General features: G+C 73.0%; 70 protein-coding genes and 4 pseudogenes (1 of these 74 only partly in view). 31 read left to right on the top strand and 43 right to left on the bottom strand.

The features are described 5' to 3' along the window. Window positions 1-121 precede the first annotated feature (121 nt). Genes IE313_RS11760 through IE313_RS11750 form a run of 3 tightly spaced genes read left to right on the top strand, consistent with a single transcriptional unit; the run spans window position 122 to window position 1,658 of the window. A complete protein-coding gene (locus IE313_RS11760) occupies window positions 122-721 on the top strand; it encodes a histidine phosphatase family protein (protein WP_189930943.1) in 600 nt (199 codons plus the stop codon). Beyond that, entirely contained in the window at window positions 718-1,086 is a 369-nt protein-coding gene (locus IE313_RS11755; RefSeq protein ID WP_189930941.1) for a DUF190 domain-containing protein, read from the top strand. Before IE313_RS11760 ends, IE313_RS11755 begins: the two co-directional genes overlap by 4 nt. Before the next feature lie 29 nt (window positions 1,087-1,115). Continuing rightward, complete coding sequence (locus tag IE313_RS11750) at window positions 1,116-1,658, top strand: cupin domain-containing protein (RefSeq protein WP_189930939.1); 543 nt, start codon at window positions 1,116-1,118, stop codon at window positions 1,656-1,658. A gap of 78 nt (window positions 1,659-1,736) precedes the next feature. On the opposite strand, the gene IE313_RS11745 is transcribed toward IE313_RS11750, so the two are convergent. Further along, window positions 1,737-3,101 carry an MFS transporter gene (locus IE313_RS11745; RefSeq protein ID WP_189930937.1) on the bottom strand — a complete coding sequence of 455 codons (1,365 nt, stop codon included), beginning with the start codon at window positions 3,099-3,101 and terminating at the stop codon, window positions 1,737-1,739. A 116-nt stretch (window positions 3,102-3,217) separates the two neighbouring features. After that, window positions 3,218-4,783 (bottom strand): metallophosphoesterase family protein, encoded by a 1,566-nt coding sequence (locus tag IE313_RS11740; RefSeq protein ID WP_189930936.1) that lies wholly within the window; start codon window positions 4,781-4,783, stop codon window positions 3,218-3,220. Window positions 4,784-5,234: 451 nt separating this feature from the next. On the opposite strand from IE313_RS11740, the gene IE313_RS11735 reads away from it, so the two are divergent. Continuing rightward, window positions 5,235-6,266 (top strand): LLM class flavin-dependent oxidoreductase, encoded by a 1,032-nt coding sequence (locus IE313_RS11735; RefSeq protein WP_189930935.1) that lies wholly within the window; start codon window positions 5,235-5,237, stop codon window positions 6,264-6,266. 295 nt (window positions 6,267-6,561) lie between these two features. Here the strand turns inward: IE313_RS11735 and IE313_RS36380 are convergent. After that, window positions 6,562-6,901, bottom strand: a pseudogene (locus tag IE313_RS36380) (helix-turn-helix domain-containing protein); the annotation flags it as partial. 128 nt (window positions 6,902-7,029) lie between these two features. Between IE313_RS36380 and IE313_RS11725 the strand changes: the two are divergent. Together IE313_RS11725 and IE313_RS11720 are read left to right on the top strand one after the other, a co-directional pair. Continuing rightward, entirely contained in the window at window positions 7,030-8,019 is a 990-nt protein-coding gene (locus IE313_RS11725; protein WP_189930934.1) for a quinone oxidoreductase family protein, read from the top strand. 164 nt (window positions 8,020-8,183) lie between these two features. Continuing rightward, window positions 8,184-8,795, top strand: a complete 612-nt coding sequence (locus tag IE313_RS11720; protein ID WP_189930933.1) for a CGNR zinc finger domain-containing protein — start codon at window positions 8,184-8,186, stop codon at window positions 8,793-8,795. On the opposite strand, the pseudogene IE313_RS35095 reads toward IE313_RS11720, so the two are convergent. From IE313_RS35095 to IE313_RS11710, 3 genes and pseudogenes are all read right to left on the bottom strand, one after another. Beyond that, window positions 8,724-8,975, bottom strand: a pseudogene (locus IE313_RS35095) (telomere-protecting terminal protein Tpg); the annotation flags it as partial. The gene IE313_RS11720 and the pseudogene IE313_RS35095 overlap by 72 nt on opposite strands. Window positions 8,976-9,022: 47 nt before the next feature. After that, window positions 9,023-9,226: pseudogene (locus tag IE313_RS36375) on the bottom strand (transposase); the annotation flags it as partial. 82 nt (window positions 9,227-9,308) lie between these two features. Continuing rightward, complete coding sequence (locus tag IE313_RS11710; RefSeq protein ID WP_189930931.1) at window positions 9,309-9,719, bottom strand: Fur family transcriptional regulator; 411 nt, start codon at window positions 9,717-9,719, stop codon at window positions 9,309-9,311. A gap of 518 nt (window positions 9,720-10,237) precedes the next feature. On the opposite strand from IE313_RS11710, the gene katG reads away from it, so the two are divergent. Beyond that, on the top strand, window positions 10,238-12,469 hold the full coding sequence (gene katG / locus IE313_RS11705) for a catalase/peroxidase HPI (protein ID WP_189930930.1): 2,232 nt from the start codon (window positions 10,238-10,240) through the stop codon (window positions 12,467-12,469). Between the two features lie 232 nt (window positions 12,470-12,701). Here katG and IE313_RS11700 read toward each other — a convergent pair whose 3' ends face one another. The 5 genes from IE313_RS11700 to IE313_RS11680 all read right to left on the bottom strand — a co-directional run bounded on the left by IE313_RS11700 (window position 12,702) and on the right by IE313_RS11680 (window position 18,860). Next, entirely contained in the window at window positions 12,702-13,358 is a 657-nt protein-coding gene (locus IE313_RS11700) for a TetR/AcrR family transcriptional regulator (protein WP_189930929.1), read from the bottom strand. 132 nt (window positions 13,359-13,490) lie between these two features. Next, window positions 13,491-14,582 (bottom strand): response regulator, encoded by a 1,092-nt coding sequence (locus IE313_RS11695; protein WP_189930928.1) that lies wholly within the window; start codon window positions 14,580-14,582, stop codon window positions 13,491-13,493. Continuing rightward, window positions 14,575-14,820, bottom strand: coding sequence for a hypothetical protein (locus IE313_RS11690; RefSeq protein WP_189930927.1), 246 nt, complete (start codon window positions 14,818-14,820; stop codon window positions 14,575-14,577). Before IE313_RS11690 ends, IE313_RS11695 begins: the two co-directional genes overlap by 8 nt. 381 nt (window positions 14,821-15,201) lie before the next feature. Further along, window positions 15,202-17,862 carry an N-acetylmuramoyl-L-alanine amidase gene (locus IE313_RS11685; protein ID WP_308439163.1) on the bottom strand — a complete coding sequence of 887 codons (2,661 nt, stop codon included), beginning with the start codon at window positions 17,860-17,862 and terminating at the stop codon, window positions 15,202-15,204. 476 nt (window positions 17,863-18,338) lie between these two features. Next, the gene (locus IE313_RS11680; protein WP_189930926.1) at window positions 18,339-18,860 is read right to left on the bottom strand and encodes an SRPBCC family protein; all 522 of its coding nucleotides are present in this window, start codon (window positions 18,858-18,860) and stop codon (window positions 18,339-18,341) included. Window positions 18,861-19,230: 370 nt separating this feature from the next. On the opposite strand from IE313_RS11680, the gene IE313_RS11675 reads away from it, so the two are divergent. Together IE313_RS11675 and IE313_RS11670 are read left to right on the top strand one after the other, a co-directional pair. Then, on the top strand, window positions 19,231-20,196 hold the full coding sequence (locus IE313_RS11675) for an aldo/keto reductase (protein WP_189930925.1): 966 nt from the start codon (window positions 19,231-19,233) through the stop codon (window positions 20,194-20,196). A 582-nt stretch (window positions 20,197-20,778) separates the two neighbouring features. Continuing rightward, the gene (locus IE313_RS11670; protein ID WP_229924540.1) at window positions 20,779-21,720 is read left to right on the top strand and encodes a hypothetical protein; all 942 of its coding nucleotides are present in this window, start codon (window positions 20,779-20,781) and stop codon (window positions 21,718-21,720) included. A 204-nt stretch (window positions 21,721-21,924) separates the two neighbouring features. Here IE313_RS11670 and IE313_RS11665 read toward each other — a convergent pair whose 3' ends face one another. Continuing rightward, the gene (locus tag IE313_RS11665) at window positions 21,925-22,977 is read right to left on the bottom strand and encodes an SCO1860 family LAETG-anchored protein (protein ID WP_189930924.1); all 1,053 of its coding nucleotides are present in this window, start codon (window positions 22,975-22,977) and stop codon (window positions 21,925-21,927) included. Between the two features lie 451 nt (window positions 22,978-23,428). Here IE313_RS11665 and IE313_RS11660 point away from each other — a divergent pair, with 451 nt between their 5' ends. The 8 genes from IE313_RS11660 to IE313_RS11625 all read left to right on the top strand — a co-directional run bounded on the left by IE313_RS11660 (window position 23,429) and on the right by IE313_RS11625 (window position 33,553). Further along, a complete protein-coding gene (locus IE313_RS11660; RefSeq protein ID WP_189930923.1) occupies window positions 23,429-25,912 on the top strand; it encodes a CehA/McbA family metallohydrolase in 2,484 nt (827 codons plus the stop codon). Window positions 25,913-26,973: 1,061 nt separating this feature from the next. After that, entirely contained in the window at window positions 26,974-28,287 is a 1,314-nt protein-coding gene (locus tag IE313_RS11655; RefSeq protein WP_189930922.1) for an ATP-binding protein, read from the top strand. Beyond that, window positions 28,284-28,691 (top strand): roadblock/LC7 domain-containing protein, encoded by a 408-nt coding sequence (locus IE313_RS11650; protein WP_229924539.1) that lies wholly within the window; start codon window positions 28,284-28,286, stop codon window positions 28,689-28,691. Before IE313_RS11655 ends, IE313_RS11650 begins: the two co-directional genes overlap by 4 nt. Continuing rightward, window positions 28,688-29,056 (top strand): DUF742 domain-containing protein, encoded by a 369-nt coding sequence (locus tag IE313_RS11645; protein WP_189930921.1) that lies wholly within the window; start codon window positions 28,688-28,690, stop codon window positions 29,054-29,056. Before IE313_RS11650 ends, IE313_RS11645 begins: the two co-directional genes overlap by 4 nt. Next, window positions 29,028-29,630, top strand: coding sequence for a GTP-binding protein (locus IE313_RS11640; protein WP_189930920.1), 603 nt, complete (start codon window positions 29,028-29,030; stop codon window positions 29,628-29,630). Before IE313_RS11645 ends, IE313_RS11640 begins: the two co-directional genes overlap by 29 nt. Next, window positions 29,627-30,871, top strand: coding sequence for a cytochrome P450 family protein (locus IE313_RS11635; RefSeq protein ID WP_189930919.1), 1,245 nt, complete (start codon window positions 29,627-29,629; stop codon window positions 30,869-30,871). The genes IE313_RS11640 and IE313_RS11635 overlap by 4 nt, the downstream gene beginning before the upstream one ends. Before the next feature lie 6 nt (window positions 30,872-30,877). Then, entirely contained in the window at window positions 30,878-32,128 is a 1,251-nt protein-coding gene (locus tag IE313_RS11630; protein WP_189930918.1) for a cytochrome P450 family protein, read from the top strand. 453 nt (window positions 32,129-32,581) lie between these two features. Next, window positions 32,582-33,553, top strand: a complete 972-nt coding sequence (locus IE313_RS11625) for a PfkB family carbohydrate kinase (protein ID WP_189930917.1) — start codon at window positions 32,582-32,584, stop codon at window positions 33,551-33,553. A 32-nt stretch (window positions 33,554-33,585) separates the two neighbouring features. Here the strand turns inward: IE313_RS11625 and IE313_RS11620 are convergent, their stop codons facing one another. From IE313_RS11620 to IE313_RS11580, 9 genes are all read right to left on the bottom strand, one after another. Then, complete coding sequence (locus IE313_RS11620; protein ID WP_189930916.1) at window positions 33,586-34,092, bottom strand: NUDIX domain-containing protein; 507 nt, start codon at window positions 34,090-34,092, stop codon at window positions 33,586-33,588. Window positions 34,093-34,105: 13 nt separating this feature from the next. Then, on the bottom strand, window positions 34,106-35,401 hold the full coding sequence (locus IE313_RS11615) for a UbiD family decarboxylase (protein ID WP_189930915.1): 1,296 nt from the start codon (window positions 35,399-35,401) through the stop codon (window positions 34,106-34,108). Further along, window positions 35,398-35,949, bottom strand: coding sequence for a phosphoribosyltransferase (locus IE313_RS11610; protein WP_189930914.1), 552 nt, complete (start codon window positions 35,947-35,949; stop codon window positions 35,398-35,400). Before IE313_RS11610 ends, IE313_RS11615 begins: the two co-directional genes overlap by 4 nt. Before the next feature lie 32 nt (window positions 35,950-35,981). Further along, a complete protein-coding gene (guaB, locus tag IE313_RS11605; RefSeq protein WP_189930913.1) occupies window positions 35,982-37,133 on the bottom strand; it encodes an IMP dehydrogenase in 1,152 nt (383 codons plus the stop codon). A gap of 10 nt (window positions 37,134-37,143) precedes the next feature. Then, a complete protein-coding gene (folE, locus tag IE313_RS11600) occupies window positions 37,144-37,689 on the bottom strand; it encodes a GTP cyclohydrolase I (protein ID WP_308439162.1) in 546 nt (181 codons plus the stop codon). 56 nt (window positions 37,690-37,745) lie between these two features. Beyond that, a complete protein-coding gene (locus tag IE313_RS11595) occupies window positions 37,746-38,417 on the bottom strand; it encodes a 7-carboxy-7-deazaguanine synthase QueE (RefSeq protein ID WP_189930911.1) in 672 nt (223 codons plus the stop codon). A 114-nt stretch (window positions 38,418-38,531) separates the two neighbouring features. Continuing rightward, window positions 38,532-38,900, bottom strand: coding sequence for a 6-pyruvoyl trahydropterin synthase family protein (locus IE313_RS11590; protein WP_189930910.1), 369 nt, complete (start codon window positions 38,898-38,900; stop codon window positions 38,532-38,534). A gap of 388 nt (window positions 38,901-39,288) precedes the next feature. Continuing rightward, window positions 39,289-40,284, bottom strand: coding sequence for a ParB/RepB/Spo0J family partition protein (locus tag IE313_RS11585; protein ID WP_229924538.1), 996 nt, complete (start codon window positions 40,282-40,284; stop codon window positions 39,289-39,291). A gap of 257 nt (window positions 40,285-40,541) precedes the next feature. After that, window positions 40,542-41,963, bottom strand: a complete 1,422-nt coding sequence (locus IE313_RS11580; protein ID WP_189930908.1) for a sulfatase-like hydrolase/transferase — start codon at window positions 41,961-41,963, stop codon at window positions 40,542-40,544. Window positions 41,964-42,413: 450 nt separating this feature from the next. Between IE313_RS11580 and IE313_RS11575 the strand changes: the two genes are divergently transcribed. The 5 genes from IE313_RS11575 (at window position 42,414) to IE313_RS11555 (ending at window position 51,123) form a co-directional block, all read left to right on the top strand. Beyond that, on the top strand, window positions 42,414-43,760 hold the full coding sequence (locus tag IE313_RS11575; RefSeq protein ID WP_189930907.1) for an ATP phosphoribosyltransferase regulatory subunit: 1,347 nt from the start codon (window positions 42,414-42,416) through the stop codon (window positions 43,758-43,760). Between the two features lie 144 nt (window positions 43,761-43,904). Continuing rightward, window positions 43,905-45,014, top strand: a complete 1,110-nt coding sequence (locus tag IE313_RS11570) for an ABC transporter substrate-binding protein (RefSeq protein WP_189930906.1) — start codon at window positions 43,905-43,907, stop codon at window positions 45,012-45,014. A 990-nt stretch (window positions 45,015-46,004) separates the two neighbouring features. After that, a complete protein-coding gene (locus IE313_RS11565; RefSeq protein WP_229924537.1) occupies window positions 46,005-46,637 on the top strand; it encodes a TetR/AcrR family transcriptional regulator in 633 nt (210 codons plus the stop codon). A 372-nt stretch (window positions 46,638-47,009) separates the two neighbouring features. Further along, on the top strand, window positions 47,010-49,202 hold the full coding sequence (locus tag IE313_RS11560) for an AfsR/SARP family transcriptional regulator (RefSeq protein ID WP_229924536.1): 2,193 nt from the start codon (window positions 47,010-47,012) through the stop codon (window positions 49,200-49,202). A 184-nt stretch (window positions 49,203-49,386) separates the two neighbouring features. Beyond that, window positions 49,387-51,123 (top strand): ATP-binding cassette domain-containing protein, encoded by a 1,737-nt coding sequence (locus IE313_RS11555; RefSeq protein WP_229924535.1) that lies wholly within the window; start codon window positions 49,387-49,389, stop codon window positions 51,121-51,123. Between the two features lie 47 nt (window positions 51,124-51,170). Here IE313_RS11555 and IE313_RS11550 read toward each other — a convergent pair whose 3' ends face one another. Next, complete coding sequence (locus IE313_RS11550) at window positions 51,171-52,580, bottom strand: aminotransferase class V-fold PLP-dependent enzyme (protein WP_229924534.1); 1,410 nt, start codon at window positions 52,578-52,580, stop codon at window positions 51,171-51,173. 254 nt (window positions 52,581-52,834) lie between these two features. Here IE313_RS11550 and IE313_RS11545 point away from each other — a divergent pair, with 254 nt between their 5' ends. Beyond that, window positions 52,835-53,350 (top strand): hypothetical protein, encoded by a 516-nt coding sequence (locus IE313_RS11545; protein ID WP_189930904.1) that lies wholly within the window; start codon window positions 52,835-52,837, stop codon window positions 53,348-53,350. Between the two features lie 33 nt (window positions 53,351-53,383). On the opposite strand, the gene IE313_RS11540 is transcribed toward IE313_RS11545, so the two are convergent. Genes IE313_RS11540 through IE313_RS11505 form a run of 8 tightly spaced genes read right to left on the bottom strand, consistent with a single transcriptional unit; the run spans window position 53,384 to window position 61,218 of the window. Then, window positions 53,384-54,799, bottom strand: coding sequence for a condensation domain-containing protein (locus IE313_RS11540; RefSeq protein ID WP_189930903.1), 1,416 nt, complete (start codon window positions 54,797-54,799; stop codon window positions 53,384-53,386). Next, window positions 54,787-55,887 (bottom strand): hypothetical protein, encoded by a 1,101-nt coding sequence (locus tag IE313_RS11535; RefSeq protein WP_189930902.1) that lies wholly within the window; start codon window positions 55,885-55,887, stop codon window positions 54,787-54,789. Before IE313_RS11535 ends, IE313_RS11540 begins: the two co-directional genes overlap by 13 nt. Beyond that, entirely contained in the window at window positions 55,884-56,888 is a 1,005-nt protein-coding gene (locus IE313_RS11530; RefSeq protein WP_189930901.1) for a phosphotransferase family protein, read from the bottom strand. The genes IE313_RS11535 and IE313_RS11530 overlap by 4 nt, the downstream gene beginning before the upstream one ends. Beyond that, window positions 56,885-57,901 (bottom strand): Gfo/Idh/MocA family protein, encoded by a 1,017-nt coding sequence (locus IE313_RS11525; RefSeq protein WP_189930900.1) that lies wholly within the window; start codon window positions 57,899-57,901, stop codon window positions 56,885-56,887. The genes IE313_RS11530 and IE313_RS11525 overlap by 4 nt, the downstream gene beginning before the upstream one ends. Beyond that, complete coding sequence (locus tag IE313_RS11520; RefSeq protein WP_189930899.1) at window positions 57,898-59,361, bottom strand: ATP-grasp domain-containing protein; 1,464 nt, start codon at window positions 59,359-59,361, stop codon at window positions 57,898-57,900. Before IE313_RS11520 ends, IE313_RS11525 begins: the two co-directional genes overlap by 4 nt. After that, a complete protein-coding gene (locus tag IE313_RS11515) occupies window positions 59,358-59,621 on the bottom strand; it encodes an acyl carrier protein (protein ID WP_189930898.1) in 264 nt (87 codons plus the stop codon). Before IE313_RS11515 ends, IE313_RS11520 begins: the two co-directional genes overlap by 4 nt. Window positions 59,622-59,624: 3 nt before the next feature. Continuing rightward, window positions 59,625-60,800 carry a radical SAM protein gene (locus tag IE313_RS11510; protein WP_189930897.1) on the bottom strand — a complete coding sequence of 392 codons (1,176 nt, stop codon included), beginning with the start codon at window positions 60,798-60,800 and terminating at the stop codon, window positions 59,625-59,627. A 7-nt stretch (window positions 60,801-60,807) separates the two neighbouring features. Then, the gene (locus tag IE313_RS11505) at window positions 60,808-61,218 is read right to left on the bottom strand and encodes a hypothetical protein (protein WP_189930896.1); all 411 of its coding nucleotides are present in this window, start codon (window positions 61,216-61,218) and stop codon (window positions 60,808-60,810) included. A 1,318-nt stretch (window positions 61,219-62,536) separates the two neighbouring features. On the opposite strand from IE313_RS11505, the gene rfbA reads away from it, so the two are divergent. The 3 genes from rfbA (at window position 62,537) to IE313_RS11490 (ending at window position 65,524) form a co-directional block, all read left to right on the top strand. Beyond that, the gene (rfbA, locus tag IE313_RS11500) at window positions 62,537-63,400 is read left to right on the top strand and encodes a glucose-1-phosphate thymidylyltransferase RfbA (protein ID WP_189930895.1); all 864 of its coding nucleotides are present in this window, start codon (window positions 62,537-62,539) and stop codon (window positions 63,398-63,400) included. 25 nt (window positions 63,401-63,425) lie between these two features. After that, window positions 63,426-64,433 carry a dTDP-glucose 4,6-dehydratase gene (gene rfbB, locus IE313_RS11495; protein WP_189931012.1) on the top strand — a complete coding sequence of 336 codons (1,008 nt, stop codon included), beginning with the start codon at window positions 63,426-63,428 and terminating at the stop codon, window positions 64,431-64,433. 344 nt (window positions 64,434-64,777) lie between these two features. Then, window positions 64,778-65,524, top strand: coding sequence for an SDR family oxidoreductase (locus IE313_RS11490; RefSeq protein WP_189930894.1), 747 nt, complete (start codon window positions 64,778-64,780; stop codon window positions 65,522-65,524). Window positions 65,525-65,573: 49 nt separating this feature from the next. Here IE313_RS11490 and IE313_RS11485 read toward each other — a convergent pair whose 3' ends face one another. Both IE313_RS11485 and IE313_RS11480 read right to left on the bottom strand, forming a co-directional pair. Beyond that, complete coding sequence (locus tag IE313_RS11485; RefSeq protein ID WP_189930893.1) at window positions 65,574-66,404, bottom strand: helix-turn-helix domain-containing protein; 831 nt, start codon at window positions 66,402-66,404, stop codon at window positions 65,574-65,576. A 283-nt stretch (window positions 66,405-66,687) separates the two neighbouring features. Next, entirely contained in the window at window positions 66,688-67,908 is a 1,221-nt protein-coding gene (locus IE313_RS11480; RefSeq protein WP_189930892.1) for a carbohydrate-binding protein, read from the bottom strand. A gap of 485 nt (window positions 67,909-68,393) precedes the next feature. Here IE313_RS11480 and IE313_RS11475 point away from each other — a divergent pair, with 485 nt between their 5' ends. The 3 genes from IE313_RS11475 to IE313_RS11465 all read left to right on the top strand — a co-directional run bounded on the left by IE313_RS11475 (window position 68,394) and on the right by IE313_RS11465 (window position 71,282). Further along, a complete protein-coding gene (locus IE313_RS11475; protein WP_229924533.1) occupies window positions 68,394-69,710 on the top strand; it encodes a WS/DGAT domain-containing protein in 1,317 nt (438 codons plus the stop codon). A gap of 91 nt (window positions 69,711-69,801) precedes the next feature. After that, window positions 69,802-70,077: an acyl carrier protein gene (locus tag IE313_RS11470; protein ID WP_189930891.1), complete on the top strand. Its 276-nt coding sequence runs from the start codon at window positions 69,802-69,804 to the stop codon at window positions 70,075-70,077. Further along, window positions 70,074-71,282 (top strand): beta-ketoacyl-[acyl-carrier-protein] synthase family protein, encoded by a 1,209-nt coding sequence (locus IE313_RS11465; RefSeq protein ID WP_189930890.1) that lies wholly within the window; start codon window positions 70,074-70,076, stop codon window positions 71,280-71,282. Before IE313_RS11470 ends, IE313_RS11465 begins: the two co-directional genes overlap by 4 nt. Window positions 71,283-71,302: 20 nt before the next feature. On the opposite strand, the gene IE313_RS11460 is transcribed toward IE313_RS11465, so the two are convergent. From IE313_RS11460 to IE313_RS11435, 6 genes are all read right to left on the bottom strand, one after another. Continuing rightward, the gene (locus IE313_RS11460; RefSeq protein ID WP_189930889.1) at window positions 71,303-73,711 is read right to left on the bottom strand and encodes a SpoIIE family protein phosphatase; all 2,409 of its coding nucleotides are present in this window, start codon (window positions 73,709-73,711) and stop codon (window positions 71,303-71,305) included. Between the two features lie 367 nt (window positions 73,712-74,078). Beyond that, window positions 74,079-75,443, bottom strand: coding sequence for an MFS transporter (locus tag IE313_RS11455; protein ID WP_189930888.1), 1,365 nt, complete (start codon window positions 75,441-75,443; stop codon window positions 74,079-74,081). A 35-nt stretch (window positions 75,444-75,478) separates the two neighbouring features. Then, window positions 75,479-76,399, bottom strand: a complete 921-nt coding sequence (locus IE313_RS11450; RefSeq protein ID WP_189930887.1) for an amidohydrolase family protein — start codon at window positions 76,397-76,399, stop codon at window positions 75,479-75,481. Window positions 76,400-76,536: 137 nt separating this feature from the next. Beyond that, window positions 76,537-77,220: a 4-carboxy-4-hydroxy-2-oxoadipate aldolase/oxaloacetate decarboxylase gene (gene ligK / locus IE313_RS11445; RefSeq protein WP_189930886.1), complete on the bottom strand. Its 684-nt coding sequence runs from the start codon at window positions 77,218-77,220 to the stop codon at window positions 76,537-76,539. Between the two features lie 24 nt (window positions 77,221-77,244). Further along, complete coding sequence (locus IE313_RS11440; RefSeq protein ID WP_189930885.1) at window positions 77,245-78,270, bottom strand: amidohydrolase family protein; 1,026 nt, start codon at window positions 78,268-78,270, stop codon at window positions 77,245-77,247. Further along, a complete protein-coding gene (locus tag IE313_RS11435) occupies window positions 78,267-79,490 on the bottom strand; it encodes a 4-oxalomesaconate tautomerase (protein WP_189930884.1) in 1,224 nt (407 codons plus the stop codon). Before IE313_RS11435 ends, IE313_RS11440 begins: the two co-directional genes overlap by 4 nt. A 152-nt stretch (window positions 79,491-79,642) precedes the next feature. Between IE313_RS11435 and IE313_RS11430 the strand changes: the two genes are divergently transcribed. Beyond that, window positions 79,643-80,344, top strand: coding sequence for a GntR family transcriptional regulator (locus tag IE313_RS11430; protein WP_189930883.1), 702 nt, complete (start codon window positions 79,643-79,645; stop codon window positions 80,342-80,344). A 376-nt stretch (window positions 80,345-80,720) separates the two neighbouring features. On the opposite strand, the gene IE313_RS11425 is transcribed toward IE313_RS11430, so the two are convergent. The 3 genes and pseudogenes from IE313_RS11425 to IE313_RS11415 form a co-directional block, all read right to left on the bottom strand. Beyond that, window positions 80,721-82,739 carry a glycoside hydrolase family 84 protein gene (locus IE313_RS11425; protein WP_189930882.1) on the bottom strand — a complete coding sequence of 673 codons (2,019 nt, stop codon included), beginning with the start codon at window positions 82,737-82,739 and terminating at the stop codon, window positions 80,721-80,723. A 237-nt stretch (window positions 82,740-82,976) separates the two neighbouring features. Further along, window positions 82,977-83,252: pseudogene (locus tag IE313_RS11420) on the bottom strand (ammonium transporter); the annotation flags it as partial. A gap of 465 nt (window positions 83,253-83,717) precedes the next feature. After that, window positions 83,718-86,186 (bottom strand): SpoIIE family protein phosphatase, encoded by a 2,469-nt coding sequence (locus tag IE313_RS11415; protein WP_189930881.1) that lies wholly within the window; start codon window positions 86,184-86,186, stop codon window positions 83,718-83,720. A gap of 309 nt (window positions 86,187-86,495) precedes the next feature. On the opposite strand from IE313_RS11415, the gene IE313_RS11410 reads away from it, so the two are divergent. After that, window positions 86,496-88,718 carry an NADP-dependent isocitrate dehydrogenase gene (locus IE313_RS11410; RefSeq protein ID WP_189930880.1) on the top strand — a complete coding sequence of 741 codons (2,223 nt, stop codon included), beginning with the start codon at window positions 86,496-86,498 and terminating at the stop codon, window positions 88,716-88,718. Window positions 88,719-89,333: 615 nt separating this feature from the next. Here the strand turns inward: IE313_RS11410 and IE313_RS11405 are convergent. Both IE313_RS11405 and IE313_RS11400 read right to left on the bottom strand, forming a co-directional pair. Then, a complete protein-coding gene (locus tag IE313_RS11405) occupies window positions 89,334-90,323 on the bottom strand; it encodes an ROK family protein (RefSeq protein ID WP_229924532.1) in 990 nt (329 codons plus the stop codon). Next, window positions 90,320-90,462, bottom strand: the final stretch of a protein-coding gene (locus IE313_RS11400) for an APC family permease (RefSeq protein WP_189930879.1). The gene runs 1,363 nt beyond the window's last position; the window shows 143 of its 1,506 coding nt (coding positions 1,364-1,506); the start codon falls outside the window, past its right edge; its stop codon occupies window positions 90,320-90,322. Before IE313_RS11400 ends, IE313_RS11405 begins: the two co-directional genes overlap by 4 nt.

The raw sequence follows: 90,462 nt of genomic DNA, 5'->3' as shown, positions 1-90,462 counted from the left end.
TTCGACACACGCATCACCTCGGACATCAAGTACCAGCGCTCCGCCACCGCCCTGGGCATGGGAGGCCGCTGACCGCACCCGTACCGCCGCCCTCCCCCACCCTCTGGAGCAAGGACGCCGAATGAAGGTCTACCTGGTCCGCCACGGGCAGTCCCAGTGGCAGTTGAGTCCCAGCCAGGACTGGGACACCCCGCTCAGTCCGCTCGGCCACCAGCAGGCCCGGCACCTGGCCGCCTGGTGCGCCGAGCACGAACTGCTCGACGCCGGATCCCGACTGGACGTCGGCGTGTTGCGGACCAGCCCCCTCAAGAGGGCGCGGGAGACGGCCGGTTACCTCGCCGAGTCGCTCGGGCTGCCCGTCCAGGTGCAGCCCGGCCTCACCGAGGCCACCTTCCACGTGGTCTCTGAGCTGCCGAAGGCCCCGGGACCGCTCGCCCTGCCGCAGGGCGAGCTGTCCGAACGGTACGTGACGTTCCGGCGGCAGGTCGGGGAGGCGCTCGCCGGCCTGACCCAGGTGGCGGCTGAGAACGACCTCCCGGTGCTCGCGGTCACCCACGGCGGGGTCATCAAGACCCTGCTGCGGACGATCGCGGGAACGGACGCCTTCTGTCTGAAGCTCTACAACTGCGGCATCACCGCGATCGAATGGAAGGACGGCAGGTGGCGCATCGTCCATCTGAACCTCTGGGACCACCTGCCGCCGGAGCTGCGGACCACATGACGCCCCGCGCGCTCGTACCCGCCTGCCGGCTCACGGTGACCGTCCTCAACCGGTCGCGGTGGAAGCACACCCCCCTGTACGTGGAGATCCTCACCCGGGCGAAGCGCTATGGTCTGCGCAACGCCACGGTCCTCAGGGCGGTCGAGGGGTTCGGGGCGGACGGCGTCGTCGGCACCGCCCGGGTCCTCGGCCTGGGCGACCGGGCGCCGCTGATGCTCGTGATGACGGACGAGGAGCCCAGGATCTCCGGGTTCCTCGACGAGCTGGACCCACTCATGGAGATCGAGTCGATGGTGGTCGAGCGCGTGCACCAGGTCGTGGTGAGCGTGCCCGGCGCCGGGCAGCAGATGCAGGAGCGGGCGTGAGCGGACACGCCCCGCACGGAGGGGAACGGATGCGCTCACCGAACATCACGGTCAGGGAGCTGGCCGCGCACTACGGACTCGACCCCATGCCCCTGGAGGGCGGTCTCTTCAGGCGCACCTGGGCCGGTCCCGAACTGCCCGGCGGCCGGCCTGCGGGCTCCGCCATCATCGTGCTGCTGTCCGCGCCGGACGAACAGTTCTCGGCGATGCACCGGCTGCCGGGCGACGAGGTGTGGCACTTCTACCTGGGCGATCCCGTCGAGCTGCTCCTGCTCGACCCCGACGGCGGCATCCGCACGGTGGTGCTCGGGCAGGACGTCCTGGCCGGCCAGCACGTGCAGTTCACCGTCCCCGGCGGTACATGGATGGGCGGCAGGGTCGCGGACGGCGGCGAGTGGTCGCTGTTCGGCTGCACGATGGCCCCCGGATTCACCTCCGACGACTACGAGGGCGGCGACGCCGACGCGCTGTGCGCCCGCTATCCGGAGGCGGCCGCGCGGATCAGGCGCCTGGTCCGCACGGGTGTGCCGCTGCGCCATCCGGCCGGCTCCGAGGGCGCCGTGACACCGTAGCCGGCGCCCCCTTCCTGCGGACCGGCGGTGCGCCCCACGGTGGCCCGGCGGTGCGCCCGGGGTGTGCCGGGCGGTCCGTCAGGTGCCGGTGGGCCCGGCCGCGGGCCCGGCCCCGGACGCACTGCCTGCGGGGTCGGTGCCGCCCGCGCGGGCAGCGCCCGCACGCGGCATGAGTAGCAGCGCGATCATGGCGACGGCGCAGCAGCCCACGATGTACCAGCTAATCCCGGTACTGGAGTGGGTGTGCTCCAGGATCGCCGCGGCGATGAGCGGCGCCGGGCCGCCCGCGATGACGGACGCGAGCTGGTAGCCGAGGCCGGCGCCGCTGTAGCGGAGGTTCGCGTCGAAACCCTCGGCGATCAGCGCCGCCTGCGGCCCGTACTGCATGTCGTGGAAGAAGAGCGAGAGCACGATGGCCAGCAGCACGGGCCCGGAGCGGGCGGTGTCGAGCAGTGCGAAGTAGGGGAAGGCGAACACCCCGACGCAGACGATGCCGACGCCGTACGTCAGACGGCGCCCCACGAGGTCCGAGACGTACCCCCACAGCGGAACGCTGACCAGTCCGACCGCCGCGGCCACCAGCGTGTCGTCGAGCAGGTCCTGGCGGGGCAGGCCGACCTGCTGCGTGCCGTACGTGAGGACGAAGGTGATGAAGAGGTAGAACGGCGCCTGTTCCGACAGGCGGACGAAGGCGGAGGTCAGCACCTCGCGGGGCTGCTCGCGCAGCACCTGGAGGACCGGCCTGCGCACCACCGCGCGCGTCCGCTTCACCTCGTCGAACACCGGGCTCTCCAGGACGCGCAACCGTACGTAGAGGCCGATTCCCACGAGCACGATGCTGGCGAGGAACGGTACCCGCCAGCCCCAGCTCTCGAAGCCGTCCCCTGCCGCCGAGTCCATGAGGTTGACCATGCCCGTCGAGGCGAGCAGCCCGAGGGGCACGCCCAGTTGCGGCCAGCTCGTCATGAACCCGCGGCGGCGGCGCGAGCCCCATTCCATGGAGAGCAGGACGGAGCCGCCCCACTCACCGCCCACACCGATCCCCTGGACGATGCGCAGCAGCACGAGGAGCAGCGGGGCGGCGAACCCGATCGACGCGTAGCCCGGCAGCACTCCCATGAGGAAGGTGCTGGTGCCCATCAGGAGCAGGGTGACGACCAGTGTCGACTTGCGCCCGACGCGGTCCCCGAGGTGGCCGAAGATCGCCGCGCCCACCGGTCGGGCGGCGAACCCGACGAACTGGGTGCCGAAGGAGGCGAGGGCGCCGATGTAGGGGGACTGGCCGGGGAAGAAGAGGTGCGGGAAGACGAGGGCGGCGGCCGTGCCGTAGAGGAAGAAGTCGTACCACTCGATGGCCGTTCCCACCGTGCTGGCGATCACCGCCCGGGAGCGCTGGCCGCGTAGGCGTGCGGCCTCGGCAGGGGCGGGGACGTGCGTGGTCATGACGGCTCCTCTGCTGGGCAGGCGGACCACTGATCCACAGACGGGATGCCGTGAGGTTCGTGGCGCGAGGGACTGCTGTCAAGGGAGCGGGGACGCGTGCGGTGCTGCCGGGGGCCTCACGCCTGCACGGTGAATCCGTCCGTCGCGGGCGGTCTGCCGCTCTCCGCCGCACGGGAGCCGCCGGTCAGCGGGATGGTCACCGCGTCCTCGACCGGCGGGTCGAGCTCCTGGGCCCGGTTGCCGGTCGCGGCGAAGCACCGCAGCGAGATGGCCGCGGGCGTCACGTCCAGCCGCAGGAACGACTTGAAGAACGGCGGCCGGTAGGTGGCCGAGGCGGACGAGAACAGGCCCGTGCAGACCGTACGCACCGCAAGGCGCGGGCGGGACGGGTCCCCGGGGCGGCGGGCGGTGCCGAGCAGGCTCGCGACCAGGCGGATGCGCCGGGTGAGGCGCACGGGCGGGGTGCCGCTGCGCGTCGGGGGGATGCCGAGGCGCTCGGCGACGACGGCCGTCGCCTCGGCCCCGGTGAGCGTGAAGAAGCGGCGCAGCCGCAGCCGGCGGCCGTGGAGCACGCTGTAGAAGGCCAGCGAGTCACCGCGCAGCGGATAGCACCGGAAGTCCTCCTCGGTGACGTTCCCGACGGACACCCCGGGGATGGTGTGGGTGGCGTGCGTGAAGGCCCCGCCGCCGCCGGAGACCACGTACTGGATGGTGCGTCCTTCCACGTCCACCGGGTAGCGCTGGTAATTGTGGACGTCGCCGCCTATCGCGGCCACGTAGTGGTGCGCCGGGTCGCGGACGACGTCGTCGACGGTGCCGCCGCCCTCGATGGCGCAGGGGTGGTGCTCGCCGTTCACGTACAGCGGTGAGCCGGTGACGAGGATCTTGGGGCGGGGCCCCTTGGACACCTCGCGCAGCCACGCGCCCTGCTCGGCGTCGACCGTGCCGAGCAGACCCGTGTCTATGCCGATGATCCGCACCGGTCCGGCGTCGATGGCCCAGTACGGACCGGGCTGGGCGGCCTGCTGCTCCGGCCGCGAGCGCAACGCCCTTGCCTCGGCCAGGCGTTGTTCGTCGGTCGGGCTCGGCCGGTGCCACAGCAGGGCGCGCCACCAGGCACGGCTCAGGGGGCGCGGCGCGGGCTCCGGCGCGAGGGGCGGGGCGTCACCGCAGAACACCCGCATGAAGCCGCCAAGGCCCTCGTACCAGTCGTGGTTGCCGGGCACCGCGTAGATGGGCGCCGGGTAGTCCTGGTAGGGGCGGAAGAACTTCGTGCCGTAGTCGTCGGTCCTGCCGGCCGGATAGATCACATCGCTGGCGATCACCGCGAACGCACTGCCCTGACCCGCCTTCAGGAACCCCGGCACCACCGCGTACTGGGCTTCGCCGCCCTCCCCGGGGTCCCCCAGGACCATGAAGGAGAAGCAGTCCGGGTCGTCGCGCCGGATCACCTTGTCCTCGCGGGCGCCGGCCGCGGCCCGCTGCGCCACCCAGCGGCTGCGGGTGCGACCGGTGGGGTCCCCGAACCAGGACGCCACCACCCCGTTCCGCGCCGACCACAGCGTTCTCGGGTCGAGCCAGGAGATCTTCTCGACATCACGGGGCATCAGTCGTCGGTAACTGCCGTGTTCCGCAGTCCCCCGGCCGGCGCCTTCGGCGGTGTCGCGTGACGAGTCGGACATCACCTGAACCGTAGCAACGACCCGCACCGCGGCGGCGGGCGGAGGTGGCGCCTGCGGCGGACGGGGGTGCCGGCGGCGGGCGGAGGTGGCGCGTGGCAGACAGGCGGAGGTGGCGTCGCAAGGGAGGTGGCGTGGCAAGCGGCGGAGGCGGCCGCCCGGGTGGCCGCTGCCCCCGCCGACCCGGCGCGGGACCCGCCACCAGGACGCCGTTGCGAACACCGCCGCCTTCGCCGCCGAAAAGCCCGTTCCGCGTCGTCATCCCCGTACGGGCCGCGTACGGACGCGGGCCGTCCGGGCCCCGTTTCATCGAAAAGGCGGTCTGGCCGAAAACCATCATCACCACCTTGCACATCCGGCACACAAGACACAGCCGGCAACGGTGGCACATCTGTTTCCGGGGAATTCGGAACAGTACATCGGATGATCAACCCTGAATGACTATCCTGAGCCCATGCCGAACATTCCCATAGCGATATTGGACAACGGCCCGATGGAGCACGGGGCCACCCCCCGCGAGGGGCTCGCCCGTACGGTGGCCCTCGCCCGCCGGGTGGACGAACTCGGCTACCACCGGTTCTGGTACGCCGAACACCACGGCTCGGGGGTGACGGCCAGCGCGACGCCGCCCATCGTGATCGCCCGGGTGGCGGCGGCGACCTCGCGCATACGGGTCGGGGCGGGCGGTGTCATGCTCCCCAACCACTCCCCCCTCATCGTCGCGGAGCAGTTCGGCACGCTGCACGCGTTCGACCCCGGGCGCATCGACCTCGGGATCGGCCGGGGGCCCGGCACCAAGGACCCCGCCACGGTCCAGGCGCTGCTCAACGACCGCCCCGCACTCTCCTCCGAGCAGTACGCGGACCAGGTGGCCGCCCTCCTCGGGTACTTCCGGGGGGAGGGCGCGGGCGGCGTGCGCGTGCCCAGCGCGGAGAGCGACGTTCCGCAGGTGTGGCTGCTGACGTCCAGCGACGAGAGCGCGCAGTTGGCCGCCGAACTGGGACTTCCCATGTCGTTCGCCTACCACCTCAGACCGGACGCCGCGGACACGGCCATAGCGGTCTACCGTGACAAGTTCCGGCCCTCGGTGTGGCTGGAGCGGCCACGCGTCTCCATAAGCCTGATCGCGATCTGCGCCGAGACCGACGAGGCGGCAGCGCGCGTGGCACTCCCCACGACCATTTCCAGGGCACGGGTGGCCACGGGGCAGGAGAACTACCTCCCCACGGACGCGGAGGCGGTACGGTACGAATTCTCTCCGGAGGAGGAGAAGGCGCGGGAGCAATTGGCCACGTACCACGCCATAGGCTCTCCGCAAACCGTCGTGCGCAGGGCCGAAGAACTCATCGACAGGTTCTCGCTGGATGAACTCGTCGTCTTCACCCCCGTCTACGACGTGGCGAAATGCATTCGGTCCTATGAACTGCTCGCCGAGCCGCTCATCGGGAGCGCGGCACCCCGGGGCGGGGCGAAGAGCACGGCCTGATCCCGATCGCCCTCGCCTCCGGGGCCCGCTCCCACCTGCGGGACGGCCGACCGGCCCGGAGGGATGCGCCGCGCATCCCTCCGGCACCGCCGCCGTGGCCCCGCGCCACCAGGGCCCGTGTCGGGATCATGCCGGGCTCGCGGGGCCCGGCACGCGCATCCGCGGCGGCGTCTTCGGTCCCCGACGCTCCGCGCCGACTCCCTCCTCCGCCTCGCAGCCGCACGCACCGACCGCACTCCCCGATCCAGCCCGACCCAGACGAAGAGGACCAGTGACCTGAGTCGGAGATCCGGTGGTCCAGGGCCTGGATCTGCGACTTCTCGTCCACGCAGAGCACCAGTGCCTTCTCCGGCGGATCCAGGCAGAGGCCGACGACATCACGGACCTTGTCGATGAACAGCGGGTCGGTCGACAGCTTGAACGTCTGCGAGCGGTGCGGCGCGAGCGCGAACGCCCGCCGGATCCAGGCCCCGCTCGATGAAGCGCCGCAGCCAGGTGCGGACTGTGTCCGCAGTGATCCGCAGCCGCCGGGACACCTCCGTGATCGAGTGGCCCTCGGCGCGCTCCAGCACGATCCGCGACCGCCGAGCCACTGCCCGAGCCGTCGAACGACGGCGCAACCAGCCCGCCGGCACGGCCCGCCGGGCATCGGGGCGGAGCCGGACCCAGCCGCTTGGAGAACATAGCCAAAACGCTTAAGCTTCTTTCACACCGCAAGCCATCGGTCGTCCGACCGAGGCGGGGTCGATGTAAGGAACGAGCCATGCGCGCGATCGAATACGACCGGTTCGGCAGCTATGACGTACTGGAGTTGCGGGAGAGGGGCCTGCCGGTGCCCACCGAGGGGCAGGTGCTCGTCAGGATGTCGGTGGCCGGGGTCAACCCGCTGGACGAGACGGTGCGCTCGGGAAAGCTCGCACCCGCCCTGCACAAGCCGCTGCCGATCCGGCCGGGTGGCTTCGGTGTGGGGCGGGTCGAGGAGCCCGGCGCCTCGGGACTGGCCGCAGGTGACCGTGTCGTGCTGAGCGGAGGGCGGTACGGGGTGAGCACCGACGGTTCGTGGGCCGACTACATCGCGGTCGACGCGGCCCATCTGGTGCCGGTCCCGGACGGCGTCGACGACGAGACCGCCGCCGCGCTGACCACCGGCGCCGGTTACCTGACCGCTTACCTGGCGCTGAACGAGTTGGCGGGCTTCCGCGGCGGCCGGAGCGTACTGGCGCCGGGCGTCGGCGGTGCGGTCGGTCAGGGCGGCGTGGAGGTCGCCCGTGTCCTGGGCGCGGCGCAGGCCATCACCACGGCCACCACCACCGAGAAGGCGGAGCTGGGCCGGTCCGCAGGGTATGAGGTCATCGACCTCACGCACGAGTCGCTGCGGGAAGGGGTGGCGCGGCTGACCGACGGCAAGGGCGTGGACGTCGTGCTGGACGGCGTCGGGGGTTCGGTCACCGGGGAGGCACTCGGCTCGTTGGCCGTGGACGGCACCCTCGTCAGCATCGGTTACGCGGCTGGAGTGCGTGCCGAGATCAACGTGACCGACCTGATATGGAAGAACGCCCACATCCACGGATTCAGGTTCGCCCTGTTCACCCCCGAGCAGGTCAACGCCGCCAACGCGGCCCTGCTCGACCTGGTCGCACAGGGTGAGCTCCACCCGAAGGTGGCGCAGGTCTTCCCGCTGGAGAAGGCCTTTGAGGCGCAGCGCCTCTTGGCCGAGGGCGGCCCCTTCGGCCGCATCCTGCTCGCTCTGTGACCCAGCGCGCCGCACCAGGGTGACACGGGGCGTATGCCACAGCGCCAAGGGAGGTCCTGACGGGCACGTCGGCAGTGCGGACGCGCCCGTTAGGATCCTCGGACACACCGTGCCGGTGCTGCGTGACGCCAGGGGATGTCGTGTCCCGGAGAAAGGACAACGCCATGACGTGGTCGGCCACGGAGCGCTATGCCTTGGAGCCTGCTCCCGGCGGTCTCGCGTTCGTCCAGGACCTGCTCAACACCTCGCCCGCCGGCAGGCCGCGCCATGCCGACTGGCTCGACGACCCCACCACCGCGCAGACGTGGCTGAACGAGGCGCTCGCCCGGTGGAGCGCGGCTTCCGGTCGGCCCGCTCCTGCTGTGGACCTCACCGATCGTGACCGCGAGGCGCTGCGGAATCTGAGATGGGCTCTCCGCAGGCTTCTCTCCGATGGGAGCGACGGCGCCGAGGCCATGTCCGCGCAGGTACTGGCCGCCTTTCCCGCACTGTCGGTTTCGATGCAGGTCGACGAGCGTGGCACCGTCGTGGCAGAACCGTCGGGTACTGGATGGCGGAGGGTCGCATCGCTCGCGCTGATCGAATGCCTCCAGGCCCAGCAGACCGACCAGCGGCGGCGACTGAAGATATGCCGCAACGAGCGCTGCCCGTGTGCGTTCTACGACCGTTCACGCAACAACAGCGGCGTCTGGCACGACGTACGGTTCTGCGGCAACGCCGCGAACCTGCGCGCCTACCGCGCCCGCAAGCGGGAACAGGCCGCCTCCGGCAACTGACCCTCGCGGCAGGGAGACGGTCAGGTGCCGGATGCCGTCCTGGTCCGTCGATCCGATCGACGCGGTGCGGCCCATGCGGGCGCGGGTGTCGATGACCATGCCGCCCGTGGACGCCGCCTTGGCCTTGGCCCGGATCCGCGGCTGCCACCTCTTTCCCACCTCGCGCTCCAGGCGACCTGCCCCCGCGCGGCTGCCTGGGCGATCAACGCGTCCATCAGACCCTGGAACACCCCGGTCCTGGCCCAGTAGCTGAACCGGGAGCAGAGCGTTGACCAAGGCCCGTACGGCTCTGGGACATCACGCCAGCAGCCGCTGCCGGTGGGAAACCGCCGCACCACCCCGTTGGCATGGTCCCGCACCCGCCGCGGCAACGGCCCGGTTGCCGCCACCGGCAAGTGCGGCTCGATCAGAGCCCACTCGGTATCCGCCACGTCAGAACGCGCAACGCCCGAGTTCTGCCAGCCACCGCCAACACGCCACCGGCCTCACCCGGATCCGAACCTCGAACAGTCCCTAGGCGCACGCAGGGCACAGTCCGCGGTAGATGACGTCCGCCTGGGACACCGCGAAGCCGAACCGTTCCTTCGGGGGGAGGTCGGCCAGCGGATCGCCGGTCGGGTGGACGTCGCGGATGGTGCCGCAGTCGGAGCACACCAGGTGCTGGTGGGGACGGTGCGCGTTGGGGTCGTAGCGCTTGGCACGGCCGTCGGTGGAGACCTCGATGACCTCACCGAGCGAGACCAGCTCGCCCAGGGTGTTGTAGACGGTCGCACGGGAGATCTCGGGCAGCCGCTGCGTCGCGCGGGCGTGCACCTCGTCGGCCGTGAGGTGCACGTGGTCGCCGTCGAGGACCTCCGCAACGACACGCCGCTGGGAGGTCATCCGCCAGCCGCGCCCTCGCAGTCGCTCCAGCAGGTCACTCATGGGGTTCACCTATTCAGGTTCGGTGGGATACCCGAAGTTTACCGGTGGACGTCCGGGTTCGGATTTTGATATGGATTTGGCGCGCTTCTTGACCTGGACTCCGTCCATCGTAAGATCGCTTCCGGCGATAGCCAAGGGACAGGAAGACTCCAGTACGGCAGGGGACGAGGACGTGACGGGATCACCGCCGAGGAACCGCGCGGTGCCGGCCCGTGGGTGACGGCCGCAGGTCGCGCCGGTCGGGAGCGACCGGGACGGCGACCGCCCCGGCACCGGGGCGACCGCTGCGCGGGGTGCACGACCGCGCGGGTCCCGTCGTCCCGCCCAGCACCGTGCGTGAGGCCCTTCGGGTCCCCACCGCGGCGGGACTCGTGTGCCGCCCCCAGGACCGCGCCGCGTCCATCGACCACGGCCGCCCGGCCCAGGCGGCGACCGGGGTCGCCCACCGGGGCATGCGCCCCGGCTGTTCCGCCCGCAGTTCCCGAGCACCGAGATCCGCCTAGTCCGGAAGGAATTCCATGTCTGAGAACCACGACGCGATCGTCACAGACGCGAAGACGGAGGGCGCAGGTGGCTGCCCGGTCGCGCACGGCCGCGCCCCGCACCCGACCCAGGGCGGAGGGAACCGCCAGTGGTGGCCGGAGCGGCTCAACCTGAAGATCCTCGCCAAGAACCCCGCGGTGGCCAACCCCCTCGGCGAGGACTTCGACTACGCCGAGGCGTTCAAGAGCCTCGACCTCGCGGCCGTGAAGCGGGACATCGCCGAGGTGCTGACGACCTCGCAGGACTGGTGGCCCGCCGACTTCGGCAACTACGGCCCGCTCATGATCCGGATGGCCTGGCACAGCGCCGGCACCTACCGGATCAGCGACGGCCGCGGCGGTGCCGGCGCCGGTCAGCAGCGCTTCGCCCCGCTCAACAGTTGGCCCGACAACGGCAACCTCGACAAGGCCCGCCGTCTGCTGTGGCCGGTCAAGCGGAAGTACGGCCAGAGCATCTCGTGGGCCGACCTCATGATCCTCACCGGCAACGTCGCCCTGGAGACGATGGGCTTCAAGACCTTCGGCTTCGCCGGCGGCCGCGAGGACGTGTGGGAGTCCGAGGAGGACGTCTACTGGGGCCCCGAGACCACCTGGCTCGGCGACGAGCGCTACACCGGTGACCGCGAGCTGGAGAACCCGCTCGGCGCGGTCCAGATGGGTCTCATCTACGTGAACCCGGAGGGCCCGAACGGGAACCCGGACCCGATCGCGGCGGCCCGCGACATCCGCGAGACGTTCCGCCGGATGGCGATGAACGACGAGGAGACCGTCGCCCTGATCGCCGGCGGCCACACCTTCGGCAAGACCCACGGCGCCGGCCCGGCGGACCACGTCGGCCCCGACCCGGAGGCCGCCCCGCTGGAGAACCAGGGCCTGGGCTGGAAGAGCACCTACAACACCGGCAAGGGCGGCGACGCCATCACCAGTGGCCTGGAGGTCACCTGGACCAGCACGCCGACCAAGTGGGGCAACGAGTTCTTCCGGAACCTGTTCGGCTACGAGTGGGAGCTGACCCGGAGCCCGGCCGGCGCCAACCAGTGGGTGGCGAAGGACGGCGCGGGCGCGGGCACCATCCCGGACGCCCACGACCCGTCGAAGAAGCACGCCCCGACGATGCTGACGACCGACCTCGCGCTCCGGTTCGACCCGGTCTACGAGCAGATCTCGCGGCGCTTCTACGAGAACCCGGACGAGTTCGCGGACGCCTTCGCCCGTGCCTGGTTCAAGCTGACCCACCGCGACATGGGCCCGGTCGTGCGCTACCTCGGCCCCGAGGTCCCCTCCGAGACGCTGCTGTGGCAGGACCCGCTGCCGGAGCGCACCGGCGAGCTGGTCGACGCCGCTGACATCGCCGCCCTCAAGGAGCAGGTCCTCGGCTCCGGCCTCACGGTCCCGCAGCTCGTGTCGACCGCCTGGGCCTCGGCCGCCTCGTTCCGTGCCAGCGACAAGCGCGGCGGCGCCAACGGTGCGCGCATCCGCCTCGAACCGCAGCGCGGCTGGGAGGTCAACAACCCCGACCAGCTCGCGACGGTGCTGCGCACCCTGGAGGGCATCCAGGAGTCCTTCAACTCCGCGCAGTCCGGCGGCAAGCAGATCTCCCTCGCCGACCTGATCGTCCTCGCGGGCGCCGCGGCCGTGGAGAAGGCGGCCAAGGACGGCGGCATCGACATCGAGGTGCCCTTCACGCCGGGCCGCGTGGACGCCTCGCAGGAGCAGACGGACGTGGAGTCGTTCGCCGCCCTGGAGCCGGCCGCCGACGGGTTCCGCAACTACGTGGGCAAGGGCAGCCGGCTGCCGGCCGAGTACCTGCTGCTCGACCGGGCGAACCTGCTGAGCCTGAGCGCTCCCGAGATGACCGTCCTCGTCGGTGGTCTGCGCGTCCTGGGTGCGAACTACCAGCAGTCCTCGCTGGGAGTCCTCACCACGTCCCCCGGCACCCTGACCAACGACTTCTTCGTCAACCTGCTCGACCTGGGCACGGAGTGGAAGTCGACGTCCGAGGCGCAGGACGCGTTCGAGGCCCGCGACGCCGCCACGGGCGAGGTCAAGTGGACCGGCAGCCGTGCCGACCTGGTCTTCGGTTCGAACTCCGAGCTGCGTGCGCTCGCCGAGGTCTACGCGAGCGACGACGCGAAGGAGAAGTTCGTGCACGACTTCGTCGGTGCATGGGCCAAGGTCATGGACCTCGACCGGTTCGACCTGGTCTGATCATGATGGCTCCGGGCCGGTCCGCGACGGGCCGGCCCGGACGTCGTCCGTCCGCCGCGATCCCGGCGTCGGCGCCCCGGCGCGACGCCGGGATTCTCCGTCTTCTCCCCCGACGCGGGTGCCCCTTCTGCCCCGACACGGGTGCCCCTTCGCCCCCGATGCGCGTGTCCCGCCGACCGGACGGCCGCTGCGTCCGGGGGCGCCGGTCGTCGTGGCGCCTGCGCGGGCCGGCCTACCCCGGGGGGCCGACCGGCGGCAGGGGCTCGGGCGGGTCGGACGGGTGGGCGCGCAGGGACTGGAGCAGCAGGGCCACGAGCCGCCTGGACAGGGCGGGTGCCCCGGCAGGGGAGTTCGCGACGACGCCCGCGTTGGCCATGAGCAGGAGCCTGAGGTCGCCGGGTGCGAAGTCGGCGCGCAGGTCCCCGCTGTCCTTGGCGCGCCGGGTGAGTTCGCGAAAGCCGCGGGCGTTGCGGCCGAGCTCCCCCGCGAAGCCGGCCCCCTCGGGGACGGCCGACAGGAACGCCCCGGTGAAACCCCTGTCGACGGTCTGGATGGCGCACGCCTTCTCGACAACCGTGCAGAACCCGCGCCAGGGGTCCGGATCCGCCAGGGCGTCGTCGACGGCGGCCACACAGGCCGCCACCTGCTCGGCGAACACCTCGGTGACCAGCGACTCCCTGGTGGGGAAACGGCGGTAGAGCGTCGCGACCCCGACGCCGGCGCGCCGGGCGATCTCACGCATCGTCACATCCGGCCCGCGTGCCGCGAACGCCTCGCGGGCGACCTCGACGATGCGGTTGCGGTTGTCGAGCGCGTCGGTGCGCAGGGCCCGCCGCGCCCCGGTGCCTGTCCCGCCCTCGCCCGGCACCCGATCCGCGTCGACGCTCATGCCTCTCACTCTACCGCCAAACGGACGCAATGTTCCGATTGCGTTGTTAGCGTTCCAAGACGGCCGGAACACGACGTCCGGTTGTCTCGCCCGCGGGTGCCGGTCCGGTCGCCGGCCGGGGCGGGTGGGCCACTACCGGCCCGCGAGGTGCCGTTCGAGGTAGATGCCGGTGAACACCGCCACCTTGGCGCGCAGCACCCAGGGGTCGAACGGCTTGCCGATGTAGTCGACGGCACCGGCCGCGTATCCGCGGGCGGAGTGCTCCGGGTCGGCGCCCATGGCGGTGAGGAAGATGATCGGCACATGCCGGTTGCGCGGCCTGCGTTTGATGTGGGCGGCGGTCTCGTAGCCGTCCATGTCGGGCATCTGCACGTCCATGATGATCACGGCGACGTCATCGTGGTCGAGCAGGGCCTTGAGTGCCTGCTGGCCGGACGAGACCGCGACGAGCTCCTGCTCCAGCGTGGCCAGGACCGCGGTCATGGCAAGCAGGTTGTCGGGCTGGTCGTCCACGATCAGAACCTTGGGCAGGGCGGGCAGCGGTGCCGTCGACAGGGTGGTGGAGGACTGCTGGGCGCCTTCGACGGCCTCGAGCTGGCGCTCCAGCAGCGCGCACCGCGCCTCTGCCTCGGTGCACAGCCTGCGGGCCGCGTGCAGTTCGGCGCACAGGCGGGCCACCTCGTCCCGCAGCGTGTCGCGCTCACGCAGCAGTTCGCAGACGTCGGGGTTGGCCGCCGCAAGGCGGTCGGCCCGTTCGCGTTCCGCGCTCCACTCCGCCTCCAGTTGGCTCAGCCGCACCTCCAGGTCGGCGATGCGGTGCTTGCGGTCGAGCAGGGCGTCGCCCAGGGCGTCGCCGCGGGCGGTGGAGCGGCGCGAGAGGCGGTCGGCCTCGGCGAGCTGCTGTTCCAGGATCTCCACCGCGTGCTTGGGGGAGGCGCCGGTCTCCACGGCCGCCCGGTGCAGTTTCCGTACGAGTTCGAGGGCATCCGGCGTGGCGGCCACCCCGCGGTGCTCGGCGACATCGGTGAACAGGTCCATGACTACCTCCCAGGGCGGGACGCGGGAGCCGTTGAGGTAGCGGGAGAAGGTGCCGGCGTCCCGGACCCGCCGGGCCGCGTACCTGCGCACCGACACACCGAGGCCCTCGAAGAGTTCGCGCAGCGCCGTCGCCAGGGCCCGGGACTGCGGTGTCAGGTCCTGGCCCAGCGGTCGCAGTTCACCCACGGCCGTCCCCCCTCCGGGCCTGCGAGGGGCGGCCCGCGGTGCGCCCCCGGCTCCCGGCCTCCGGCGTGATGGCCTGGTTGAAGACCGGCACGGCCGCTCCCGCGGCGGCCAGTCCGCAGAGCACACCGCGTGCGGGAGCGTCCCCCGCACACACCGACAGCAGGCCGGCCCCCAGGCCGACCAGCACGGCGAGCAGGCACACCAGTGCCGCCCTGGTCGACAGCAGTGAACGGTCCATCGTTCCCCTTTCGCCGCCCGGCGGCACACGGCCGGGCCGGCACACCCCGAGTGGGTTCGCCAGAAGGTGAGCCACAGGATGGAACGGGACGAAGGTGTTGCGCCAGGCAATCGGCCAACCGGCAACGTTGGGGACCGTTGCCAACCCGCCACTCCTCAGCACGGAGCCCATCGCCCCAGGTCAAGGCCCTGTCACCGCCCGGTGTTGCGCCCACGCCCGGCTGTTGGGAGGCGTACGGGCCATGGCGGTGCGCCGGCCGGAGGCGACAGGGGCGACAGGGGCGACAGGGGGCGACGGCCGAAGCCGGCGGCCGTCGGCCCGGGCCTCGTGCGAGGCCCCGGCCGACGGCCGCCACCGTGCGGGGCACCGGCCCCGGTGTCGCTAGGGGGCCAGTGTCTGGCCCAGGTGGGCGCCCGCGGGGGCGCCCAGCGTGCCGCGGCCCATCAGGTCGGCACCGGCGACGTCGATGCCGGCGCTGCCGCTGCCCAGGGCGGCGACCACGCCGTTGCCGGCGTCCTCGCCCTCGGCGCCGATGGCCAGGTCGGTGCGGCCGTACCCCGACAGGTCCGCGAGCAGCACGGAGGAGCCGTGGTGGTCGCCGCTCTCGCTCACTCCCGGCATGCCCGCGGTGTCCTGGGTGAGGGCCTGGGCGCCGGTGCCGGTCACACCGGACGCGGTGCCCTTCAGCAGCACGGTCGACCCGGCGTCCGTGCGGGCGGCGCCGTCCCGGGTGATGTCCTCGCCCGGCAGGCCCGTCAGCACGTCGGCGTAGCCGTCCAGGTCCACGTCGCCGACCGCGACCGAGGCGCCCATGGCGTCACCGGCCTCCGCGGAGCCCGGCACCCCGGAGGTGTCCTGGTGGACCGTCCTCGCGCCGGTGGCGGCCGGACCGGTCGCCGAGTCGGGAAGCACGGTGATCTGGCCGCCCGAGTGGGCGCCGGACTCGGCGGTGTACGGCTGGCCCACGACGAGGTCGTCGAAGCCGTTGCCGTTGATGTCCCCGGCCGCCACGGACCGGCCGCCCGGCACCCCGAGGGCGCCGGCCTGCACCAGGCCGGCCGCGGAGCCCCTGAACCAGACCAGGTGCCCGGTGCCCGACGCGTCCAGGTAGGTGAGGGCCACGTCCTGGTAGCCGTCGCGGTCGAAGTCGCCGCTCGTGGCGTCCTCGTGGGTAAGCGTTCCGGTGGACGACAGGGTGCCGTACCGGGAGGTGCCGTCGGCCGCGCGGACGTTCCAACTGCCGCCCGAGCCGGTGCCCGCCGCGAACACGTCCGCCCTGCCGTCGGCGTCGAAGTCACCGACCGCCACGGCCGAGCCGAGCCCCGCGCCCGTCTGCGTCACACCGCTCGTGGTCCACGAGTCGCCGGAGTCGAGGCCGGGCCCGTACAGGACGGTGACCGCACCCCGGTCGGCGTGCCCGGAGGTGTCGTCCTCGCCGGGCACGCCCACGGCCAGGTCGGCGGCCCCGTCGCCGTTGACGTCGCCCCAGGCCGTGGCCGCACCGAAGTGGTCACCGGCCTCCTGGGAGCCGGGCACACCGCCGCTCGCCTGGTCGATGACGCGCCTGGCGGCGGGCACGGGCCCGTTCGCACCGCCGGGCACCACGGTCACGGAGCCGCCGCCGGACGATGTGGCGGGGGTGCCGGTGACCAGGTCCGTCAGGCCGTCGCGATTGGCGTCCGCGGTGGGCAGGGCGGCCGAGACACCGGGCAGCGCGGCCAGTTTCGCGATGGTGGGCAGCTTCGGGTAGAGGTGCGCGCCCGGGCAGGCGGTGGCGTTGGTGTCCCGGTGCCCGAAGACCCGCGGCAGGGTGATCGACTGGCCCTTGTCGACCAGGTTGCCGTCCTGGCCCTTGGGACTGCCGGACACCAGCGTCACCTTGCCGGTCGGGTCGATGCCGTACATGCCGAACTTCCACGCCACCACACGGGCGATGGCCCGCAGGCCGGCCCGCGTCGGTTGCGCGCTCTCGAAGTTGCCGATGTACGAGATGCCGACGGTGTTGGTGTTGAAGCCCACGTCATGGGCCCCGACCACGGGCAGGTCCATGCCGCCGCTGCGGCCCTCGAAGATCTGCCCGCACCGGTCGACGACGAAGTTGTAGCCGATGTCGTAGTAGCCGCGGGCGAAGTGCTCCTGCTGGATGGTGCGCATCCGGGCCCGGGAGTCGGCGCAGGAGACGGTGTTGTCGGAGTCGACACCGGTGTGGTGGATGACCGCGGCCTTGATCTCCGTGCCGTACGACGGGGTGCCGTCGTAGTCGGTGGAGGCGCCCCACTGGGCCTGGGTGATGATGGGCGGCTTCACCACGGTGGACGGCAGCGGCGCGGGCGGCGTGTCGGACGGCGCGGGCGTCGGGGAGGCCGGGTCGGTCGCCGTCCCGGACGGGGACGGGCCCGCCGGATCACCGGGCGCGCTCTCCGTGGGCGCCGGGTCCGAGGGGGACGGCGTCGGCGTGTCCGCGGGCGGCGGGGCGGGGGACGTGTCCGTGGGCGAGGGCGCCGTGTCCGCGGCGTAGGCGGCGGCCCGCATGCCCGGCGAGGCGTCGGGGCCGTGTGCCGAGCCCTTCGGGTCGGTGCCGGGGTCGAGCAGTTCGACGTCCATCCCGGACGGCAGCGGCGCGGTCGAGCCGTCGTCGCCGACCACCCGAACCTGCACGCCGTCGGCGTCGTCCGTCCACAGCGAGGCGGTACCGCCTCGCTGTGCGGCCCGCGCGGCCTCCTCGCCGTCCGCGGAGAACGGGTCGTCGGGCAGGTGCTGCCACCCGGACCAGGTCCCTGACGCCGCCTTGCGGTAGCGCACCTCCGCGGTGCCGTGCAGCGGGGCCTTCGCGTCGTCCCAGGTCAGCATGACCGCACTGAAGCGGCCGGTGCTCTTCTGCGGCAGTTCCCTGCGGTGCGCGCCCGCGCTGTGCAACGCCAGGCTGTGCACCGAGGGCCGCCGTGCCGCGGCCCCCTGCGGGTGCTCCTCCACGGTCCCCGCCATGGCGTGGATCGCCGTGCCCGCGCCCCCCAGCACGACGGCTCCGATCGTGATCCACACCCGCCGCCTCAGGCTCAGCGGCCGGAAGGCGTGCGATCTCTGCGCTGCACGCTCTGTGCGCGCGGCTCGCGCCCTGCGCGATGTACGCGGGCTCAAGTGCCCCACCCCTCAAACATTCAGAATCTCGCCACTCGACGTTCACGTGGCCACGCTTCGTACAGCGCCGTGTCCTCGGTGGACATCACCACACGGTGATGTGACACGTGTCACCCGTCGATGCCCCCTGCGGCCTGGCTGCCGCCTCCCGGCTGCATTCCTGCCGTGTCCCTGCTGTGCCCCTGCCCCCCGTGGTGCCGCGTGCGGTGTCGCGGGGGCCGGGGCACCGCAGGTCGGGGCCGGGGCCTTCCGCCAACGGGCGGCTCCCTCCCGCGGACGGCCCGTGCCCTGCCGCGGTGGGCGCGACGGAACCCGGGCCCGCGGTGCGGGGCGCCACCGCAGGGGCGCCGCCGCAGGGCGGTCAGCCGTCACCAGGGCGGTCAGCCGTCACGAGGTGCGAACTTCCCCGCCACGGCATAGCTCGTGTCGGTCACCTTCCCCGTCTCCATGAGCTGTTTCAGCCTGCGCAGGTTCGCCGCCATCTCGTCCTCCGGCGACTTCCCGGCCAGCGCCAGGGCCGCGCGTCCGAGTTTTCCGAGGGGAGTGCTCATCACCTCGCTGACCTCGGTCCGCCCGGGCCCGTCCGCACGGTCGAAGCGGAGCGTCCAGCGCGTCCTCAGCCAGGGCGGCATGGTCGTCTTGTAGCTGATCATCTCGTTCGGCCGCTCCTGCGTCACCCGGACCGTCCAGCGGATCCGCAGCCCCCGCGGGCCCTGCACGGTCCACCGGGACGTCGTGGGGCCGGTCAGCCGCACGGACGTGACGTCGCCCAGGAAGCGCGGCAGGTTCCTGAAGTCCCGGTAGAACGCGAACACCTCGCTCGGAGCGCGCGAGATGGTGACGCCGGCACGGGCCGTATAGCCTTCCCGCCCGGTGGACGGACTGCGGTGGGGTGCGGGCATGCTCCGCCTCCTCGGGGGTTCTCCTCGTCGCGCGGCGGCGCGACGGCACGGGTCGGCCCGAGGACCAGCGGGACCCGCATTCGGCGGGCGCCCCGGCCGGAGCGTGCCGCGTGCGGCGGGCCCGGACCCGTGGCGGCCCCCTGGGCCGATGGAGCCGCACGGGTACCCCCGAAGTGAGCACCGCCATCCGAACGCCGCCCCTTCTCACCGCACGCGGCACGCCCATCACGTACCGTGCACCCGACGGCGTTCCGGGTGCGGGCCGGCCTGATGGCCGGTGGCGGCCACGGCTGTGTCACCACGCTGTACGGTGGCGCCGCGCGCCCGGGCCCGTGCGTGGGCCCCGACCAGCTCACCGAAGGATGTGACCGTGCCGCTCGAACGTCTCCCCGCCACTTCCGCCGCCCGGATCGGGCTCGGCCTCGCCGCGCTCGGGCGCCCCGGCTACATCACCCTGGGCCGCGAGTCGGATCTGCCCGCGGAGCGGACGGTCGCGGCGATGGAGGCCCGCGCCCACGAGGTGCTCGACGCGGCGTACGCACACGGCGTGCGGTACGTCGACGTGGCGCGCTCGTACGGGAGGGCGGAGGAGTTCCTCGCCCGATGGCTGCACAGCCGTCCCGGCCACGACGATGTCGTGATCGGCAGCAAATGGGGCTACACCTACACCGCCGACTGGCACGTCGACGCGAGCGTGCACGAGGTCAAGGACCACGGCCTTGCCACCTTCGAGCGGCAGCTTGCCCAGACACGGGGCCTGCTCGGCAACCGCCTCGACCTGTACCAGGTCCACTCGGTGACGCCCGAGAGCACCGTCCTGACCGATCGCGCGCTTCAGGACGCGCTCGCCTCCCTCGCCGCCGACGGTGTCGCGATCGGTCTGAGCACCACCGGTCCCGAGCAGCCGGCCGCCATCCGTGCCGCGCTCGCGGTCACCGTGGCCGGCGTCCCGCTCTTCTCCAGCGTCCAGGCCACGTACAACCTGCTGGAGCCCTCGGCCGGGCCCGCCCTCGCCGAAGCGCACGACGCGGGGCGCACCGTCATCGTCAAGGAGGCCCTCGCCAACGGCCGCCTCGTGCACCAGGGGGCCGACTCGCCCCTCGGCCGCCTCGCGGCGGAGACCGGCACCGGCCAGGACGCCCTGGCCCTGGCCGCCGTCCTGCGCGAGCCGTGGGCCGACATCGTCCTCTCCGGCGCCGCCACCACGGACCAACTCACCGCCAACGTCTCGGCGTCCGCCGTGCACCTCACCGACGACCGGGCCGGGCTGCTGTCGGCCCTGGCGGAGCCGGCGACCGCGTACTGGCGGCGCAGGGCCACTCTGCCGTGGACGTAGGGCAGGGCGGGCAGCCCAGCGGGCCACCCTGTTTATCGACCATTCACCCCCGGCTCGTACACTCCTCCTCCACAAACGGACGGGAGTCCCCGCCTCGACCTGGCGGATGAGACCGCCCTGCGGCGGCCGGGGCCCGGTGGGCCAACGGACAGCCGGGCCGCTCGACCGCCCCTCCCACACCGCACCGCCGTCCCAGCGGCACCGCCGTCCCAGCCTCACCGGGATCCGAGGCCGCACCGTCATCCGAGGCCGCACCGGGACCCGAGCTGCCCCCCGCACCGTCACGACGCTGTTCCGCACCTCCTCGGCCGCACACCGTTTCGCGCGTCCATGCCGTGGAGAACCGCATCACAGCGGAAGCGAACGGGGCACGAACGAACGGCAGACGGAGGCGACGTGGCCGACGGAACGACCGGCAAGCCCTTAGGACGGCACGGGGAGCCCCCACCCCGGGGAAGCGACTCTCCAGCCGGCCGCAGCAGTCACAGGAGCCGGACAAGCCGGGCGCGCCCCGGCGACCGGGGCGAACGGGCCGCGGGCCCGGGCCCCGCACCGAGCCGGCGGGGCATCCTCGCGGCGGCGGTGCCCGCCGCCTTCGGTGCGGCCGGCCTGCTGACCGGGTGCGGCGGCACGAGCACCGCGAAGGGCGCGTCGGACGCCGAGGGCGGCGGCTCGCCGGGGCACCGCTCCCCCTCCCCCCGGCCGACCCCCACCAGGCGGCCCCGGCCACCGGAGTTGCCGCGCGGCGGCAGGACGCTCTTCCCCGCCTACCGGCTCTTCGGCTACTGCGGCCTGCCCGGTGCCGCCGCGCTCGGCAGGCTCGGCACGGGCGACGCCGAAGAGCGGGCGAAGGAGATAGAGCGCAAGGCCCACGAGTACGGCGGCGGGCGGGCGCCCCTGCCGGTGTTCGAGCTCCTGGCCTGCGTCGCCAACAGCAGCGCGGGCCCGGACGGCACGTACCGCACCCGGACGCCGTCCGACACCATCGGGCGTTTCCACGAACTCGCGCACAGGCATCGCGCGATGCTCCTGCTCAACATCCAGCCCGGGCGGGCCTCCGTGCTCGACGAGGTCAGGGCGCTGCACGAGTGGCTCGTACACGCCGACGTCGGTGTGGCGCTCGACCCGGAGTGGGAGATGGGGCCGGGCCAGGTGCCCGGCAACACCTACGGGCACACCGACGGAGGCGAGCTCAACGACGTCGTCCGTTATCTGTCGGACGTCGTCGCCGACCACGACCTGCCCGAGAAGCCGTTCGTCTTCCACGAGGTGGCCACGTCCGTGGTGGGGGACAGAAGCACCCTGCGGCCCCGTCCAGGGGTCGTACCGATCATGAGCGCGGACGGCATCGGCTCGCCCGGCCTCAAGCGCGCGACCTGGCACCAGTTGGTGAGGCGACTGCCCCGCGGCCTGCACACCGGCTTCAAGCTCTTCTACGACGAGGACACCCGGGGCAGTCGTCTGATGTCCCCGAAGGAGGTGCTGGCCCTCGAACCGCGGCCGGAGTACGTGATGTACGAGTAGTTCGCCGCGGGCGGAGTAGGCATGTACGAGTAGTTCGCCGCGGCCGGAGTAAGGGCATCGCGGGTGGTTCGCCGCGGCCGGGGACGCGCCGCGGCCGCGGCGGGGCGTCCTCGCCCCGCCGCGGCCTCCCCCGTGCGCCGTGGGCGCCGGCCGCCGGTGCGGCCGCCGCCCACGGGGACGGCCTCGGGCCGTCACGGTCCTGTGCTAGGCGTTGTTCGCCTTCTTGCGGCGGCTCATGAAGACGGCGCCGCCGCCGGCGACGACCAGGACGGCCGCCGCGCCCGCGATGTACGGAGTGGCGGAGCTGCCACCGGTCTCCGCCAGGTTCGAGTTGTCGGAGCCGCTCTGCGGCTCGGTGCCGGCACCGCCGTCGGACGAGGCGCCCGACGTGGCGCCACCGCTGGTGTCACCGCCGGCCGTCGAACCGCCCGACGTCGAACCACCGGACGAGGAGTTACCGGCCGACGAACCACCCGTCGAGGAACCGCCGGACGAGGAACCGCCCGACGCGCCCGCACCGTCGTCGCCCGGCGTCTCGCAGCTCGCCTTGACCAGCGTGAGGTCACCGGTGACGTCGGCGACGTTCAGCTTGCCCGGGTTGACGTGCACCTTGAGCTGGAGGGCGGTCGAGGCGGCCGTGGTGGACGTCTTGACCGTCTTGGCGAGGTCCAGGCTGACCTCGCCGACACCGTCGACCGTCACCTTGGTGGTACCGCCCGCGCGCACCGAGACCTTCTTGCCGAGGACGGTGACGTCGCCGACGAAGTTGGTGCCCGCGGTGGGCGCCTCACCCGCGGCGCAGGTCGCCTTGGAGGTGACCGCGTCGACCTCCACGAGGCCCAGCAGCGGGAGGCCGGGGAGGTGCACCACGGCGTGGGTGAGGTTCGCGTAGCCCTCGGACCTGGTCTTGTCCGAGGTCGCCTTGGCGGTGGCCACGTCGGCACGGAGGATGCTGAACGGCTTGCCCTTGTCGACACCGTCGAGCTTGGCGGTGAGCAGGGTCTTGGCCGCGTCGGCGGGGGCGTGCACCTCGTTGAGGGACACGTTGAGCGGAAGCTGCGCCGTCTTGTTCAGAAGCGAGACGTCGAGGCCCGTCTTCAGCACGACCGCGTCGGCGTTGCCACCGGTGTGGCCCGAGGCGGGCGTCGCGCTGGCGAGCGCGGCCGGCCCGAGGGCGAGCGTGCCCGCGGCGAGAGCTACGGCGACGCCGATGGCGGCCGACCGACGCCTGGGCGCGCGGGAGCTGAGGCTGTGCATACTGCGCAAAATGGGAGAACCCCTCCTGACATGGAGCCGTCGGCGCCGCCGCTGGAACCAGCGCGACCACCGCGGCTATGACCGAAGTAATATTTGCTTACGCGGCGTTATTTTTCGACTACAGGCCAGCCATTCACTCGAAAGAGTGGTTTAGATTGAACGTGGGTGCGATTGCCACGCGCGACATCCGAACGGCGGCGAGCCGGTCGGCCGCGCCGCACCCTCGCCGGACCCTGCCCCACCACCGCCGCGCCCTCGCCCGTTCCGCAGTGTTTCGGCAGCCTGCACCCTCCCTTCCCTATGAGTTCACGCCATAGAACAGGGACGATTTCTAGCCTCGGGGCCGGTTCGCACCACTTTGGTGCGAGCGGTACACGAAAGGCAGGCCCAGATGCGGACACCCAAGGAATCGGCCGACCCGGAGAGAACGACCCGCGCACGGGAAGGAGGCGTGGACCGCGGGGAGTTGACGCGCAGGGGGTTCGTGGTGGCGGCCGGTGCGGCGGCGGTCACGGCCACCGGCGCCGGTGTCGGCTCGGAGCCCGCGCGGGCGGCCACCGCGGGTCGCGGCCGCGGTCCCGGTGCGGGGCGCACGGCACCCTCGGGCCAGTGGCTGGCGGGTGACACGCATGTGCACGACGACCACTCCTCGGACGGCAGCGGACCCCGGCAGACGTCGAAGCAGACGCTGCCGGGCAACCTCCCCGTCGGCGACCAGATCGCCCAGGGCGAGCGCACGGGCCTGGCCTTCATGCCCCTGACCGACCACCGCACCTACGACCAGCACTGGGACCCCCAGTGGAAGTCGTCCGAACTGCTCCTCATCCCCGGCGAGGAGGCCAACGGCGCACCGCACGCCATCGTCCTCGGCAACGTGGACGTCATCGTCGACGGCGCCAACCCCGAGGGCTCACCGGCCTTCCGGCACGTGCAGCAGTCCGTGTGGGACGCGCACGCGCAGGACGCCGTCTGGTCGCAGGCCCACCCGGACGACGGCGAGTACACACCGGCCGGCGGCGTCGAGGACAACGCCAGCGTCCAGGGCGCGGACCTCGTCGAGGTGCTGAACGTGTCCACCGACCCGGACGCGCAGGTGGACTACGCGGAGAACCGCTGGAACGCAGGCTTCCGCTTCGGTGTGGCCGCGGCCAGCGACTGCCACTTCCGTGAGCTGTGGGACGTCGCGGGCCCCGGTGAGCCGACCACGCACGTCTTCGCGGGCGCACGTTCCGTGCGGGGCATCCTCGACGGGTTCCTGGCCGGCCGCACCTCGGTCTCGCAGAACATCGGGGGGCCGTTCCTCACCATCGAGGCGGACGTGGACGGCGACGGCGTCTTCGAGGCGATCGGCGGCGACGAGGTCGTCCTGACCACCCGCCGCGTGCCGGAGAAGGCCGCTCTGCGGGTGAAGGTGGTGGGCGGCGCCGGCACGAGGGTCATGGTGTACGCGGCGCCCGGCCGCTCCGCGGGCCCGGTCGCCACCTTCACGCCGGCGAAGACCGTCGAGACCTACGAACTCCCGCTGCCGCCCCTCGCCCCGCGGGGCGCCGACCACACCTGGTACCGGGCCGAGGCGCGTTCGCCCGGCAGCGCCTCCGGCGCCGACGCGGATCCCGGCCTCCCCACCCAGTTGCGCGGCGCCACGGCACCGGTCTTCCTGTCCGTCGGCGCACCCGCGGAACCGCGGCCCGAGATCGCGCTGCCGCCCGCCGACCGGCGGCCCGACGCGGCGCGGCTCGCGGCGGGTGAGCAGGGCCTGTTCACCGGATTCCCCGACGTCGCCGTGGCCGACGGCGTCACGCACGTCGTCGCGGAACACCACGAGGACCAGGCGACGGAGGTCGTCTACCGGCGGCTCGACTCCAGGGGCCGGCCCACCCGGGCCCTGACCCTCTCCACCGGTTCCGGCACCGCGCGCTTCCCGCGCGTCGCCGCCGCCGGCCGCGACGTCTGGGTGGTCTGGCAGGACGAACTCGGCCACGAGCAGCCGCACCGCCCGGTGATCCGGCTCGCCCGCAGCACCGACGGCGGCCGCACCTTCGGCTCCCCGCAGCAGCTCGGCAGCGGCGGCGGCCGCTCGATCCACCCGGCGATCGCCCTGCTCGGCGGCCGGTACCCGCTGGTGGCCTGGTCGGACAACAGCGCCGGTGCGTTCGATGTGTTCGCGCAGGTCGTCGGCTTCGACAGGGCCGCCGTGAACATCTCGGCGGCGGGCAAGACGGTCAGCGCCGGCACCCCGGACGACGCGCGGTCACCGCGCTACCCGGCCTCCCTCTTCCCGTCGATCGCCGTCGGCGGCCACGGGCACGCCGTGATCACCTGGCAGGACGACCGCTTCGACCCCGACCCGCTGTGGACGGGCCACACCCCGCCCGCGGGCCGGCCGGCGAGCGGCGGCACGGACCCGGACAACTGGCAGGTGCTGGCGGCGGTGCGCACCGCGCCGGACCGCGACTGGAGCGCACCGGTGCAGGTCAGCGCGGTCACCGACCGGGCGGACCGGCACCCCGACGTGGCCGTCGACGAAACGGGCGCCTTCGTCGCGATCTGGGAGAGCGGCGCACTGCAGAGTTCGGGCGCCAACCTCCAGTTGCGGGCGAGCCGTTCCACCGACGGGGGTGCCGCCTGGGCGCCGTTCGAGCAGGTCGCACCGGCGCCCGCGGCGATGAGCCAGCGGGCCGTGCTGAGCCGTGATCCGCACGGCCCGCTGCGCGCGGTCTGGTACGACTCGCGGTCGGCCGACTGGCGGTGGAAGGTGTACACCGCGACGCGCGACACGGCGTCGGGCTGGTCGCAGGCGAAGCAGGTCACGACGCGCGGGAACTGCACCTGGCCCGCGCTGGACCAGGGCACCGCCGTCTTCACCAGCGACCGTGCGGCACGGCGCGCCCAGCGTGACCGCACCCACCAGGTGTACGTGCTCGACCTGCGCTGAGGGCCCGGGCGGCGGGCACCGGGGGCCCGCGCCCTGCGCCCCGGCCCCGGCCCGAGCCCTTGCGCCGCGCCCCGGTGGGCGGTCTCCACCGGGGCGCGGCGGCGGCCGCGCTGCCGGTGGCCAGGACCACCTGCCGCAACCCGCCGCTCCGGTGGGTCAGGCAGGCGTGTCCCCCAACGCCCCGGGCCGCCCCCGGCTCTCCCCGGCCGAACCCGCCGGCCGACGCGGACACGGCACGGCACCCGGGACGGCGGCGGCCGCGCACAGGGGGCGGTACGTCCCGGAAGGCGGGGCGGCGCGGTCCATCGGGTGGGCCGGCGCGGCTGCGGAAGGCGGGGCGGCGCGGCCCCGTGAGCGGGCCGGTGCGCCCCGGGAACGGGCCATCGCCACACCCGGCCGAGGAAGTCGGCGATCACGCTATCCTCTAGGCCGCGCACCGGCTACCGTGACGAGCCGTAAGCGTGGCGCGACGGGCTGCTGCGGGCCGTTGCGGGTGACCCGGAGGAACTGCAGATCATGTACGGCATCGCCGCCGGGCCGAAACCCGTCGAGAGCCTACCGAACTGGCTGCCCGGGTACGAGCGTTCGGCGCCGGTGCGGGTCGGTGACGGCACGGCGGACCGGCCTCGGCCGGGCGCACGGGGGCACATCCCTGATCTCCGCCCGGTCGTGGCGGTACTGCCCCGGCCCCCGGTGCGCCAGAACTTCGTTCGGTACCGGCCCGCGCGGTCCGAGGCGCCGATGGGGGTGGTATGAGCACGGTTGCGACGCCGGACGACGTGCCGCCCCGGGCCCGCCCGCCCGCGTGCCGCGCCGACCCACCGCCCGGCTCCGGCCCCGGGTCCCCCACCGTGCCGGCGCGCCCTGCCCGGGGGCCCGCCGGGCCCCGCCGCCCGCCCGGCCCGTGCCCACCGGGCGCCGCGCACACCCGCGGCGGCGAACGGGTGCCCCGCCCCGTGCGTCCGGCACCGCGCACCGCGCACCGCCCCCCGCTCCGGATTCCCCGACGACGCGGTGCCCACCGCGCCCCCCCCACCTCTCCCCGACGCCGTGAGGATCTGATGGCCCCTCTGATACAGGACGTACTGCTGTGGGCGCCGACCGGCGGTCTCGTCGCCGTCGGCGCGGTCGCGCTGCGCTACGGCAGGAAGGCGGCGCGGCGCGGTGCGGTCCTCACGGCGCTGCGGGCCCGCACCGCCGAGGTCGAGCGGCGGGCCGCGGAGGCGGAGCGGCAGATCGCGGCGCGGGACGAGGAGGCCGCGCACCTCGCCGAGTCCAGGCTGCCCGCCCTCGTGTACGCACTCCAGGACGGTACCGGCGACCTCTCCTCCGCCGGCGACCTGCTCCACCGTGAGCTGGCCGGGACCGCCACCGGCAAGGCGTACCTGGCGGTGCTCGAACAGGTGGACTCCCTGACGGCGGCGGCCATCGAGCGGGCCGACGCGGCGTCGCGGGCCGCCGTGCAGGCCGTCACGCGCTCCGTGCAGGCCCTCGTCTACGAACAGCAGGCGGCCATCACCAGGCTGCTGGACACGGAGCACGACGAGCAGGTGCTTGAGCTGGTCCAGCCCATCGACCACACCGGCAACCAGCTCGCGCGGCGCCTTCAGATCCTCGGTGTGCTGACGGACATGTGGCCCGGCCGGCAGCGCGACGACGTGCCGCTGCTGGACGCGGTGCGCGGCGGTGTGTCCAGGATCAGGGACTTCCAGCGGATCAAGGTGCCGGGCGAGTCGGCGCACTGGGTCGTCGGCCGGTTCGTCGAGCCCGTCGTGCTCGCGGTCGCCGAGCTGCTGGACAACGCCGCCCGCCACAGCGCCCCCACGACACCGGTGGAGGTCAGCTTCCTGGAGGCCCACCAGGGCGTCAGCATCGAGATCCACGACGCCGGCCCCGGTATGGCACCCGAGGCCCGCGAACTGGCTGCGCGCCGTCTGGCCGGCAAGGATCCGGTCCGGTTCACCGAGCTGCGGGTCCCGCCGAGCTTCGGCCACCTCGGCGTCGGCCGGCTCGCCGCCAAGTACGGCTTCCGCGTCTCCGTCGACGAGGAGCACTCGGTGCACGGCGGCGTGCGTGCCGTGCTGCACCTGCCCCGGGCCCTGCTGACCTCGCCCCCTGCCGCCGAGGTCCCGGAGCCGGCCGCCGCGCGGCCCGCGGTGCCGCCTCCCTCGGCCGCGGCACCGTCGGCAGACCGGCCCGAGGAGGCGTACCCGGTGGCGGAGGACGGCCTGCCCATTCGCCGCCGTTCCGGCACCCGCAAGCCGCCGCCCACCCGGCCGGCCTCCGTGCCGCCGTCCCCCGGCTCCGGTCAGAGCCTCGCCGCGTTCGTCCGCGCCACCAAGTCCGCCCGTACTTCCGATGAGGAGACATCGTGACCAAGAACCCCGACGTGAGCTGGATCCTCGACGAACTCGTCAAGGCGCCGCACGCCCGGCACGCGGTGCTGCTGTCCGCCGACGGGCTGCAGCGGGCGGCCTCCGCGGGCGTCCACCAGGACATGGCCGACCGGGTCTCCGCCATCGCCTCCGGCATGCAGTCCCTCAGCCGCAACGGCAGCGACTTCGTCAGCGAGGGCAACACCGCCTGGCAGCAGACGATGGTGCAGTTCGAGGACGGTTTCCTCTTCGTCATCGCCGCCGCGGACGGGGCCTACCTGGTGGCCTCGGCGGGCCCCGAGGTGGACGTCTCGGCGTTCTCGTACGACATGGCCAAGATGGTGGAGCGCCTCGGGGCCGAACTCGCGGTCGCGCCGCGCCGGCCGCAGGCCGAGGGCGCATGAGCGCGGCACGGTCCGGCGGCGACCGCCTGGTGCGGACGTACGTGGTCACCGGTGGTCGGTCGCACGCCAGCCGCAACCACTTCGACCACATCACCCTCGTCTCCCTGTCCGACGCCGCCGGCCACCTCGGCCGTGCCCAGCTCACCCCCGAGCACGCCGAGATCCTCGACACGCTCACCCGCGGCGCCCAGTCGGTCGCCGAACTCGCCGCGCTGCTGCGCCTGCCGCTGAGCGTCGTCCGCATCCTGCTGGCCGACCTCATGGACTCCGGGCACATCACCACCGGGCCGCGCATCACGGAAACCCCCGAACACGACCGCCGCACGCTGCTGGAGGATGTCCTTGCCGGCCTTCGCCGCCTCTGAAGCCCCGCCGACCCTGCGCGGCGACGAGCGGACCGCGAAGATCCTCGTCGCCGGGCACTTCGGCGCCGGGAAGACCACGCTGGTCCACTGCCTGTCGCAGATCACGCCCGTCAGCACCGAGGAGGTGATGACGAGCGCGGCCGCCGGCATCGACAGCACCGATCTGCCGCACAAGACCACCACCACGGTGGCCATGGACTTCGGCCGCCTGTCCCTGACCGACGACCTCGTCCTGTACCTGTTCGGCGCGCCCGGCCAGCCCCGCTTCTACCCGGTACTCGAGGACCTCGCCGTCGGCGCGCTCGGCGCACTGGTCCTCGCGGACACCAGGCGCCTCGCCGACACCTACCCCATCCTCCAGCTCGTCGAGGACCTCGGCCTGCCCTACACCGTCGCCATCAACCGCTTCGACGGCGCACCCGCCGTGCCCGAGCAGCGGCTGCGCGAGGTCATGGACCTCGCCGCGCAGACACCGCTGGTGACGTGCGACGCCCGCGACCGGGCCAGTGCACGCGACGCGCTGATCGTCCTCGTCCGCCACCTGCTGACCCGCACGCCGGAGCCCGCCTCGTGACCGCACCGACCACGCCGACCGCACCGGCCGGGGCCGAGGGCCCGCTGCCGATCCACGGTGACGCCTTCAGCGCCGACCCGCACGCCACCTACGACCGGTTGCGCGCCCGGGGCCCGATCGTGCCGGTGGAGATCGCCCCCGGCGTGTACGGCTACCTCGCCGTCAGCTACCGGGCGGCCGTCTACCTGCTGCGGAACACGCCGGCCAGGTTCGCCAAGGACCCCGCGCACTGGGACGCGCTCCGCAAGGGCGAGGTGCCGGCCGACAGCCCGGCCCGGATGATGATGCAGCCGCGCGACAACGCGCTGTGGAAGGACGGCCCCGAGCACGCCCGGCTGCGCCGTGCGATCACCGCCGGCCTGGCGCGCGTCGACACCCATGCCCTGGTCGCGTCCGTGGCCCGGATCGCCGACTCGCTCATCGACGCCTTCGCCGGGGCGGGTGAGGCCGACCTGATCGCGCAGTACGCCGACCCGTTGCCCATGCTCACCGTGATCGAGATGTTCGGATGCCCACCAGAGCTCGGGCGGCGTATCGTCCACTCGGTGAGCCGCCTGTTCGACGCGGGCGCCGACGCGGCCCGGGCCAACGCCGACCTGGAGTCCGCCTGCCTGGAGCTGACCCGCCTCAGGAGGGAGCGGCCGGGCCGGGACGTCACCAGCCATCTGAGCGCGGCGGGCCTCACCGACGCGGAGATGGTGCAGACGATCCTGCTGGTCATCGGTGCCGCCGCGCCTCCCACCAGCAGCCACATCGGCCACGGCCTGCGGCGGGTGCTCACCGACCCGAGTTTCGCGGGCAGTGTCCACGACGGCGTCCGGCCGGTGTCCGACGCCCTTGAGGAAATCCTCTGGGAGAACCCTCCCATCCCCAACTACTGCCCGCTCTACGCGCTCGGCCGGCAGCAGTTCGAAGGCGTCCACCTCGCGCCCGGCTATCCCATCCTCGTCAGCTTCGCCGCCGCCAACGACGACCCCGCCCTGAAGGTCCCGCCGGCCGCCCGCCTCGGCAACCGCGGCCACCTCGGGTTCTCCGCCGGAGTGCACGCCTGCCCGGCCCCCGACCTCGCACGCCTCATCGCCGAGACCGCCCTGGAGCGGGTGCTCGACCGGCTCCCGGGACTCGACCTCGCCGTACCCGACGGACAGCTCCGCAACAAGCCCGGCACGTTCCTGTCCGGTCTGACCGCACTGCCCGTGATGTTCCACCCCGACACCAGACTGGCTGCGATCGGAAGGTGAACCGTCATGACCGCCACGCCACCGGACACCGGGTGCCCTTACCCGCTCGACGGATCCGGCACCGACATCCATGCCGAGGCCGCGGCGCTGCGGGCCCGCGGCCCGGCCGCCCGCGTACTGCTCCCCGGTGGGATCCCGGCCTGGTCGGTCACCGACCCGCAGCTCATCAGGCGCCTGCTCACCCACCCCGGCATATCCAAGGACGCCCACCGGCACTGGCCCGCGTACGTCCGCAAGGAGGTTCCCGAGGACTGGCCGCTGCGGATCTGGGTCGACGTCCGCAACGCCCTGTCCGCCTACGGCAGCGAGCACCGGCGCCTCCGCCGCCCGCTGGCCGCCGCGTTCAGCACCCGCCGCGTCCGCGCGCTGGCCCCGCGGATCGAGGAGATCACCAGGGACCTGCTCGACGAACTCTGCACCGCGGGGCCCGAGGAGGTGGTGGACCTGCGCGCGCGCTTCGCCTGGCGCCTTCCGCTCCTCGTCGTCAACAGTGTGCTCGGTGTCCCCGGCCACCTCCACGACGCCTTCCGCGACGCGATCGGCGACCTCTTCGCCACCGGCCTGCCGCCCGAGGAGGCGGCCGCCGCACCGGTGCGGGTGTACGCGCTCATCGACGAACTGCTGGCGCACAAGCGCGGGCACCCCGAGGACGACGTGACCTGTGCGCTCATCACCGCGCACACCGACGGCGAGCTGACCGTCCGGGAACTCGCCGACAGCCTCATGCTCCTCATCGGCGCCGGACACGAGACCACCGTCAACCTCCTCGACCACGCGACGGCCGGCCTCCTGAGCCACCCCGCCCAACTGGCCGCCGCCACCAGCGGCCGAACGGGCTGGGAGCAGGTCGTGGAGGAGGCACTGCGCCACCAGGCCCCGATCGCCACGATCATCCTCCGCTTCGCCGTCCACGACGTGGTCGACGAGCCCACCGGCCTGGTCTTCGCGCGCGGCGACGCCCTCGCGATCAACTTCGCGGCCGCCGGGCGCGACCCGGGGGTGCACGGCGGGGACGCCGACCGGTTCGACACCGCCCGCGCCACCGCCCGGGAGCACCTCGCGTTCGGCCACGGCCCGCACCTGTGCGTGGGCGCCGAACTCGCCCGTATCGAGGCGTGCATCGCACTCCGCGCCCTCTTCGCCCGCTTCCCCGACATGCGCCTGGCCGTCGGGCCCGCCGAGCTCCAGCCCCTGCCGAGCCTCATCTCCAACGGCCACCGGCGCCTGCCCGTCGTCCTCGGTGCCGCCGCCCGCTGAAACGTCGCACCACACGAGCGGACGATCGCCCTCCGCCGGCGCCCGGAGCGCTCCGGGCGCCGGCGGGCGTGCGTACCCCTCGCCGCGGCAGGCCGTCGGCGACGGCGTCCGGGGAGGGTGGGCCGAAGGGGGCGGGCAGGGCCACGAGGCCGGCGCGGGCCGTGGCCGTCCACGGCGAGAGGGGCCCAGCGGGCAGGCGGCGCACCCGCGGCCAGGGCGCCCGGCGGCACCACGACGGCGAGGACGAGCGATGCCCGGGCCCACGCCACCACGATCCAGATTCCCGCTTCGGGTACGCACCGTCAAGAGCGGCGTCCAACGGCACCGGCCACCCCTCTCCGGCCCGGGCCGCGGACCCGGCGACGCTGGTGACGGCCGTGCCGGCGGGACTACCGTGGGAGGCGAGCGCCGCCCGCCGCCCGCACTCCTCCCCCACCTCCTGGAGTCCGCCCGGTGCAGAAACCGTGCAGCAAGTCCAGCGAAGTCGTCGTCGTCGGATCCCTGGTGACGGACCGCAAGTTCTCCGCCGCGGGCGGCTACCGCTGCGGCCCGGAGGACGGCACGGTGTGGAGCGTCAGGCGGCACCCCGGCGGGGTCGGGCGCAATGTCGCGGTCAATCTGGCGCGCCTGGGCGCCCGGGCCGCCTTCGTGGGCCTGTCCGGGTTCGGTGCGGACGCCGGGGACCTGGAGGAGGAGCTGAGGGGTCTCGGTGTGCTCCTGCAGGTGCGGCGCATACCGGGGGGCGTGGGCCGGTTCTCGGTGTTCCTCGACGGCCGGGGGCGGCACATGGTGTCGCGGATCAGGCTCCCGGACCCCGCCGAGGGCAACGTCCTGTGCGGTGCGGAACTCGCCGGCCGCATCGCGGGCGCGGGCGCGGTCGTCGTCGAGGGCGGACTGGACGAACGGCTGCTCACCTGGGTGTCCCGGGTGGCACGGGAGCACACGACACCGCTGTGCGCCCTGCCCACCAGGATCGCCGACTTCGGCCCCCGCGCCCATCTGCTGCCCCTGTTCGACGTGCTGGTCCTCAACACCGCCGAGGCCGCGGCGCTGCTGGAGGGTGCGGGCGGCGCGCCGGGCGCGGTGGACGGGGCGGCGGAGGACGACGCCCGGCTGGGGCACGCCGGCGCACAGGCCCGCTCGCTGGTGCGGCGCGGTCCCCGGGTCGCCGTCGTCACGTGCGGTGCGGCGGGGGCCGCGGTCGCCTCCGCGGAGCGTTCCGCGCCGGTGCTCATGCCCGCACGGCCCGGTCACTGCCTGGACGACACGGGTGCCGGGGACGCGCTGGCCTCCGCCTTCGTCCTCGGCCTGGTACGCGGTTCCGGCAGCACGGCCGCACTCGCCGACGGCCTGAGGGCCGCCCAACTGACGGTGGGCTGCCGGCAGAGCACGTGCCGTGCGCTCCGGACCCTCGGGGCGGCGTGAAGGGGGACGGTGCGACGGGGACGGCGCGGGGGTCAGGACGCGGCGAACCGCGCCGTGCCGCCCACCCGGTGCGCGTACATGGTGATGCCGTCGGCGGCGAGCGCGGGCGCCACCACGTCGTCCGGGTAGGACGTCAGCCCCGCGTCGGTGAGGATCCGCAGATCCGTGGAGTGCAGGGGGATGTCGGCGGGGCGGGCCTGGATGATGCCCCCCACGTTGTCCCCTTCGAAGCCGGCGGGCACCTGCTGGGGGCGGTCGGCGAGGAAGGCGAACATCAGCAGGTGGTACTGGCCCTGCTCCCACTTGCCGGTGAACTCGTAGACGGCGAAGAGGGAGCAGTCCTGCACGCTGATGCCCGTCTCCTCGCGGGCCTCGCGGCGCGCCGCCGCCTCGGCCGGCTCCCCCGGCTCGATGCCGCCGCCGGGCAGCAGCCAGTTCCCCGCGTAGGGCCCGCCCAGTTGGCGGACGAACGTCACGGTGCCGTCGGGGCCCGGGACCACCATCAGCGCGGCGGGCAGGACTCGTTCGAAACGGTGCATCGTACTGTTGTCCTCAATTGTATTCGGTCGGCCGCCCCACCGGCCGGATCACCAGGGCCAGACCGATGCGTTCCCCCTCCACCTTGCCCTTGCGGTAGTACGGCTCGGTCTGCGTGGTGAAACCGTACGTGGCCAGTGCCTGGCCGGGGTTGGAGAGGTCGGGTCCGCACACGATCACCTTGGAGCGTACGTCGAAGGCCATCGCCTCGCGCACCAGTTCCCGGCTGGGTTCGTCGGACTCCAGGTACACCACGAACTCGCCCCGGGCCTCGATCGAGTAGCGCACGGACCTGATGGGGTAGCCGCGCTCCAGCAGGTGCGCGTACATCAGGTACTCGTTCTGGAAGCTCATCAGGGTCAGTCCCGACTCGCCGCCGGCCACGATGGTGGGGAACGGCGCGCCCGGTGTCGCGAAGACCCCGCCGACGGTCAGCACGTTGCTCTGCCGTGCCTCCGCGTAGTAGCCCTTGAACTCGCCGAACGGCCCTTCCGTCTCGTCCCGGTGCTGGACGAGACCCGTGAGGACGTGTGTCGCGTCGTCAGGTACGGGCGGGCTCCCGCCGGTGGTGACGGGGCGTCCCAGCAGCCGGGAGGCGATGTCGTAGTCGTCGCCCTCGGCGGGCAGGCGCGAGGCGGCCACGACGGCGATCGCCGGATCCGCGCCGAGGAAGATGGAGATCGGCATCGGTCGGCCGACCTCGCGCCACGCCAGCAGGTTGTGGTGCCCGTCGGTGCGCGGGTCGAGGAAGATCCGGGCTGCGGTGGGTCCGACCACCTGGATGCGGTAGTAGCCCATGTTGACGCCGCTGCCGTCGGGCATGGCCGTGACGCCCACTCCGGCGGTGATGTAGGGCCCGGCGTCCCCGGGGCGGTGCTGGAGCACCGGAAGGTCGTCCATGAGCCCGGGCAGCTCCCGGCGGCCGGCCGCCGCGGGGGTGCGCGCCGCGCGGCGGGGCACGGGCCCGGCCAGCCGGCCGGCCATCTCCGCCAGGTGGCGCTCCTCCGTCGTCGACAGCGCCGCGAGCAGCACGGCGCGCGGGTAGGGGTGGCAGAGCACCCGCTCGCCGGGCCGCTCGGCGATGTCGGTGAACACCACGGTGGGACGGGCGCCGTGGGCCTTCTCGATCTCCGCGAGGGTCCTGGCCACCTCGACCCGGCGGCTGAGGCGGGCGTCGTAGGTGTACAGCGGGACGGCGTCGTAGCAGGCGGGCAGGCCCAGCTCGGCGGCGCCCCGGGCCGGGCGGAGCCCGCTGCCGGCGAAGCGGTCGCGGCTGCCGGCCGATCTCGGCAACCGCTCCGACACGGTCATGGACCCACCCACAGCTCGGCGGGGAGCGGACGGCAGTTGTCCGTCGGTTCGCGTTCCGTCTCCCAGGGGAAGACGATCCAGTCGTCGATGACGACGGGGCAGTAGTCGGGTACGTAGCGGCAGCGGTGGTTGCGCACCAGGGCGGCGAAGCGCACGTCGCCGGCCGCCACGCCCACGTCGGCCAGCCGGCCGAGCACGGCGTCGGCCGTCGCTCCGGTGCCGACGATGTCGTCGACCACCAGGACGCGGGCGCCGGGACTCAGTTCCAGGGGTCTGGCGGTGTCCACGGCGGGCCGGCGCTTGGCGGCGTAGCGGCTGTCGTCCGTCGTGGTGCGCACCCGTATCGTCTCCATCACCGGGACGTCGAGCGCGCAGGTGAGGTAGCCGGCCGGGGCCAGCCCGCCGCGGGCCACGGCCAGGACGACATCGGGCCGGAACCCGTCGGCCCGCACCCGTGCGGCGATGCTGCCGACGATCTCGCCGTAGGAGGTCCAGTCCAGCAGGTAGGGGCCCTGCCTCGACCACATCCCACTCTGCTCGCCCGTCACGCCCGCTGCTCCCGCCGTGTCGGCACCCCGCGTCACTGTGCTGCTCCCGCCACCCGTGCGGCCGTTATCTGCTCGGAGCGCTCGCGGGCGTGCGGCACGTTCTCCGCCCGGCCCGCGCTGGTGACGCGGACGAACTCGGCGTTGTTCCGGAAGGCGTCGAGGTCGGCCGCTCCCGAGTAGCTCATCGCGGACTGCACGCCCCCGACGAGTTGGCGCAGGGTCCGCGTGAGCGGCCCGGACGCGGCGAACGTCACCTCCACCCCTTCCGGTACGTAGTCGTCGATCTCCTCCTGGGTGACCTTGCCGCCCGCGGCCATGCGGAGCGTCAGCTCCATGCCGAGCGAGGCGAACCCCCTGCTGACCTTGTAGGCGCGGCCGTCCCTGGTCACCGGCTCGGCCTCGCTCTCGTCGGCTCCGGCCAGCGCCGAGCCGAGCATCACCGCGTGGGCGCCGGCGGCGAGGGACTTGGCGATGTCGCCCGACTGCCGGATCCCGCCGTCGGCGATGATCCGCACGCCCAGCTCGGCGGCCGCCTCCGCGCAGTCGAGGACGGCCGTCAACTGCGGTACGCCGGTGCCCGCCACCAGCCGGGTGGTGCACACCCCGCCGGGTCCGATGCCGACCTTCACGGCACCGGCGCCGGCCTCGGCCAGATCGCGGACGCCGGCCGCGGTGGCCACGTTGCCCGCGATCAGCGGCACCTGCGGATAGTCGGACCGCAGTTCCTTGACGGCGTCGATGACCTGGTCGCTGTGGCCGTGTGCGACGTCGACCAGGAGGATGTCCACGCCGTGCCCGACGAGTTCCGCGGCACGCTCGCGCCAGTCCCCGGTCACCCCGACCGCGGCACCGACCAGCGGGCTGCCGTCGGCGGCCAGGCTGGCCCGGTCCTCGTCGGCACCGGGCCGTACGGCCTTGACGGCGTCCAACTGCGCGATCTGCTGCTCGGGGGTCTGCATCCGGTGCAGGATGCCGAGTCCTCCGCCCCGCGCCATCGCCACGGCCATCCGGTCCCCGGTGCACCACTGGGTGTTCGCCGAGATGATCGGCACCCGCAGCCTGATGCCGTCCAGCAGCTCCACGGAGGTGTCGGCCTGCCGCCGGCTGGTCAGGGAGGTCCGCTGCGGCGTCAGGAGGACGTCGTCGAAACTCAGCCCGGTACGCAGTGGTTGGACGATGCGCATGGGGGTCCCTTCAGTCCCTGAGTCCGCTGGTCAGCGCTATCAGCTCGCTGCGCATGGCGCTGTCCTGGAGTGCGCCGCGCCACACCGTCGTCGTCATCGTTGCGGGTGCCCTGATGCCGCGCATCGCCATGCAGAGGTGCTCCCCCTTGCCGATCACCGCCACGTCCGGCGACCCGGTGAGCTTCTCCACGTCGTCCGCGATCTCCTCGGAGAGCCGCTCCTGCGACTGGAGCTTGTGGGCGTGCCGCTGGGCGATCCGCGCGAACTTGCTGAGCCCGAGGATCTGCCCGTGCGGCAGGTAGCCGACGGTGAGCCGGCAGGAGAACGGCAGGAGGTGGTGCTCGCACAGGGACCAGACGCCGATCGCCGAGACGGCCACCAGATTGGCCCCGGTGGTCGTCTCGAAGACGGTGTCCATGGTGCCCGGCTCATAGCGGGTGAACTCGCGCCACCAGCGTGCGTAGCGCGCGGGCGTGTCCCGGAGGCCCTCTCGTTCCGGGTCCTCGCCTATGGCTACGAGCAGTTGGCGTGCCAGCAGTTCGATCGGGTCACGCACTTCCGGTTCTTGCGGTACGGCCACATCGCCACCCAGTCGCTCAGCTCTGCTGTCCATCAAAATCCACGCTCGCTTCCCCACGCATGGACGTGCAATCTGGTCGACAGATTCCACCTGCGTGCGACGACGGCATCCGCAAGTTCCCGGATGCTCACTCCGATCTCCTCGGCAGACTGCCCTCTCGGCATGATCCAGACGTCTTTGAGGCCGAATCGATCGACCAGGGCGGCGACCTCTTCGAGATCAGCCGCCTCACCGCAGACGAACTTGAACTCGGCAGCGGGCTGAGCCGCGAACTTGACCAGCACCTCCGGGACGATTCTGCGGTGTTCCACGACTCCCGAGTGGGACAGTTTGGGCGATACGTTGAACCGGGCGCCCGTCGCAATCAGCGAGTCCTCCGGAGATACAGTGCCGTTGGTCTCGAATTCGACGGCGATACCCCGATCACGCAATTCCGCCACCACGGGCAGAACCCTGCTCTGCTGACTCAGCGGTTCTCCGCCCGAGATCACGATCAGTCCGACCTCGAAGCCGAGCAGCCGCTCGGTGACCTCGGCGGCGGACATGACATGCAATTCATCGACGGGCCGATAGGCGATGCCCGTGTCGGACACCCCCTGCCAGTCCCAGGTGTACGGCGTGTCGCACCAGCGGCAGGTGAGATTGCAGCCGCCGAGCCGCAGGAACGCACATGACCTCCCAGCGGAGGGTCCTTCGCCCTGCACAGCGCTAGGTGGGGCCGAATATCTCGTTCACCACGAGTTTCGGATCCGCCACGTCACCACCTCCCTCGACTCCCTGTCGGCGCGCCGCCAGGCATCACGGCACCAGCGTGGGCGTTACTCGCCCGGGCGGTAGACCGCCCAGGTCTTCGGGGTCTCGGAGACCCGTACGGCCGTCAGCTCCGGAAAGGTCTCCGACCAGATGTCGTGCACCCACATGGCGATGTTCTCCGCGGACGGGTTCCGGCCGTCGAGCACATCGTTGAGGTTGCGGTGGTCCACCGTCTCATCAAGCCACTTCTTGAAAATAGACAGCTCGCCGTAATCCCTGACGAATCCGGGCCTGGTCAGGTCGGCCCGTTTCGCGGAGAGTTCAAGCACGATGACATAATTATGGCCGTGCAGTCGACTGCAGGGATGGTCGGGCGGCAAGTGGTCGAGCTGGTGGCTTGCCGAGAAGTGGAACTCCTTGGAAATTGAGAGCACGCCAGACCCGCTTTCCTTCTGTCGTGAACGAGAAGCACTCATGAGATCTGTTGAGCCCTTGGCCGAGCCCACCGTAGCAGCGCATCGGCAGACCCTCTCCAGCATGCGGCCACGACTCCGGCTCTGTTGCCCGGGTCCCAGGTGAATCAGCAGGTGCATTTCCTTCAAGCGCGCTTCTCCAAGAACTTTACCCCGCCCCTGCCCTTCGCAACACAGCCGTATCGCACCGCATCGGGTTCGCGACGCGAAACGGCTGCACGAACGGCGGCCGGCCGGGTCACCCGAACGATCCCGAACAGCTCCTGTCCGGCCGTTTCGCGGCGATCCGGGCGGCGTCGGCCGCATGCGTGGAGTGTTCGGGTTCGGCGCAAATGAACTCCTCTTCTGGTCAGTTCTCAGCCGTGCGTTCGCCCTCCGGACCTTCGCCACTGTCGTGGGCGATCCGCAACTCCGACGCGAACTCCTGCCAAAAGCGGCCGTAATCATCGGCGAGCGCGACCACCAAATCCCGGCAGTGCGGCGGCACGCACTCGACCAGCCGATTCCGCATCTCCTCGAACTGCGTACGCGTGTCGAACAGCCGCAACAGGGCCCGGCCGTTCTCCGTGAAACGGAGCGAGGGGTCTTTCCGCAGGACGTGCAGGTGGTTCGGGCCGCGGTCGCCGCCGTGCACCAGGCGCGGTCCCGCGGGCCGCATCGGCGTGACGTCCGCGACCCTGCTCACCACGCCGTCGGGGCCCGCCGCCTCGGCCGGCGCGACCTTCTTGCGCCGGCTGCGGGCGGGAACCGGGTCGTCTCCCGCCCGCAGGCGCTCACGGACGTCGTGGGCGGTGCTCACGGAGATTCCGGCCGCCTTGGCGACCTCGCGCAGCGACGCGCCGGGATGGGCCTCGATCATCTGGCCGGCCAGCCGCCGGCCCTCGGCGGCGTTCATCGCCCTGACCCGGCCGTCCGTGCCCATCCTGGTGTTCGACTGAGGAAGGTCCTCGGTCGAACGACGCCGGACGGCGGCGACGGTCTTCGGCGACAGACCGCTGACGCGCGCGATCGCGCGGTCCGACCACTGCGGGTGCGACTCCATGATCCGTGCCGCGGCCGCCGTACGGTCGGAGAGCGACAGGGGCAGGCCGTGGCGCACGTTGCTCTGCACGGCCAGCACGAAGGCGTCCGCCTCGGAGCCGTCGAAGAACCGTACTGCGATCTCCCGCCGGCCACGCGCCAGCGCGGCCTGGACCCGGTGCACCCCGTCGATGACCCGCATGGTGCGCCGGTGCACGAGTACCGGGGAGGTTTCCGCGTCCGACGCCAGCAGCAACTGGACGTGCCCCGGATCAACGCCGGTCAGACGCGGGGAACCCTCGATGGACAGCGAATCGATCGACACCGTGTGCAGGGCCGGTTCCTCAACCGGACACCCAGCACCTTCCTCGACGAGTGACACCGAGCCTCCATGACCTGGATGACGGACTCCACGAAACGGAGGATGGCATTCGGGTGTTCACAATCGATCGACATCGGATCTACCCCGCCGGGGAGCAGCACCGGACCCGCGGCCGTCCCGGGGTGCGGGCCGGTCTGCGCGGGGACGGCGCGCTGCTCCCTCCCGGTGCGTTCGAGCGGCGGGCCCGGGCCGCCGGAAGGTCAGACCGAGTAGCCGAGGGACCGGAGCTGGCCCCGGATCTCGTCGGTGAACGGCACCTGGTCGGGTTCCCGCAGCGCCGTGCGGTAGTCGTCGAGCATGGCGAACAGCTCGCTTCCGTCGGCGTCCGGATCGCGGTGCGGAATGCCGTCGGCGTCGAACCGCTCCACCCAGGACATGTCGGTCGGCGTGGTCTTCAGGAACCAGTCGCTGTAGTGGCGCGTCAGCCGGACGACGCGCTTGTCGTCCAGGTACGCCGCGTGCCCGACCAGGAAGTGCTGGAGCGGGCCCGGCGTGCTGCCGGAGAGCTGGCGCTTCTGGTAGGCGACGAAGTCGTTCAGCTCCGCGTTGTAGGACTCGGCGATGGCGGGCGCGTCGCCGTCCAGAGCCTCCGTGCCGCGCGCGACGGCGGCCAGCGAGCGGCCGTCGAAGACGCCGGTCGCGGCCGTGCGGATGCCCGCGAGGTCGAGCACGGTGGGGGCGACGTCGATGGTGCGGATCCGGTTGGTGTGCATACCGGGCTCGACGCCGTCGCCGGAGATGATCAGCGGCACCCTGAGCACCGGTTCCGCCATCGAGTTGAAGTGGCCGTTGGTGCGCTCGTCGAACGCCTCGCCGTGGTCGGCGAAGACCGCCAGCAGCATGCGCTTGCCGGCCGCGGCCATCCGCTCCCTCAGCCGCTCGACGAACGGCGCGAAGCGGTTCTCCAGGAAGTACTCGACACCTTCGAGGTAGAGCTGCATCAGCCGGTCGTACTCGCCCTGGGAGTGCATGTAGGCGGTGGCCCGCTTGTAGCTCACCAGCAGCTCGGTGTCCTCCGGGTTGCGGTGGCTCTCCACGAGCAGGTCGTTGAAGGGCAGCGACTCGGGGAGCCCCGCGGTCAGCTCGGCGACCTTCTGCCGGTAGTCGTCGCCGCCGAAGGTGAGGTTGTGGAAGCCGTACGGCACGTGCACGCCCCCGAAGTGGGCGCAGGCCAGGGTGGACTCCGAGTCGATGACCGCCTCGATGAAGGCGTCGTCGTCCTCCACGAGGTAGGTGTCCACGTCGCGGGTGAAGCCGAGTTGCGGGCCGAGGATGATCGGGAAGTCGGTCTTCAGGATGGTGCTGCGCCCTGCTCGGCGACCGTAGGTGAACACCGACGGCGCACGCAGCGAGCCGTTGTAGAACTCGTGGATGCCGTTGTGCAGGGGGTACTGACCGGTGAAGATGGCGCCGTGCGCCGCCGCCGTGTACGGCGCGGCGCTGATCATGTTGGGGAAATAGGCACCGCCGCGTGCAAGGTCGTCAAGTACCGTGGTGCGTACGGGGTGAACGTCCTTGTGGTCGTGCGGCCACAGCGGATTCGGGTGGACGGAAAGGGCATCGCTGCGCAGCGTGTCGAGGGAAATCAGCACAACGTGGTCGTAGTGGCTTTCGTTGCCCACGGTAGTCCCTTCTCTGGCCCATAACCTTCGTCATGGCGCAAGGCATGACAAAACGTTCGAACCGATTGAGCTCGGTCGAGCGGGGGTCGATGGTGCTTCCGGTCTTTCGACGACAGGTCGGTTGCGCGCCGTCCAATGGACGGTCGCGTCGTACGGCGGGACCTTCAGACGGGAAATGCTCCGGCGCACGCCGATGGTACGCCCGTCACCCGTCGTTCGGTCGCCGTCGGCAATCTTGCCGCAGGACGGGCGAACCTGTCGCGAGATGCAGGTTCGGGGTATGTTGATGTGACGTTATGGACGGGCTGTGGCAGATCGGGGCTTCTCGTCGCCCTCCGCCGCCCGACGAAGCGGCTGCCCGCCCCGCACCACCACGGTTGACCGGCAATCCGCTTGTGCCCGCAGAGTCTTGTCGTTAACGTGCATGATCGTCCGTCCACCACGGTACGAATGGGACTCAAAAGCGTGCGGAGCATCGAAAGCCGAGTACCCCGTTTCTTCGACATCCTGGACGACGAGTCCCGAACGCTGCGCCGGCTGGAAGCCTGCTTCATTTCGACCGCGGAGTCATTCGGTTTCAGGGAGATCCGCACGGCGGCCGTGGAGGTCCGCGACCGGTACCTCGCGGCGACCAGGGTCCATCCGAGCCGGATCTTCGAGGTGCACCGGCCGAAGGAGGGGTCCAGGTTCGTCCTGCAGGCCGATCTGGCCATGGGGATGTCGCGGTTCGTCGCCGACCTGCCCTCCCCCACCCCCCTCAAACTGGCCCAGGTCTCGTCGGTCTTCCGGGACCGACAGCTCGACGTCCCGGGATGGCGGCGGCAGTTCGACCATGCCGTGCTCGGTACCTGGGGGCTGCCCTCCCCGCACGCCGACGCCGAGATCCTGACGACCGCGCACGAGATGCTGGCTCAGGTCCCGGGTGTCGACGTGGCCTTCATCCAGTTCGCCAACGCCCATGTGTTCGCGCGGCTGGCACCGGATCTCGCCCAGGAGATCCGTTTCAGCGGCAAGGACATCGAGGGCCTGCTCGCCGGCACCTCGCTCACCACCCGGGACCGGGAGCTGGTCACCGCCCTGTTCAGGCGCGGACGCATGCCGCTCGCCGAGTTCCGGGCCTCGATCGCACCCGTTGAGGATGCCCGGGTGCGTGAGGAGGCCGCCGCCCTGCTGGCGACGGCCGCCGAGACGGCGGAGGCGCTGCCCGGGCTTCCGATGTACGTGAACCTGGCCGACCTGCACGGCACCGGGCACTACTCGGGCGTGACCTACCAGATGTTCCTCACCGCCCCGGGCCGCGCCGAGCCCTTCTCCATGATCGACGGCGGCCGGATCGACCACCTGTGCAGGGCGTTCAACAGCCGTGACGTGCCCGCGGCCTGTCTGGGCATCAGCCTGACCGTCCTCGCGAACCTCTGTCCGGCCGAGCCGCCGCAGCGCAAGGTGATCCTGCTCGTGGAGTGCCCGGCGGGCACCGCGGGACCAGCGGACTGCGGGAGCGCCGACGCCGCCGCGGACTCCGGGAGCGCCGACACCGCCCCGGGCGCCGGTCCGCAGCGGTCGGTGGCCGGCGACATCCGTTCCGCGCTCCGCGACCACGGCGTGCAGAGCTCCGTGATGCGGCTCCCGCGCCGCAAGTGGTCGGCGGTCTTCAAGAGCGAGTTCTACGCCGGCCACGGGTTCGTCCTCGTCGAAGGCGACCGGATCACCGTCCGGCACCCCGACGCGGACGAGCGGCAGGCGATCCAGGAGTTGCTCAGCAGCCACCAGAGCGGCACCTGGGTGCTGAAGGTGTGAGGCGGGCACCTCGGCAGGCGCAGGCACCCGCTGCACCGCGGCCCCCCACCCCTCCCCCTCCTCCGTGCGCTCCCCGGCACGCCCCGTTCACCGGGCGCCCCCTCCTCCCCCTCCGTACCACCCCACACGAAAAGGCCGTTCATCATGCCCATGCCCATAAACCGCAGTGTCCGGCAGACCGAGTCCTCGCCCGCCTGGTCCCGCCGACGGCTGTTGCGCGCGGCCGGTGCCACGGGGGCCGCCGCCCTCGGCGCTCCCCTGCTCGCCGCGTGCAGCGACAGCACCGGCGCGGCCAAGGGCTCCCCGTCGACGGACCACGTGCGGGTGGCGCTCGGCTGGCTCAAGGACGTGGGGTTCGCCGGCTTCTTCATCGCGGACTCGGCCGGCTACTACGCGAAGGAGAACCTCACCGTCGAGTTCGAGGCGGGGGGCCCGAACACCCCCGACTCCACCTCGCTGCTCGCCAACGGCCAGGCCGACATCGGTGTGCACGCCAACATGCAGGTCCTCCTCCAGGCGATCGCGAAGGGGAACGACTTCGTGACCATCGGGTCCGGGTTCCAGACGAACCCGGGCGGGCTGCTCTCGCTCGCGTCCGACCCGGTGCGCGAGCCCCGCGATCTCGTCGGTGCCAAGATCTTGGCCCAGCAGGGCTCGAAACCGCAGGTCAACGCCCTCTTCAAACTCGCGGGGCTGAAGCCGGACTACCAGTTCATCCCGATCGGCTTCGATGTGGAAGCGCTCGTCGAGAAGCAGGGCAAGGTCATGACCTGCTACGTCACGAGCGAGCCGATCGCGCTGGAGTCCAAGTACAAGATGAAGAAGGACAAGGACTACGTGGCGGTCACCTACGAGTCACTGGGCATGCCCGCCTACGCGACCATCGTCTACTGCAAGCGCTCGTTCCTGCGGCAGCGCAGGGACGTGATGGAGCGCTTCATGCGCGCCACCCTGCGCGGCTGGCAGGAGAACGCCAAGGACCCCGCGCGTGCGGCGCACCTGGTGGTCGAGAAGTACGGCGCCGACACCGGCCTTGAGCTCAATCGGGAGATCCGGGAGAACCAGATCCAGATACCTTTCATGCAGAGCGCCCTGACACGCGAGAAGGGCATGTTCCGCATGGACGCGAAGCGGCTGGGCGGGCCCATGTACGCCGGCCTGCGCGCGGCGGGCGTCAAGGACCTGCCCGACGCGGACAGGATCGTCGACAACAGCGTGCTGGACGCGGTCTACCACGGGCGGACACACGTGTAACCGCCACCGGCCCCGGCGTTCGGCCCCCGGCGTTCGGCCCCGGGCCGGACGCGGCGGGGCCCGGATCTCCTGGTCCCGCCGGCCGTTGCCTCCCTGCGGGAAAGCTGTGTCCTGTGCGGCGGAACCGAGCACTTACGGCACGATAATTATGCGCGATAAGGCAGAATCCCACAGGGGACGGCACCGGCGGTCAAACGTTCTCGCCGACCGGCTGCACGAGTAGAAGTCGACCGCCGACCGGATCGTATGCGCGGTCGAACCCCGGGGTTTTGCGCCCGGTGCCGCGAGCACGCGTCACGACGATGTGATGAAGGCGAACGCCACCGGAAAGTCCCGGCTGTACCGACACCTTCCAGACAGGAACTCCTCGGCCGGTTCACCGTAAGCGGACGTGCCGCACACGTTCCCGAATTCCGCACACACCCCCGTACGGCAGGGCTCGAAGGAAAGGGCCGGTACGGCGGCGCGGCGCCGGCGCGCGCACGGGCCCGCCCCGGCGCGCAGCGCCCGGGTGCCCGGTGGGCCGACGGGCGGGTGCGCGGCGACCCGCCGGCGAACGCGCAGGCCGGCCACCCGAGGAGGCGCGGCCCGCGTCCGCCGTCCGGCGGGCGCTCCTGGTCGCGCCCACTTGCCGACCCGGCGGGCGCAGCGCCGCTCGGCCAAGGGGTTCGGCCGGCTCGGGCATCCACCGCGCCGACCGGCCGGAGCCCTCCGCCCGGGGAAGTGGCCGCGCACTCCTCGGGCCAGCGTGAAAACACATTGCCGTACGTGAGGTTTTTTCCCGAAACGGCCGGGTGGCACCCGGTGGGCGCACCCGGTAATCGCTGAATTCCCGCCACCGGCGCACAAGAAGAAACGGGGCGTTGCGGACCGACCGGGCCCATTGCCAGGGCAGGGCGTTCCCCCGGCGTTCCGTCGACCGGTTATTACCCGGCCGGGTGATGATCCTGAACTGGTCGCGCCGACCCTCGTCTCGATAACCTGGATTTCGTGGGGGTGCAGAGAGGCAAGGAAGAAACCGCACGGCTGACGGCGCGCGGAAGGGTCACGAGGACGCGGATCGTCGAGACGGCCGCGGAACTCATGCGGGTGAAAGGCGTGAACGCCACCACCCTCGATGAGGTCAGGGCGGCCAGTGGCACGAGCAAGTCGCAGCTCTACCGCCACTTCCCCGACAGGGATGCCCTGGTCCACGAGGTCGTCGAGTTCCAGGCGAGCAAGCGCCTGGACGACCAGCGGCGCCTTCTGCGGCGCCTCGACTCCATCCGCGGGCTCGAACGGTGGCGGGACGCGATCGTCGGCCACACGGCCCTGCACGGCGGCGCCTACGGCTGCCCGATGGGATCGCTGGCCAACGAGCTGGCCGACCACGACGACGACGCGCGCTCCGCCCTCGCGGAGTTCTTCGAGGACTGGGAGGAACTGCTCCACTCGGGCCTCGAACGCATGCGGCACAACGGCGAACTCCGGCCGGACGCCGATCCCCGCGCACTGGCCACCGCGCTCATGGCCGCCGTGCAGGGCGGATACGTGCTGGCCCGTACGACGCGTGACGCCTCGCCCATGAGGACCGCGCTGAACATGGCCATCGCCCACGTCAGGACGTTCACCCCGAAGGTCTGACGCCGCGCTCGGCCGGGCGGTTCGGGACGGGGCCGCCCGTCCTGCACGTCGATATGGTTGCCAAGGCCGTGCGGGGCCCTCGTGTGCCGCACACGCGCTGGAGACACCGCCGACACCACCGACACCGCGGGCGTCGCACACGGAAACACCGCGGTCCCGCCCCCACGCCCTCGGCCCGGCCCGCCCGTGGCGCAGTTGAACGGCCGTGCGGGCACCACGCCTCTCCTGCCCGCGTCGGTGCGCGTCTCAAACATAGACCGCATGGTCCTGTTTACCTGTTCCCCTCGGGGTGCACCACGATATGGTGCGGATGTTCTGGCTGCTCTTCAGTGTGATGGTGGGCAATCATGCGCAACGGCAACCGACTGCTGTATGGACGATGTAGTTCTGTTCCGAAGGCGGTATAGAACGTTGTGTGCGGACGTGCGTTTCTCGCTGCTCGGCCCGCTTCGCGTGTTCAGGGGCCAGATCGAGGTCGGCCCCGGCCAGCCCCGCCAGCGTGCGGTGCTCGCCTCGCTCCTGCTGCGCGGCGGGGCGCCGGTGGACCTGCCGGAGCTGGTCGACGACGTGTGGGGCGAGGACGCGCCGTCCTCGGCCGTCGGCTCCATCCGCACGTACATCTACCGGCTCAGGCAGATGCTCGGCAAAGAGGGCGCCGGCCGTCTGCGCCTGGTGGGCGGCGGGTACTCGCTGGCCTTCGAGCCGGACGCCCTCGACCTGAACAGGTTCAGGCGCCTGATGTCCGAGGCCAGGGCCGCCCGCGGCGCCGGTGATCTGGACGCGGCGGCGACCGGGTTCGCCAGGGCGACGGGGTTATGGCGGGGGGCGGCGCTGTCCGGCGTGCCCGGGCCGCACGCCGAGGTCCAGCGCGGCGCGCTGAGCGAGCTGTGGCTCGCGTCCATCGAGGAGCGGCTCGCCTGCGACGTCGAGCGGGGCCTGTACGTCGAGGCGGCCGCCGAACTCTCCGCCCTGGTGCGGGCGCATCCGTCGCGGGAGCGCTTCTGCGAGCTGCTGATGACCGCGTTGCACGGCGCGGGCCGGCAGACGGAGGCACTCGCCGCGTTCCACACGGTGAGCCACAGGCTCCAGCAGCAGTTGGGCGTCGGCCCGTCCGCGAACCTGCGGCGCCTGCACGAACTCATCCTCACCGACGGGCTCACCGCGGCACCCGCGCACGACCGCAACCGCGCGCCGGGCGGCCGCCGCGGCGAACCCGCCATCCGCTCCCAGCTCCCGGCCGACCTTCCCCACTTAACCGGCCGGGAGGAGGAGCTGGACTGGATGGAGTACCTGATCGACCGCAGGTCGTCCGCGCGGACGATGGTGACGATCGTCCTCGGCGGGATGGCGGGAGTGGGCAAGACGGCCCTCGCCGTCCGGCTGGCACACCGCCTCGCCGACCGGTTCCCCGACGGACAGCTCTACGCCGACCTGCGCGGCTTCGGCTTCGGCGGCGACGCCCGCGAGCCGACGAGCGTACTGGCGGACTTCCTGGTGAGCCTCGGGATCCGCCAGGAGTCGATCCCGGCCGGCGTCCGCGCCCGTTCGGCGCTCTTCCGCGAACTCGTCGCCGACCGCAGGCTGCTCGTGGTGCTGGACGACGCGCGCAGCTCCGAGCAGGTGCGCGACCTGCTGCCGGGGGCGAGCGGCTGCGCCGTGATCGTCACCAGCCGCCGGCACCTGCCCGCACTCGTCACCACCCACCAGGCCGTCCCGGTGACGCTCGCGCCGCTCGGCAACGCCGAGGCGCGCAGCATGCTCGCCCAGCGGCTCGGCGGCTCACGCGCGGCCGCCGAGCCCGCCGCCGCCGACGAGATCGTACGGCTCTGCGGGGGCCTGCCCCTCGCCCTCGCCGTGCTGGGGGCCAGGACCGCCTACCGCCCCGCGCTCTCCCTGAACGACATCCTCTGCGCCCTGCGCTCCGGCCCCAGCCGCTTCGACGCGCTGGGCAGGGACTGCGAGCCGGGGACCAGCGTCCGTGCCGCCCTGGCACGCTCCTACGACGCCCTCGACGCCCGGGCCCAGGGGCTCTTCAGACTGCTCGGCACACACCCGGGGCCGGCCTTCACCGCCACCTCGGCGGCCGCGCTCGCCGCACTGCCCCTCAAGGAGACCAGGGACCTCCTCGACCGGCTCTCCGCCGCCCACATGGTGGCGGAGAGCCGGACCGACCGGTACCACCTGCACGAACTGCTGCGCGTCTACGCCCTCGAACTCGCCGTGGAGCACGAGCCGGAGTCCATCCGCACCACCGCGCTGCGCCAGCTCGCCCACCACTACCTGTACGTCGCCACCGAGCTCAACTCCGCGGCGGCCGGCGCCGCCGCGGCCTGGCTGGCCACCGAGGCCGAGACGCTGGCCGACCTGGACCGGCGGCTGCGCGAAAGCCACCACCAGGACATGGCCGACCGGCTCGACAAGGCGCTGGGGAAGCTGCGGGGGCCGGCCGGCCCGCACCCGGGAGCGCCCGGGGCCCCACCGCCAGGATCCGGGTCCCCGTCCCGCGCACCGTGGCACAGCGCGCTGCTCCAGGGATTCGCGGATCACCCGCCGCGCGGACGCTGACAAGCGGCGCATGCCGGGCGCCGCCGCCGCGGGCAGCGCACCGACCACGGCACCGGTGGCCGCACACCGCTCCCCCGGCCCTCAAACCCCTGCGGCTACCGTCCGCCCCCTCCGCACCCGGAACGCCCCCTCCCAGAACTCGGGGACCGAACATGCGCGCGGAACCGCGTGCCATGCTGGCGGTGTGCGTACACCGATGGGCACGGACGAGCAGGCAGGAAGAGCGGCCGGGCTGTTCATAGAGGCTCGGGGGGTCAGGGTGCGGACGCGGGCCGCACGGGAGGTGCTGTGCGGGATAACCCTCAGGGCCGGACCCGGTGAGCTGACCGTGATAGCGGGCAGCAGCGGGGCGGGGAAGACCGTCCTGCTGGAGACGCTGGCCGGGATACGCGAGCCCGCCGAGGGGCGGGTGCTGTACGACGGTGCGCAACCCCGCGGGCTGCGTGCCACGCTCGGCTTCGTACCGCAGGACGACATCATCCACCGGCAGTTGCCGGTGGCGCGGACCCTGGAGTACGCGGCCCGGTTGCGCATGCCGGCCGGCACACCGCCCGCGGCGGTGGACGCGGCCGTGGCGCGGGTGCTCGCGGCGCTCGGTCTGGTCGAGCGGGCGCGGCAGCCGGTCGGGTCGCTGAGCGGTGGGGAGCGCAAGCGGGTCAGTGTCGCGGTCGAGTTGCTCACCAGGCCCGGCGTGCTCTTCCTGGACGAGCCGACGTCGGGCCTCGACCCGGCCGCGGGTGCCGAGCTGATGTCGGTCCTGCGGGAGGTCGCAGCGGCGGGCACGACCGTCGTCCTGACCACCCACACGCCGTCCGACCTGCTCCGCGGCGATCAGGTGGTCTTCCTGTCGCCGGACGGTGCAGCGGTCTACACGGGGCCTCCCGAGGGACTGTGCGCGGCCCTGGGCGTCGGGACGGTCGAGGACGCCTACCGTGCAGCCGCGGACCCGGCACGGACCGCCCCGGCCCGGCACGGATCCGGACACGGCCAGGACCGCACCGGGGCGGGGCATGGGCCGGCCGGCCCGCTCGCGGGCGCGGCCCGGCGCGGCGGCCCGGCGGGCAGCACGCGGCGGGCCGCCGGACTCGGCCCGGGGCGGCAGTGGGCCCTGCTCACCCGGCGCCATGCCGAGATACTGCTCCGCGACCGCCTCACCCTGGCCGTGCTGGCCGGGTCGCCGGTGATGATCGTGGCGATGTTCGCCGTGCTGTTCCGGCCCGGCGCCTTCGACCCGCAGGCGCCCAACCCCGGCACGTCCGCGATGATCCTCTTCTGGATCGCCTTCGGCGGGTTCTTCTTCGGTCTGACCTACGGACTCCTCCAGATCTGCACCGAGCTGCCGGTGGTGCGCAGGGAGCGTCTCACGGTGCTCCGGGTGGGCCCGTACGTGCTGTCGAAGCTCACCGTGCTGCTGCCGGTGCTCGCGGCGGCCGACGCGCTGCTGCTCGCGGTGCTGAGGGCGCTGGACCGGTTGCCGGCCGGGGGCTGGAGCGTGTACGGGTCCCTGTTCACGACCACCCTGCTGTCCTCGGCCGCCGCACTGGCGCTGGGGCTGCTCGCCTCCGCCGCGGTGTCCGCGCCCGGCCAGGCCACGTTGCTGCTGCCGATGCTCTGCTTCCCCCAGGTGCTGTTCTCCGGAGCGTTCGTGCCCGTCCCGCAGATGGCGTGGCCGGGCACGGCGCTCAGCTACGCCATGACGAACCGCTGGGCCTACGAGGCGCTCGGCAGCGGTGTCGGGCTCGAAGGGCTGTGGGCGCACGGCGGGGCGCCGCTCGGCCCGCCGCTGCTGGCCGCCTACGGCGACAGCTTCGGCCGCCCCGCCGCACTGGGCTGGCTGGTGCTGGCCGGTTTCACCCTCGTCCTCCTCGCGGGGACGTGGGCGGTGCTGCTCCGCAGGTGCCGCAGGGCGGACCGGGCCTGACGCCGTACGCGGCGGGCCGGGTCCCGGGTCCGGCCGGGCCGCGGCGGTCAGCAGCGCAGCCGCGGCGGCAGGCCCGCGGTGTCCGGGCTCCGGTCCCGGTAGGTGTCCCCGGCGAACTCCAGGAACGTCTCGACGTCGCGGAGGTTGGACGACACCCCCACCGACACCCGCACCGCACCCCCGGACGGCAGGTCGAGCCGGGACAGGTAGTCGTCGATGGTGCCGGGCCTGCCCCGCACGGCGCGGCGCAGCGCGGCCATCCCGATGCCGAACGCCGCCTCCCCGGCGCCCGGGTTGCAGAAGCAGCCGGTCCGCAGCGAGATGTTGCGCGCGGCACCGTCCCGGCTCACGATCCGCTCGTCGACGATCCGTCCCAGCGGGTCGAGGAAGTTGAGGGCGACGGTGCCGCCGCGCCGCTCGGTGCCCGCGGGTCCGTAGAGGCGGACCATCGGCGCGCCGCAGGTGTGCCTCAGCTCCCGCAGCCCGCGCAGCAGCCGGCCGGTGAGGGCCCTGACGTGCTCGTGCACCGCGTCCACACCGATGCCGCCGATCCAGTCGAGGCCGACCTGCACGTCCGGGATGCTGAGGAAGTTGAGCGTGCCGTCCTCGAAGGCCGACTCGTCGTCCGCCATGCGGTGCCACTGCCCCTGGGCGCTGACGACGTGGATGGTGCCGCCGGCGAACCACGGCCGGTTCAGCCGCGCCAGCGCCGCCCGCCGCGCGATCAGGCAGCCGACGCCGGTGGGGTAGCCGAACACCTTGTACCAACTGACGGCCACGAAGTCGGGGTGCACCGCACCGAGGTCGAGCCGGTTGGCGGGGACGTAGGCGGCGGCGTCGAGCAGCACGTCGTACCCGAGGGAGTGCGCCGCGTCGATCCACTCCAGGGGGTGCTGCACACCGCTGAAGTTGCTCTGCGCCGGGTAGGCGAACAGGCCGGCGGGGGCGGTGCCCGCGCGGGGGCGCCGGCGCCTCGCGTCGGCCAGGGCGGTGTGCAGGGCGCCGTCGGACAACCGCAGATCGGGGGTGTCCAGCGGTACGTAGACCGTCCTCGCGCCCCGCACCCGCGCGTACTCCCGCAGGCCGTTGACGGAGTTGTGGTTGTCCAGGGGCAGGACGAGCCGGCGCCGGCGTCCGAACGGGTAGCCCTCGCCGACGAGCCGCATGGCGCCGGTGGCGTTCGGGGTGAAGACGACGGCGTACTGCTGCGGGTCGGCGTTGAAGTGCCGCAGCACCGCGCGCCTGGCCCCGGTGAGGAGCTGTTCGGACGCCGCCGAGGTGGGGTTCTCGGAGTGCGGGTTGCCGTAGCAGCCGGAGGATATTCGCTCCGCCTGCCTCGCCAACTGGGATCTCGCGGGAAGACCTGCGCCGGTGTGGTCGAGGTACACATGGCGGTTCTCGTCCAGATAACCGTATTCGGTCGCACGCAGGCGGGCTAAAGTCAGATTGTCGCACACATACCCACCGTATGGCCCGGTAATGATCGTTAACGGGCACATTGCACCATCGCGCCCCCCTATTCCGGCGAACGGCTCGTGGTGGGGTGGGGTCGGCCGGGGTGTGCGGGGCCGGTGGCTGCGCGCCCGCGGGCCCACCGGCTCACGCCCCGGCCCGCCCGCGGCAGCCCCGCCCGCGCCCCCGGCCCGCCCGCGCCCGTCGTGCCCGCGGCCCCGGGCACAGGCCGTCGCGCGCGGTGCTGCATGATGCACACATGACTCAGGACGGTGTGCACGCCCGTACCCGCAGGTCCCTCGCGGCCGTGGGTGCGCTGGTCGCCCTGCTGGCCGGGTGCGGCCACCCCACCGGCTCCCCCGCCTCCGCGCGCGACGGCTCCGGCACCGGAGCCCGCGGCGGCATCCACGTCGGTGCGAACGGCGTCGACCTGCGCATCACCCGCCCGGTGGCGCACCTCGACGCCTCGGGTTCCGGCATGCTGTCCATGACGGTGGCGAACTCGGGCAGCGTGGCGGAGCATCTGGACATGGTGGGCACCCCGGGCGGCGGGCGCGGCACCCTCGTCGGCGGTGGCGGCAGGGCGAGCGGGGCCATGACCGGCGGCGGCGTCCAGATCCTGCCGGGCGGCAGCACCGGCTTCGGCGCGGACCACGGGCCGCGGATACGCGTCGCCCACGTGCACGGCGTCACCGCGGGCCGGACGCTGCCCGTCGTCCTGGAGTTCGGGGTCGTGGGGCTGGTGCACATGCAGGCTCAGGTGTCCCGGGGCTGAGGCCGGGCGCGGGCCGGGGCGGCCCGCCGGGCCTCACGCCCCCGTCGGCGCGGTCCTCGGCACGGCCCGGGTGAGCGGGAGGTCCGGCTGTTCCGCGTAGCTGCGCAGCACGGCGACGTAGTCCTCCAGGAACGCCCTGGTCCACGGGGCGCCGTGGTGGCGGGCGTCCGTGCGGACCTCGGCCAGGGCGGTGTCACCGGCGTCGCGGACGAGGAGCCGGATGCCACCGCGCGGTACCTCGTTGCGCGGGATGCGGATGGCATCGACGGTGAGCCCGCCGTACCGCATGCTCCTGGCGGTGCTGACCTGCGACACGTCGAAGTTCGCGTACCGCGGGCCATGGCTCAGCGGCGCGGTGTGCCGGATGCCGTAGCGCGGCGGGTCGATCTCCTTGGTCATCAGGGCGCAGGGCAGTGCCTGGTGCCCGAGCGCCCCGAAGATGGTCGTGGTCTCCCGCCGGACGGCCTCCGCCAGGCTGGGGTCCCCCGAGAGGTCGGTGCGCAGGACGCACGGTGTGGCGAAGTAGCCCACCGCACGACGCAGTTGCGGATGGTTGCGGTTGGCCAGCGACGCCGTGACGGCGACGTCGGCGGCGCGCTCCTCCGGCAGGCCGAGCCGCAGCCGCCACTCCCGCATGGTGATCTTCAGGGCGGCCGAGCAGGCGGCGGCGAAGGTGGCTCGCTGGCTGCGGACGGAGCGCCCGATGCCCTCGTACAGGGTGCGGTCGATGGTGAAGCGCTCCACCCGCAGCCGGGCGGGCTCGGTGCCCGTGGACCGCGGGTCGTGCAGCAGGTGATCGGGCAGCGTTCCCACGCCGTCCAGCTTGCGGCGCCAGTACGCCAGCAGCCGCTCCAGGTCCCTGCCCCGCAGGAAGCACCGCTCCGAGTAGGCGTAGTCGAGGAACCCGTAGGGCAGCTCGGGCAGCGCGTCCGACGCGGAGCCGTCCGCCTCGTACAGCGCGAACAGGTCCTCGGTGAGGATGCGGCAGGACTCGCCGTCGGCGATGACGTGGTCGAGGACGAAACCGGTGTAGTGCCGGGTCGGCGAGACGCGGATGCACAGCAGCCTGACGAGCGGGCCCCGCGCCAGGTCGAACGGCTCCTCCGCGGCGTCGGCGATCAGCCGGTGCGCGGCCGCCTCGGCGCCTGCCGGGTCGTCCTCGACGTGCAGCACGCGGAAGTCCACCTCCTCGGGCGGGCGCAGGACCACCGCGAGGGGCTGCCCCGGCCGGCCGGGGAAGGTGAGGCGCAGGGCGTCGTGCCTGTGCTGGAGTGCGACGAACGCGGCGCGCAGGCGCGCCGGGTCCAGGGGGCCCTCGATGTCGCACCCGGAGACGAGGACGTTGTTGAGGACGTGCGTGGCACGGCCGTTGACGAGGCGTTCCTCCTGCGTGTACGTCGCCAGCGGGGTGGCCTCGGGATCCGCCTGGCGCAGCTTCATGCGGAGCATAGGGATTCCTCGTCCTCGGCAAGGGCGGCCGCCAGGTCACGCGGCCGTGACCTGGCGTCGAGCAGTGCGCGGTGCAGGGGTTCGAGGCGCGCGGCGTCGAACCCGTCGGCGCGCCACTGTTCGAAGTCGATGGCGAACCCCAGGTCCTTCCAGAGCCGGGCGTTCTCCCCCTCGTGCGCTCCGACCGGCTCCAGGAGGACCAGCGGGGTCGCCGACCAGAGGCTGTCGAGCATGGTGCCGCCGCCGGGCTTGCTCACCGCGGCACGCGCCTCGCGCATCAGGTCGAAGGCGGTGTGGTGGGTGCGCCCGCGCCGGTAGGTGAGCACGTCGGGCGACTGGCCTGGGGCGATACGGGCCAGCGGCGGGTAGCCGTCGTCGTGCCAGGGGTGCCAGTCGGGCTCGATCAGGAAGCAGCGGGCCCAGGGCACGGCGGGGTCCCGCTCGTGGATGACGAGGTCGAGGAGGTGGCCCGCCTGCGCGAGCTGCTGCCCGCGCTCCTGGTAGGTGCCCATGCCCCAGCCGCCGCCGTGCACCAGGAGCCGGCCGGTGCGCTGCCCCCAGGGGACGGGCGGCCTGGTGTCGACGGGGATCGTCCACGGCAGGGTGCCCTGCGCGGCGGAGGCCAGCCACACCACCTCGGCACCGCTCTGCTGCGCCGCGCTGCGCCGGAAGGACGGCGACGTGGTGGAGTCGACGTGGCAGATCACCACCCGGGGCGCGGGGCCGCCGGGCCGCCGGTCGGCGAGGTGGCGGTGGACGTAGTGGTCGACGATGCCGAGCCAGAAGCCGGAGAAGACGACGAACACGCGCACGCCGTCCTCCTCCCATGCCCGCTCCAGCTCCGCACGGGCCCCTTCCGGGATGCCGTCGGCGGGGTCGGACGCCAGGCGCTGGCCGACCCGGGCGGTGCGGAAGTCGCTGTGGAACAGCTTCCGCGAGGCCGCGACGGAGGTGAGCCGGTCGGCGGGGAGGTGCCTTTCGAGCACGTCGATACGGACGTCGGCGCCGCGTTCGCGCAGCCGTGAGGCGAGCAGCAGACCCGGGACATGGACCCCGAGCGCCACTCCGGAGGTCAGCACCGCGATCATGCGCGCTCCTTCGCACCGGTCTCGATCTCGCGCAGGGCCGCGGCCAGTTCGGGCGCCACCGTCTTGCGGGCCCAGTCCCGCTGGTCAGCGTCGTGCTGCCGGGGCTCCGCCTCCACCAGCATGATCAGGTACAGGTAGCTGCGGTACATCGCGAGCCGGAGCCGCTGCGAGCCGTCGAAGGAGACGGCCCCGCCCTCCTGCGCGTAGCCGGCCAGGAAGTGCGGGTCGTCCTCGATCCCGGCCAACAGGGCGAGGGAGACGAAGTCGGCCAGCGGGTCGCCCCAGAACATCCGCTCGCCGTCGATGATCCCGCTGACGCCGTGCGCGCCGCCCTCGGCGGCCAGCAGGATGTTGCCCTCCCACAGGTCGAAGTGGACGAGGGCCGGGCGGGTGACGTCGTCGAGGACGTCCTCGACCGAGGCCAGCAGCTCGCGGACGCGGCGCACCGGGACGGGCAGCTCGGCGCGGTAGCGCTCGGCGTCGCCGAGGACACCGTCGAGCATCGCGGTGAACGCCCGCCGCCACCCGGTCTCCAGCGGACCGAACGGCTCGCCCGGGTAGCCGAAGCCGGGCCCCGTCACACCGTGCAGGCGGGCCACGATCCGGCCCAGTTCGCGGCGCAGCGCCGGCCTTTCACGCCGCACCTTCAGCGGGGCCGCCTCGGTCCACGGGACGCCGGGGCGGGCCGACATGACCAGGTACGGGCGGGGGCCGGTGGTGTCGGTGGCGACGACCTCGGGGACCGGGACCCCTTCCAGTGCCGCGGCGGCCCGGTAGTAGACGGCCTCGTTGCGCAGCAGCCCCTGCTCGTACCCGAGGCCCGGCGTGCCCGGGGCCGGCGGGATCTTGACCACCAAGGAGCGGCCGTCAGGGAGGTCGACCCGTACGACGGTGTTGTACGTGCCGCCGGCCAGGGTCGTGTACGCGGCACGTGCGGCGTCGTCCTCGGAGCCGAGGGCGGCGGCCACCGCGTTCCTGACGGTCTGCTGGTGTTCACTCACGTGCGTTGCTCCTTGGCGGGCCGGGAGGTCGCTGACTGTCGGGCGTGCTCGTGGATGGCGGCCATCAGCGCGATCCGGGGCCCGGAGGCCGTGAGCTCGGCGCCCCACGGGCCGCTCTCGTCGTGCATCAGACCGCGGATGCGGGCGAACTGCTGCTGGTAGTAGGAGATCGCCTCGGTGCGGGTGACGGTGGTGCGTCCGTCCTTCGTGCGGGTGACGATGTTAATCGGCAGGGCGCCCCTGGTGGGCAGCAGGACGCCCCGGACCCGCAGCGACGCCTCGGCGAAGACGAACGTGTGCTCGGCCCTGTGCTGGGCTCCGAAGGAGCAGTCCAGGTGCGCGGTCGTGCCGTGCGGCAGGTGCAGGGTCGCGGAGAAGGCGGTGTCCACTCCGGCGGGACCGGAGAAGTCGGAGCGTCCTTCGTAGCCGGGGGACCCCGGTCCGTCCAGGCCGACGGTGTCCTGGAGCGCCTGGAGCCAGTAGGCGGCGGCGTCGAAGAAGCAGCCGCCGCCGAGTTCGGGGCGCAGCCGGTAGCCGGTGCTGTGCGGCACCGCGAACGCGAAACCGCTGCGCACCTCCCTGAGCGGCCCGTAGCGGCCCGAGAGGACGGCGTCCCGCACGACGGCGTGCCACGGGTGGCCCAGGGTGGGCAGGGCCTCCAGGACGGGGGTGCCGCCCGCGGCCGCGATGATCCCGGCGTGCTCCTCGGTGGTGAGGCACAGCGGTTTCTCGACGACGACGGCCTTGCCCGCGGCCGCGGCCCGGGCGGCCCACGGCGCGTGGCCCGAGTTGTGCAGGGACACGTAGACCAGGTTCACGTCCGGGTCGTCGATGACGTCCTGGTAGCCGGGGTGCAGGTGGGGGATGTCGTGCTCGTGCGCGTAGGCGGCGGCACGCTCGTGGTCGGAGGCGGCCACCGCGAGCACGGCCGCGTCCCAGTAGTGCCGGCTCGGGGCGATCATGGTGCGGGTGGCGATGCCGGTGGCGCCGATCAGGCCGATGCCGAGGGTCATGCCACCGCCTTGCGGGCGGTCGGCGGCAGGGTGCCCACACCGATGCCGCGGGCGCACTGCTCGGTGCGGTCGCGCCAGGCGGGGAAGTCCTCCGCGGCGCAGAACGCGGCGCACACCAGACGGCCGCGCGGCGCGCACAGGGTGCCGCCGGCCAGTGGCAGCACGCCGGGCCGCGCCCCGCCCCGCCACAGCAGCCCCTCGCGGTCCAGCGCGGACAGCAGCGTGTCGATGTCCGCGTCACCGGCGATGGTGACGTCGTGCTGCCACAGGTGGGCGTGCAGGCCCGACCGGCGGGCGCGCCGGTCCAGCTCCAGGGTCAGCAGGCCCATCGACATCCGGGCGTTGATCTCCAGGACCGGCACCCAGCCGCCGTCGCGCAGCGTCATCGAGTCCACGCAGGCCGGACCCGAGTAGCCCGCCTGCGCCAGGGCCAGGGCCGTGGCCTCGAGGATGTCCGGATAGCCGCGGCGGTCGAGGTCCTCGACGAGGTCCTGCGGGGCGGGGCGGGAGACGCCGTAGCGGTAGCCGTCGTTGGTCATGCTCTGGATGCCCAGCAGGCTCCAGGTGCCGTCCGGGGCCACGGTCAGGTGCCCGGAGAAGTCGTGTGCGCGCGCGTAGCGGCGCTGCACCAGCAGCTCCACGCGCAGCCCCTGCTCCTCCTGGGCGCGCAGCCGGCGGACCAGCCGCGCCAGCGAGCCGGGGGTGGACAGCTCGATGGTGCCGCGGCCGGCGACGCCGTAGGGGTCCTTGACGAGGACGACGGGCTCGGCGTCCGCGGCGGCCGCCAGGGCCGTGACGGTCTCCTGGAGCTCGGCCGCCGAGCGCACCACCGTGCCGGCGCCGGGCAGGCCGAGCCGGTCGGCGAGGGCGGAGGACCAGGCCTTGCCGTTGACCTCGACCACGGTGTCGTAGTCGGGCAGGGCATGGGGCATGTCCGGCTGGTGGGTGAGCCGGCTCGTCGCCTCCAGCACCGCGAAGGGCCGCAGGGCCTCGGCCCGGGCGATGGCGGCCTGGAGCGCGCGGTCGTGCAGCAGTGCCTCCTCCACACCCTCCGGGACCGGGTCCGCTCCCCGCGGGTGCGCACCGCCCCCGGGCAGGTCCCCGGCCGGGCCGCCGCCGGCCGTGGCGTGCCGGAAGGTGATGCCGGCCGCGCCGAGGGCGTCGACGTGCGCCCGGCCGAGGGGATTGCGGGTGATGAGGAGGTCGTCGGGACCGCTGGCGGCGGCCAGTGTCTCGTCCAGGCCCGCGATCAGGCTCTCGGTGCCCGGCGAGGTCAGCCTGGGCAGGTTCGCCAGGTCGGCCGGGCGCCAGTGCCGTTCCGCGTCGAAGGAGCCGAACCGGACGGCCCGCACCGGCGCCGGGCGCCCCGGCGGGGACTCGGCGGGGTGTCCGGCCGCGGCGGGCCGCCGCTCCGATCGGTGCGGTGGCCGCGCGGGCCCGGTGCCGGTCACTCCGCTCATGCAGGGGTCTCCCGGCCGATCACTTCCGCGGAGAACTGCCGGACGGACGTGAGCTGGGCGAGGCTGAGGTTCTCGTAGTCCAGCTCGATGTCGAACTCGTCCTCGACGCGGAGCAGGAACTCGATGGCGGTCAGCGAGTCGAGTCCCAGTTCGGTGACCATGTCGGCGTCCTCCGGGATGTCCTGCGCCTGGAGCTCTCCCGGCAGCACCTCGGCGAGTACCTTCCTGACCCGTTCCACGACGTTGACTGGGTGGCTCATCTGTCACACTCCGTTCAGGTAGAGGAGGATGCATTTCGAGCAGACGGGCATCATGCCGGTCTCGGCGAGTACGGAGCGGACCCGTCGGAACTTCTCGCTCTGCCAGAGCTCCAGTACGGGTGTGTCGTACAGGTTCCCGACGACGAACTCCGGGAAGAACTTGCAGGAGCTGACGTTGCCGTCGGCGTGCACCTCCATACGGTTGGTGACGGCGAGGCAGCGGGTGCGGCGCTGCGCGGGCTGCGAAGTGCCGAGGATGAACGACTCGACCTCGTCCGCCTCCAGTTGCGGCTGGTAGCGCACGCGCGGTCCCCAGGTCCTGCCGGCCAGGGCGGCCATCGACTCGCGCAGCGTCGGCAGCAGTTCCTCGGGGAGCTGGTAGGTGTAGGAGTGCCAGGTGGGCCGTGCCGTGCCGGTCTGCGGGGAGAGCCAGGAGAAGTGCTCCTGGTACACCTCGTCCATGGCACCCGCGACCTGCGGGCTGATGTACCAGGGGAACTGGAAGTAGACGGTGTTGACGTCGAGTTCCTCGGCCCACTCCATGAACTCGTACATGCGGTGGACGGTCACGTGGGAGACCATGCAGGACAGTGAGACCTCGCCGCCGAACCTGCCCCTGCGCTTCAGGTCGAGCATGGTCTCGATGTTCTTGATGGTCCGGCCGAAGGTGCCCTTGCCGCGGAGTTCCTCGTGGTCGTCGCCCAGTCCGTCGAGGCTGACGAGCAGGTTGAGGTTCTCGCCCATCCTGAGCAGGTCGTCCATCCTGCGCTCGAAGAGCAGGCCGTTGGTGCACATGTTCACGGTGCGCGGATAGCGTTCGACGAGGCGGGACACCTCGTCGAAGCGGGTGTGCATCAGGGGCTCGCCGCCCCACAGGAAGAGCTTGGCGGGAACCTGGGCGGTCTCCCGCAGGACGTCGGCGACGATCGCCGTGTCCAGTTCGGTGCGCTGCCTGTCGACGCTCCAGTCGCGGAAGAACCCCTGCTCGTTCCACTGGTAGCAGTGCGTGCAGCGCAGGTTGCACCGGTAGGTGAGCTGGAGGCTCACCTCCCGCGGGATGTCGGCGGCGTAGCTGCGGTTCTTCCGCAGGGCCGCGCGGGACCTGGACCGTATGGAGACGGTGTGCTTGATGTCGGCGAACTCTTTTTCGTTGAGTACGCGGCGCGTCTGGGGGTGCATGTTCCTCCTAGGCTCGGCGGACCCCGGCCGGCCCTGTGGGAGGGGCCGGGGCGGGGGCGGGGGGTGTGCGGCGCGGGTAGGAGACGGTGGGGGCGGGGAGCAGGAGGGCGCACCCGGGTGCGAGGGCGGCGGAGCCCGGCAGCAGCACGGCCCCGGTACCCGGCCGGGTGGCCGCGGGACCGCTCGGGGCGCGGCCGGCCGGCAGCGGTGCGAGGGCCGGCAGGGCCGGCGGTCCGGTGCGCGGCGGCCGCACCCGGTGGGCCCGCGAGTCGAGCACACCGCCGGTGGTCGCACCGAGGCCGGGCACGGTCAGCAGCGGGCCGTGGGCGGTGGGCCCGGAGCGGTCGACGAGGACGACGCCCCCTAGCACGTCGAACGGCCCGAGGGCCGGCGTCCCGAGGAGCGCGGAGGCGCTCACGGCACCCCACGGCCGGGGGCGGCCGGACAGCCCCGCCCGGACCGCGGCCGGTGCACGCCGGACGTGCGGCCGGCGCGGCGGCGCGCCCGGCGCGGTGACACGCGGACGGAAATGGCCGGGATAAACGCCGCCGACCGGCAGCAGGAGAACCACGGGTGCCACGGCGGCGGCGAGCACGAATCCCATGTCCGCAGCCTGGAAATGCGCATTGAGCATTGCCGTCGTCAGCCCGATGGTAAATATTGCGCCGCCGCCCCTTGACAGTGCCCGAGCTGTGATGAACCTCCGAAGATTCCGGTCATGGCAGAGCTCTCTGGTCACCGGGTCTTTCACCGTCCACAACTCACAGAGCACAGAAACCGACTGCTGGGGCAATCGACGCCGGCGATGAGATATGCGCCTGACATGCGCCTGATAGGAAGTGAAGCGTGCAGGCTTCACACATGTCAACAGGGCAGGGCGGAAGATCCCGAAGGCCGGACAGCCGGGCCAATCATGCAAATAAAGAGCCTGAAGCGACTCAAACGAGCAGGCAGGCCCACCGGCAGGATTCGGCGCCCCGCCTCCCGGTCCGCACGGTACCCTGCTCGACCGACCCACGAAGTCATCAGTTTTCCGGCCACACCACGGCAAAGGCAGTACTTTCCAGCAAAGATCTGATGAACCCCCTTACGGATACAGCAAAAGCCGCGAAAGGGTCCTGTAGCTTTATGAGAGCGCTCTCTCACAGAGACTGCCAAGCCATTCTGGCCGACCGGCACCTTTTCCCACCGCCGCCGCGGCCCACACCGGCGGCGCGCGGCCCCGAACTGCGCCGAGTTCCGCAACTTCCCTGCGAAACAGCGTCCCGGATCACCAAGAGTGGCTGCTTAACAACCACCCCAGAGCACTCAAAGCGGGCGTATGACGGCCGGCCAAGGCGGCCAGAAAGTTGTTGCGCTTTCCTAGTGCAACCGCTTAGATTCGAGGTCATGGCGAAATACCGAAAGCTTCGCTGCAGCGCCGATGAGATTCCTCTCGAAGAAGCGGTACGCCAGGTTCTCCCAGCTACTGATCCCACCGGCTCCGAGCCGGCAGGGCGAGTAGTCACTCTCGCCGGTCAGCAGAAGAGCCACTATCCCGAACTCTTCTCCGCGCAGTTCGCGCACACCATTCGCCGATGCCGCGGGAGAGGACCGTACACGCCGCCGCGCGCGGCCGGTCCCCGCCAAGTGCACCGGCACAGAGTTCCCTTCTTTCCGAGCCGTGTGCGCAATTGCCCGGCGGTCGGCGCGCGGTGTCCTGAGAAGGGCCCCGGACATGCGCCGAAGCAGGCGGCATGAGGGGGATCATCCTCGCCGGCGGCAGCGGCACCCGTCTGCACCCGCTGACCCATGCCGTGTCCAAGCAGTTGCTGCCCGTCTACAACAAGCCGATGGTCTACTACCCGCTGTCGGTGCTCATGCTGGGCGGCATCCGCGACATCCTGCTGATCTCCTCTCCCCAGCACCTGCCGATGTTCCGCACGCTCCTGGGCGACGGCAGCGACCTCGGCCTGTCCCTCTCCTACGCCGAGCAGGCGCGGCCCGAAGGCATCGCGCAGTCGTTCCTCATCGGTGCCGACCACATCGGCAACGACTCCGTGACCCTGATCCTCGGCGACAACGTCTTCCACGGCCCCGGCTTCTCGCGCCTGCTGCACGACCGGCTGCGGACGGTGGACGGGGCCCTGCTGTTCGGCTACGCCGTCAGCGACCCCCGGCGGTACGGAGTGGGCGAGGTCGACGCCGAAGGACGCCTGGTCTCCATCGAGGAGAAGCCGGCCAGACCGCGGTCCAACCTGGCCCTGACGGGGCTGTACTCCTACAGCAGCGACGTGGTGGACATCGCCAAGAACCTGCGCCCCTCTCCGCGCGGTGAGCTGGAGATCACCGACGTCAACCGGGTCTTCCTCGCCCAGGGCAGGGCCCGGCTGATCGACCTGGGGCGCGGCTTCGCCTGGCTGGACACCGGCACCCACGACGCGCTGCTCCAGGCCTCGCACTACGTGCAGGTGATGGAGCAGCGCCAGGGGGTGCGGATCGCCTGTCTGGAGGAGATCGCCTACCGGATGGGCTTCATCACCGCCGGCCAGTGCCACGAGCTGGCCGCCCGGATGGAGCCGACCCCGTACAGCCAGTACCTGATGGACATCGTCGGATGAAGATCGTCGGATGAAGTAGGTGTTCGTGCGCATCGTCGTCACCGGAGGAGCCGGCTTCATCGGCTCCCATTTCGTCAAGCACGTCCTGGCCGGCAGGTACGAGGCGTTCGGAGCGGCCCGTGTCACCGTGCTCGACAAGCTCACCTATGCGGGCACCCTCGGCAACCTGCACGCGGTCGCCGACGATCCGCGGCTGCGGGTCGTCAGGGGCGACATCTGCGACGCGCAGGTGGTGGCCCGGGTCCTGGACGGTGCCGACCTGGTCGTGCACTTCGCGGCCGAGTCGCACGTCGACCGGTCCATAGCGGACGCGGACGCCTTCGTGCGCACCAACGTCCTGGGCACGCAGCGGCTGCTCGACGCCGCGCGGGCGGCGCGGGTGCCGCGGTTCGTGCACGTCTCCACCGACGAGGTGTACGGGTCGGTGGCGGGCGACGACCGCTGGGACGAGAACGCGCCGATCAGCCCCAACTCCCCCTACGCCGCCTCGAAGGCGTCCTCCGACCTGCTCGCGCTCGCCTACCACCGCACCCACGGCCTCGACGTGTGCGTCACCAGGTGCTCCAACACCTACGGGCCCCACCAGCACCCGGAGAAGGTCGTCCCGCGCTTCGTCACCCAGTTGCTGACCGGCGGACGGGTGCCGCTGTACGGCGACGGCTCGAACGTGCGGGACTGGCTGCACGTCGACGACCACTGCCAGGGCGTGGCCCTGGTGGCCGCGGGCGGCCGGCCGGGCCACGTGTACCACATCGGCGGGGGCACCGAGCTGACCAACCGGGAGCTGACGGAGCGCCTGCTCGAACTGCTCGGCGCCGACTTCTCGCGCGTCGACCACGTCCCCGACCGCAAGGGCCACGACCTGCGCTACGCCCTGGACACCGGCAAGATCGCGGTGGAGCTGGGTTACGCGCCCGCGGTGTCCTTCGACGACGGGCTGGCGCGCACGGTGTCCTGGTACGCGGCCCATCGCGAGTGGTGGGAGCCGCTGCGCCGGGCCGTCCTGCCCGCCGGCGACGCGGTACGGGTCTGAGCCGGCACCGGCCGGCAACGGCTCGCCCCGCCGGACCCCGCGGCGCCGCCCGGCCGGCCGCGGCCCGCGCGGCCTGCTTGCCCTGACTCACTCGCCTCGCCCGCCTCGCCCGCCTCGCCCGACGTTCCGAGTGCGGTTGACGCGCGGTCCGGCGCCCGTGGCGGCCGGGGCGGGGCGCCGGGGGCCGGGCGGTCGGCCCACGGGCGCGGGGCGGACGAGCCTGGGTGTGCCGCACCCAGGACGGCACGGCCTTCCTGCCCGGCCGCCGGGCTCGAAGAATCCTCGGAAGGACCGAGGGGCCGGTACGGACCGGCCCCGACCACGATTCTTTCGGAGGCACCCACGTGAGCACCGCCGTCCCGTCCACCGAGCGGAAGGTCGTCCTGATCACGGGCGCGTCGAGCGGCATCGGCGAGGCCACGGCACGGCACCTGGCCGCCGCCGGGCACCATGTCGTCCTCGGGGCCCGGCGCACCGGACGGCTGGCCTCGATCGTCGAGGAGCTGAGCGCGGCCGGGCACAGCGCCGAGCACACCGATCTGGACGTGACCGACCCGGGCAGCGTCCACGCCTTCGTGGGCGGTGCGCTCCGGCGGCACGGCCGGGTGGACGTCCTGGTCAACAACGCCGGTGTGATGCCGCTGTCCCCGCTGGCCGCGCTGCGCGTCGACGAGTGGAACCAGATGATCGACGTCAACCTGCGCGGTGTGCTGCACGGCATCGCCGCCGTCCTGCCCTCGATGCGGGACCGGGGCAGCGGCCACATCGTCGCCGTCGCGTCGACGGCCGCCCACCGCGTCGACCCCACGGCGGCCGTGTACTGCGCGACGAAGTACGCCGTGCGCGCGCTGGCGGAGGGGCTGCGCCAGGAGAGCACCGACGTCCGGGTCACCGTCGTCAGCCCCGGGTTCACCCGGTCCGAGCTGATGGACCGCGGCGGTGACGCCGAGGTGCAGCAGGCGGCGCGCGCGGTCGCGGAGCGTATCGCGATCCCGGCCTCCGCGGTCGCCGAGGCCATCGGCTACGCCGTCGCCCAGCCCGCCGGTGTCGACGTCAACGAGATCGTCGTCCGACCGACGGTGCAGGGCTGACAGCGGGCCCCGGCCGCCGCCCTCCCCGGGCAGGGCCCGCGGCGCGCGCTCAGCCGGCGGCGGCCGCCGACCCCAGCCCGGCGAGGGCCGCCGCGCTGCGGCTGCCGGGCTCCGGAGTGCCGACCAGCAGTTGCTGTCCCGGAGCGTCATGGACGTCGAACGTCTGGTAGGCGAGCTCGACGCGTCCGGCGGTGGGGTGCGCGAACACCTTGTACGCGCGGGTGAGGCCGCCGACGATCTGCTCGTCCCACAGCCCGGCGAACTCGGCGGAGCCGGCCCTGGTGCCGGACACCAGGTCGCGGATGCCGGTGTCGTCGGGGAAGCGGGCGGCGTTCAGCCGCAGTGCGTGCACGGTGGCGGCGGCGACCCGCGGCCACTCCACGAAGACCTCGCGGGCCCGCGGGTGCCCGAAGAGTATCCGCACCATGTTGGTCTCGGTGCCGAACGGGGCGAGCAGGGCGCCGGCCGCCGCGTTCCTCGCGAGGACGTCGAAGGAGGGGCCCAGCACGTAGGCCGCGGCCGCAGGGAAGGCGTCGAGCAGGTGCAGCAGTGCCGGGTGCACCCCCTCCCGCGCCCCGTCGGCCGCCAGGCCCGGGGTCAGGCCGGCGAGGCGGAAGAGGTGCCCGCGGGCGTCGGGGGCCAGCCGCAGCGCGCGGCCCAGCGCGCCGACGACCTGCGCGGACGGGTTCCGCTCCCGGCCGCGTTCCAGACGGGAGTAGTAGTCGGCGCTCACCCCCGCCAGCACGGCGACCTCCTCGCGCCGCAGGCCCCGCACCCGGCGGCCGCCGCCCCCGGCCGGCAGACCGACGTCGGACGGCGCAAGCCGGGACCTGCCGGCCCGCAGGAAGTCACCGAGGTCATTGGTCGGGGCGTCGCTCATGGGTTCGACGGTACCGCCGTCGCGGCGGACGCCGTCGCGGCGGACCGGGTGCGGGGCCGGGGCGCGGGGCCGGACGCGACACCGGACGCGTGGCCGGACGCGAGGCCGGTACCGGGCCGGCTCCGTCAGCCGGGCGCCCGGCCCACCGGGGAGGCCGGCGGGGCGGGCGCCGTGCTGCTGACGGGGGCTGACCGGGGCGTGCTGCTGACGGGGGCTGACCGGGGCGTGCCGCTGACGGGCGCCGTCCCGGCGGCGGCCCCGGTGCACGGAGCGCTTCAGGGGATCAGCACGGTCCCTCGTCCTGCCACGCTCCCCATTCACCGGTGCTGCCCGGCTCCTCGCCCTGGGTCCACCACTTGGCCTTCCAGGTGTGGCCCTCGTACGAGACCTCCTGCCCGCCGGTGTACACCGCGGACGCGTCCCACGCGGCGAGGGTGCACGTGCCACTGCCGGGCGGGTCGGTGGGCGGCGGGTTGTCGGGCGGGGTGGCTCCGGCGAACTCGACGGAGAACTTCGCGAAGTCCCAGGCGCTCTGCGGCACGCTGCTGCACGTGCCCGAGGTGCGTCCGCCGTTGTCGGGCGGGGTGCACTGGCGGTCGCGGTTGAGCGACCAGAAGGTGAAGCGGTCCATGCCGTGCGAGGTGGCGAAGTCGAGCACGGTGCGGAAGGCGTCCTGCGGGAACATCTCGCCCGAGTCGCTGCGGCCGTTCATCCCCGAGAAGCCCTCGTGGGCGTAGGCGGTGGCCTCGTCCCAGCCGAAGGTGGAGCGCAGCAGGCCGTTGAAGGCGGTGAGCGCGGCGGTCTGCGCCGACGCGCCCTGGAACCCGCCGTCGAAGGGCATGATGGAGAAGTTGTTCGGCGTGAAGCCCTGCGCCTTGGCCTCGTTGAGCATCTGCTGGCCGAACCAGCCGGTGCCGGCGGCGGTGCCCGCCGTGGTGACGGAGACGTAGAGGCCCGGGTTGTCCTTCTGGAGGATCCTGGCGGCGCCGATCTCGTTGTGGATCGCGGCGGTGTTCTCGTACTCCGGCTCCTCCAGGTCGAAGTCGATGGCGTGCAGGCCGTACTTGGTGACGACCTGCTGGTACGCGGCCGCGGTGGCCTCGGGGGTGCCGCACGCCTGGCCGAGCTTGGTGCCGTTGTAGCCGCCGATGGAGACGGAGACGTCACCGCCCTTGGCGCGGATGGCGTCGATCACGCCGGCGACCGCGGTGTCCCCGGCGACGGGCGCGGTGCCGTCCCAGGTGGGGCTGCACCCGCCGCCGTTCGGGGCGAGGACGAAGGCGAGCTGGAACGCCTTGAGGCCGGTGGCGTCCATGATGGCGGTGGCGTCGGGCGGGTCGTTGTCGAGCGGCATCAGGTACGGCGCGGCGGCGTACCAGCGGTTGGACAGTTGGTCCGCCGCGGCGTCCGCGCCCGCGGCCTGGGTGACGGCCAGGCCGCTGAGCCCCGCGGCGGCCAGCGCGGCCGTGGCGGTACCGCAGAGGAGAGCACGAAGACGTCTCATGTCCAGGTCTCCCTGATCGGTGGAAGGGGCATCAGGATCCGGCCTTGTCTAGACCAAGTCAACAGTTTGGACTAGACCATTCCTGTTCCTTGACCCTGCACCGTGTGACCCACGCCCCGGACCGGGAAGGCGCGCTGCCGTAGGGCGTGTGCGCACGGCCCGGCCGCGCAGGCGCCGCCCGGTCCACGTGCCGGGCTCCCCGGTCGCCGCGGACGAGATCAGCGGCGCCGCCATCGCGCCCACCCGCGCCCGGCTCCTCGGCCTCCTCGATCTCCTCGGCGCCCTCGGCGCCCTCGGCACCCTCAAAGACGAACCGCCGGCCCACGGGCCGGGCAGCCGGCCGGGACGGCCCGAGCCGTCCGGAAGTCGCCCCTCGTGTGACGTTCGGTTTGGATGGTCGTTGGTCGGGGCGTGGGAAAGAGCGTGCCCCGGCCGTGCGTCGTCCTGGACGAGCTCCGGTCGTCTGTCGAGTCCCGGGGGCTGAAGTGACGACTCGTACCAGATTGTCGATCACGGACGAGATGCAGGCCGTGAGCGGTGTGCCGTGCACCATCGGGCTGGTCGCCGTCTTCGCCGGGGACCCGCCCGGCCTTGCAGAGGTGCGGGCCCGCGTCGCCGAGCGGTGGGGCGCGCTGCCCCGGATGAACGTCACGCTCCAGCCGCCCGCGGCCGGGTTCCCCGCGGTGCGGCGCCACCGCTGGGCGTCCGGTGCCGGGCCCTTCGATCCCGTGGTCCACGTGGCCGACGCCGCCTGCTCCCTGGACGTCCTGCTGGCCGACGGCGCCGTGCGGCCCTTCCCCGACGGCCTGCCGCGCTGGCGGCTGCACCTGGTGCGCGAGGCGCCGTTCGGCGGTGACTTCGCCCTGGTGCTCATGGCGGACCACACCGCGCTGGACGGCCGATCCGTGGTGACGCTCATGCGGCTGCTGATGGACGAGGAGATCGGGGCGCGCCGGGGGCTCCCCGAGGCGCACCGGCCGCCGGTCCGCGGGGGCGACGTGTGGCGGGAGTTCCGGGACATGCTGCGACGCGGCCAGGCCGTGCCCTGCCCAGCGCCGGACGGCACGCACCCGGACCTGGCCCTGACCGCCGTCCCTCCCGAGGTGGTGCGCGCCGCGCGCCGCCTGCCGGCCACCGGGCCGGGTGCCACGCTCACCGAACTGCTCGTCGGCTCGGTCGCCGGTGCCCTGCGCGCCCGTTACGGGCCCCCGTCGAACTGGCCGGGGGGCACGGCGCCCGTCTACGGGTCGCTGCCCGTCGACCTGCGCACCCCCGAGCGCGCCCACGACCTCGGCAACCTCGTGTCGGTGGTGCGCGTCCCGCTCCCCATCGGACTCGCCGACCCGGCGGCCCGCCTCCTGGCCTGCCAGCGGACGACGGCCACCGTGCCCGCCCGCCGCCAGACGCACCGGGCGCTGGCCGCCGCGCTCCAGGCGCTCGGGCGCCCGGGGCCGTGGGCCGCGCGGGCCCTCGCCCCGCGCTTCCGCTCCCCCCTCCTGTCACCGGTGCTCTGCAACGCGTTCAAGTTCCCCGGCCATCCGTGCGCGCTGCACGGCCGGGCCCTGACCAGGGTCGGCGGCGTCAACTTCGGCTCCCCGGGCACCGCGTGCTTCTCCCTCATCCAGACCGGTGGCGCCTTCACCCTCACCACGGCCGCCCAACTGCGGCCCGGGGACGCCGGCCTGCTCGCCGCCGCCGTCGGCCGCGAGCTGGAGGCGTTCGCGCGGCGGGCCCCCCGGAGGTGCGAGGAGCGGCCACCGGGTGCCGGCGCGGAGCACGGGGACCCGCGGCGGACCACGTAGACCAGCCGCCCCCGGCGGGGGCGGGGGCGGGGGCACCAAGCCACAGGCGCGTCGCGACGCGGTTCGGACGCAGGACGTAGGGAGAGGAACGATGGTGGCAGAGCACGACGAGGTCATGGGCCGGCTCAGCGAGGTGTGCGCGAAGGTGATGTCCGTGCCGCGGGAGAGCGTCTTGCCGCAGGCGCGCCTGGTGGCGGACCTGGGCGCGGACAGTCTGGACCTCACCGAGTTGGACGTCGCCGTCCGGGACGTCTTCGGGGTCGTGCCGGCGCCCTCGGACGTCCACCGGGTCGCCACCGTGGCGGACGTGGCCGACCTCGTCGTACGGCTGCTGGGCGGGGGCCGGGCCGGCGGAGCCGTCGCGTGAGCGAGCACCGGCAGGTCGTGGTCACCGGGCTCGGGGTGCGCAGCGCCGCGGGCGGCACACCGGACGCCGTGTGGCGGACACTGCTGGCGCCGCGGCCCACCGCCGCCTGGCGCGCCTTCGACGAGCAGGGGGCGGTGGTCGACGCGGCGTGCGAGGTGCCCGGTTTCGATCCGGCCGGCTATCTGACGCCCAAGCAGACGGCCCGGGCCGACCGCTCGGCGCAGTTGGCGTTCTGCGCCGCCACGGACGCCGTCCGCGACGCGGGCGGCCTGGCCGCCGCTCCCGCCCGGCGTGCCGTGGTCACGGGCACCGCCCGCGGCGGTGTCAGCACGCTGGAGGACGGGCTCGGACGGCCGAACGCGCTGTTCATGCCGCAGATGATGCACAACGCGGCGGCCTTCTGGATCGCCTCGGAACACGGCGTCGCCGGACCGGGCCTGACGCTCTCGACCGCGTGCGCGTCCGGGGCGCACGCGGTGGGCGAGGGCATGCAGATGATCCGGGCGGGCAGCGCGGACGTCGTGGTGGCCGGCGGCCACGACGCCTCGCTCACCCTGACCACCCTGCTGGCCTTCCGCCGGGCACGCGCCCTGGCCACCGGCTTCGACGACCCGGCGGCGGCGTCGAGGCCGTTCGACGCGCAGCGGCGTGGGTTCGTGCTGGCCGAGGGTGCCGCGTTCGTCGTCCTGGAGCGCGCCGAGGCGGCCCGGGCCCGGGGAGCGCGCGTCTACGCGGCGCTGACCGGCTACGGCCGCACCTGCGACACCCACCATCTGACGGCACCGCACCCGGACGGCGCAGGGGCGCGGGCCTGCATGGACATGGCGCTGGCCGATGCGCGGGTGGCGGCGCGGGACATCGCCCACGTGAACGCGCACGGCACCGGCACGGAGCTGAACGACCTGGCCGAGGCCCGGGCGATCAGCGCGCTCTTCGGCCCCGGCGCGGTGCCGGTCACCGCGTCCAAGGCGGTCACCGGGCACGCGCTGGGCGCCGCCGGAGCGCTGGAGGCGGTCATCGCCGTGCTCTGCGTCGCCGAGGGACTCGCACCGCCCACCGCGAACCTGGCGCGGCTCGACCCGCGCTGCACGCTCGACGTGATCACCGGCGAGCCCCGCAAGCTCGCCGCGGGCCCGGTGGTCACCAACAGCTTCGGCTTCGGCGGCCACAACGCGTGCCTCGTACTGGACACGGCCGGGCCCTGACGCCGCCCGGCCGCCGGGCGCTACGCCACCTCGGGGTACGGGCCGAGCGTGTCCCCGGTGCCCCTCAGGGGCTGTTCGGTCCATATGGTCTTGCCGCGGCGGCCGTAGCGGCAGCCCCACCTCGTGGTGCACTGCGCGACGATGAACAGCCCCCGCCCGCCTTCGTCCGTCCCGCCCGCGCGCATCAGCCGCGGCTGGGTGTTGCTGGGGTCGGTCACCTCGCAGATCAGCACCTCGTCGCGGATGAGGCGCAGCCCGATGGGACCCCAGGCGTACCGGACGGCGTTGGTGACCAGTTCGCTCACCACCAGCTCGGTGGTGAAGGCGAGGTGGCCGAGCCCCCAGGACTCCAACTGGTGCGCCGCGGCCGTTCTGGCCTTGGCCACCGACTCGGGCTCCGCGGGGAACTCCCAGCCGGCCAGGGAGCACGGGTCCACGACATGGGTCCTGGCGAGCAGGACGGCGACGTCGTCGCGGGGCGCGGTGCGGTCCGCGTCGGCCAGCAGCTCGTCGCCGATGTCCTCCAGCGTGCGCTGCTCCCGGCTCAGCTCGGCCAGCTTCTCCTCCACGCGGCGGGGCCCGTCACCGCCCGCGTAGGGTTCGAGCGCGAGCAGGCCGTCGGTGAAGAGCGCGAGGACGCTGTCCGGGTCCAGCGTGATCGTGGTGGACTCGAACGGCTCCGCGCCCACACCGAGCGGCGGCCCGAGGGGGACCCGCACCAGTGCGGTGCTGCCGTCGGGCCGGACCAGGACGGGCGGCGGCTGGCCCGCGCTGGCGAAGACGCACTGGCGGTTGGTGGGATCGTAGACGGCGTACATGCAGGTGGCGCCGATCGAGTCCCTGCGGGTCGGCGGCGACTCGGCGGCCAGGCGCTGCACCAGGTCCTCCATGTGGGCGAGGACCTCGGCGGGCTCCAGTTCGAGTACGGCGAAGTTCTGCACCGCGGTGCGCAGCCGCCCCATCGCCGCGGCGGCCGGCAGCCCGTGCCCCACCACGTCCCCCACCACGAAGGCCACCCGCAGCGACGGCAGCGCGATGACGTCGAACCAGTCGCCGCCGACACCGGCGCCGCCGCCGGCCGGAGCGTAGGCGCCCACGGTGTGCGCGGCCGTGGAGTCGGTGACGGCACGCGGCAGCAGCCGTTCCTGGAGCGCCACCGCGGCCCGGTGCTCGTGTGCGTAGCGGCGGGCGTTGTCGATGCCGAGTGCCGCTCGTGAGCTGACCTCCGCGAGCAGTTCCAGCTCGTCCTCGTCGTAGGCGGGCGACCGCTCGGTGCGCCAGGAGGTCAGGGTGCCGAGCAGCGAACCGCGTGCGTACAGCGGCGACACCACCAGGGAGTGCGTGTGCTCGGGGACCAGCAGCTCGACCAGGGGGCCGTCCGCCAGCGCCCGGACGACCTCCTGCCGGCTGAGGAGCAGGGAGTGGCCTTCGAGGATCCGCCGCACCTGGTCGCTGTCCGGCAGCGTCGGGTAGAGCCCGCCGACCCCCAGCAGCTTCTCGGGCCACTCGCCGGCGGCCGCCACGGCGGCCCGGACCAGGGCGGCCTGTCCGGGGGGCGGCTCGTCCCCTTCGAGGACGGCCTGGTCGAGGTCCACGGTCACCAGGTCGGCGAGGCCGTGCACCACGTCGGCGAGCGCCTGTGCGGTGCGGCGGACGTCCAGCGAGAAGCCGATGCGCGTCGCGGCGTCGTGGAGGAGGTCGCGGTGCTTGCGGATGCGCTCCTGCTCGGTGACGTCCTCCACGACCGCGGCGACCCCGGACGGTTCGCCGTAGGCGTCCTTCATGCGGAAGGCGGACAGCGACACCGTCCGCTCCCGCGGCGGGGTCCCGCCGGAGCGCACCACGTGCTGGCGCGAGATGACCGGCTCGCCGGTCGCAAGCACCTGGCCGAGGACCGCCTCGGCCTCGGTCGCGTCCTGCGCCCACACCACCTCGCCGAGCTGCCGGCCCGGCTCCACGGCGGGGCCGCCGAACATCTCGGGGGTGATGTTGGTGCGCTCCAGCACCAGGTCGGAGTCGCGCAGCGCGAGCCCGACCTCGTTCTGGTCGAGCACCGCGTGCAGCACCGACACGCCCTGCCCCCACTCGCGCACCCGCTCGGCCGGCGCGAACAGGATCAGCGCGTCGCCCGCCGTGCCCCCGAGCCCGGTCACCCGGAAGGCCACCTCCGTGCCGCCGTCCCCGCCCCGCCGCAGCCTCACCCGGCCGGCGCCCGGCTCCGGCACCGCACCGGACCCCGCTCCCCACCGCTCGCCCTCGTCGAGGAGTGCCGCGAGCGGGCGGCCGCACACCTCCTGCGGCGGGAGCGCCAGCAGCCGTGCCGCCTCGTCCGACCACCCCACGACGGTGCCCGCGCCGTCGACGACGACCGCCCCGAGCACGGGGAAGCAGAAGCCCTGGTCGTCGGGCCTGCGGGACGGCGCGTTCATCGCCTGCTCCTGAGGGACACGACTACACAACTCTACGTATCAGTGTAACTCGGATAAATCACACATAATACTGACCGTATTCGGTGCTGCGGCTACGTGCCCGCGGGTCGCGTCGCGCCGGGACGACGGCCGGCGGCCGGGCCCCGACAGGCCGGAGCCGGCATGTCGGGTGCCCGCTCGGTGCGCGGTCCGGGCCCGTGCGGCGGTGTCCGGAACCGCTCCCGCCGCGGGGCGTGCCCCGCGGCGCCCCTGATGCACGCGGCCCGCCCGACCGGCGTCCGGCCGGTGGCGCGGCGCCGTTCGGGCGGGCGGTGGGGCACCGTGCGCCCGGCGGGGCGCAGGGGCGCCGTCATGCCCGGCGGGCGGGTCAGGCGGCCGCCCGCTCCTGCGGGGCCGCCGCGGTGGCGGAGGCCAGCCGGGCCCTGCGGGTGCCGGGACCGAAGAGGGCGAGGACCGCGGCGCCCAGGATCCAGGTGCCGGCGATGAAGAAGAAGACGCTGCGGTAGCCGCTGCCGTTGTACAGCGTCGCGATGATCAGCGGACCCGCCGCGTTCGACAGCCGGCCGAGGCCGTAGGAGAAGCCGGTGCCCAGGGAGCGGCCCCGGGTGTCGAACAGCTCCGGCGAGTAGGCGTACCCGAGGGCCGTGTAGCCGCGCTCGAACATGTTGACGAGGAAGCCGAAGACGACGATCAGGACCGGGTTGAAGGTGAGCCCGTAGAGCAGGCCGCAGACCGCGATGACGGCACCGAAGGCGACCAGGCACCACTTGCGTTCGAACCGGTCCGTGACCAGGGCCGCCAGATAGGACCCGAGCGGTGCGCCCACCGTGGTGAGGGCCACGTAGAAGATCGACTTCTCTACGCTGAAGCCCTCCTTCGCCAGCAGCGTCGGCGCCCAGCTCGAGTACCCGAAGAACCCGATGGTCTGGGTCACCCACAGGACGGTGAGCAGCAGCGTCGGCCCGAGGTACTTCTTCTGGAGCAGCATGCGCAGCGGCGCCTTGACGTACGGGGGCTCCTCGACCGACGGTGCGGGCTCCGCCAGGGCGCCCTTCTCGGCGGCGACCTGGAGCTCTATCTCCCGCAGTACCGCATCGGCCTCCTGGTGCCTGCCCTTGCTCTCGTACCAGCGCGGCGACTCCTTGAGGCGCCGGGCGAAGAACAGGTAGAGGATGCCGATGGCGCCCCACAGGTACACCAGGCGCCACGACCAGTCGGTGAGCGGCACGGTCGCGCTGGCGATCAGGTTGGTGGCCGGCGTGCCGCAGATGCCGATGACGATGGCGTAGGCCTGGTACTTGCCGCGGATGGCTGCCGGGTACATCTCGTTGACGTAGATGACCGCCACCACGGTCATCGCGGACAGGCCCGCCGAGGTCAGGACCCGGAAGACGCCCAGTGACACGATGTCCCACGAGAAGACCGAGGCGAAGGAGAAGACGCCGAAGAACACCGTGGTCAGCGTCAGCGCCCGCTTTCGGCCCCACCGGTCGGCGATCCAACTGGCCACCATGGACCCGATGAACATGCCCACGAAGGACAGCGAGGTGACGTAGGCCACCTGGTCGACCGTGATGCCCCACAGCTTCACCAGCTTGGGGGCGGTGGTCGCGAAACTGTTGATGTCCGCGAACTCGAAGAAGTAGGCGAACGCCACGATCGCGATGGTGATCTTGTGGAACCGGGAGGCCGGCAGCCGGTTCAGTCTGTTTGCCGCATTTGCTTGGTGCATCGGAACGCCTTTGTCGAAGAAGCGGGACGGCGGAATCAGACGGTTTCGCCGGGCCAGTACAGCCGCATGGGGTTGCGCACCAGCAGCTTGTGCTGCTGGTCGGGGGTGAGGGCCACCTGGGGCACGTAGTCGACCAGCAGCCCGTCGTCGGGCATGTGGTCGACGAGGTTCGGGTGCGGCCAGTCGGTGCCCCACAGCACGGAGTCCTCGAACTCCTCGACCATCCGGCGCGCGAAGGGCACCACGTCCCGGTAGGGGTGGCGCTCGCCGTCCAGCGCGGCGGGCCCGGTGGCGGTCAGCCGCTCGGGGCAGGTGACCTTCACCCAGACGTCGTTGCGCTCCACGAACCGCAGGAAGCGTGTGAACTGCGGTCCGCCGACCGGCTCGCGGACGTCCGGGCGTCCCATGTGGTCCACGACCAGCGGAGTCGGCAGGGTGCTGAAGAAGTCCTCCAGGTCCGCCAGGTCGGCGGCCTCGAAGTAGAGGACGATGTGCCAGCCGAGCGGGGCGATCTTCTCCGCCACGGTCCTCAGCGCTTCCGTGGGCGCGGCGTTGACCAGCCGCTTCAGGAAGTTGAACCGCACACCGCGCACGCCCGCCGCGTCCAGCCGGCGCAGCTCGGCGTCGGTGGCGTCGGGCCGCACCGTGGCGATGCCCCGGGCCCGGCCGCCGGACGCCTGAACGGCGTGCAGCATGGCGCTGTTGTCGGCGCCGTGGCAGGTGGCCTGGACGATGACGTTACGGCTGACGCCCAGGTGGTCGCGGAGCGCGAAGAGCTGGTCGCTGCTCGCGTCGCAGGGGGTGTACTTGCGTTCCGGCGCGTAGGGGAACTCGTCCCCGGGGCCGAAGACGTGGCAGTGCGTGTCCACGGTCCCGTCCGGCAGCCGGAAGGCGGGCTCGGACGGGTTCGGGTACCAGTCCAGCCATCCCGGCGTCTTGGTGAATGCCGCGCTCATGGTTCTCCTCGAAGCTCTGTCCCGGGGCGCATCCCGGGTGCGGTGGCGAGCCCCCCTCTCGCGGTGGCCGGCCACCGGACCGCGGGTGCGGCCGGTGCCGGCGTATGGGTCGTACGGCGGTTACGCGGCGTCGTCGGTCAGTCGACGTAGCGCAGGCCCGCCTCTTGGAGCGGTGCACGCATCGCGTACATGTCCAGGCCCAGCTCGCCCGCGGCGAACCGCTCGCGCTTGCCGGCCTCGGCGGCCTCGCGCCGGGCGGCCGCCTCGGCGACCTCGGCGGCGCGCGAGGCCGGTACCACGACCACGCCGTCGAGGTCCGCGACGACCACGTCACCCGGGTTGACCAGGGCGTTCGCGCAGACCACGGGCACGTTGACGGAGCCGAGGGTGGCCTTGACGGTGCCCTTGGCGCTGATGGCGCGGCTGAAGACGGGGAAGTCCATCTCCTCCAGTTCCGCGACGTCGCGGCAGCCCCCGTCGATGACGAGGCCCGTTCCGCCGCGGGCCCGTGCGGAGGTGGCCAGCAGCTCGCCGAAGAAGCCGTCCTCGGACTCGGTGGTGCAGGCCGCCACCAGCACGTCGCCCGGCATCAACTGCTCCACGGCGACGTGCAGCATCCAGTTGTCGCCCGGCTGGAGGAGCACGGTGACGGCGGGGCCGCAGATCCGGGCGCCGCGGTACACGGGCCGGATGTACGGGCGCATCAGGCCGGTGCGGCCCATGGCCTCGTGCAGGGTGGCGACCCCGAAGGGCGCGAGGGCCTCGACGTCGGCGCGCGGCGCACGCGTGATGCTGCGGTGGACGACTCCGAGTTCGTACATGGGTATCCGTTCCTTCTGCGCGGGTCAGCGGCCCTGGCGGGTCAGCAGGGCGTCGAGCCGGGGGTAGACGAGGCGGGCGTGCTGTTCCTGGATGCCCGCGAGGTCGTCGGGGGCGAGGCCGGCGGCGGCCAGGTACCTGCGGGTGTCGTCGAAGTGGTGGCCGGTGTCCGGGTCGACGCTCCGGACGGCGCCGATCATCTCCGAGGCGAAGAGGATGTTGCGGTGCGGGATGACGTCGAGCAGCAGGTCGATGCCGGGCTGGTGGTAGACGCAGGTGTCGAAGAAGACGTTGCCGAGCACGTGCTCCTCCAGCGGCTTCCTGCCCAGGGCCATGGCCAGGCCGCGGAACCTGCCCCAGTGGTAGGGGACGGCACCGCCGCCGTGCGGGATGACGAGGCGCAGGGTCGGGAAGTCCGCGAACAGGTCGCCTTGGACGAGCTGCATGAAGGCCGTGGTGTCGGCGTTGAGGTAGTGCGCCCCCGTGGTGTGGAACGCGTGGTTGTCACTGGTGCTGACGTGCACCATCGCCGGTATGTCGTACTCGACGAGCTTCTCGTACAGCGGGTACCAGGAGCGGTCGGTCAGCGGCGGGGCCGTCCAGTGGCCGCCGGACGGGTCGGGGTTCAGGTTGACCGCGACCGCGCCCAGCTCCTCGACGCACCGCACCAGCTCCGGGATGCAGGTGGCCGGGTCGACGCCCGGGGACTGCGGCAGCATCGCGGCGGGCGCGAAGCGCTCCGGGTACAGCGTGCTGACCCGGTGGCAGAGGTCGTTGCACAGGGCCGCCCACTGCGCGGAGGTCGTGAAGTCCCCTATGTGGTGGGCCATGAAGGAGGCGCGCGGCGAGAAGACGGTGAGGTCGATGCCGCGCTCGTCCATCAGGCGGAGCTGGTTGTCCTCGATGCTCTGCCGCAACTCGTCGTCGCCGATACGCAGGTCGGCGGGGTCGGGCGCGGCGGCAGGGTCCGCGAGGGAGGCGATCTGCCGCTCGCGCCAGGCGCCCAGCGCCGGCGGTGCCGTGGTGTAGTGGCCGTGAATGTCGATGATCATCGACGGTGCTCCTCGGGTGCGGTGGCCGACGGGGCGCCGGGGCGCCATGCGTGCGGGGGGACCAGGACGTCGCCCGCCATGATCAGCCGTGCGGTGCGCAGCAGGGCCGACCTGGTGACCCGCCGGCCGCCGGCCGGATCGAGGCCCAGCTCGACGGTGAACTCGCCCGCCGGGTGTTCCACGGAGAGCGCGACGTCGGTCCTGTCGCCGCCCGGCAGGTCCGCCAGGTCATGGGCCACCGTGCCGTCGAGCACACAGGCCGTGGCCGCGGTGACGGCCGCGAGCACGCCGATCGACTCGTGGCAGACGTGCGGGATGAAGCTGCGTGTGTTGATCGCGCCGCCGTGGGCCGCCCGGGACACCAGGGTCATCTTGGGGTAGTTCTTCGCCCGTACGTCACCGAGGCCCATCAGCTCGCCGCACACCAGGCGCAGGCTCTCCAGACGGGTCTTCAGCTCGGTGTCCCCGTTGAGCGCGGCGGCGGACTCGTGGCCCGTGCGGCCCAGCGCGGCGGCCTCGACGATCACCAGCGGCATGCCGTTGTCGATGCAGGTCACGTCGATGGGGCCGACGCCCGCCGGCTCGACGCGGTCGCGTACGTGCCCGGTGGGCAGCAGGGAGGCGCACACCGAGCCCTCGGTGTCGAGGAAGCCGATGCTGACCGGTGCCGCGCTGCCCGGGACGCCGTCGATCCGCGTCTGACCGGCGTAGTCGACGTACCGGCCGTACTCGCCCTCGGGGGTGCGGATGGTGATCTCGGCGGTCAGTCCGGTGTTGAGCGTGAGCACCCGGGCGGTGGTGGTGTCGGACACCGGCACCAGGAGGCCGGACTCCACCGCGAAGGGCACCACGGCCGCGAGCATGTTGCCGCAGTTGGGCGTGGTGTCCACGACGTCGCTGTCCGGCTGGAGCTGGGCGAAGAGGAACTCCAGGTCGATGCCGTCGCGGGTGCTGCGGTCGACGATGCCGGCCTTGCTGGTCAGCGGGTTCGCGCCGCCCAGGCCGTCGATCTGGCGGGGGTCGGGCGAGCCCATGGCCGCCAGCAGCACGGCGTCGCGTGCGGCGCGGTCACCCGGCAGGTCGGCGGCGCGGAAGAACGGCCCCCGCGAGGTGCCGCCGCGCATGAACCAGCAGGAGACGGCGACCTGGCCGCCGTGCACCCGCGGACGTGGGCCGGCGTCCCCCGGTGGGGGCTCCGGGGTCGTGGTGGGCCGCGCCATTGCTCTCCCTCCGTCGGATGTCTGCGTCAACGTAACCGTTGACCAGATTGTTGACAATAAGTTCGACGAAAAAGGTGTCGTTATCGTCAGCCTGGCGGCCGGGACGATAAACTCCCCCGAGTCGAGCGGCGCAGCGAGGAAGGCGGCTAGGGGTGGCGGACAACCGGGTCACCGGTCAGGCGGGGCGGCGCGTGGTCAGCACGGCGATTCGCCAGGCACTCTCCTCGGGGGACATGGTGCCCGGGCAGCGGCTCGTCGAGCAGGAGTTGTCCGACACGCTCTCGGTCACCCGAAGCTCCGTCCGGGAGGCGCTCCAGGACCTCGCCGCGGAGGGCCTGGTGGAGCTGGTGCCGCGGCGCGGCGCCCGGGTGCGGGTGATCTCCGTCGAGGAGGCGATCCAGATCACCGAGTGCCGGGCCGTGCTGGAGGGCCTGTGCGCGCGCCGGGCGGCCGAGCTGGCCTCCGCCGAGGAGCGCGCGGAGCTCGCCGGGATCGGCGACCGCATGCGCGCGTCCGTCGCGCAGGGCGACCTCAGCTCCTACTCCGTCCTCAACCGCCAGTTGCACGCCGCCATCGCCGAGATGAGCGGCCAGAAGGTGGCGGACGGGCTGCTGGAGCGGTTGAAGGGGCAGATGGTGCGCTACCAGTTCCGGCTGGCCCTGCGTCCCGGCCGCCCCTCGCAGTCGCTGCCGCAGCACCTGGCGATCATCGAGGCCATCGTCTTGGGCGACGCGCCGGCCGCCGAGGCCGCGATCCGCGTCCACCTCGACAGCGTCATCCGGGAGCTGGAGGCGACCCCGGGGGGCGGCGCCCCCGACGCGCACGAGGACGAGCTGGAAGGCGCCGGAACCTGACACCGGGCGCCGGGCGGCCCGGCCCGAGGACCACCGCCGCGCGGGACCGCGACCGGCCTCCCCGGCCGGCACGGCCCCGCGCCCGCGCCGACCGCCCGCGTCGGCGCGTCCGGCCCCCGCGCAGCGGCGGCGTACGGCCGGTGTGATGCCGCTCATGGGCGGATTCCCGTACGACCGGATGTGACCTGCGCGACCTGGCGTGACCCGGGCACCCCGGGGTGTCCCGGCGTGACCCGCGCAACCCGGGGTGAGGGGACGGGGCGCGGTCCTGCCGTGCCGGGGCGGATGCCCCGGCCGCTGCCGGGGGCGGGTGTCCGTCGGACCCGGGGCGAGCGCCCCGGGTGCGGCGCCCGGCCGTGCGGCCGGGCGCCACCGTTCACGCGCCGAGTGCCGGCGCGCCCTCGATGAAGGTGTCCAGCACCCCGTCGGCCACCTTGACCGGGCCCTGCGGCCGGGTGGTGCCGGGAATCGTGGTGATCGCGGCGGCCCGGCCCGCCAGGTCGGCTGCCCTGTCGAAGTCGGCCTGCCCGCTGCCGCCGTGCAGCGTTGCCTCCAGCCCGTCCAGCGTGCTGGTGAGCGCGTCGCCCCACAGGTCGAGGGCGTCCAGCCAGGGTGCCGTCTCCGTCAGGAACGCCGTGTCGTGCACACCGGCGCGGATCCGCTCGGGGGCGCCTGCGAGCAACTCGGCATAGGGGCGGAGGGTGCGCAGCGCGGCCTCCTGCCGGCTGCGGGAACCGCTGGTCCAGTCGGCCCTGAAGGCGTCCAGCTTCGCCGCGAGCACCGGCGCCTGCGGCTGCCAGTTCTCGTCGCCGAACGTCGGTGCGAGGTGCTCGGTGTCGAAGAAGGCGAGCAGGGCCCCGGTGGTGGCCCGGTCGCCGCCGGCCAGGTACCCGGCGGCCGCGCGCCAGGTGCGCTGCGGGTCGTAGGCGTCGTCGTTCCAGGCGAAGGACGCCCCGCCGAAGAGCGCGACCTTGCTCGCCGCGGCCTGGTTCATCGGGTTGAGGACGATGCCGCTCAGCTCGGTGTGCAGCCCCGCCTCACGCTTGTCGTAGGGCGCCATCAGCAGCCGCCCCGTGGTCTGCCCGTAGTCGTTGACCGGGTAGTTGTCCCACAGGAACACCTTGCGGCCCCAGACGTCGGAGGCGGCCCGGGCGTCGGCCAGGCTGATCGACGGCGGCACCACGTCCGTGCCGGTCCACTGCACGACCACCTTGGGGTCCAGTTGTTCGCGCAGCACCGACTTGTAGGCGGAGTCGGCGGTGTCGGAGTACTCCGTGGGCACCATCTGGAGCGGCCGGGCGCCGGAGTGGGTGTCGATGAAGTCGTGCTGCACCGCGTTCAGCAGGTCGGCCTGCGCCTGCCCCGCGCTGCCCCGGCCCGGGTCGCCGTACTTCGCCTGGTCGCCCGCGCAGTTCCACTTGGTGTAGCTGATGTCGTCCAGCGCCACGTAGAAGCTGCGGGCGCCCTGGTCGTAGATGCTGCCGAGCTTCTTCTCCAGGGCGGCCACGTCGTCCTGGTCGCTGTAGCAGATGGACAGGCCGGGCGAGACGGCGTACGTGAAGTCGACGTGGTGGGCGGTGGCCTGGTCGATCAGCTCGTGCAGATCGGCCAGTTTCTCCGCGGGATAGGCGTCGCGCCAGTTCTCCCGCAGGTAGGTGTCGTCCTTCGGCGTGTAGATGTAGGTGTTGGCCTTCACGTCGCCGTAGAAGGCGAGCTGGTCCAGCCGGTCCGTGTGGGACCAGGGCGCGCCGTAGAAGCCCTCGATGCTGCCGCGCAGCGGCATGCTCGGGTAGTCGGTGACCGTCACCGCGGCGATGGTGTGCTTCCCGGTGACCAGTTGCCGCAGCGTCTGGGTGGCGTAGTAGGTGCCGTCCCCGTCGTTGCCGGCGAGCACGACGGTGCCGCCGGAGCCGGATGCGGTGGAGGCGAGCGAGTAGCCCTCCGCGACCCGGTCCCCCGGCACCGTGCCGCCCGCGGCGCGCAGGGCCGCGGCCACCTTCGGGTCCGCGAGGGCACCGACCACCACGGTCAGCCCGGGCCGGGGCGCACCGGCCGCGGCGGCGCCGATGGCCACCTGCTCGACGTGCCGGGCCCCGGCGGAGGCCAGCGCCTTCCTGACGGTGTCGACGCTCGGGTCGTCGACGCCGTCGCCGACCACCAGCCGCACCCGGTCCGGCACGCGCAGGGCCCGGCCCGCGGGCGCCATGTGCTGCGGTGTGGGGGTGACGACCGGCAGCGCGTCCGGCGCGGCGGCACCGGACGCCGCCGTCCGGTCCGCGGCCGGCGCGATCGGGACGACGGCTCCGGCGGGCGCCGCCGCGAGCAGGCCGAGGCTCAGGACGGCGGCACCGAGAACGGGGAGACGGGACGGGCGACTTCGGAACCTGCGGGGCACGGCACCTCCACGGAAGTTGGCCACCACACGAAGACGAATGGTGTGTGGTCTAAACCACCATCCCCAGGTGCGGCTGTCAAGATCCGGCCATGGTCGGGCAGGACGACGGGGTCGGCGAACTGCCCGACCAGGCCCCTGCGGTGGAGGCGTCCTGATGAAGGGTGAGATTCGGCCGCCTCCCACACGGGAGCGACAGCCGGGCGGCCGGTGACCGGGAAGATCCCCGCACCGGCGGGGTCACTCACCCGGGCCCCTGCGGGTCCTCAGCAACGCGGCGATCCGCCGGACGAGTTCGTCATCGCTGCTGACCGGTCTGCCGGAGACGAGTGCCCCGAGGCGTTCAGAGGTCCGGAAGTCGTACGCGCGCTCCTGTTCCGCTCCGGGCACGCTGGCGTACTCCTCCTCGGCGCGGAACCCCACGCTCAGGTCGACCGCCTTCGCCAGGAGCCAACTGAGGATGGAGGAGAACGCGATGACGGCGGCGATGGCGGCGAACTGACGGCCGAGGAGTCCCCGAGCCACACGCAGGCTGTGCACCGCGCCGCCGCCTATCTGATGCTCAGCGTGGCAACGGGGACGGGACTCTCCTTCGCCGACGCCGCGGCCGCCAAGGCGTTCTGACGACCGGCGCGTTCACACCCGGAGCCCGTTCCTCGACCCGGGCAGAACGCGGTGGGCCGCCCTTCGGTCCGTGTCCCGGGCGACGGCCGGTGGGCCGCCGCTGGGGAAACGGTGGCCCGACACGCCTCCGCGTCCGCCGCCCGCTTCAGCGGTACCGGTCCGACCAGGCGTCACCGTTCGCATACGACCGCGCATGCTCCGGGTCGCCGACGGCTTCGGGCCGGGGCGGAGCGGGCCTCGTACCGGCCCACCGCAGCCAGGTCCAGCGGTTCGAGCTGGACGGTGCGGACCGGGCGCGCGCACCGGCACCTCGGCTTCGTCGAGGTCAGCGAGAACTCCGCCTGGCCGGAGTGAACGTCACACGTCCAGGTCCGCGAGGCCGCTCGCGCCCAGGTCCCCGAGCCCGGACTCGGCGTCGAGGGGCTGCTCGGCCCAGATGATCTTCCCGGTCTCCAGGTAGCGGGTCCCCCACCGCTGGGTGACCTGTGCCGTCAGGAACAGGCCGCGGCCGTCCTCGTCGCCGGCGCGGGCGTGCCGCATCCGCGGTGCGGCGGCGCTGCCGTCGGCGACCTCGCAGGTCAGCATCTGGTCGCGGAGCAGGCGCAGCTTGATCGGGCCCTCCGCGTGGCGGATGGCGTTGGTGACCAGCTCACTGGCCACGAGCTGGGTCGGGAACACCTTGCCGTCCAGGCTCCAGGCGGAAAGCTGCCGCTCGACGAGCGCCCGGACCGTGGCGACCACCGCCGGATCGCTCGGCAGGTCCCAGGTGACGACCTGGTCCTCGTCGAACACATGGGTGCGGGCCAGCAGCAGGACGGCGTCGTGCCGCGACCCCCGGTGCAGCAGCGCGTCGGCGGTGGCGCGGCAGGCGTCCTCCACCGGATCGTCGCGGCTCGCCACGAGGCGCTCCTTCAGTTCCTCCAGCCCCGCCGTCGTCCCCTCGTCCTCGATACCGGCACCGGCACCGGCACCGGCGAGGAGGCCGGGCGTGTAGAGCGCGATGCCGCTGTGCGGCGGCAGGCCCATGTCCGCCGTGCCGAACGGGCTGTCCCCGGTGCCCAGGGCCACCCCGGAGGGCAGGTCGGCCGGTTCCACGGTGCCGTCCGGGTAGGTGATCAGCGGCACCGGGTGGCCGGCGCTTGCCACGCTCAGATGGCCGGTGACCGGGTCGTACACGATGTAGGCGCAGGTCGCGCCGGCGACGGAGCCGGGGGCGGGGCGAGGCCTGACGCCCAGCACCTCGCCCCTCTCCTCGGTGATGTGCGTGACCAGGTCGTCGACCCGGGCGAGGACCTCGTCGGGACCGAGGTCGAGCTCGGCGAGCGTGTGGATGGCGGCGCGCAGGCGACCCATCGCGGCGGCGGCGTAGACACCGCTGCCGACGACGGTGCCCACGACGAGGGCGAGCCGGGCGCCGGGCAGCGGGATGGCGTCGAACCAGTCGCCGCTGGTGCCCTCGGTGACGACGCTGTGCGCGATCTCCATGGCGCCCTGCGGGGGGAAGCGGGACGGCAGGAGCTGCCGGCGCAGCGCCCGGGCGACGACGTGTTCCCGCGTGTACCGGCGGGCGTTGTCGATGCAGACCGCGGCGCGGGAGGTCACCTCGCGCGCGGTGACGAAGTCGCCCTCCTCGAAGGTGCGGGGGGTGCCGAACCGGTAGAACGTGGCAAGGCCGAGCGTCGAGCCGCGGGCGCGCAGCGGGACGATCAGCCCGAACAGCCCGTTGCCGGTGCCGAGGTCACCGCTCAGGCCGAGCCCCGAGGAGTCCGGCTCCACGACGCGGCGCAGCACGGGATCCATGGTGGCCAGGCAGCGGGCGTCGGAGGGCGGGATCGAGGAGGTGGTGCCGAGGTCGAGGTGCGGGTCGCCGACCTCGACGCCGAGCGCCTGGTTGACGGTCACGCCCGCACGGCGGAGCGAGGCGCGCGCCGCGTCCGCGTCCGGCTCGTCGCCGCGCAGCACCGGGTCCAGCATGTCCACGACCGCGGCGTCGCAGAAGCCGGGCACGACCACCTCGGTCAGCTCCTGGGCGGTGCGCACGACGTCCAGGGTGGTACCGATCCGCCCGCTCGCCTCGGCCAGCAGGGCGAAGCGCTGCTCGGCCCTGCGCCGCGCCGTGATGTCCACGCCCGTGACGGCCACCCCCACGCGCCCCGAGGAGTCCTCCAGGCGGAAGGCGGACGTGGCGAAGTAGTGCTCGTGGTCCGGGTCGCCCGGCGGATAGCCGTGCTTGTCGAAGCCGAGCAGCGGGACCCCGGTGTCGCGGACCTTGGTCAGCAGCTCCTCCAGCTCGTCGGCGTTGGAGGCCGCCCACACGTCGCGCGCCCGCCGGCCGAGGGAGCGGGGGGTGAAGATGCCCTTCATACCCTCGGCGGCGCTGTTGTAGCGGCGCAGCCGCAGGTCGTCGTCGAAGAGGCACAGCCCGATGGGCGACTGGGTGAAGAGGGCTTCGAGAACCGCTCCGTCCAGCTCGCGCCCGGCCCGCACCACCGGGGTCAGGGTCACGGACCACCGTGCGCCCGCGCCGGGTCCGTTCAGGGTCGGGCGGATCCGCAGGGAGCACGCCTCCCAGTGCCCGTCCCTGCACCGCACGCGCAGGGGCGCGGCTGCGTCCTCCACCGTCTCGCGGTCCGGCCCCCACCCGTCGGGCCCAGCCGGGCGCAGCGCGTCCGACGGGTGGGCCAGGAGCGCGGCGGCGGCGCGTCCGAGCACGTCGGAGGGCGCGTAGCCGAAGAGCCGCTCCGCCTCCGCGCTCCAGTCGGTGATGACGCCGTGCGCGTCGACCGTGAGTCCGGCCTCGGGACGCGCACGCGCTTGCGGTCGCAAGACGCCCTCGCCTCGCGCAGTGAAGGGGTCACCCACAGGCATCAATCCCTCTAGATCCTCCTAACCCAGTTTATCCATTTTGGGCAGGTATAAAGACCTCGCCTCCAAGGGGCCGGCCGGTTCGGGCGCCGCACCACCCCGGCGGCCCGGGCCCCCTCCGGGCGACCCGGCGCCGCCCCCTGCGCCACCCCCGGCGGGGCTCCGGATGCGGCCGTACCGGTACGGCAGGACCCTGTCGAGCGGGCAGGGCAAACGAGATATCTTGATGTCAAGCAATGTTGCAGACGTAGACGCGGAGCGGAGCACCCGGTGACAGACTCGACCATCATCTACACGCACACCGACGAGGCACCGGCCCTGGCGACGTATTCCTTCTTGCCGGTGATCGAGGCCTACGCCTCCACCGCCGGCGTCGCCGTGGAGAGCCGGGACATATCCCTCGCCGGGCGGATCATAGCCAGCTTCCCCGAGCACCTGGAGGAAGGCCGGCGCATCGACGACGCCCTCGCGGAGCTGGGCGAGCTCGCCGGGACCCCCGGGGCCAACATCATCAAGCTGCCGAACATCTCGGCGTCGATCCCGCAGCTCAAGGCCGCGATCGCCGAGCTCCAGCAGCAGGGCTACGCGCTGCCGGACTACCCGGACGACCCGAAGACCGACGAGGAGCGCGAGGTCCGCGCCCGGTACGACCGGGTCAAGGGCAGCGCCGTCAACCCGGTGCTGCGCGAGGGCAACTCCGACCGGCGCGCCCCCGCCTCGGTGAAGAACTACGCCAAGGCGCACCCGCACCGCATGGGCGCCTGGTCGGCCGACTCGAAGACCAACGTCGCGCACATGACCGGTGACGACTTCCGCTCCACCGAGAAGTCCGCCGTCATCGCCGCGGACGGTACGCTGCGCATCGAGCTGTCCGGCGACGACGGCAGCACCACCGTGCTGCGCGAGTCGGTGCCGGTGCTCGCCGGCGAGGTGGTGGACGCCTCCGTGATGCGCGTCGCCGCGCTGCGCGAGTTCCTCTCCGCGCAGGTCGCGCGCGCCAAGGCCGAGGGCGTGCTGTTCTCCGTGCACCTGAAGGCGACGATGATGAAGGTCTCCGACCCGATCATCTTCGGGCACGTGGTGCGCGTCTTCTTCCCGCGGACCTTCGCCGAGCACGGCCAGGCGCTCGCCGCCGCGGGCCTCACCCCGAACGACGGCCTCGGCGGCATCCTCAAGGGCCTGGAGGGGCTCCCCGAGGGCGCGAAGATCAAGGAGTCCTTCGCGGCGGAGCTGGCCGAGGGGCCGGCTCTGGCGATGGTCGACTCCGACCGCGGCATCACCAACCTGCACGTGCCGAGCGACGTCATCGTCGACGCCTCGATGCCCGCCATGATCCGCACCTCCGGCCACATGTGGGGCCCGGACGGCCAGGAGGCCGACACCCTCGCGGTCATCCCGGACAGCAGCTACGCCGGCATCTACCAGGTCGTCCTGGACGACTGCCGGGCCAACGGCGCCTTCGACCCGGCCACCATGGGCTCGGTGCCGAACGTGGGTCTGATGGCGCAGAAGGCCGAGGAGTACGGCAGCCACGACAAGACCTTCGAGATCCCGACCACCGGCACGGTGCGGGCGCTCGACGCGAGCGGTGCCGTGGTGCTGGAGCAGACGGTGAGCGCCGGCGACATCTTCCGGATGTGCCAGACGAAGGACGTGCCGATCCGGGACTGGGTCAAGCTGGCCGTCACCCGCGCCCGGGCGACCGGGGACCCGGCCGTGTTCTGGCTGGACGAGGGCCGGGCGCACGACGCCAACCTCATCGAGAAGGTCAGGGCGTACCTGCCCGAGCACGACACCGAGGGCCTGCGCATCGAGATCATGTCGCCGGTCGACGCGATCGCGTTCTCCCTGGAGCGGATCCGCCGCGGTGAGAACACGATCTCCGTCACCGGCAACGTCCTGCGTGACTACCTGACCGACCTCTTCCCCATCCTGGAGCTCGGCACCAGCGCCAAGATGCTCTCGGTGGTGCCGCTCATCAACGGCGGCGGGCTGTTCGAGACCGGTGCAGGCGGCTCCGCGCCGAAGCACGTCCAGCAGTTGGTCAAGGAGAACTACCTGCGCTGGGACAGCCTCGGCGAGTTCCTCGCCCTCGCGGTCAGCTTCGAGCACCTCGCGCAGAAGACGGGCAACGCCCGCGCGCAGATCCTCGCTGACACGCTCGACCGCGCCACCGCCACGTTCCTCAACGAGAACAAGTCGCCGACCCGGCGCGTCGGTGGCCTCGACAACCGCGGCAGCCACTTCTACCTGTCGCTGTACTGGGCCCAGGAGCTGGCGGGCCAGACGGACGACACCCGGCTCGCCGAGGCGTTCGCGCCGCTGGCCAAGACGCTGACCGAGCAGGAGGGCACCATCGTCGAGGAACTCCTCGCCGTGCAGGGCTCGCCGGTCGACATCGGCGGCTACTACCAGCCCGACCCGGCCAAGGCCGCGGCGGTCATGCGCCCGTCCAGGACCTTCAACGAGGCCCTGGCGACCCTGACGTCGTGACGTCCCAGCTCCTGGCGTCCGGCCTTCCGACGTCCGGCGCCCCGACCTCCTGACGGGCGGGCCCGCCTCCGGGACCTCCTCACGGGGCGGGCCCGCCTCCGGGATCTCCTCGGGGGCGGATCCGCTTCCGCGGGCCTCCCGTCAGGGCGGGTCCGCTCGTGGCCCGGGGCCGGCGCGTCCCGGGCCGCGGCGCCCGGCCCGGCGGGTGCGGACGCGCCCGGCCCGCGGACGCCCCCGACCCGCGGGTGCGGTCCTGCCCGGGGCCGCCGGTGCCGCGGGGGCCGCTCCTGCGGCGGGCCGGGAGGGGATGCCGGGAAGGCCGGGGAGGACGGGGAGAACGGGAAGGCCGGGGAGGACAGAGGCCAGGAAGGACAGCGAGGCCGGGACGCCGGGGAGCACCGGCCGGACGGCGGACCGCCCTGCCGCACCGCCGGGCCGCGCCGCGACGGCGTGGCGCCCCACGGCGCGACCCGGCGGTGCCGCACCATCCGCGGCCCGGCCCGCGTACGGCCGCACGAGGCGCCGGAGCGTGCGGCCGTACGCGGGCCGGGACCGCACCGCCGGCGCCCGCGTCAGCGGCCCCGGGCCACCGCGGCGGCAGGGGGCGGGGCAGCGTCAGGCCGCCCCGGTGGGCGGGCCCGCCGCCGGCCCCAGTTCGTCGAGGACCAGGGCGAGCGCGCCGTGCAGGGCCGAATCGTGCGGGAAGGCGCTGGGGACCAGCTCGGGCGGGAAGGGGACGGCCTCGCGCAGGCGGCCCCCCAGCGCCGCGAGCACCCGCTCGGCCGAGGCCATCATGCCGCCGCCCACCGCGATCCGCTGCGGGTCGAGCACCGTGGCGAGGTTGGCCACGTGCACGGAGAGCTGGTCCAGCGCATCGTCCACCAGCGCCCGGGCCCGTGGCTCCGCGGACGCGAAGAGCGCGGCGGCACTCGGGCTGCCGCCCAGCAGCTCGGCGCCCCTGCGGGCCAGGCCCATGCCGGAGAAGTACTCCTCCAGGGGCGCCCGGCCCGAGGCGGCGGCGGCCGTGTCGGCCGCGTCCCGCAGCAGGTACCCGATCTCACCGGCGGCGTTGTGCGCGCCGGAGAGCACCCGGCCGCCCACCACCAGCGCCGCCGCGAGTCCCGTGCCGAGGTTGAGATAGATCCCGGGGTCGACGCCGCGCAGCGCGCCCCAGCGGACCTCGGCGAGGCCGGCCGCCTTGACGTCGTTGTCAGCGGCCACCACCGCCAGGTCCAGGCGCTCGCGGACCAGCGCCGGCAGGGACAGCTCCTCCCAGCCGGGGATGTTGGGCGCCATGAGCACCCGGTCCTCGTGGACGACGCCCGGGCTCGCGACACCGGCGCCCAGGCAGCGGCCGCCGGTCGCCGCCGAGGTCCCGGCGCGCAGCTCGGCCGCGGTGTGCAGCGCCCGCTCGACGGTCTGCAGGGCGCCGCGGGAGGCGTCCGTGTCGATCCTGGTCCGCCGCAGGATCCGGCCGTCCACGGCGGCGGTGGCGACGGCCACCTTCGTACCGCCGACGTCGATGCCGAGGACGAAGTCGGTGCCGCCCGCCGCGGTCACCAAGGGGGCGGGCACCGCTTCGCGCGGGTGGGGGACGCGGGTCACACGGTCTCCTGGGGTGTGTCGGGCAGTTTGCCGGAGGGCGCGGCGGGCGCGGTGCTGAAGTCCTCGCGGATCTCCTTGGGGCCGAACGGCCAGACGTGCTCGACGCGGGCCCACACCAGGAAGGCGATCACGCCCAGCG

The organism is Streptomyces sulfonofaciens, from assembly GCF_014656295.1.
GTDB lineage: Bacteria > Actinomycetota > Actinomycetes > Streptomycetales > Streptomycetaceae > Streptomyces > Streptomyces sulfonofaciens.
This window is presented reverse-complemented; position numbering and strand designations above follow the sequence as displayed.

What these genes read in the sequence shown, in the direction of transcription:
- IE313_RS11535 (WP_189930902.1), bottom strand. Translation starts at nt 55,887, where the DNA reads ATGATCGCGGTGCTGACCTCCGGAGTGGCGCTCGGGGTCCATGTCCCG.
- IE313_RS11440 (WP_189930885.1), bottom strand. Translation starts at nt 78,270, where the DNA reads ATGATCATCGACATTCACGGCCACTACACCACGGCACCGCCGGCGCTG.
- IE313_RS11560 (WP_229924536.1), top strand. Translation starts at nt 47,010, where the DNA reads ATGGACGATGTAGTTCTGTTCCGAAGGCGGTATAGAACGTTGTGTGCG.
- IE313_RS11655 (WP_189930922.1), top strand. Translation starts at nt 26,974, where the DNA reads ATGGCCCCTCTGATACAGGACGTACTGCTGTGGGCGCCGACCGGCGGT.
- ligK (WP_189930886.1), bottom strand. Translation starts at nt 77,220, where the DNA reads ATGTACGAACTCGGAGTCGTCCACCGCAGCATCACGCGTGCGCCGCGC.
- IE313_RS11690 (WP_189930927.1), bottom strand. Translation starts at nt 14,820, where the DNA reads ATGGACCGTTCACTGCTGTCGACCAGGGCGGCACTGGTGTGCCTGCTC.
- IE313_RS11745 (WP_189930937.1), bottom strand. Translation starts at nt 3,101, where the DNA reads ATGACCACGCACGTCCCCGCCCCTGCCGAGGCCGCACGCCTACGCGGC.
- IE313_RS11760 (WP_189930943.1), top strand. Translation starts at nt 122, where the DNA reads ATGAAGGTCTACCTGGTCCGCCACGGGCAGTCCCAGTGGCAGTTGAGT.
- IE313_RS11630 (WP_189930918.1), top strand. Translation starts at nt 30,878, where the DNA reads ATGACCGCCACGCCACCGGACACCGGGTGCCCTTACCCGCTCGACGGA.
- rfbA (WP_189930895.1), top strand. Translation starts at nt 62,537, where the DNA reads ATGAGGGGGATCATCCTCGCCGGCGGCAGCGGCACCCGTCTGCACCCG.
- IE313_RS11645 (WP_189930921.1), top strand. Translation starts at nt 28,688, where the DNA reads ATGAGCGCGGCACGGTCCGGCGGCGACCGCCTGGTGCGGACGTACGTG.
- IE313_RS11640 (WP_189930920.1), top strand. Translation starts at nt 29,028, where the DNA reads ATGTCCTTGCCGGCCTTCGCCGCCTCTGAAGCCCCGCCGACCCTGCGC.
- IE313_RS11540 (WP_189930903.1), bottom strand. Translation starts at nt 54,799, where the DNA reads ATGCTCCGCATGAAGCTGCGCCAGGCGGATCCCGAGGCCACCCCGCTG.
- IE313_RS11520 (WP_189930899.1), bottom strand. Translation starts at nt 59,361, where the DNA reads ATGAGCGGAGTGACCGGCACCGGGCCCGCGCGGCCACCGCACCGATCG.
- IE313_RS11620 (WP_189930916.1), bottom strand. Translation starts at nt 34,092, where the DNA reads ATGCACCGTTTCGAACGAGTCCTGCCCGCCGCGCTGATGGTGGTCCCG.
- IE313_RS11545 (WP_189930904.1), top strand. Translation starts at nt 52,835, where the DNA reads ATGACTCAGGACGGTGTGCACGCCCGTACCCGCAGGTCCCTCGCGGCC.
- IE313_RS11750 (WP_189930939.1), top strand. Translation starts at nt 1,116, where the DNA reads ATGCGCTCACCGAACATCACGGTCAGGGAGCTGGCCGCGCACTACGGA.
- IE313_RS11710 (WP_189930931.1), bottom strand. Translation starts at nt 9,719, where the DNA reads ATGAGTGACCTGCTGGAGCGACTGCGAGGGCGCGGCTGGCGGATGACC.
- guaB (WP_189930913.1), bottom strand. Translation starts at nt 37,133, where the DNA reads ATGCGCATCGTCCAACCACTGCGTACCGGGCTGAGTTTCGACGACGTC.
- IE313_RS11515 (WP_189930898.1), bottom strand. Translation starts at nt 59,621, where the DNA reads ATGAGCCACCCAGTCAACGTCGTGGAACGGGTCAGGAAGGTACTCGCC.
- katG (WP_189930930.1), top strand. Translation starts at nt 10,238, where the DNA reads ATGTCTGAGAACCACGACGCGATCGTCACAGACGCGAAGACGGAGGGC.
- IE313_RS11455 (WP_189930888.1), bottom strand. Translation starts at nt 75,443, where the DNA reads ATGCACCAAGCAAATGCGGCAAACAGACTGAACCGGCTGCCGGCCTCC.
- IE313_RS11435 (WP_189930884.1), bottom strand. Translation starts at nt 79,490, where the DNA reads ATGGCGCGGCCCACCACGACCCCGGAGCCCCCACCGGGGGACGCCGGC.
- IE313_RS11470 (WP_189930891.1), top strand. Translation starts at nt 69,802, where the DNA reads ATGGTGGCAGAGCACGACGAGGTCATGGGCCGGCTCAGCGAGGTGTGC.
- IE313_RS11725 (WP_189930934.1), top strand. Translation starts at nt 7,030, where the DNA reads ATGCGCGCGATCGAATACGACCGGTTCGGCAGCTATGACGTACTGGAG.
- IE313_RS11450 (WP_189930887.1), bottom strand. Translation starts at nt 76,399, where the DNA reads ATGAGCGCGGCATTCACCAAGACGCCGGGATGGCTGGACTGGTACCCG.
- IE313_RS11525 (WP_189930900.1), bottom strand. Translation starts at nt 57,901, where the DNA reads ATGACCCTCGGCATCGGCCTGATCGGCGCCACCGGCATCGCCACCCGC.
- IE313_RS11735 (WP_189930935.1), top strand. Translation starts at nt 5,235, where the DNA reads ATGCCGAACATTCCCATAGCGATATTGGACAACGGCCCGATGGAGCAC.
- IE313_RS11615 (WP_189930915.1), bottom strand. Translation starts at nt 35,401, where the DNA reads ATGACCGTGTCGGAGCGGTTGCCGAGATCGGCCGGCAGCCGCGACCGC.
- IE313_RS11480 (WP_189930892.1), bottom strand. Translation starts at nt 67,908, where the DNA reads ATGAGACGTCTTCGTGCTCTCCTCTGCGGTACCGCCACGGCCGCGCTG.
- IE313_RS11460 (WP_189930889.1), bottom strand. Translation starts at nt 73,711, where the DNA reads ATGAACGCGCCGTCCCGCAGGCCCGACGACCAGGGCTTCTGCTTCCCC.
- IE313_RS11570 (WP_189930906.1), top strand. Translation starts at nt 43,905, where the DNA reads ATGCCCATGCCCATAAACCGCAGTGTCCGGCAGACCGAGTCCTCGCCC.
- IE313_RS11510 (WP_189930897.1), bottom strand. Translation starts at nt 60,800, where the DNA reads ATGCACCCCCAGACGCGCCGCGTACTCAACGAAAAAGAGTTCGCCGAC.
- IE313_RS11575 (WP_189930907.1), top strand. Translation starts at nt 42,414, where the DNA reads ATGGGACTCAAAAGCGTGCGGAGCATCGAAAGCCGAGTACCCCGTTTC.
- IE313_RS11485 (WP_189930893.1), bottom strand. Translation starts at nt 66,404, where the DNA reads ATGAGCGACGCCCCGACCAATGACCTCGGTGACTTCCTGCGGGCCGGC.
- IE313_RS11740 (WP_189930936.1), bottom strand. Translation starts at nt 4,783, where the DNA reads ATGTCCGACTCGTCACGCGACACCGCCGAAGGCGCCGGCCGGGGGACT.
- IE313_RS11680 (WP_189930926.1), bottom strand. Translation starts at nt 18,860, where the DNA reads ATGCCCGCACCCCACCGCAGTCCGTCCACCGGGCGGGAAGGCTATACG.
- IE313_RS11720 (WP_189930933.1), top strand. Translation starts at nt 8,184, where the DNA reads ATGACGTGGTCGGCCACGGAGCGCTATGCCTTGGAGCCTGCTCCCGGC.
- IE313_RS11755 (WP_189930941.1), top strand. Translation starts at nt 718, where the DNA reads ATGACGCCCCGCGCGCTCGTACCCGCCTGCCGGCTCACGGTGACCGTC.
- IE313_RS11700 (WP_189930929.1), bottom strand. Translation starts at nt 13,358, where the DNA reads ATGAGCGTCGACGCGGATCGGGTGCCGGGCGAGGGCGGGACAGGCACC.
- IE313_RS11665 (WP_189930924.1), bottom strand. Translation starts at nt 22,977, where the DNA reads ATGCACAGCCTCAGCTCCCGCGCGCCCAGGCGTCGGTCGGCCGCCATC.